95 protein-coding genes, 2 tRNA genes and 1 riboswitch (2 of these 98 cut by a window edge) are annotated in these 115,343 nt (G+C 44.8%); of the genes, 49 read left to right on the forward strand and 48 right to left on the reverse strand.

The features are described from left to right. The 12 genes from rny to F461_RS0104355 all read left to right on the forward strand — a co-directional run. Window positions 1-969 carry the 3' portion of a ribonuclease Y gene (gene rny / locus F461_RS0104295; RefSeq protein ID WP_019999924.1) on the forward strand. The gene continues 591 nt to the left of window position 1, outside the view, so only the last 969 of its 1,560 coding nucleotides appear in the window; its start codon lies off the left edge, out of view; it ends in the stop codon at window positions 967-969. A gap of 368 nt (window positions 970-1,337) precedes the next feature. Beyond that, on the forward strand, window positions 1,338-2,222 hold the full coding sequence (locus F461_RS0104305) for a LytR/AlgR family response regulator transcription factor (protein WP_019999926.1): 885 nt from the start codon (window positions 1,338-1,340) through the stop codon (window positions 2,220-2,222). 1 nt (window position 2,223) lies between these two features. Continuing rightward, window positions 2,224-4,197, forward strand: coding sequence for an acetate--CoA ligase (gene acs, locus F461_RS0104310; protein ID WP_019999927.1), 1,974 nt, complete (start codon window positions 2,224-2,226; stop codon window positions 4,195-4,197). A gap of 6 nt (window positions 4,198-4,203) precedes the next feature. After that, on the forward strand, window positions 4,204-4,878 hold the full coding sequence (gene purN / locus F461_RS0104315; protein WP_019999928.1) for a phosphoribosylglycinamide formyltransferase: 675 nt from the start codon (window positions 4,204-4,206) through the stop codon (window positions 4,876-4,878). A 3-nt stretch (window positions 4,879-4,881) separates the two neighbouring features. After that, window positions 4,882-5,853 (forward strand): LysR family transcriptional regulator, encoded by a 972-nt coding sequence (locus F461_RS0104320; RefSeq protein WP_019999929.1) that lies wholly within the window; start codon window positions 4,882-4,884, stop codon window positions 5,851-5,853. Window positions 5,854-5,864: 11 nt separating this feature from the next. After that, window positions 5,865-6,443 (forward strand): AmmeMemoRadiSam system protein A, encoded by a 579-nt coding sequence (gene amrA / locus F461_RS0104325; protein ID WP_019999930.1) that lies wholly within the window; start codon window positions 5,865-5,867, stop codon window positions 6,441-6,443. Window positions 6,444-6,599: 156 nt separating this feature from the next. Then, window positions 6,600-7,739 (forward strand): MFS transporter, encoded by a 1,140-nt coding sequence (locus tag F461_RS0104330; RefSeq protein WP_019999931.1) that lies wholly within the window; start codon window positions 6,600-6,602, stop codon window positions 7,737-7,739. Between the two features lie 87 nt (window positions 7,740-7,826). Further along, complete coding sequence (locus F461_RS0104335; RefSeq protein ID WP_019999932.1) at window positions 7,827-8,312, forward strand: hypothetical protein; 486 nt, start codon at window positions 7,827-7,829, stop codon at window positions 8,310-8,312. 451 nt (window positions 8,313-8,763) lie between these two features. Continuing rightward, the gene (locus tag F461_RS0104340) at window positions 8,764-9,585 is read left to right on the forward strand and encodes an ABC transporter substrate-binding protein (protein ID WP_019999933.1); all 822 of its coding nucleotides are present in this window, start codon (window positions 8,764-8,766) and stop codon (window positions 9,583-9,585) included. Window positions 9,586-9,654: 69 nt separating this feature from the next. Beyond that, window positions 9,655-10,350, forward strand: coding sequence for an ABC transporter permease (locus F461_RS0104345; RefSeq protein WP_019999934.1), 696 nt, complete (start codon window positions 9,655-9,657; stop codon window positions 10,348-10,350). A 2-nt stretch (window positions 10,351-10,352) separates the two neighbouring features. Then, window positions 10,353-11,009 carry an ABC transporter ATP-binding protein gene (locus F461_RS0104350; protein ID WP_019999935.1) on the forward strand — a complete coding sequence of 219 codons (657 nt, stop codon included), beginning with the start codon at window positions 10,353-10,355 and terminating at the stop codon, window positions 11,007-11,009. A gap of 189 nt (window positions 11,010-11,198) precedes the next feature. Continuing rightward, entirely contained in the window at window positions 11,199-12,365 is a 1,167-nt protein-coding gene (locus F461_RS0104355) for an iron-containing alcohol dehydrogenase (protein ID WP_019999936.1), read from the forward strand. 120 nt (window positions 12,366-12,485) lie between these two features. Here F461_RS0104355 and F461_RS0104360 read toward each other — a convergent pair whose 3' ends face one another. Continuing rightward, entirely contained in the window at window positions 12,486-13,478 is a 993-nt protein-coding gene (locus tag F461_RS0104360; RefSeq protein WP_143154802.1) for a hypothetical protein, read from the reverse strand. 266 nt (window positions 13,479-13,744) lie between these two features. On the opposite strand from F461_RS0104360, the gene rlmN reads away from it, so the two are divergent. Further along, window positions 13,745-14,797, forward strand: a complete 1,053-nt coding sequence (gene rlmN, locus F461_RS0104365) for a dual-specificity RNA methyltransferase RlmN (RefSeq protein ID WP_019999938.1) — start codon at window positions 13,745-13,747, stop codon at window positions 14,795-14,797. A 110-nt stretch (window positions 14,798-14,907) separates the two neighbouring features. Here rlmN and F461_RS17060 read toward each other — a convergent pair whose 3' ends face one another. After that, window positions 14,908-16,227: a YhjD/YihY/BrkB family envelope integrity protein gene (locus F461_RS17060; RefSeq protein WP_019999939.1), complete on the reverse strand. Its 1,320-nt coding sequence runs from the start codon at window positions 16,225-16,227 to the stop codon at window positions 14,908-14,910. 132 nt (window positions 16,228-16,359) lie between these two features. On the opposite strand from F461_RS17060, the gene F461_RS0104375 reads away from it, so the two are divergent. Then, window positions 16,360-16,758, forward strand: a complete 399-nt coding sequence (locus F461_RS0104375) for a rhodanese-like domain-containing protein (RefSeq protein ID WP_019999940.1) — start codon at window positions 16,360-16,362, stop codon at window positions 16,756-16,758. 121 nt (window positions 16,759-16,879) lie between these two features. Here the strand turns inward: F461_RS0104375 and F461_RS0104380 are convergent, their stop codons facing one another. The 3 genes from F461_RS0104380 to F461_RS0104390 all read right to left on the reverse strand — a co-directional run bounded on the left by F461_RS0104380 (window position 16,880) and on the right by F461_RS0104390 (window position 19,513). Continuing rightward, window positions 16,880-17,755 carry an amino acid ABC transporter permease gene (locus F461_RS0104380; RefSeq protein WP_019999941.1) on the reverse strand — a complete coding sequence of 292 codons (876 nt, stop codon included), beginning with the start codon at window positions 17,753-17,755 and terminating at the stop codon, window positions 16,880-16,882. A gap of 80 nt (window positions 17,756-17,835) precedes the next feature. Beyond that, window positions 17,836-18,663 (reverse strand): transporter substrate-binding domain-containing protein, encoded by an 828-nt coding sequence (locus F461_RS0104385; RefSeq protein WP_019999942.1) that lies wholly within the window; start codon window positions 18,661-18,663, stop codon window positions 17,836-17,838. Between the two features lie 31 nt (window positions 18,664-18,694). Next, on the reverse strand, window positions 18,695-19,513 hold the full coding sequence (locus tag F461_RS0104390) for an amino acid ABC transporter permease (protein WP_019999943.1): 819 nt from the start codon (window positions 19,511-19,513) through the stop codon (window positions 18,695-18,697). A 1,529-nt stretch (window positions 19,514-21,042) separates the two neighbouring features. Between F461_RS0104390 and F461_RS0104395 the strand changes: the two genes are divergently transcribed. The 5 genes from F461_RS0104395 (at window position 21,043) to epsC (ending at window position 26,266) form a co-directional block, all read left to right on the forward strand. After that, complete coding sequence (locus F461_RS0104395) at window positions 21,043-22,038, forward strand: HD-GYP domain-containing protein (RefSeq protein WP_034603685.1); 996 nt, start codon at window positions 21,043-21,045, stop codon at window positions 22,036-22,038. Between the two features lie 210 nt (window positions 22,039-22,248). Continuing rightward, the gene (nifU, locus tag F461_RS0104400) at window positions 22,249-23,097 is read left to right on the forward strand and encodes a Fe-S cluster assembly protein NifU (protein WP_019999945.1); all 849 of its coding nucleotides are present in this window, start codon (window positions 22,249-22,251) and stop codon (window positions 23,095-23,097) included. Continuing rightward, window positions 23,094-24,281: a cysteine desulfurase NifS gene (nifS, locus tag F461_RS0104405; protein ID WP_019999946.1), complete on the forward strand. Its 1,188-nt coding sequence runs from the start codon at window positions 23,094-23,096 to the stop codon at window positions 24,279-24,281. The genes nifU and nifS overlap by 4 nt, the downstream gene beginning before the upstream one ends. A gap of 83 nt (window positions 24,282-24,364) precedes the next feature. Further along, window positions 24,365-25,294, forward strand: coding sequence for a cysteine synthase A (gene cysK / locus F461_RS0104410; protein ID WP_019999947.1), 930 nt, complete (start codon window positions 24,365-24,367; stop codon window positions 25,292-25,294). 21 nt (window positions 25,295-25,315) lie between these two features. Next, the gene (epsC, locus tag F461_RS0104415; protein ID WP_019999948.1) at window positions 25,316-26,266 is read left to right on the forward strand and encodes a serine O-acetyltransferase EpsC; all 951 of its coding nucleotides are present in this window, start codon (window positions 25,316-25,318) and stop codon (window positions 26,264-26,266) included. Between the two features lie 75 nt (window positions 26,267-26,341). Here the strand turns inward: epsC and F461_RS0104420 are convergent, their stop codons facing one another. From F461_RS0104420 to F461_RS0104430, 3 genes are all read right to left on the reverse strand, one after another. After that, window positions 26,342-27,295 carry a UDP-glucuronic acid decarboxylase family protein gene (locus tag F461_RS0104420; RefSeq protein ID WP_019999949.1) on the reverse strand — a complete coding sequence of 318 codons (954 nt, stop codon included), beginning with the start codon at window positions 27,293-27,295 and terminating at the stop codon, window positions 26,342-26,344. Window positions 27,296-27,617: 322 nt separating this feature from the next. Then, complete coding sequence (gene cobA / locus F461_RS0104425) at window positions 27,618-29,123, reverse strand: uroporphyrinogen-III C-methyltransferase (protein ID WP_026364611.1); 1,506 nt, start codon at window positions 29,121-29,123, stop codon at window positions 27,618-27,620. Between the two features lie 214 nt (window positions 29,124-29,337). Beyond that, window positions 29,338-31,986 (reverse strand): valine--tRNA ligase, encoded by a 2,649-nt coding sequence (locus tag F461_RS0104430; RefSeq protein WP_019999951.1) that lies wholly within the window; start codon window positions 31,984-31,986, stop codon window positions 29,338-29,340. Window positions 31,987-32,249: 263 nt separating this feature from the next. Between F461_RS0104430 and F461_RS0104435 the strand changes: the two genes are divergently transcribed. From F461_RS0104435 to F461_RS17065, 6 genes are all read left to right on the forward strand, one after another. Then, a complete protein-coding gene (locus F461_RS0104435; protein ID WP_019999952.1) occupies window positions 32,250-33,518 on the forward strand; it encodes a BPL-N domain-containing protein in 1,269 nt (422 codons plus the stop codon). 265 nt (window positions 33,519-33,783) lie between these two features. Then, complete coding sequence (locus F461_RS0104440; RefSeq protein WP_019999953.1) at window positions 33,784-34,476, forward strand: hypothetical protein; 693 nt, start codon at window positions 33,784-33,786, stop codon at window positions 34,474-34,476. Window positions 34,477-34,748: 272 nt separating this feature from the next. Next, window positions 34,749-35,207 (forward strand): NfeD family protein, encoded by a 459-nt coding sequence (locus tag F461_RS0104445; RefSeq protein ID WP_019999954.1) that lies wholly within the window; start codon window positions 34,749-34,751, stop codon window positions 35,205-35,207. A gap of 1 nt (window position 35,208) precedes the next feature. Beyond that, window positions 35,209-36,132, forward strand: coding sequence for an SPFH domain-containing protein (locus F461_RS0104450; protein ID WP_019999955.1), 924 nt, complete (start codon window positions 35,209-35,211; stop codon window positions 36,130-36,132). A 149-nt stretch (window positions 36,133-36,281) separates the two neighbouring features. Beyond that, window positions 36,282-37,406, forward strand: a complete 1,125-nt coding sequence (gene tgt, locus F461_RS0104455) for a tRNA guanosine(34) transglycosylase Tgt (RefSeq protein WP_019999956.1) — start codon at window positions 36,282-36,284, stop codon at window positions 37,404-37,406. A gap of 291 nt (window positions 37,407-37,697) precedes the next feature. Further along, window positions 37,698-37,794: riboswitch (glycine riboswitch) on the forward strand. Between the two features lie 499 nt (window positions 37,795-38,293). Then, complete coding sequence (locus tag F461_RS17065) at window positions 38,294-38,692, forward strand: hypothetical protein (protein ID WP_019999958.1); 399 nt, start codon at window positions 38,294-38,296, stop codon at window positions 38,690-38,692. 148 nt (window positions 38,693-38,840) lie between these two features. On the opposite strand, the gene F461_RS0104470 is transcribed toward F461_RS17065, so the two are convergent. Together F461_RS0104470 and F461_RS0104475 are read right to left on the reverse strand one after the other, a co-directional pair. Continuing rightward, on the reverse strand, window positions 38,841-40,859 hold the full coding sequence (locus F461_RS0104470) for a methyl-accepting chemotaxis protein (RefSeq protein ID WP_019999959.1): 2,019 nt from the start codon (window positions 40,857-40,859) through the stop codon (window positions 38,841-38,843). 9 nt (window positions 40,860-40,868) lie between these two features. Continuing rightward, the gene (locus tag F461_RS0104475) at window positions 40,869-41,318 is read right to left on the reverse strand and encodes a cytochrome c family protein (RefSeq protein WP_019999960.1); all 450 of its coding nucleotides are present in this window, start codon (window positions 41,316-41,318) and stop codon (window positions 40,869-40,871) included. Between the two features lie 692 nt (window positions 41,319-42,010). Here F461_RS0104475 and F461_RS0104485 point away from each other — a divergent pair. The 5 genes from F461_RS0104485 (at window position 42,011) to F461_RS0104510 (ending at window position 49,008) form a co-directional block, all read left to right on the forward strand. After that, a complete protein-coding gene (locus F461_RS0104485) occupies window positions 42,011-43,147 on the forward strand; it encodes a CpaE/TadZ family protein (protein ID WP_019999962.1) in 1,137 nt (378 codons plus the stop codon). Window positions 43,148-43,842: 695 nt separating this feature from the next. Beyond that, on the forward strand, window positions 43,843-44,706 hold the full coding sequence (locus F461_RS0104495; protein ID WP_019999964.1) for a YitT family protein: 864 nt from the start codon (window positions 43,843-43,845) through the stop codon (window positions 44,704-44,706). Between the two features lie 578 nt (window positions 44,707-45,284). Further along, complete coding sequence (locus F461_RS0104500; RefSeq protein WP_019999966.1) at window positions 45,285-45,662, forward strand: ArsR/SmtB family transcription factor; 378 nt, start codon at window positions 45,285-45,287, stop codon at window positions 45,660-45,662. Between the two features lie 8 nt (window positions 45,663-45,670). Next, complete coding sequence (locus F461_RS0104505) at window positions 45,671-46,117, forward strand: arsenate reductase ArsC (protein ID WP_019999967.1); 447 nt, start codon at window positions 45,671-45,673, stop codon at window positions 46,115-46,117. Between the two features lie 488 nt (window positions 46,118-46,605). Then, window positions 46,606-49,008 (forward strand): acetate--CoA ligase family protein, encoded by a 2,403-nt coding sequence (locus tag F461_RS0104510; protein WP_019999968.1) that lies wholly within the window; start codon window positions 46,606-46,608, stop codon window positions 49,006-49,008. Between the two features lie 589 nt (window positions 49,009-49,597). Here F461_RS0104510 and ptsP read toward each other — a convergent pair. From ptsP to F461_RS17075, 5 genes are all read right to left on the reverse strand, one after another. Further along, on the reverse strand, window positions 49,598-52,084 hold the full coding sequence (gene ptsP, locus F461_RS0104515) for a phosphoenolpyruvate--protein phosphotransferase (RefSeq protein ID WP_019999969.1): 2,487 nt from the start codon (window positions 52,082-52,084) through the stop codon (window positions 49,598-49,600). 4 nt (window positions 52,085-52,088) lie between these two features. Continuing rightward, on the reverse strand, window positions 52,089-52,718 hold the full coding sequence (gene dhaL, locus F461_RS0104520) for a dihydroxyacetone kinase subunit DhaL (protein WP_051089195.1): 630 nt from the start codon (window positions 52,716-52,718) through the stop codon (window positions 52,089-52,091). A gap of 18 nt (window positions 52,719-52,736) precedes the next feature. Beyond that, on the reverse strand, window positions 52,737-53,816 hold the full coding sequence (dhaK, locus tag F461_RS0104525) for a dihydroxyacetone kinase subunit DhaK (protein WP_019999971.1): 1,080 nt from the start codon (window positions 53,814-53,816) through the stop codon (window positions 52,737-52,739). Window positions 53,817-54,084: 268 nt separating this feature from the next. Next, the gene (locus F461_RS0104530; protein ID WP_019999972.1) at window positions 54,085-54,966 is read right to left on the reverse strand and encodes a DMT family transporter; all 882 of its coding nucleotides are present in this window, start codon (window positions 54,964-54,966) and stop codon (window positions 54,085-54,087) included. Between the two features lie 349 nt (window positions 54,967-55,315). Further along, window positions 55,316-56,062, reverse strand: a complete 747-nt coding sequence (locus F461_RS17075; protein ID WP_019999973.1) for a sulfite exporter TauE/SafE family protein — start codon at window positions 56,060-56,062, stop codon at window positions 55,316-55,318. Between the two features lie 218 nt (window positions 56,063-56,280). Here F461_RS17075 and F461_RS0104540 point away from each other — a divergent pair, with 218 nt between their 5' ends. Further along, window positions 56,281-57,036 (forward strand): prepilin peptidase, encoded by a 756-nt coding sequence (locus F461_RS0104540; protein WP_019999974.1) that lies wholly within the window; start codon window positions 56,281-56,283, stop codon window positions 57,034-57,036. 124 nt (window positions 57,037-57,160) lie between these two features. Here the strand turns inward: F461_RS0104540 and F461_RS0104545 are convergent, their stop codons facing one another. Beyond that, complete coding sequence (locus F461_RS0104545; protein ID WP_143154803.1) at window positions 57,161-57,838, reverse strand: HD-GYP domain-containing protein; 678 nt, start codon at window positions 57,836-57,838, stop codon at window positions 57,161-57,163. A 370-nt stretch (window positions 57,839-58,208) separates the two neighbouring features. Here F461_RS0104545 and F461_RS0104550 point away from each other — a divergent pair, with 370 nt between their 5' ends. Beyond that, window positions 58,209-58,592, forward strand: a complete 384-nt coding sequence (locus F461_RS0104550; protein WP_019999976.1) for a DUF4345 domain-containing protein — start codon at window positions 58,209-58,211, stop codon at window positions 58,590-58,592. Between the two features lie 113 nt (window positions 58,593-58,705). Here F461_RS0104550 and F461_RS0104555 read toward each other — a convergent pair whose 3' ends face one another. After that, window positions 58,706-60,340 carry an L-serine ammonia-lyase, iron-sulfur-dependent, subunit alpha gene (locus tag F461_RS0104555; RefSeq protein ID WP_026364615.1) on the reverse strand — a complete coding sequence of 545 codons (1,635 nt, stop codon included), beginning with the start codon at window positions 60,338-60,340 and terminating at the stop codon, window positions 58,706-58,708. Between the two features lie 934 nt (window positions 60,341-61,274). On the opposite strand from F461_RS0104555, the gene F461_RS17080 reads away from it, so the two are divergent. The 3 genes from F461_RS17080 (at window position 61,275) to F461_RS19405 (ending at window position 64,793) form a co-directional block, all read left to right on the forward strand. After that, window positions 61,275-62,969, forward strand: coding sequence for an anaerobic carbon-monoxide dehydrogenase catalytic subunit (locus F461_RS17080; protein ID WP_019999979.1), 1,695 nt, complete (start codon window positions 61,275-61,277; stop codon window positions 62,967-62,969). A 244-nt stretch (window positions 62,970-63,213) separates the two neighbouring features. Further along, window positions 63,214-64,425: a sigma 54-interacting transcriptional regulator gene (locus tag F461_RS17085; protein WP_211211853.1), complete on the forward strand. Its 1,212-nt coding sequence runs from the start codon at window positions 63,214-63,216 to the stop codon at window positions 64,423-64,425. Then, window positions 64,416-64,793 (forward strand): AAA-type ATPase lid domain-containing protein, encoded by a 378-nt coding sequence (locus tag F461_RS19405; RefSeq protein WP_459562009.1) that lies wholly within the window; start codon window positions 64,416-64,418, stop codon window positions 64,791-64,793. Before F461_RS17085 ends, F461_RS19405 begins: the two co-directional genes overlap by 10 nt. Before the next feature lie 518 nt (window positions 64,794-65,311). Here F461_RS19405 and eutM read toward each other — a convergent pair. The 18 genes from eutM to F461_RS0104665 form a co-directional block, all read right to left on the reverse strand. Then, window positions 65,312-65,593, reverse strand: a complete 282-nt coding sequence (gene eutM / locus F461_RS0104580) for an ethanolamine utilization microcompartment protein EutM (protein WP_019999980.1) — start codon at window positions 65,591-65,593, stop codon at window positions 65,312-65,314. Window positions 65,594-65,609: 16 nt separating this feature from the next. Next, entirely contained in the window at window positions 65,610-66,263 is a 654-nt protein-coding gene (locus tag F461_RS0104585; RefSeq protein ID WP_019999981.1) for a phosphate propanoyltransferase, read from the reverse strand. Window positions 66,264-66,265: 2 nt separating this feature from the next. Further along, complete coding sequence (locus F461_RS0104590) at window positions 66,266-67,789, reverse strand: acetaldehyde dehydrogenase (acetylating) (protein WP_019999982.1); 1,524 nt, start codon at window positions 67,787-67,789, stop codon at window positions 66,266-66,268. A 25-nt stretch (window positions 67,790-67,814) separates the two neighbouring features. Beyond that, complete coding sequence (locus F461_RS19620; RefSeq protein ID WP_019999983.1) at window positions 67,815-68,585, reverse strand: BMC domain-containing protein; 771 nt, start codon at window positions 68,583-68,585, stop codon at window positions 67,815-67,817. Between the two features lie 3 nt (window positions 68,586-68,588). Next, a complete protein-coding gene (locus F461_RS0104600) occupies window positions 68,589-69,233 on the reverse strand; it encodes a cupin domain-containing protein (protein ID WP_019999984.1) in 645 nt (214 codons plus the stop codon). A 181-nt stretch (window positions 69,234-69,414) separates the two neighbouring features. Continuing rightward, on the reverse strand, window positions 69,415-69,963 hold the full coding sequence (locus tag F461_RS0104605) for a BMC domain-containing protein (RefSeq protein ID WP_019999985.1): 549 nt from the start codon (window positions 69,961-69,963) through the stop codon (window positions 69,415-69,417). 1 nt (window position 69,964) lies between these two features. After that, complete coding sequence (locus F461_RS0104610; RefSeq protein WP_019999986.1) at window positions 69,965-71,293, reverse strand: 4Fe-4S dicluster domain-containing protein; 1,329 nt, start codon at window positions 71,291-71,293, stop codon at window positions 69,965-69,967. A 1-nt stretch (window position 71,294) separates the two neighbouring features. Then, entirely contained in the window at window positions 71,295-71,570 is a 276-nt protein-coding gene (locus F461_RS0104615) for a EutN/CcmL family microcompartment protein (protein ID WP_019999987.1), read from the reverse strand. Further along, the gene (locus tag F461_RS0104620) at window positions 71,564-71,869 is read right to left on the reverse strand and encodes a BMC domain-containing protein (protein WP_019999988.1); all 306 of its coding nucleotides are present in this window, start codon (window positions 71,867-71,869) and stop codon (window positions 71,564-71,566) included. The genes F461_RS0104615 and F461_RS0104620 overlap by 7 nt, the downstream gene beginning before the upstream one ends. Before the next feature lie 10 nt (window positions 71,870-71,879). Beyond that, complete coding sequence (gene eutJ / locus F461_RS0104625; protein WP_019999989.1) at window positions 71,880-72,722, reverse strand: ethanolamine utilization protein EutJ; 843 nt, start codon at window positions 72,720-72,722, stop codon at window positions 71,880-71,882. Further along, window positions 72,704-73,381 carry a hypothetical protein gene (locus F461_RS0104630; RefSeq protein WP_019999990.1) on the reverse strand — a complete coding sequence of 226 codons (678 nt, stop codon included), beginning with the start codon at window positions 73,379-73,381 and terminating at the stop codon, window positions 72,704-72,706. Before F461_RS0104630 ends, eutJ begins: the two co-directional genes overlap by 19 nt. After that, window positions 73,378-73,836 (reverse strand): EutP/PduV family microcompartment system protein, encoded by a 459-nt coding sequence (locus tag F461_RS0104635; RefSeq protein ID WP_026364617.1) that lies wholly within the window; start codon window positions 73,834-73,836, stop codon window positions 73,378-73,380. Before F461_RS0104635 ends, F461_RS0104630 begins: the two co-directional genes overlap by 4 nt. Window positions 73,837-73,841: 5 nt before the next feature. Beyond that, window positions 73,842-74,201, reverse strand: a complete 360-nt coding sequence (locus F461_RS0104640; protein ID WP_019999992.1) for a BMC domain-containing protein — start codon at window positions 74,199-74,201, stop codon at window positions 73,842-73,844. Window positions 74,202-74,219: 18 nt separating this feature from the next. Beyond that, window positions 74,220-75,170, reverse strand: a complete 951-nt coding sequence (gene cutD / locus F461_RS0104645; protein WP_019999993.1) for a choline TMA-lyase-activating enzyme — start codon at window positions 75,168-75,170, stop codon at window positions 74,220-74,222. A 26-nt stretch (window positions 75,171-75,196) separates the two neighbouring features. Continuing rightward, entirely contained in the window at window positions 75,197-77,698 is a 2,502-nt protein-coding gene (cutC, locus tag F461_RS0104650) for a choline trimethylamine-lyase (protein WP_412779041.1), read from the reverse strand. 66 nt (window positions 77,699-77,764) lie between these two features. Next, complete coding sequence (locus tag F461_RS17095) at window positions 77,765-79,276, reverse strand: aldehyde dehydrogenase family protein (RefSeq protein ID WP_019999995.1); 1,512 nt, start codon at window positions 79,274-79,276, stop codon at window positions 77,765-77,767. Window positions 79,277-79,325: 49 nt separating this feature from the next. Next, window positions 79,326-79,631, reverse strand: coding sequence for a BMC domain-containing protein (locus F461_RS0104660; protein ID WP_026364618.1), 306 nt, complete (start codon window positions 79,629-79,631; stop codon window positions 79,326-79,328). A gap of 3 nt (window positions 79,632-79,634) precedes the next feature. Next, window positions 79,635-79,934 (reverse strand): BMC domain-containing protein, encoded by a 300-nt coding sequence (locus F461_RS0104665; protein WP_026364619.1) that lies wholly within the window; start codon window positions 79,932-79,934, stop codon window positions 79,635-79,637. Window positions 79,935-81,307: 1,373 nt separating this feature from the next. Between F461_RS0104665 and F461_RS0104675 the strand changes: the two genes are divergently transcribed. From F461_RS0104675 to F461_RS0104685, 3 genes are all read left to right on the forward strand, one after another. After that, on the forward strand, window positions 81,308-82,312 hold the full coding sequence (locus tag F461_RS0104675) for a DMT family transporter (protein ID WP_019999997.1): 1,005 nt from the start codon (window positions 81,308-81,310) through the stop codon (window positions 82,310-82,312). A gap of 8 nt (window positions 82,313-82,320) precedes the next feature. Then, on the forward strand, window positions 82,321-82,596 hold the full coding sequence (locus F461_RS17100) for a hypothetical protein (protein ID WP_019999998.1): 276 nt from the start codon (window positions 82,321-82,323) through the stop codon (window positions 82,594-82,596). A gap of 319 nt (window positions 82,597-82,915) precedes the next feature. Next, complete coding sequence (locus F461_RS0104685) at window positions 82,916-84,547, forward strand: BCCT family transporter (protein WP_019999999.1); 1,632 nt, start codon at window positions 82,916-82,918, stop codon at window positions 84,545-84,547. A 746-nt stretch (window positions 84,548-85,293) separates the two neighbouring features. Here the strand turns inward: F461_RS0104685 and F461_RS17105 are convergent. Then, window positions 85,294-86,286, reverse strand: coding sequence for a DMT family transporter (locus F461_RS17105; protein ID WP_020000000.1), 993 nt, complete (start codon window positions 86,284-86,286; stop codon window positions 85,294-85,296). A gap of 567 nt (window positions 86,287-86,853) precedes the next feature. Between F461_RS17105 and F461_RS0104695 the strand changes: the two genes are divergently transcribed. The 6 genes from F461_RS0104695 to lipA all read left to right on the forward strand — a co-directional run bounded on the left by F461_RS0104695 (window position 86,854) and on the right by lipA (window position 93,548). Then, window positions 86,854-88,992: a methyl-accepting chemotaxis protein gene (locus F461_RS0104695; protein WP_020000001.1), complete on the forward strand. Its 2,139-nt coding sequence runs from the start codon at window positions 86,854-86,856 to the stop codon at window positions 88,990-88,992. A 597-nt stretch (window positions 88,993-89,589) separates the two neighbouring features. Beyond that, the gene (locus F461_RS0104700) at window positions 89,590-90,015 is read left to right on the forward strand and encodes an OsmC family protein (protein WP_020000002.1); all 426 of its coding nucleotides are present in this window, start codon (window positions 89,590-89,592) and stop codon (window positions 90,013-90,015) included. Between the two features lie 44 nt (window positions 90,016-90,059). Further along, entirely contained in the window at window positions 90,060-91,484 is a 1,425-nt protein-coding gene (gene lpdA, locus F461_RS0104705) for a dihydrolipoyl dehydrogenase (protein ID WP_020000003.1), read from the forward strand. Between the two features lie 45 nt (window positions 91,485-91,529). Next, window positions 91,530-91,919, forward strand: coding sequence for a glycine cleavage system protein GcvH (gene gcvH / locus F461_RS0104710; protein ID WP_020000004.1), 390 nt, complete (start codon window positions 91,530-91,532; stop codon window positions 91,917-91,919). A 146-nt stretch (window positions 91,920-92,065) separates the two neighbouring features. After that, entirely contained in the window at window positions 92,066-92,710 is a 645-nt protein-coding gene (gene lipB / locus F461_RS0104715) for a lipoyl(octanoyl) transferase LipB (protein WP_026364620.1), read from the forward strand. Beyond that, on the forward strand, window positions 92,652-93,548 hold the full coding sequence (gene lipA / locus F461_RS0104720) for a lipoyl synthase (RefSeq protein WP_020000006.1): 897 nt from the start codon (window positions 92,652-92,654) through the stop codon (window positions 93,546-93,548). Before lipB ends, lipA begins: the two co-directional genes overlap by 59 nt. A 491-nt stretch (window positions 93,549-94,039) precedes the next feature. Here lipA and F461_RS0104725 read toward each other — a convergent pair whose 3' ends face one another. From F461_RS0104725 to F461_RS0104755, 7 genes are all read right to left on the reverse strand, one after another. Continuing rightward, window positions 94,040-95,518 carry a sigma-54 interaction domain-containing protein gene (locus F461_RS0104725; RefSeq protein ID WP_020000007.1) on the reverse strand — a complete coding sequence of 493 codons (1,479 nt, stop codon included), beginning with the start codon at window positions 95,516-95,518 and terminating at the stop codon, window positions 94,040-94,042. A gap of 309 nt (window positions 95,519-95,827) precedes the next feature. Then, window positions 95,828-96,409, reverse strand: a complete 582-nt coding sequence (locus tag F461_RS0104730) for a hypothetical protein (RefSeq protein ID WP_020000008.1) — start codon at window positions 96,407-96,409, stop codon at window positions 95,828-95,830. Window positions 96,410-96,513: 104 nt separating this feature from the next. Next, window positions 96,514-98,403 (reverse strand): alkaline phosphatase family protein, encoded by a 1,890-nt coding sequence (locus F461_RS0104735; RefSeq protein ID WP_020000009.1) that lies wholly within the window; start codon window positions 98,401-98,403, stop codon window positions 96,514-96,516. A gap of 108 nt (window positions 98,404-98,511) precedes the next feature. After that, window positions 98,512-100,077 carry a BCCT family transporter gene (locus F461_RS0104740; RefSeq protein ID WP_020000010.1) on the reverse strand — a complete coding sequence of 522 codons (1,566 nt, stop codon included), beginning with the start codon at window positions 100,075-100,077 and terminating at the stop codon, window positions 98,512-98,514. A gap of 1,117 nt (window positions 100,078-101,194) precedes the next feature. Then, window positions 101,195-101,272, reverse strand: a tRNA-Glu gene (locus F461_RS0104745). 55 nt (window positions 101,273-101,327) lie between these two features. Continuing rightward, window positions 101,328-101,402: transfer RNA gene (locus tag F461_RS0104750), tRNA-Gln, on the reverse strand. A gap of 176 nt (window positions 101,403-101,578) precedes the next feature. Then, complete coding sequence (locus tag F461_RS0104755; RefSeq protein ID WP_020000011.1) at window positions 101,579-103,288, reverse strand: glutamine--tRNA ligase/YqeY domain fusion protein; 1,710 nt, start codon at window positions 103,286-103,288, stop codon at window positions 101,579-101,581. 657 nt (window positions 103,289-103,945) lie between these two features. Between F461_RS0104755 and F461_RS0104770 the strand changes: the two genes are divergently transcribed. The 5 genes from F461_RS0104770 to F461_RS0104790 all read left to right on the forward strand — a co-directional run bounded on the left by F461_RS0104770 (window position 103,946) and on the right by F461_RS0104790 (window position 108,871). Beyond that, window positions 103,946-105,067 carry a branched-chain amino acid ABC transporter substrate-binding protein gene (locus F461_RS0104770; protein ID WP_020000014.1) on the forward strand — a complete coding sequence of 374 codons (1,122 nt, stop codon included), beginning with the start codon at window positions 103,946-103,948 and terminating at the stop codon, window positions 105,065-105,067. Between the two features lie 126 nt (window positions 105,068-105,193). Next, window positions 105,194-106,102, forward strand: a complete 909-nt coding sequence (locus F461_RS0104775; RefSeq protein WP_020000015.1) for a branched-chain amino acid ABC transporter permease — start codon at window positions 105,194-105,196, stop codon at window positions 106,100-106,102. Between the two features lie 60 nt (window positions 106,103-106,162). Then, window positions 106,163-107,386, forward strand: coding sequence for a high-affinity branched-chain amino acid ABC transporter permease LivM (gene livM, locus F461_RS0104780; RefSeq protein ID WP_020000016.1), 1,224 nt, complete (start codon window positions 106,163-106,165; stop codon window positions 107,384-107,386). Continuing rightward, complete coding sequence (locus F461_RS0104785) at window positions 107,386-108,174, forward strand: ABC transporter ATP-binding protein (protein ID WP_020000017.1); 789 nt, start codon at window positions 107,386-107,388, stop codon at window positions 108,172-108,174. Before livM ends, F461_RS0104785 begins: the two co-directional genes overlap by 1 nt. Beyond that, window positions 108,167-108,871 (forward strand): ABC transporter ATP-binding protein, encoded by a 705-nt coding sequence (locus tag F461_RS0104790; protein WP_020000018.1) that lies wholly within the window; start codon window positions 108,167-108,169, stop codon window positions 108,869-108,871. The genes F461_RS0104785 and F461_RS0104790 overlap by 8 nt, the downstream gene beginning before the upstream one ends. Before the next feature lie 94 nt (window positions 108,872-108,965). On the opposite strand, the gene F461_RS0104795 is transcribed toward F461_RS0104790, so the two are convergent. The 5 genes in view from F461_RS0104795 to F461_RS0104815 are tightly spaced (at most 51 nt apart) and all read right to left on the reverse strand, a layout consistent with a single transcriptional unit that may run on beyond the window. Continuing rightward, window positions 108,966-109,247 carry a hypothetical protein gene (locus tag F461_RS0104795; protein ID WP_020000019.1) on the reverse strand — a complete coding sequence of 94 codons (282 nt, stop codon included), beginning with the start codon at window positions 109,245-109,247 and terminating at the stop codon, window positions 108,966-108,968. Between the two features lie 51 nt (window positions 109,248-109,298). Next, window positions 109,299-110,312 carry a GGDEF domain-containing response regulator gene (locus F461_RS0104800; RefSeq protein WP_026364621.1) on the reverse strand — a complete coding sequence of 338 codons (1,014 nt, stop codon included), beginning with the start codon at window positions 110,310-110,312 and terminating at the stop codon, window positions 109,299-109,301. 2 nt (window positions 110,313-110,314) lie between these two features. Further along, the gene (locus F461_RS0104805; RefSeq protein ID WP_020000020.1) at window positions 110,315-110,899 is read right to left on the reverse strand and encodes a chemotaxis protein CheB; all 585 of its coding nucleotides are present in this window, start codon (window positions 110,897-110,899) and stop codon (window positions 110,315-110,317) included. A gap of 16 nt (window positions 110,900-110,915) precedes the next feature. Then, complete coding sequence (locus F461_RS0104810; RefSeq protein ID WP_020000021.1) at window positions 110,916-111,752, reverse strand: CheR family methyltransferase; 837 nt, start codon at window positions 111,750-111,752, stop codon at window positions 110,916-110,918. Between the two features lies 1 nt (window position 111,753). Then, window positions 111,754-115,343, reverse strand: partial view of a response regulator gene (locus F461_RS0104815; protein ID WP_020000022.1) — the 3' portion only. The gene runs 580 nt beyond the window's last position; only the last 3,590 of its 4,170 coding nucleotides appear in the window; its start codon lies off the right edge, out of view; the stop codon is at window positions 111,754-111,756.

Consider the following 115,343-nt stretch of genomic DNA (forward strand, 5'->3'; position numbering starts at 1 on the left):
CAGCGCTACGCAGGTGACTATGTTGGTGAACAAACTGTCACCGCAGTAACCCTGCCAAGCGAAGATATGAAAGGACGCATCATTGGCCGTGAAGGGCGTAACATTCGCGCTATCGAAGCAGCCACCGGTGTTGATCTCATTATTGATGATACCCCAGAAACAGTCATCCTCTCTGCATACAGCCCGCTGCGTCGCCAGATTGCGAAAATGGCGCTCGAACGTCTTATCAGTGACGGCCGTATCCACCCAGCACGCATCGAAGATGTTGTACGCAAGGTGCAGGAAGAGCTGGAAGTTCAGCTTCGTGAAGTAGGTGAGCAGGCTACTTTCGACGCTGGTGTTCACGGTATCCATCCAGAGCTTATCAAGTTCCTCGGTCAGCTTAAATACCGCACAAGTTTCTCCCAAAACGTGTTGCAACACTCTCTGGAAGTCTCTTCTCTCTGTGGCATGATGGCTGCTGAACTTGGCCTTGATATTAAAAAGGCTAAGCGTGCAGGCTTACTGCATGACCTTGGTAAAGCTGTTGACCATGAAGTTGAAGGCCCGCACGCACTTATCGGTGCTGATCTGGCTAAAAAATACGGTGAGGCTAAAGACATTGTGCATGCAATTGCAGCGCACCATGAAGATACCCCGCCAACCACTGCTCTTGCAGTTCTCGTTCAAGCTGCGGATTCTCTGTCCGGTGCTCGTCCAGGAGCTCGTAAAGAACTCCTTGAGAACTATGTTAAACGCCTTGAAGAACTTGAAGGCATTGCAACAGCATTTGACGGCGTAGCCAAAGCATACGCTATTCAGGCTGGTCGCGAAATCCGCGTTATGGTTAATTCCGACAACGTTGATGACGATTCAACCTACCTGCTCTGTAAAGAGATTGCTGATAAGATTGAAAATAATCTTACCTACCCGGGTCAGATTCGCGTTACTGTAATTCGCGAACGTCGCGCAGTAGGCTTTGCAAAATAGCAAAAAATTCTTTTGTGAATGCAAGAAAGACCGCACATTGTGCGGTCTTTTTTTATACCAAGTACGAGCATGATAATGCACACCTCAGACGAGTTTTTTGCACCTCCAATGGAAGAGATTACCATACGTGATCATTGGATTCTCAAGAACAGCCTCCTGACGCAAAAAACAGCGGAAAAGACACTTCCCTGCCGTGGATTTCTTCGGATAACTCTATTTGCGCTTTGCTGATTATTTCGTTTTTAGCTACAAACTCACTGTTCAACCAAAGAAAAAAGAGTTTTCCTTCACATGCCGCTGTTGAGAATGTAGTATTGATTGAGTCAGTTATTTATCTTTTTTCAGCTTTCTAATCACGGTTGCCGACTATGTTACCAACACTCCTTGTTCATCCAGATCCGGAAATCCGCACACAGCTCCGAAATTTTTTCGAACCTGTTGATTTCGTACGTATAGTGGGCGAGGCCGTGCATGTGGACGAAGCACTGGAATTGCTCGGTGCCATTGAGTACGCTGTTCTGGTCGTGGCGGTTTCCATAAAAGAGCCTCACGACGGTTTTGAACTCACACGACGACTCCGCGGACGCACCAAACAGCCTGCTCTCATTTTTCTTGCAGACAATGAGGATGATGCCTTTACCGCGTTTGAACTTGACGCCACTGATTACCTCATTTTTCCTTGTACACAGGAACGATTCGCACGTTCTGTTACCCGCCTTGAACAATTCAAAATGCATTTCAACCTTGCACAAGAGCCTTCTACACAATGGCAGGAGTCAACAACCAGAAATACATCCGGCTCAAGGCAAGAAGAACCCGAACAAACTCTGCAACTCCCGTTGGAAGAGGAAGAGCAAGAGCAGTTCCTCCATGCCCTCCGACAAGCATGGGAATTTACAGAAAAATTTCGCCCTGCTGAAATTGAAAAGCTTGCAATTACTTCCGGTGGGCGCACCATGCTATTGCCGTACCACGAGATTATCTTTATCGAAGCCAGTGAAGACTACACCTATGTTCATACAGCTTCAGAAAAGCATCTGACTTCGTACAGATTGAAAATTCTTGAAGCCAGACTGCGGCCGCATAATTTTTTCCGAGCACACCGAAAATTTCTTGTAAATCTGGACATGGTTACCGAAATCGCTTCGCTTCCCGGTTCAAACTTTATGCTGCGAACTGCAGGACGCACCCGCATCGAAATTCCTATCAGCCGCAGGCGGTTAGGTGAACTCAAACAAGTTCTGGGGCTATAGCATGACAGACAACACACAACAAACCTCCAACGGCACTGTTGAATCACTTTTAACGGAACAACGTGTTTTCCGTCCTTTGCCGCGTGTTATTGCAGATTCTGCTGTAAACCCTGCCGATCTTAAACATGCTCACGATAGAGCACACGCCAATCGTTTAGCCTACTGGGAAGATGCGGCTGAACGCCTTCAGTGGTACCGCCGTTGGGACACCGTACTTAACAATACTGATGCCCCCTTCTATAAATGGTTTTACGGCGCACGTTGCAATATTGTTCACAATGCACTCGACAGGCACATAACATCTCCCAACCGCAACAAGCTTGCACTTATCTGGGAAGGAGAGCCGGGTGATACAAGACGACTCACATATTTTGAACTCTACAGAGAAGTAAACAAATGCGCTAATGCACTGCGCGAACTCGGCGTCTCCAAAGGAGACAGAGTTGTTATCTATCTCCCGTCGCTACCGGAAACAGTGGTCTCCATGCTTGCAGCTGCTAAAATCGGCGCAATTCACAGTGTCGTGTTTGCAGGTTTTTCCGCCAATGCCCTCGCCGAACGCATTGAAGATGCGAAACCGAAAATTATTATCACGGTTGATGCCTTCTATCGTAATGGTCGTATTCTAACACTAAAACCACTCGTAGATGAGGCACTGGAACAAACTATACATTCCGTAGACCACACCATTGTTGTACACCGCACTCATGTTACCGTCCCCATGGACGCCAAAAAAGATCTCTGGTGGCACGACATCATGCGTGAAAAATCATACGAGTCCATAACAGAGAGCATGGACGCCACCGACCCGCTTTTTATGCTCTACACTTCCGGTACAACAGACAAGCCCAAAGGCGTAGTACACTCACATGGTGGTTACATGGTCGGTGTCCATCACACGTTCACACAGGTTTTCGACAATAATGCCACTGATATTTTCTGGTGTACTGCCGATGTCGGCTGGATTACGGGGCACTCTTATGTCGTCTACGGCCCGCTTATGGCAGGTACCACGACATTTATGTATGAAGGGCATCCGCTTTATCCGGAAGCAGGAAGATTATGGTCTGTCGTGGAACGATGGGGAATTTCTGTACTCTATACAGTGCCTACACTTATCCGTATGCTTATGCGTTTCGGAGAAGAATATGCCCAGCGGCATGATCTGAGCACATTGCGTCTGCTCGGCACTGTAGGTGAACCTATTTCACCGGAAGCATGGGTCTGGTTCCATAAGCACATAGGTAGAGGGAAATGCCCACTGCTGGATACATGGTGGCAGACAGAAACGGGGATGATAATGATTTCCCCCTACCCGATTTCCGTTCTTAAACCGGGTTCTGTAGCTCGCCCGCTGCCAGCAATTGATATTGATATTGTTGATGATGACGGCAACACAGTCCCGACAGGTAAAGGCGGCTATCTAATCATCAAACAACCTTGGCCTGCCATGATTACGACCTTATTCAACGATGATCAGGCGTACATAGATACTTATTGGTCACACTTCCCCGGCTATTATTGCTCCGGAGATATTGCCCGGAAGGACGAGGACGGATACATCTGGCTACAGGGTCGTGCAGATGATGTTATTATGATTTCAGGGCATCGATTCGGTACCGCTGAATTTGAAGCAGCTCTCGCAACGCACCCACTGGTTGCAGAATGTGCTGTCATTGGTATTCCTGATCCTATACGCGGCGAAGTGGCAAAAGCATTTGTCGTCTTGAAAGAACAGACTGACGCAATGTACTTTATGGACGAGGAAGACGAGACGGAACAGCAACTTATTGAGCACACTCGAGCAGAATTAGGGTCGATCGCAGTTCTTGGTTCTGTGGAGATCCGTGATGCGCTACCGCGTAACCGAAGCGGTAAAATCATGCGCAGGCTACTGCGTGCTGAAATAACCGGTGGAGACATTGGTGATACCAGCACCTTGGAAGAAGACCCGTTCTGGGCAACTATAAAGTAGGACGAAATGGCATTAAAAATAGCAGTACTTGCGTCTGGATCAGGCTCCAATCTACAATCCATTATTGATGCCGTTGAGCGCGGTTCGTTAAAAGCAGATATACGTCTGGTACTATGCAACCGAAGTGATGCCTATGCACTCGAACGCGCCAAAAAAGCCGGAATTCCCACAACAACGATTCTCCATGCCGACTACAAAAGCAGGGAAACATTTGATGCGGCTATGATTGAACAACTGCAAGCTGCTGATATTGATATTGTTGTTCTCGCAGGTTTTATGCGCATATTAACTCCTTTGTTCATTCAAACATTTGCAGGACGCATTATTAATATCCACCCTGCGTTGCTGCCTTCATTTAAAGGAGCACACGGCATTACGGACGCTGTTAAGTACGGTGTAACACTGGCAGGATGTACAGTACATTTCGTTGATGAAATCATGGATAATGGTGCTATTATTGCTCAAGCAGTGGTACCCTTTACATCTGAAGAACCAGTAGAAGTTGTGCAAAATCGAGTTCTTAAGCTTGAGCACCGCATTTACCCGCAAGTGCTACAATGGATTTCCACAGGACGTGTAACTCTGAACGGACGTAAAGTTTTTGTGCAGGACATCGGATTACCCAAAGTGCCCTCTGACGGTAGCTTTATCGTTTCACCTCAATTAGAAGATGGATTTTAGGTAATGAAAACAGGGCGAGTGAATCTGGCTTCAGTGAATCTTAATTTGCTTGTTGCGCTTAAAGCACTGCTTGATGAAGGCAATGTTACCCGTGCAGCAAGTCGCTTAAATATTACACAAAGCGGTATGAGTAAAAACCTGAGGAATCTTCGGGAACTCTTCGATGACCCACTTCTCGTCCGCAGTGGAAACAACTTTGCTCTCACAGAACGCGCCATTGAGCTAAATCAGGATCTGGAACGCATTCTTGGTGAGGTAACCGAACTACTTGACCGCAGCAGCTTCGAGCCAGCGGAATGTGACCGAACCTTTACCTTTGCTACATCAGACTATGTGGCAGAATACATCTTTCCCAAGGTATTAGAAAACTACCTGAAAGTTGCTCCAAATATATCCATCAGACTCGAGATAGCGGACAGTTCAACAATCAGTAAATTATCGAATGGTTCCTACGATCTCATTACTTCCATGCTTGATTCACAATATCAGGGTTTGCATCACCTCGTTATCGGACGAGATCAGTTTGCATGTTGCATGCGTAAAAATCATCCTCTAATGCTCCGCGGTGGAGGGATTTCTCTCAACGAATACTGTACACTTGATCATGCTATCATTACGGGTGGCGGCGACAAGGTACAAGTTATAGACGCAGAACTGGCTAAAATTGGACAACGGCGGACAATACGTTTTGCAGCTCCACTCTTCACGACAGTCTGTAAAGTTGTAAGCGGTTCTGATATGATTGCGACTATGCCGAGCCATATCGCGAGCAATCTTGCACCGGAGTTCGGTCTTTCATGGTGTGCTCTCCCCTTCTATGTTGAGTCGTTTGACTACACCATTGCGTGGCATGAGCGACATCACCATGATGCCTCACACATTTGGTTCCGGAATACAATGCAGCAGCTTGTTCAAGCCAGTCTTTACAGCTACATGGCACAGGAATCGACGAGCAACGTTTTGTGCGTACTATAGCGGAGAAAAGTATGAATAATGAAAATGCAGACGTACGTAGTCTTTCCTTATCTAAGGCAGACAAAGACTATTTGAAAAAACTCGTGCAGTGGAGCATTACCACATATTTTGAAGGAGCACATACTCTTGATGATAAGGTTGTCCCTAAGCCGCAAAACAAGCTGCTGACGCAAGAGCTTGGGGCCTTTGTCACGCTTAAAAAAAATGACACGCTGCGTGGTTGCATTGGTAATGTCGTCGGGCAAGGCCCATTATACCTTACAGTTGCCCGCATGGCACGCGCTGCAGCATTTGAAGACCCTCGCTTTCCCCAAGTATCAGAATCGGAATTTGCAGAGCTTTCTGTAGAAATATCCATCATGGGACCAATCACCATCTGTCCGGATACCAATCGTATAGAAATCGGAATCCACGGGCTTATCATACGACACGGAGCATACTCCGGCCTTTTGCTCCCGCAGGTTGCAAAAGAATGGCACTGGGATCGCAAAACATTTCTTGAACAAACCTGCATCAAGGCTGGACTCAAACCAAACATGTGGGAACATCCCTCCACAAAAATTTATTGGTTTGAAGCCTATGTCTTCTAACCCCTACCTACACAACACTCTTTAATTTATACATTTTTATCTGATCTACAAATATCTTGCTTGCGCGGACAAACAATATCTTGCATTATTGCTTCCCGCACTTAACTATGCGTAACCATCTACACATTTTTTGCATGATATTCTGGAGAGCCAACCATGTCCGACGCAGATCGCCGCAGAATGTATATTTTTCTGCTTGTTATGACCATTGCTGTTGCAGCGGGTTTTCAAGCATGGCGTACCCTTTACAACAACTTTGCTGTTGATATTGTTGGTCTGACTGGTCAACAAATCGGCCTCATTCAATCCGTTCGTGAAGTACCTGGGTTTCTTGCTCTTCTCGTCATCTACCTATTGCTCTTCATTACAGAACACCGCCTCGCAGCAGTCTCTATAATTATCCTCGGTTTTGGTGTCGGGCTGACGGGCTTTTTACCTACATATCAAGGACTCATTATTACAACGCTTATAATGAGCTTCGGTATGCATTACTACGAGACAGTCAACCAATCCCTTACTCTACAATATTTCGACTTAAAAGAAGCACCTGTTATTATGGGGAGACTCCGTGCAATGGGGTCGGCAACTAACCTTGTTGTCGGTGGTGTAATATTTCTGTTGAGTATGATACTTAATTTTCAGCAACTGTTTTTACTCTTCGGTAGTATTGTGATTCTGGCAGCCCTCTGGTGTTTAACGCAAAATCCAACGGCTGCTAACGTTCCTCCACAGAATAAAAAAATGGTTCTGCGCTGGCGCTACTGGCTCTTCTACCTGCTCAACTTTTTTGCAGGTGCCCGCCGACAAATATTTGTGGCATTTGCCGTGTTCCTTATGGTGGAAAAATTTCACTATTCCATACAGGAAATCACCTTGCTCTTCATAATTAATAACGTCATAAACTGGTGGCTTTCTCCAGCCATAGGCAGGGCCATCAACAAATTCGGAGAACGCAAAGTCCTTTCACTGGAATACGCAGCTATGATTTTTATTTTCACTTCGTATGCGTATGTTGACTCTAAATTGCTTGTTGCCTTCCTGTATGTACTCGATCACATTTTCTACAATTTTTCTCCGGCAATTAGATCCTACTTCCAAAAAATTGCGGATCCGACCGATATTGCCCCTTCCATGGCAGTTAGCTTTACCATAAACCATATTGCTGCCGTTGTTATTCCTGTCTGTGGCGGCATATTATGGATGGTAGACTATAAGATTCCATTCATTGCTGCTGCAGGGCTGGCCTTTATTTCTCTTATTTTCGTGCAATGTATCAGCACACCGGATCAGGACTAACCCACGAACACTCTGACAAAATCTACGACACGTACCATGTGCCACGGAACGTCATTCTACATCGCGAAACGACATAAGGAGAACAAAGTGAAAAAACTACTCTGCTTCGTACTCATTTGCATTACATGCGCTGCAGTTCCTGCATTCGCAAAAGAAGCTCCAAAACAAACAAAAGCAACGCAGGTTAGCGACCCTAAAGCCGATACTCCTGCCGTGCTTACCTCACGCACTACTCCTATTTTTATTGGACAACAGGGGGCAGACAATCTTGGCTCCATGCTGGCATTTGAACTCAAAAGTGCCTGCAACACATCCAGTCTGTTTAAAATGACAAACGAAGATGTGCCAAAAATTACAGTTATGATTACTACTATGTCAGAATTTTCAGACCGTCCTAAAATCGGTTCTGTATACAGCATTGTGTGGGTATTTTCTGAAGACGCCAACAACCTGAAATATTACCTTGCTCAGGATACTGGAATTGTGACAGCAGACAATGTTACTATGCTCGCAACCTCCATAGCAAACAAAACAGATCAAATTGCTTTGCAATACGGGTACTTGTTTGAATAAATCCACATTCTGTTAACAAGTTCTCTTCTGCATAGATAAAGGCAAACCAGTACTAAACTGCCTTTAGTCGTTACGTATGCTCCAATTCAATGAATAAATACAACAGTACAAATAAAAGCCAAGATCGCACTATGCTGACAGCATGTATGATCTTGGCTTTTTTATAAAATACCAGTCAGCCATAACTAATACCACGAGTCTTATTGTTATAAATCTCACGGCAATAAATTTTTCACTGATCTTCTTGCTGTCATCCTCAGTTATCTATGGTTATCTTTTTCATATACAAATAATTATATTCAACAAAATAAGTATGTAACGAGTTATTTTTTTTCAAAGTGTCATTTTATAATCAGGTATTTTTAGTTTCCTTTAGTATAAAAATATGGTTACACCTCATTCAAGCACTTTTGAGGACTAAAAATAACTTAAAATGACTTTGGAGCTCGTAATGAAAAAATTTGCTGCCTTACTTCTCGCATTAGCGCTGCTCGTACCAGCAATGGCACAAGCGAAAGATAAAGTACTCATGATGGCAACCACCACCAGTACTGATAATACCGGACTGCTTGATGAGCTCATGCCTGAATTCACTAAAGACACTGGCATCGACATTCGCTGGACCGCTATCGGTACCGGTAAAGCACTTGCAATGGGCCGCAACTGCGATGTTGATGTACTGCTCGTACATGCTCCAGGTGCAGAAAAGAAATTTGTTAAAGATGGTCACGGCATTGGTCGCACCCAGCTTATGTACAACGACTTTGTTATCGTCGGTCCTGACACAGACCCTGCGCACGTAAAAGGTTTGCCTGTAGAAAAGGCACTGAAAGCAATTGCAAAAGCAAAAGCTCCTTTCGCTTCACGCGGTGACAACTCCGGTACCAACAAAAAAGAAATTTCCCTCTGGAAAGCTGCAGGCATGGCAGTTCCTGATAAAGCAGACTGGTACATGCAGCTTGGTCAGGGTATGCTCAAGACTCTGAACGCAGCAGCTCAAAAAGGTGCCTACACAATGACTGACCGTGGTACTTGGATCAAGTACATGGACGTTAACAAAGGTAAGACACCATTGAACATCGTTGTAGAAGGCGATAAGGTACTCTTTAACCAGTACAGTGCTATTGCAATCAACCCTGCTGTTTGCCCTAAGGCAAAAGTAGAACTTGCTAATGAATTCATCGGTTGGATGGCTTCACCTAAAGCACAGAAAGCAATCGGCGACTTCCGTCTTCTCGGCAAACAGCTGTTTACTCCTAACGCAGGTAAATAGTTTGCTTTTGCACAAATAGGTTTTGCTGGGGTGGCTTTTGCCACCCCTTTTTTTGGGCAAGGAGATTACATGGGTTTCATATATGAAGGTCTGCTAAAGGCTTTTCAGCTTCTTTTCGACGGGAATCCGGAGACATGGTCTGCTGTATACATCACGCTCTGCGTATCATCTCTTTCTATTTTTCTAACAATCCTTCTTGGAGCACCGCTCGGCTTCGTACTTGGGTACTACCGATTTAAAGGACGTGAGACCCTGCGGATGTTTACCGACACTCTTCTATCCTTCCCAACAGTGGTCATCGGTCTGCTTGTCTACTCACTGGTATCACGCCAAGGCCCTTTCGGCGACTATGGTTTGCTCTTTACTCTCCCCGGCATTGCCATTGGTCAAGTTATGCTCGGTATGCCTATCGTTGTAGCTATGGTCGCAAACGCGGTGGAAAACGCCGAATCCGGCATGAAAGAAACATTGCTAACCCTCGGGGCAGATAAATTTCAGGTACTACGGGCAACGCTATGGGAAACCCGCTACCACCTCATGCTTGCCGGAGTTGCGGCCTATGGGCGCATAGTCTCTGAAATAGGTATTTCCATGATGGTAGGCGGAAACATCAAATGGCACACACGCACCATTACAACCGCCATTGCGCTGGAAACCGGCAAAGGCGAATTTGCAATGGGCATTGCCCTTGGCGTGGTGCTGCTTATTATCGCCTTTGGGGTGAACTTCAGTGTCGCAAAACTCAAACGACGCGCGGGGCAATAGTCATGTCGCTTTATCAACTTTCAAACATTGCTCAAATATATAGCGGCAGAACAGTCCTCACTATAGAATCCCTTACGCTGGAAGCAGGAACCATCACTGGTATAGTAGGCCCCAACGGCAGTGGTAAATCTACTCTTATGCGTATGCTTGCGTTTTTGGAATTACCACACACAGGTAACGTACTCTATAAAGGGGTTGATACTTCCATTATGGATACTAAGCTAAGACGCGAAGTGACACTGCTTACCCAGCAACCATACTTGCTGAAGAGAAGTGTTCAAGAAAATATTGAATACGGTTTACATGTTCGGGGCATCTCAAATATTTCCGGCCTTGCAGCTTCTGCACTGGAAGAAGTAGGACTTTCACCAGCCATCTTCCTTACCCGCAACTGGTTTGAACTTTCCGGCGGCGAAGCGCAACGAGTAGCCCTTGCAGCACGTCTTGTTATTCGTCCAAGTGTACTGCTGATGGATGAACCTACATCTTCTCTTGATGAAGAATCTGCTGAGCGCATCAGAAATGCAGCAGTACGCGCAAAAAATGAACATAAAACAAGTTTGATCATTGTTTCGCACGACAGAGAATGGCTACGCTCTGTATCGGATCGAACAGTACTTATTCGTAACGGGAAAATAGACGCTGTACATTCAGGATAGCAATACCGTTATCGCCTTTCCTGCTATACTCTCCCTATAGAATATCGTCACTTTACCGGATTAAAGAGACACTACTGTTATGTCCTTTTATACTATAAAGCATCACAAGACTTGTCGTCACTCCAGTTACCCGCTATAGTCGACACTGCATAACTTTGGGCAGTAACTTTTTCTTATCAGGTGATTAACATGGATGCTTTTACTTATAGTGCCCCAACTCAGGTAATTTTTGGTCAAGACGCGGTCGATCTCATTGGCTGGCATATTGTGAAAGAAGCGTCTTCCGTTCTTCTTGTTATGGGAAACGGATCTGCCCGTAATAACGGTGCGTATGAAGCAACAACCCGTTCATTGCAGGAAGCAGGCGTGGAGTGGACCGAGTTTTGGGGAATTAAACCCAACCCTTCACTTGAGCAAATTGAAGCGGGAATAAATATTGCCCGTAAATCCAGCGTAGGGGCAGTACTAGGCGTCGGCGGCGGCAGTGTTATTGACGCTGCAAAAGCCATCGCTGCTGGTTTCTACCTTGATGACTACTGGGAACGGGTTGAATCCCGCAAAGCAGTTGAGCGTTCTTTACCTGTATACACTGTTGTTACGTTGTCCGGTACTGGCTCTGAGATGAATGGTAAAGCTGTCATCACCAACGAGCAATTGCAAAAAAAATGGAGTCTTGGCGGTCACTGCATGATTCCGAAGGTAACTGCGATAGATCCCCTCTACCAAGTGCAGGCTCCATGGAAAATCACCGCAGGTAGCGGTATTGATGCAATGACTCACATTATGGAAAACTATTTCCGCGGACGCATTGCTGACAAACGCACCGGATATTTTAATGAGGAGACAACCCTGAACATTTGTGAAGGACTACTCATTTCTCTCATTAACTCTATGCATTCCCTGCAGCACGACCCTTCCAATTATGAAGCACGTGCCAACCTCGCATGGGCCTCCTGCTTAAGTCTTAACGGACTTACGGGATGCGGCTTATCCGGCGGAGACTGGACTTCTCATGCACTTGAGCATGCTCTTAGCGGACGATTTCCGCATATCCCGCATGGGGAAGGCCTTGCAGTTATCTTCCCTTCATGGATGCAGCAGGTTTGCGCAAAAGCTCCAGATATTTTTAATAGATTTGCAGCGACAGTGTGGGGACAGGCAACTATTCAAGATGGTATCGATGCCACACGTGCAGCATTCTCCACTTGGGGAGCACCATCACGTCTTTCCCACTGGGGCGTAACAGAAAAAGATGTCCCGCATCTTGTTGAAAATGCGTTCGCGTATCGTGACCTCGGGCGTATCGCACCACTCAGCAAAGAGGACGTTGCCGAAATTTTCATGCGCATATTATAAAAATTTATTGCAACAGATTTTATTAGTTACAAGTAAAGCCCGTTATCACATGCACGATGACGGGCTTTTTTAAGCCACAAAACCTCAGCGCTCTAAATTGACCGCGCCGGAGTACAAACCTTATCCAATCACAGAAGAAACAGCGATTTCTCGTAGGGTCTGATAATATTTCCGGAACATCTGTTCCTGCTCTATCGTTGGAAACTTGCTGGAACCACATACGCCGGACTGAAAGACCAACACGGTACCATCAACCAGCATATACCAGTTATAATAATATCCCGCGCTCCGGTCTCCTTTCCCCTTCGCCGAAAACATAACCCAAATCCCCTGAATATCTCCAAGCCGCTGAATACCTTGCGCCAAAATTTCCACGCCCCCGAACTGTTTTTTCAAGACTTCTGCAGAAACTCGACCCTGAAGTTCCTGCATAATACCTTCATCTGACCGCACACGCTTTGCCGGAACATACTGAATGGAGAAAAACGGAATGCCAGTTCCCAATGCACTCCGATACTCAAAAGAACGGTTAGCAGTGTCTGACCCGACCCGACCCCATGTTTTCGGAATAGAAACACGACAGGTTCTCCTTTTGCCACTGGCAACCCACTGGTAACGGGCGGTGGATACCAAGCCGTCATTAAATTCAAGTTCAGGATTCCGTATATACTTTTCGGTATGAAGCAACACAGTACGTGCCATTACGGTTGGAAGACCGGACTCTGAATATGTCTGGATTTTTTTCGCCAATGAACTACACGGCGTACATCCAGCAGACTGAGAATACGTTTTTTTACTGGATGTAAGCAGCACAGAGTCAAGCTTCTGAAAATCTACAACATCATTATACTGTCCGCGTATAGATGATACCGCATCATCAAGCAGGACAGCAAAAATCCCCGAGGCATTTTCGAACGTTTCAGACTGGGCAGGACATGTAGCGCAACACAGTTCCAGCCCCTGACTATGCTTCATGTAAAAAGTATATAGCTCCATATCTACACTACGTATTGCCGGAACTTGCTTCAAACAAACATCATCTGCAACAACTTGCACAGTCGCAGTGCAAAGTAAAAAAATAATCGCAACCATACAGTTGCTCATACGTCTCACAGCACTCCTCCATAGCGGTAGAACAATTATACCCACACAAGAAAACTATATTCACATATCACTATTCTCTTTAAAAAATAAGTAGTTATTTTACAGCAGACATGGAACACGGTGAGCAGACGGCAAGACTTACCATTTCGAAATACGCAAAGATTTCTACCGCCTCTTCACAGGTCAACCGTTAATGTATATAGAGTCTGTGGCGATGGCGCACTGCGTTCATCCACATATTCACCGGTACATAATGCCGGATAAAAGGGGCCGTCATGGTTAATATTCTTGATCTCTCATATGAAGAGCTTGAAGAGTTCCTCGTAGAACTCGGGGAAAAAAAGTTCCGCACCAAGCAAGTTTGGCAGTGGCTGTGGAACAAATACGTTCAATCTTTCGATGAGATGACCAACATCTCCAAAGCTGTTCGCGCTCGCCTGCACGAAGAAGCATACATCCGCTGGCCGGAAGTTGTTACCTCCCAGAAAAGCAAAGATGGCACGATCAAATTTCTCTTAAAACTACATGACGATGCTCTCGTGGAAACCGTGCTTATTCCCGGCTCAAAGGGAAGATACTCCCAGTGTCTTTCCTGTCAGGTAGGTTGCGCCATGGCGTGTACCTTCTGTTCCACCGGTACAATGGGTTTTAAACGCAACATGACCCAAAGTGAAATCCTCGGGCAGGTACTCGTTGCGCGCCATTACCTCAACGATGTAGCAGAACGTCCTATCCTGCGTAACATCGTGTTCATGGGCATGGGCGAACCTCTGCTGAATCTGGAGAATCTCCTCAAGTCTCTCAACACTATGCACAGCACTCTCGGCCTTGCATTTTCTCCGCGCCGCGTAACTGTTTCCACCTGTGGTATTCAGAAGGGGTTATACGAACTTGGCGAATCCGGCCTTGCGTTCCTCGCAGTATCTCTGCATGCTCCGAATCAGGACGTTCGCGCTAAAATTATGCCTAAGGCTGCACGCTGGAAACTTGATGATTTCATGACTGCCCTTAAGAACTATCCACTCAAAACACGAGAACGTATTACATACGAATACCTCCTGCTCGGCGGAGTGAACGATTCTGTGGAAGATGCACGCGAACTCGTTAAGCTTATCTCCCAAACCAAATCAAAACTTAACCTCATCGTCTACAATCCGTCTGAGGGCGACCCGTATAAAGCTCCTTCAGAAGAAGCTGTGCTCAAGTTCCAGAAAGTTCTCTGGGACAAAGGCGTTACAGCCATTATCCGGCAGTCAAAAGGCGCGGATATCAAAGCAGCATGCGGACAGCTTGTTGCCGATCAAAGCAAAAATGAAGCTGAATGTTAGAAACAACAAAGCCCAGAGCGAAACGCTCTGGGCTTTGTTGTTTTCATTATCCGTCAGATCTTGCTTCCGGCGGGCCTTCTTCGAGCAAACGCCGGCAGCCAATACTCTTGCTACAACTCAGCGAGGGTACAGTCATTACCACTAGCGAGTTGTTCATATAATTTTTCAACAATGACCACAGACTCAGAGTGTCCATGCATCGCGTACTCCATTACCCGCTCCGGATGGTATTGCGCAACGGCTGTGATCACATCTGAAATGTTCGTCGATGCAGCTGGACGTGCCAAAATATACATTGCTTCATCTGCTTCAATCTTTGCAACAAACCCTTTCTCCTCCAGCACGCAGAGTACATCTTCGACAAGAAGTTGTGAAACTTGGAGGTTCTCGCTCAGAGAGTTCACACTCACAGCGCCTTCATTTTTTCCATATGTTTTGGCAAGTGCAGTCATGACTGCAGTGGCAAGTATCGCTTTTTCATAACAACTCGTTTTGCCGGACAACATTTTATCTTCTTCCGTTGAACCGTATTGAATTGCATAACATATTTCCACACCAAACAGCACAATCAACCAGCTGATATAAATCCAGACAAGAAAAAGTGGGAGTTGTGCAAAACTGCCATAGATCACGTTGTAATTATTCACACCGACAAGATACGAAATATACACGCTTTCAACGCTCTTCCATAAAATTACGCCAACCAGTGCACCAGCAAGCGCACTTTTTGCCTGAACTTTCAGGTTAGGAATAAAAGCATACGCGAAAAAGAGCAGGAACCAGATCATAACGGTAGGCACTAATTTTAGAATTTGAAAATAAACATAGTTTATCGCATCAATGCTTAACAAATCTTGAAATATAGAATCATGCTGCATTGTTACACTAAGACTTACCGCAACACCAAGCAACACGGGAGCAACAAGAACAATAGAGAAAAAATCTGTAAACTTGCGCCACATGGTTCGGCCATACTTTACATTCCATATCGTATTAAATGCTGCCTCAATGTTCCCCATCAAAGAAATAACCGTAAAAAGCAATGTTGCAACACCGATCACTCCCAACGTGGTCACATCAGTGTTGTTCACATATTGTAGAAGGAAATCAACAGCCTTTTCATTTCCGGCAGAAGCATTTAGCAGAATAAACCGTAACGTTTCGCTATTCTGTACGCCCAGCCCCTTTGAAATAGAAAATACAACGGCAAGAAACGGCACAATAGATAGTATAGTCGTATAGGCCAGTGCGGTCGCCCGCAGCATACAATTGTCTAAAAAGAAACCACTAAAAACAACGGAAAGCCGCCTGCAAAAAAGTACTGCACGTCGCTGAACAAGCGGTAACTCTTTTACATCAACACGCCACATGCCCCGGGTCACAAACTGAATCAACGAAGAAATATGCCTCGTGCCTAAAGAACTACCCATAGTAAATCCTGCAAATAATTTTAGTTAACAAGGTTATCGTTACAAGAGTACATGCTGTAGCTTGACTCTACAAGGCTCTAAGAAGACAATATCCCGACACAAAAGAGTTTCTGATTATACTAGGAGTTCCACATGGAAGAATACATTGATGTCTGCCCACAACTCTCAGACGTTTTACGCGAGATGGACATAGCTTTTCTGGTTGCTGGTGAATATGGGATAACCGTCGAAGAAGCCAGTAAATTTATCGATCACGATCACTTCGTCTTTCTGGATGTCCGAACACACGAAGAAGCAAAAACGCTTGCGTTTTCATTTGCACAACATATTCCGTTAAATGAACTTCCAGACCGTCTGGCTGAAGTACCGCGTGATAAGTTCATCATAACCTTCTGTCTCTCCGGTTTCCGTGCCTCAATGGCTTACACATACTTACGAACCCAAGGATATGATGAAATAAAAGCCCTTAAAGGCCGTCTTGACCAACTAGCCGGCGCTATGACACCGGAGCGTTTTTACAAACTGCACTAGGTTACAAAAAAATCCGTCCGTCTTTAATAAAGACGGACGGATTTTTTGTAACTAAAATATTTCTCATTGCACTCGACTAAGACAGTTAAGCCGCAACTGTTTTTTTCAAATAAAACAGCAACTAGTTCTTCCACTCCAATGCGCGTTCTACTCTACGGGAAAGCACCGAACAACCAAGTGTGAGCACAAGATACATCATGGTAATAGTAATCCATATTTCAAATACCAGATAGGTGGATGCCATGAGTTCCAACCCTTGGAAGGTAAGCTCTTGAATAGAGATTACGGAAAGAATTGCTGAGTCTTTAATTGTTGAAATAAACTGCCCTGCCAATGGTGGAATAATTACTTTGAGCGCCTGTGGCAACACAACAAGCCTCAACTGATCAAAACGACTGAAGCCAAGTGATGCTGAGGCTTCCCATTGCCCACGTTGCACGCTATTCACACCGCCGCGCACAATTTCTGTGATATATGCACCTTCATATAAACCAAGAGTGATTACTCCGGTTACAAACTGCGTAAGCTGTGATGGCTTGTTGAATAAAATGGAGATGGCAGAGTATAACCATGATGGAAGATCCTGAACCATTGTATCCAAGGCAAAATAGCGGGTAAGCTGAGCAGACAAAAAGAAGTACGAGATAAAGATAAGCACGATGGGCGGCATATTTCGAACAACTTCCACATAGGTTCGGGAAATCATCCGAGCAAAACAGCTCTGGCTTACTCTGGCAAGCCCCATCACAACACCGACAACAGAGGCAAGGATCGTTGCCCAGATGCTCAGACGAATTGTGGTCAACAATCCTTCAAGCAAGAAGTTAGGCTCCCATGTTCCATTCGTATTTTTAAAAATAAATTGCGGAATGGTTGCCCATCTCCATTCATATTGCAGTTCATTCTCCAGCTTCCAGAAAAAATAGAGAATGCTACCGCCGATGAATGCCAACAGGATGTAGTCAAGAAGAACAGGTCTGTATCGTTTATGCTGCATAAGAAAGTTGTGGCGGAACAAGTCCGCCACAGTGTTAAATATAATTTTTCAATTCAATATCAAACGTGATACCACCCTGACTATTTAAGCATGTTTTCCCACTGCTTACCTTCAAACCAGTAGTCTTTGCGTGCTTTAAGCCATCCGGAATCCTGCTTAATACGAATCCAGTTGTTAAGAACATTCAAGGTATCAGGATCACCTTTTCGCAATGCAAATGCGATAGGTTCCTTGGTAAAAGTACCTTTTACCGGCACAAAAAGCTTTTTCGGAAATTCATATGCCTTAAATGCAGGAAGTGGAGCACTGGCCAGCATCACGGTCGCCCTTCCCGTCATAAGTTCCTGCACACACTGCGTTTCTTTTTCAAAAAGTCGTACTGCCGCTTTAGGAAAATATTGCTTTGCTGCAGCAGCAGGTGTTGAACCAATGCGGGCAACAATGATTACACCTTCCTTGTTAACATCTTCCAAGGAGTGAATGTCGCCCCCCTTTTTGAGAGAAGCTAGAATGCCGATGCCGGTATAGTCGTAAGGAGCTGAGAAATTAACCTTAAGATTTCGCTGGGTAGTTACAGACATTCCACCGATAATTACATCAAATTTGTCTGCAAGTAGCGCAGGAATAATACCAGACCACGTAGTCGGTACAAATTCAATCTCAACACCGAGATCTTTTGCCAGCTCTGTCATTACGTCAATTTCGAACCCGATAAAATCGCCATTCTTATCTTTCATTGCCCAAGGAACAAATGTTGAGAAGCCAACACGCAGTTTGTTCCGTTCTATAACTTTTGAAATTACGCTTTCCTTACTCAACTCCGACATCAAATTCTGAGCAGAAGCAGGAATGCAAAATGCCACTACCAAAAGTAACGCAACTACAGCCTTCAGCACTGATTTTCCCACGTTAATTCTCCTCTTTTCATAGACTCTGCATTTAAAAATCGTACGAATATTTTTTCTCTAAAAAATGTACAACAAAAGACAAACTTACTGTAATCAATAAATAAATTAGAGCCACTATAAACCAAATTTCAAAAGTAAGATAGGTTTCTGAAATGATTGCCTGCCCCTGCATTGTCAAATCGTAAATTGCGATAACGGATACTAAGGCAGAATCTTTTACTAAAGATACAGCCTGACCAGTCAATGGGGGTAATGTAGCTCGAATAGCCTGCGGCAACACAACAAGCCTATATATATGAAAACGGCTCAACCCCACGCTTTCAGCAGCTTCCCACTGTCCTTTCGGAACAGAGCCAATACCTGCCCGAAAAATTTCTGCAATATACGCTCCCTCAAACAGGGCAAGAACAAGGACAGCAGAAAGAAAGCGTTCCATCTCCAAAACCGGAGCGATAACAAAATACATTATCAGAACCTGAAGCATGAGCGGAGTATTACGAATAAGCTCAACGTAAAGAAGAGCAATGTAGCGGGCAATTATCGACTTGGAATATCTTAAAAGCACTGCCGTTAAGCCAAACAGAAACGCCAGCACCATAGAATAACATGTTATTTCAAGAGTAATACCAAGGCCGGTAAGTAACGGTCCAAAATGGAATGTCCCGTCTGTAAAAGTAAAGATATAGCGAGGAACTCTATTCCACTGCCAGTTGTAACCGGAAGCCTCAGCTCCAGAGAAAATGCTCCAGAGAAAAACTGACATCACCGCAAGATACATAGCCAGATCAACAGCAAAGAAGCGAGTCTCAGGATGAATAAAGTGAAAAAATTTACGAAAGAAATGTTGCATAGTAAACGGTACTTGCTCCCAAAAAAATAACCCCAGCCCATTGGTACTAAAAAGAAAACACATTGAACAGGCAAAGAAAGAAGAACTTTATTTTGTACCAAATCTCTTCCGTCTTTGAAACGAGTACGAAAAATAATCAATAACGATTATACACGCATTACGGTCTACTCTAACTATCACTGATAGCTCATCCCCCTTGCAGTTTCTTGTCATTATAAGGATTGGGAATACAGCAGTGGAAAAGGAATGAGCAGGATGTTTTCATCAGCATGCCCGCTTAGGCTCGTCAGGGATTAAGAGCTGCCTGAGTATTTTTTTATGCGTTAAAAGGTACTTTTCGCATCAAACTATTTATAGCACCTGTTCCGTAATTTCACATACGTAATTTGATTTATCTTCGCTCACAAATTTCGAAAAGCTCTGTACCCCCCGGAATTAGAGTACTTTTCGCTACTCATCACTTTAGAAATAAAAGAGATAAACGGACAACATAGATTCTAGACTTTAACCTAAAAATAAAATAATCTTTTATATCATGGCATTAGGTTGACTTAAAAAAATAACAATCACTCATTTATACAACAGTAAATTTCTAACTACAGCAACAGTGCATTCCTACAGACTACTTTTTTGAATATACAATATAAAAACGTCTGTATTAAAGAACATGTATTTTATGTAGTAAAAAAACATTGTGAAAATAGTAAAAACAGAGAGTTTTTATTGTTAAAAATGTTTAACTTTCTACTGACCAGTACTAATCTTCCATTAAAATGAACGTATGAATATCTACTTCCAGAAAAATATAGAAAATCTGAATTTAAAAAACAACCTCTTTTCTTTATATAACCATAAGAAATAGAATACCTTTTTTATATAAAAAAATACTACCCATTCTTACACACATAAAATTGATCGTGCTCATTTTTACTTTTTTAAAATTATAGGAATATATTTAAACTACGATAGTATCTTTACATCATAAGAATTTTCGTCATAGACAAATTATAAAAGATAGCGCAACATACAGTTACTTTTTTTATAATTTTTCTTACTATAATTTATTTCAAAGATGCATACAGTTTCACACTGTACTTCCATTTTTAACCCTTATCTTTGATTACTGAATCAAACATTCTGCTTTTTACTGTCAGTTAATACCTTCATACAGTGTTAACCACGGTAAAAAAATTTCAAATGTTAGAATTATCCTTTGTCACATTGGTAAAGGATGGAATGTAGGTAATACTCACCAAAGTTACACTATATGCAACGTTCTGCCACACCTCCCCAGCTGTGCAGAACACAAAAAGCACGTCTGGAAACAGACATAATAGCTTTTTCATAAAAAGTAGGTGAGGACGTTCTAACTTAAGCACTTAACATGACATTACAAACTAATTACGGTGCAAATAAATTCCCCTTATTTTCCCCGTACTACGTTAATTGCCCATGCTTCCCCCAAGCTAAAAGCTTCGTAGATTAGATCGTAACATCTGTGCTTACAACCTTACAGGCTACATCAGGTAATGACACAAGCTGTTCCCCAAGCACCTCCTAGAGAGGAATTGTCGCACGACTTTTTCCCCGTCTTGCCTTCACTGGTCTTACGTTCGACCCGTGGGAACTACGACATTTATATCCGCAGTGACGATTCATTTGCATTGTATGCCAAAGCTGGAGACAGCTTCACCGAGCACCATGAAAGAATCCTGCTCAACAGCGGCCGAAAGAATGTATACATCAGGCATGACCAACGACCAGAATATTTTAACCACATTACATCACTTCTTGGCGAAACCCTGCTCGACGAAAAAATTCCCAGACCTGCAAGGGCGCAAATCTTCTATGAAACGTCTTTAGGTATCGTTGAAGAAATTTTTACTGAAGAACTTCCTCCACATATAGATAGAAGCCAGTTCGACAGGGTATTTGAATTTGTAACAAAGGGTGTAAGTTTCCTTACTCTGGAGAATTCCCTGCAGACCATGGGCTCGATTATCGCCCATGATTACCAGACGTACTCACACTCACTTCATGTTTTTGTATATTCTCAACTGATTTTACAAACATATTCGTTTGCCGAACGAGACATGGTGCAGTTTGGTCTGGGTGCTATTCTGCATGACATTGGCAAAAGGAAAATTCCTGAAACCATTCTCGGTAAACCTGGGAAACTCACAGATAGAGAGCGACTGTACATCAATACCCACCCTATCCATGGTGCCGGTGTATGCGCACGACTGCCTCTTTCTCAAGATGCACTCAACTGCATACTCTTTCATCACGAAAAACTTGATGGTTCAGGCTACCCATGTGGGCTCAAAGATGCGGACATCCCGCTTCCTGTCCGCGCTGTAACTATTGCAGATATCTATGATGCCATCCGTTCTTCAAGACCATATTCTGAAGGTACTGATGCATTCAGGACATTGCGAATTATGAAGGAAGAGATGTCAACGCAAATAGATATGAATGTGTTCAGACGGTTTATTGAAATATTAAGCGGACACGGCATTATTTAGTCGTCGACCAATAAAAATATAGTCTGCATTTCAGGCAGCCTCAGATACTCTTATTATGGCCGTACAATATCAATAAACACGGGTTCAGCCCAAAACGCCCTGTGCCATCTTAAAAAAAAAAGTGTTAGCCTCTTCCCTAACCCCTTTTGCGTTACTATACTTCAAGATGCGCTCACAATACTTTTGAACTGAATCCGGAGGATACTTGTAATGTGGGAATATACTGACAAAGTGCGCGAGCACTTCCTAAATCCTAGAAACGTAGGAGAAATGAAAGACGCAAGCGCTGTTGGTGAGGTGGGAAGCCTCGCATGTGGTGACGCGCTCAAACTCTTTCTTAAAATAGATGACAATGACCGTATCGTTGACGCCACATTCCAGACATTCGGATGCGCCAGCGCTATTGCATCGTCTTCTGCACTTACTGAATTACTGAAGGGCAGAACTCTCGACGAAGCAGCAGAAATTACCGATAAAGAAATCGCTGATTACCTCGGCGGTCTCCCAGAAGAAAAAATGCATTGCTCTGTTATGGGGCATGAAGCGTTAGATGTTGCGATAAAAACCTACCGCGGTGAACCTATTGAAGCAAAGGAACACGAAGGTAATATCGTTTGCCATTGCTTCGGTGTCACTGATGAGATGATTCTGCGCACTATCGAAGAAAACGGACTTACAACCGTTGAAGAAGTCACTCACTATACCAAAGCCGGTGGCGGTTGCGGTAACTGCATTGACGAAATCCAGCTCCTTCTTGACGAAGCTACTGGTAAAGTTGCCGCATGTGAGTTTCCGGACGACAGACCACACCCAAATCTTTCCAACATTGAACGTATGCAGCTTGTAATGAAAGTGCTTAACGAAGAGGTTCGCCCACGCCTCAAACAGGATGGTGGGGATGTTGAACTTATCGACATCGACGGACACTTCGTAAAAGTTGCACTTCGCGGAATGTGCACTAGCTGCCCATCAAGCAAGCTTACTCTCAAAAATGTTGTTGAAAAAGCATTACAAGAGCAAGTCGAACCTGAAATCAGCGTTGTAGAGGTATCAAAATGAACACAATTTATTTAGATAACAACGCAACCACCAAAATCGACCCCTTAGTACTTAAGGAAATGATGCCGTTTCTTACAGACTACTACGGCAACCCTTCCAGTATGCATAAGTTCGGTGGTCAGGTTAGTTCAGATATCGCCAAAGCACGTCATAACCTTGCGTCTCTCTTAAATGCACATCCGGATGAAATCATCTTTACCGCTGGCGGTACAGAAAGTGATAACACTGCAATCTACTCTGCTCTCGAAGCACAGCCGGAGAAGAAGCATCTTATCACCACCCGTGTTGAACATCCTGCGATTCTAAACGTCTGTCACCATCTGGAAGAACGCGGCTACGAAGTTACCTACCTCAATGTGGACGAAAAAGGTCAACTCGACCTTGAAGAACTTCGTGGAGCGCTGCGTCCGGATACCGCTCTTGTTACCATTATGTATGCTAACAGTGAAACCGGCGTTATTTTCCCAATGCATGAGATTGCTAAGATCGTAAAAGAACGCGGTATCATGCTGCACACAGATGCAGTGCAGGCTGTTGGTAAAATTACCATCGATCTTGAGAAGCTTCCCGTTGACTACCTATCCCTTTCCGGCCACAAAATTCATGGGCCTAAGGGTATCGGCGCTCTGTTTGTTCGCAAAGGCGTATCGTTCCGTCCTCATCTCCGTGGTGGGCATCAGGAACACGGACGCCGTGCTGGTACTGAAAACACTGCGGCTATCGTAGGCATAGGTAAAGCAGCAGAACTTGCACAGATCAACATGGAAATAGAGAATACCGGCGTTAAGCACATGCGCGATACTCTTGAGAAAGGTCTTCTTAAAACTATTCCGGACGCTATTATTAACGGTGACACAGAAAACAGGCTGCCTAACACCACCAACATTTCTTTCAAACATGTTGAAGGTGAAGCAATTCTGCTCATGATGGACGGCCACGGCATTGCGGCAAGCTCCGGCTCAGCATGCACATCTGGCAGTCTGGAACCTTCCCACGTGCTACGCGCAATGGGTGTGCCGTTTACATTCGCGCACGGCTCTATCCGCTTCTCACTTTCACGTTTTAACAGTGATGACGAGATCAAAGTAGTACTCAAAGAGCTTCCTCCTATCATCAAGCGGTTACGCGAAATTTCTCCGTACAAAAATGAGGAAAGTACCCCCCGTTCTTGTTCTTGTAAATAACAGGCCCTAAGATACAAGCTTCAGGGTCGGACAACACACGTGGTTAGTCCGACCCTTTTTTTTCATCTAATGAGGTAACTAGCATGAAGATCGCAAATTCTATGATCGACCTTGTCGGCAATACACCGCTTGTACGCATCAATCATATCGCTGAAGGAGTACAAGCCGAAGTTGTAGGAAAACTGGAATCAATGAACCCGTGCTTTTCTGTTAAAGATCGTATCGGTTTTAACATGGTTCAAGCAGCAATCAATTCAGGAAAGACAAATGAAAATACAGTCTTTGTTGAAGCTACAAGCGGCAATACTGGTATCGGTATTGCGTTTACCTGCGCTGTAAAAGGCTTTCCGCTTATTCTCACTATGCCCGAATCCATGAGTATGGAACGACGCTCTCTTCTTAAAGGTTTCGGTGCAAAACTTATCCTTACCCCTGCTGAAAAAGGCATGACAGGTGCCGTGGAAGAGGCGAATCGCATTACTCAAGAAAACCCGAATGCTATCCATCTCCAACAATTTGCTAACGAAGCAAATCCCGACATACACCGCAAAACAACTGCAAAAGAAATCCTCAAAGACACCGACGGGAACATTGATATTTTTATTGCAGGTGTCGGCACTGGCGGTACCATCACAGGTGTTGGTGAAGTCCTCAAAAAGCACAACCCAAACATCCAATGCATCGCTGTCGAACCGGATGCCTCACCGGTTCTTTCCGGCGGTACCCCCGGCCCTCATGCCATCCAAGGTATCGGGGCGGGATTCATACCGGAAGTGCTCAACACAAGCATCATTGATGATATCGTACGCGTAACCAATGAAGATGCCCTTGCTATGGCACGCCGTCTTATGAAAGAAGAAGGCATTATGTGCGGCATTTCTTCAGGCGCAAACGCATATGCAGCAATGCAGGTTGCAGCCCGACAGGAAAACAAAGGGAAACGTATTGTTTTCATCATCTGTGACACAGCAGAACGCTACCTTTCAACCCCGCTTTTTACAGAAGCTGACTAGCAAACTCGTAAGGGAGACCAAATGCAACGTAACTACGCCGAACTGGGGCAGCACAACATGAAAGAACTCGAAAAAGTAGTTGAAGAACTCTGCGCTCCAGAATCTTACGCTGCGGTATACCATCGTTCCAAACATGATGCACCAATGCCTTCAACAGAGGCATTGCATGAATTGGTAGAACGCCTCAAGGCTGCCCTCTTCCCCGGTTATTTCGGAGATAAAACAGTACGTCTTGAATCCATGCGTTTCCATCTGTCTGCCAACCTCGATTCTATCTACAGAATCCTTGAAGAACAGATTAAACGCGGCGGCTGCTTCATTTGCGCTGATTTTGCTGACGAATGCCAAAGTTGCGAAGAACACTCCCGCGTTACTGCAATGAAATTTCTTCAGTCTCTACCAACGCTTCGCCGACTCCTTGCCACAGACGTAAAAGCAGCGTTCGAAGGTGACCCTGCAGCAAAAACTCCGGGTGAAACTATCTTCTGCTACCCGTCTATGACTGCAATGATTCACCATCGAATTGCACACGAACTTTACAAACTTGAAGTGCCAATTATTCCCCGTATCATCAGCGAAATGGCACACTCCAACACCGGAATCGACATTCATCCGGGCGCACAGATCGACGAAGAATTCTTTATCGACCATGGTACGGGCGTTGTTATCGGCGAAACCTGCATCATTGGTAAAGGTTGTCGCATCTATCAGGGAGTAACTCTCGGTGCTTTATCTTTCCCTAAAGATGATGAAGGATTACTTGTTAAAGGCAATCTCCGCCACCCGATCCTTGAAGACAACGTAACTGTCTACGCAGGAGCAACAGTACTCGGACGCATTACTATCGGACACGATACAATGATCGGCGGTAACGTCTGGATTACACATGACGTGGAACCGAACTCCAAAGTGATTCAGTCACGCTCAACCAAGCCGAAAAAAGAAGAAAAACTTGTGGGAGAGAAGGCATAGAGCACTGGGGATGCTCTGTGACGACACAATAGATAACCTCAAAAAAAAGGGTGGAGTATTATTCCACCCTTTTTTTTATTCTTTTTTGTTTTTAAAATATTCAATAGTTTTCTGCAGTCCATCTTCAAGAGTTGTAACAGGAGACCACTTCAACTTTTCACGGGCAAGGCTGATATCCGGCATTCGCTGTTTCGGGTCATCATTCGGCAACGACGTAAACTCTAATCCGGAATTTGAATTAGTAAGTTTAACCACGGTTTCGGCTAACTCCCGAATGGTTATTTCATTTGGATTACCCAAATTTACAGGTCCGCCAAACGAATCTTCTGTCCTGTCCATGAGACAAATAATACCTTCCACCAGATCATCCACAAAGCAGAACGAACGAGTTTGTGTTCCATCTCCATAAATAGTGACAGGCTCCTCTTTAAGAGCCTGAACAATAAAATTAGACACTACACGACCATCATGAGGATGCATACGAGGGCCATACGTATTAAAGAGCCGAGCGACCTTAATACGAACCTTATGCTGGCGCTGGTAATCAAAAAAAAGAGTTTCTGCACAGCGCTTGCCTTCGTCATAGCAGGAACGTACTCCCCGAGGGTTTACCTTGCCCCAATAGTCCTCTGTTTGCGGGTGGACTTCAGGATCACCATAGACTTCAGAAGTAGAAGCCTGAAATATTTTCGCCCCGGTGCGCTTTGCAAGTCCCAGCATATTAATAGAACCATGCACACTTGTTTTCACTGTCTGGACAGGGTCATATTGATAATGCACGGGCGATGCCGGACACGCTAAATTATAAATTTCATCCACTTCTACATAAAGGGGAAATGTTATGTCATGCCGAAGTAATTCGAAATACGGATCCTTGAGCAGGTGGACGATATTCTCCTTTGTTCCTGTGAAAAAGTTATCCACACACACGACTTCGCATTGTTTTTCCAACAACCGCTTACATAAATGTGCTCCTAGGAACCCTGCACCACCTGTTACCAGCACCCGCTTTCTCGGTGTAAAAGTCATGCGCACCCCTTCCCTAAAACATACTGATTTTAAAATATGATTTCAGCTAGGTAGCGTAATAACTCTCACCGTTTTATTCTTTGATAATTTGCATCTTTTATACGCACAAAAAAAAGAGGACAGAGCAAATGCTCTATCCTCTTTCTATAATCGTATTGCCCATCACACCAATCTGACAAAAGGTATTGGGCTCAGCAAGTCGCAAGTCCGGCCCTATGATAGGCTGGCCTCGCTAATAAAAGTTTTCAAGAGGGATCAGGGGAAAAGCCTTTTCCTAAAAATTCCAGCCCAGCCGCCGAAGCCCCATAAAAAACATAAGGGTCTACAGTTTTTCTACCAACGCATCCACGAGTGCAGGTATGGTGTAATCTTCCGGTTCGATATCCGGAGTAAATCCGAACCGCTCAAGTGTTTTTGTGGTAATCGGGCCAATAGAAGCAAGCTTCACATGACTCCGGTGTTCTTTGATAAGGTCAGGAGACACAAGGTCAAAGAAATTTTCCACAGTAGAAGAAGAGCCGAACGTCACGCAGGAAAGTTCACCATTTTTGAGGAGCTCAAGCACTTCTTCGCGTTGTTCTTCTGCTGGTCTGGTTTCGTATACTGGAAGGATATCTACCTGTGCACCGGCCTTACGGAGTTCTTCCGGAAGAACTTCACGAGCAACTTTCGCGCGTGGAAGCAGAACCTTGCTACCGTCCATACCACGCTCAAGAAGACCTTTTACAACGCCTTCAGCAACATATTTTTCTGGAATGAAATCAGGCTCTATGCCTTTTTCACGTAGAATATCTGCTGTTGCCGGACCAATTGCAGCAATCTTGCTGGCACCGAGAGCACGGGTATCAAGTCCCAGCACTGCAAGCTGGTTCCAGAAATGCTTTACACCGTTAACGGAAGTGAAGATAACCCACTCGTACTCATTAAGAGATTTAATTGCTGCGTGCACTTCGCTGTAGTCTGCAAGCGGGTCAATTTTGATAGTCGGGAACTGGATTACGTTAGCGCCAAGCTTAGTAAGGGATTTTGCCATACCGCTTGCCTGCTCACGAGCACGGGTTACAACTACGCCTTTACCACGCAATGGTAGCTGTTCGAACCAGTTAAGTTCATCACGAAGCTTAACGACGTTACCGACAACAATAAGGGAAGGAGAGGTAAAGCCTTGCTTTACGCCTTCCTCTGGAAGTGTTCCGATAGTTGCAGCCATGGAACGGTGTTTCGCTGTTGTACCCCAGTGCACAAGTGCTGCCGGAGTTTCAGGGTCCATACCGTTTTCGATAAGCTGCTTAGAAATATGCGGCAGGTTCTTCATGCCCATAAAGAACACGAGAGTAGATGTGCCGGTAGCAAGAGCCTTCCAGTTATGGGAAGAGCCAGGCTTGTCTGGGTTTTCGTGACCAGTAATAAAGGACACGGAGGAAGCATAATCACGATGAGTCAATGGGATACCTGCATATGCAGGGCCCGCGATAGCAGAGGTAATACCCGGTACTTCTTCAAATGGTACGCCGGCGGCAAGCAGCTCCTGTGCTTCTTCACCACCACGACCGAACATGTATGGGTCGCCACCTTTAAGGCGAGCAACAGACTTACCCTCTTTCGCTTTATCAACGATAAGCTGGTTGATACCTTCCTGACTCAATGTGTGGTCGCCGCCCTTTTTGCCTACATAAATAATTTCGGCATCAGGCTTTGCGTAAGAAAGAAATTCAGCGTTCGCAAGATAGTCGTATACAATAACGTCTGCGGTACTCAGAATATCACGGCCTTTAATTGTCAGCAGGCCGGGATCGCCCGGACCAGCACCGATAAGGTAAACTTTCATCATTCCTCCGGTAATAATCAGGAACCGGAGTTTCCTCCGGTTCCCTGATAATAACTTTCTCTTACTTGATGGAACAGCACAGCTGTTTGCCTCCGGCGGCTCGCCAAGAGGCAAGGGGGGATTATATCCCCAGCATGTCGGAGACAAAAGCGCCGCAGGCAACTTTTACTCCAACTGTTCTATCGAGTTGTCAGCTTAACGACGTAACGTGCTGCTAGCCCATTGCGTCAACAAGACGCTTCTGAAGCTTAAGCAGTTTCTGCTGTGTATCTTCAAGTTCTGCAGCGCGAGCTTTTTCTTTTTCAACGATAGCAGCCGGAGCGTTGTTAACGAAGCTTTCGTTACGAAGCTTACCGGAAGCCTGTTTGAGATCTTTTTCAACTTTACCCAGCTCTTTGTCGAGTCGGGCAAGTTCGTCTTCAAAGTTCACGAGACCTTCGAGAGGTACGATTACTTCGTTACCCTGAACGACGCTGGAAGCAGAAGCTTTTGGTGCTTCTATGGCTGCGCCGAGCTCAACGTTTTCAAGGCGGGCAAGAGCCTGCATAACTTCCATCGCATCTTCATACAACGCTTTTACTTCATCAGAAGCGGTACGGATGAGTACACTAAGGCGAGTCTGCGGAGCAACGTTAAGTTCTGCTTTAATAGTACGCACTGCAACGATTGTTTCCTGAATAAGAGTCATAGCTGCTTCAGCTTCTGCATTTTCACATGCAGGACGCATTTCAGGGTACAACTCAGTTGCAATATCTTTGTTCTCGATTCCCGGCAATACGCTCCATACCTGTGCGGTAATGAAAGGCATAATAGGGTGAAGAATGATCATCATTTCCTGCAAAACAGTCCAGAGTACAAACTGTGCTTTTTCTGCACGTTCGCCGCCTGCCCGCATATCCGGTTTGATAAGCTCAAGGTACCAGTCGCAGAACTCGTTCCAGATAAACTTGTACATGATCTGTGCAGATTCATTGAAATGGTAGCTGGTGATAGCAGTATCCATATCTTTCTTCACAGACTCAAGACGGGAAAGAATCCAACGGTGATGTACGCCGTCAATTTCTTCAAAAGCAAAAGTCTTAGGCTTTTCTTCCGGCAGGTTCATCAGAGCAAAACGAGCTGCGTTCCAAATCTTGTTGCAGAAGTTACGGTACCCGTCGATGCGTTGCTCGGACAGTTTAATATCACGTCCCATTGCTGCGAATGAGGTCAACGTAAAGCGCAGGGAGTCACAACCGTATTTATCAATCATTTCAACCGGGTCAATAACATTACCTGTCGACTTAGACATTTTCTTGCCCTGTTCGTCACGTACAAGAGCATGGATGTACACGTGATGGAACGGAACTTCGTCCATAAAGTGCAGACCCATCATCATCATACGGGCAACCCAGAAGAAGAGGATGTCGAAACCGGTAACAAGTACAGAAGTCGGGTAGAAGGTGTCCAGCTCTTTAGTTTTGTCAGGCCAGCCCATAGTGGTAAACGGCCAGAGTGCGGAAGAGAACCAAGTATCCAGAACATCTTCGTCCTGTACAATATTCTTGGAACCGCACTTACACGTGGTTGGATCTTCAATTGCGACGATAAGCTCGCCACAATCCTGACATGTCCATGCCGGAATACGGTGTCCCCACCAGATCTGACGGGAAATACACCAGTCACGGATGTTATCAAGCCAGTGGTTGTAAGTCTTAATCCATGACTCAGGGAAAATCTGAGTAAGCTCAGGCACTGCTGCACGGGCACGTGGAGCAAGCTTAGTCATTGCCACAAACCACTGAGTGGATACAAACGGCTCAACAATGGTTTTACAACGGTAACAGTGACCAACACTGTGTTCGTGCTCTTCGATACGATCAAGGAAGCCTTCAGCTTTAAGCTCTTCAAGAATCTTCACTCGTGCTTCAACGCAGGTAAGACCTGCATAGTCACCAGTATCTTCGTTGAGGGTACCGTCTTCGTTAAGGATGTTCATCACCTCAAGGCCATGTTTACGGCCAAGTTCCCAGTCATTATGGTCATGGGCAGGGGTAACTTTAAGACAACCTGTACCGAATTCGATATCTACATAACTATCACCGATGATGTCGAGTTCACGTCCAACAAGTGGAAGAATTGCTTTTTTACCGATGAGATGACTGAAGCGATCATCATCAGGGTTAACAGCAATAGCGGTATCCGCAAGCATGGTTTCAGGACGGGTGGTCGCGATAGTAAGATCGCCGGAACCGTCCGCGAGTGGATATTTAATGTAGTGCAGAGCACCCGGTTCGTTAGCGTGATCTACTTCGTCATCTGCGAGAGCAGTGTGGCAGCGAGGGCACCAGTTAATGATGTAGTCGCCTTTGTAGATGAGATCTTGTTCGTGAAGTTCAACAAAAACTTTACGAACAGCTTTGGAAAGACCTTCGTCCATGGTGAAGCGTTCACGGGTCCAGTCAACGGATGCACCCATTTTACGAACCTGATTAAGGATACGGCTGCCGTATTCCTCGCGCCATTCCCACACACGTTCAACAAATTTTTCACGGCCAAGATCGTGACGACCCAAACCTTCAGTTGCAAGCTTGCGCTCTACAACGTTCTGAGTAGCAATACCTGCATGGTCAGTGCCCGGTACCCACAGAACTTTTTTACCTTTCTGACGCTGGTAGCGACAAAGGATGTCCTGCAAAGTAAGGTTAAGAGCGTGCCCCATGTGCAGAGCACCTGTGACGTTCGGTGGCGGAATAACAATAGAATATGGTTCACCTTCGGCATCCATATCCGGTGTAAACACGTTGTTTTCTTCCCAGTACTTTCGCCACTGGTCTTCAACTGTTTGAGATTCATACCCCTTAGAAAGAGCGTTTTCCGCCATACTGCTACTCCAAATTCGTTATTGTATTCAGGCATGTAACAGCCTGATTTTGTACCTTATATACGCCTAAGCCAACGTTGCATAGTCGTTAAACTTTCGGCAAGCGGGCTAAGCCCCGCACCTGCAAGGAGAACATTCTCCTTGACCGCGATTGAGGACTGCCCTTTTTCAAGTTAGTCTTGTAATTATTTGCACTCGCTGCCCTCGCTTGATAGAGTGCGCTTCCACGACTGCAAAAAGTCAGATTAATTAGCGGAAGGACAATGTCAAGCATCTATATATTATGGGACGAATCCCACCTATGGGGTTTACTCGTCTGGCGGGCACTGGAAGCAATGAAACTTCCATATTGCATTGTGCGGGGAGAAGAAATAGCGCAGGGATTGCTTTCTTGCAACCCACCAGCTCTACTTCTTGTTCCTGGAGGCAACGCCAGACTTAAAGCAGACGCCCTTGGTTCTACGGGAATCGAGGAAATACGTAAATATGTTGCTAATGGCGGAAAGTACTTAGGCTTCTGCGGCGGCGCAGGACTCGGGCTTACCGGTAAAAATGGCCTTAACCTCTGCCCATGGGAACGGGCAAAATTTACCAACCGCTTACAACACTTTGTCAGCGGGCACCTTCATTCCGCTATCGGTGCTGACATTTCCCAAGCGGCTGACCTTATTCCAGAGAATTTTCCCGCAACTCCAGCACTTCCTGTTTGGTGGCCAGCAAAATTTTCTCCAAAAGAGAATACTGATGTCGAAATTTTAGCCAGCTACACAACGCCTGATAATGATTTCTGGATTGCAGACCTGCCACTTAACACCTTGCCTCCTGGAACATTCAATGAATGGGAAGCACTTTACGACATCAAACTTCGTCCAGAATTTCTTGAAGGTCAGCCCTGCATTCTTGCAGGTAAATACGGTGAAGGCCGTTATGTGCTAAGCTACACGCACCTTGAAACACCAAATTCTCCTGATGCAAATGCCTGGCTCGCCCACATCATTGCCACACTCACAGAAGGTACTGTAAGCACAAAACAAACGCTGGTAACAGACTGGCATCCTTCAACCGAGCCACCGCAATGGACAGATGAAAAGCTACTGGAAGCAAAAGGGATATTTGACGATATAGTCACAATTGGCAAGAACCATTGTCTTTTCTTTGCAAGAAACTCATGGCTTATTGGCTGGCGGGCAGGAATTCCGGGTGCAAACCTGAATAACCTCTACAACGGGCTATGCTCCGCTGTCTCCATGCAGCCTACTCCTGCTGCGGAAAACTACTGGGCTTCTGTCTCTGATGAGTTCATGCACAACCTGCATCTCTTTTACGAGGGAGTAAAAGGATATCTGCTAGCAGAACGCCTTGCCATGACCTTATCAAAAACGTTTCCGGAAACTGTTTCTACAGAATCACTACGCAACCAGCGGACGGCACTTTTCGGCCCTCCAATGGCAAGCGGGGGGCTATATCTTGAACTTCTTCAGACATTAGACCATGTTGTATATCTTCTACTGCCGCACCATATACAGCCATAGTGTTCTATAACCCACATGGGGTACAGGGCACGCACGTTCAATAACACATTAAAAAGCCCATTCTGTTGTAACCATTCAACAGAATGGGCTTTTTTTATGTTGTAGCATTATTAAACACCACCATAACCTATTCAAACAGTTAGGAAGTGTAGGCAACAACTCTTTAGTAGACTTGGTATTCTTTTCTTTAATCCTTGCTGCAAGACGTTCACGATTCTATCATACCAAGTGAGAACGACACACACTTGGCAAGGAGTTTCTTTTCATGAAAAAGATTTTCTTACTGCTGCTGCTCTCCGGATTAATTTCCTTAGGTATCAGCTCTTACACTACCGTTTCTATTAATCCTATCCTCAAAAAAACAGTGCATTACATTGGCCCTCGAGTCATGGGATCAAAAGTGCAGCTTGAGGATGCCAAGTTATCTACGCTCTCCGGTTATGGTTCACTTCAAAACGTCTATCTTGGTAACCCGGTTGGGTTCCCTCGCGGACACTGTATTCAGATTGGAGCAATTGATGTGGATATGCTTCCATCATCCATTGGTACAGGTACCATCATTATCAATGACCTTACCATCAAGGATATGGACATTGCGTTTATAACACAGCGTAAAGAAAATAACTTTGCACTGTTACTCCAGAACTTACGACGAAAACTTCCCGAAGCTCCGGTCTTTCCGCCCAATCCAAGCAAAGAAATTGACTACGCTAATGTAATCGGAAATCGATATGTCATTAAAAATGTGCATATCATCAGCCCGTCAGTCAGTGGCTCAATGCCCAAACCACAAAAAGCAAACTTTAGCGTCATGATGGACGATATGAACTTTTCAGACATTGGTGCCCCGGAACATGGCGTTCCGTTTCTGGTGGCACTTGAACAAATTCTAGCCAAAATAGAAAATCGGGTTCGTTACGCTGTAATGGACACATACGCCCGCTACAAAAACTACTAACAATCAATTATGCAATACCCCTCTACACAAAAACTTTGTACATTTAGCACTGTATAAATAAAACATTTCCGTAAGCAACGTTTCATTTTCTTTTACAGCAATAAATGCAAAAAACTAAAACGCATCTATTTATAATATGTGCATGTGCTTTATCTATTCACTGTTTATTTATTTTTTTTAAAATTCAACATAGATTTTCCATTTACTCTACTACAACGTAGTGATAGTCACGTCACCACGATATAGAGAATGCAATATGGAGAATTCATTCGATGTTTGACACAAATTTTGATGTAAATTTTATCTGGCTGGCTTGGTTTTCATTAGCAGTAGTTTTTTTCCTTATTGAAATGTTTACTCCAACCTTCATTGTTATCTTCTTCTCTGCAGGAGCCGTGCTGGCCGGTTGCGCAGCACTGCTTGATATGTCTTTGACATTTCAAGTCGTGACTTTTTTCTCCTCTTCCATCGCCCTGCTCATCCTTCTTCGTAAAAAAATGCCGAGCATGTTCAGTCAGGATACCGTGGATAATGAAGTATTCACAGACGCTGCACTGAACTCAAAAGCAACCGTTACTGAGCCGATAACAAGTGCTACAGCCGGACGCATAAAATATCAGGGTACTTTCTGGAATGCTGAATCAACGGAAGAAATCACTTCCGGCACAATTGTAACGATTCTCGCCCGAAAAGAATCCGACCCCAATACTTTCATTGTTAAAAAGGATTAACATGACCAGTCTTATTACTTCTATAGTTATTGCCGTTCTCGTTCTCATTACACTCATTAAAACTGCTATTGTTGTACCGCAAAAAAGCTCTTTCGTTGTTGAAAGATTAGGCAAGTATTCTAAAACACTTGATGCGGGCCTGCATATTCTTATCCCTTTTGTAGACAAAGTTGCCTATCGTCGTTCCACCAAAGAAGAAATTCTCAACATTGCATCTCAGTCCTGCATTACCAGTGACAACGTCGTCGTTGAAATCGACGGAGTACTCTATATCCAAGTGCAGGACGTTATGAAATCCTGCTACGGCGTAAACGACTACTACCTTGCTGCAAGCCAGCTGGCACAAACATCCCTGCGCTCTGCCATCGGTAAGATCAGCCTTGATAAAACCTTTGAAGAACGCGACAGCATTAATGCTGCTGTTGTTGGTGCTGTTGATGAAGCAGCACGTGAATGGGGCATCAAGGTTATGCGTTACGAAATTCAGGACATCACCCCGCCGGAAAGCGTTATGCATGCAATGGAACAACAGATGAAAGCTGAACGTGAAAAACGTGCAGAAATTGCCAGTTCCGAAGGTGACAGACAGTCCCGTATCAACCGCGCGGAAGGTTACAAACAGGAAGCAATTGAACTTTCTGAAGGTGAAAAACAGAAAAAAATTAACGAAGCAGCCGGTCAGGCACAGGAAATTCTCCTTATTGCGGAAGCAACATCTAAAGGCATTTCCCTCATTGCAGACGCTATGTCCGGCCCTAATGGTAAGGATGCAGCACAGCTTAAAATTGCTGAACAGTTTATTAATCAATTCGGTAAAATGGCTGAAAAATCCAACACAATGATCATTCCAGCTGACATGGCAAATGTTGGCGGCATGGTTGCCTCTGCCTCTGAAATTTTAAATCAAATTAAATTAGAGAAATAACTTTTCTCACCAACTGTAAATTTAAGGCTGCTTCTGAGGATTATTCAGGAGCAGCCTTTTGCTTTTAGGATGTTACTTGGCAGCATAATCGTATTTTTTGATGCAGGATTTGGGATGACTTTGCATGTCCTCATGCGTATAGTGCCGCCATGGCAAACATCGGAGAATTTACATTACACGCAACGGACGGAGCTGCCCGTACAGGCGAACTGCAAACTGCGCATGGCGTAGTGCAGACGCCTATCTTTATGCCTGTGGGCACGGTAGGCAGCGTTAAGGGCATCGCTCCTGACGATTTAAATGATATTGGCGCCGAAATTATTCTCGGCAACACCTACCACTTATACCTTCGTCCGGGCGACGAGCTTGTAGCACGTCGTGGCGGATTACAGAAGTTCAATTCCTGGCACAAACCAATCCTCACAGACAGTGGCGGTTTTCAGGTCTTCAGCCTCAGTGATTTGCGAAAAATCAAAGAAGAAGGCGTTACCTTCCGTTCCCATCTGGATGGTTCCAAGCATCTGTTCACACCGGAAAAAGTTATCCAGATTCAGCGCAACCTGAACTCTGATATTATGATGGTGCTCGATGAATGCGTAGGTTTCGGTGCAGATAAAGAGTATACAGCACGCTCTCTGGAAATGACGACCCGCTGGGCTAAACGCTGTCGTGAAGAATATCCTCGCGGCACCGGAGACAACCTGCTCTTCGCCATCACACAAGGCGGCTTCCACAAAGACTTACGTGAACGTTCCATTGCACAGCTGACATCTGAAGATTTCGACGGTTTTGCACTGGGTGGCTTATCTGTTGGTGAAAGCAAAGAAAAAATGATGGAAATTTTATACCATTCTGCTCCTCTGCTTCCAAAAGACAAGCCCCGTTACCTTATGGGTGTCGGAACCCCGCTCGACATTATCAACGGCATCAACGCAGGTATAGATATGTTTGACTGCGTTCTTCCGACCCGCAACGCCCGAAACGGAACTCTGTATACCTCACTGGGTAAAATCAGCATTAAACGTAAAGAATACGCGGAAGATGACGGACCTCTTGATCCAAACTGCAACTGCTACACTTGTCGCAACTTCTCCCGTGCGTATTTACGCCATTTGTATCATGCAAAAGAGTTACTCTCTTTCCGCCTGAACTCCATTCACAACCTTACCTACTTCCTCGACACAGTTCGAGGCGCGCGTAAGGCTATTCGAGAAGGGAAATTTGCTGAATACAAAAAATCCTACGAAGCTATTTACCCTAACGAAGTCGTCTAAAGAACTGCACATTACAGTTCTACAGTCTAATGCAAAAGAAAACGCCCTGTTCAACGAAAGCAGGGCGTTTTTTTATATAAAATATTTCAGGGTCTATTTCATTCTCCCGCAATACAAGAATTTCGACTAGTATGACGCATTTTCTGTTGCGTTTTATATTTGCCCACGATAAATAAGAGTCTGCCTCAACATATGGACCTCGGTTGAAGACAGCAGGAGAGACCCCCTTTTTTCCCCAAAAAAGGAACGGCGCCGAAGATGTAACTCTTTCAGGCAAAAGGACTGCTGCTCGGACGAGCCTCTGGAGAGACTCCGCAAGGAGCACCGAAGGAGCAAACTGCTTTCCCAGTGCAGTGAAACTCTCAGGTAAAAGGACAGAGTGGACCCATAAAACCAATATTGCGTTTTGCCGTCCTCTGTCCCACTTTTCAGTCACACCGTTTCCATTTAGGCACCGCTTAGCGGGGCTGTTTTTTTGCGTTCACGCTTTGACAGCCAGCAAACTGGGAGCATTTAATTACGTTTGTAATCGCCTAGGTGCGATACATATATAGGGGAATATAGATTCCCCTCCTGACTGGTTTGTTGTTGTGGTTGCGATGCGCCGGAGCTTTTTAGTTCCGGCGCATCTGCATTTTATAACACCCGCGTTTTCCCTTTATCGAGTCTTTGTTTTCCCGCCATACGACCTTCTTTTCTATTTAGTATGTTACGGCAGTGTAAACATTATCATTGCTACACCTGCATAAAAAAAGCACTACACTTTCATAGTCCTCTTTTTTTTATGACATTAGGTGAAGCTATTAATAGTGTTTTGTTTTTATCGTTTTTTTCTGCCGTTACCAGTACTTTAAATATAAGAAGTTTTATCTTCACAGGAGCTTACTATGCAGACAGTTTCCTTAAAAAGAAATGGCAAAGAAAACCTAGTATTTACTGGTGAGTTACTTGTGAGCCTTGATGACAGAGAAGTAATGGGCGTAACTCCAAATTGGTGGGAACTGAAACTGTACAAAACCTCAATCGGAAAATTCATCCTGTCCTCCACATTCCATATCAACTACCCTAACAGACGTACGCTGTACGGAGCCCTGAGCTTTTCTGAAGCAGAGCATCTACAGCACTACCTTGTTAACGAATGCAACGGACCTACAAAAATAGCTGATGAATTCATCAACAGAGCTGCCAAGCGTGATAATGCATTTCAGACAATACTCAACAACCAGAAAGGTAGCACTTCCTACAAGCAACCGACTGTTAAGCCTTTCACCTCAAAGGCACTTTAATTTTACAATAAAAAAAGGATGGAGCATGCTCCATCCTTTTTTATTTCATCTATGCAACCTGCTAAGCACAATGACCGGCGCCATCACCTTGCCTTCCAGTAAAAAGCAGAAGACTACGACGTGCGGCAGAATGCAATTATCCTTCAAGTTAAGAACGCATATTCTCAATAATACCATTCAAATCCAACGCAAGCTGTGCCACAGCCTCAACGGCAACCGTCGATTCCGTCATAGCGGCAGCTGTCTGTTCAGAGATATCACTGATAACAGTTACAGAACTGTTGATCTGTTCACTTGCCGCTGACTGCTCTTCAGAAGCAGTGGCAATAGCACGAACCTGATCCGAAGTTGCTTCTACCATTCCCATAATTGACTTCAATGCTTCACCTGAGCGGGCAGCCAGTTCCGTAGAATCCCCTACAAGTTCAACAGCCTTTTCAGTTGCTTCAACGTTCTGGTGTGTGCTGGTTTGAATTGCACCTACATATTCAACAACTTGGCGAGTAGCATTCATTGTTTTTTCTGCAAGTTTGCGCACTTCATCTGCCACCACAGCAAAACCTCGACCAGCATCACCAGCACGCGCAGCTTCAATAGCCGCATTCAATGCAAGTAAGTTAGTCTGGTCTGCAATATCTTCAATTACGGTAATAATCTGACCAATTCCATCAGCGCGGGAACCAAGCACACTCATTTCTTCTTTCAAAGCCTGTGCCTGCTCTGCAACAGCATGAATTTTATCCACAGCCTGAGCAACAATCTGCCCACCTTCTGCGGCCTTTTCCTGCGTTTGTGCAGCAAGTTCCGCAGCATCAGAAGCATTACGGGCAACCTCAAGAACAGACGCATTCATTTGCGTCATTGCGCTTGCAGATTCTCCTGTTAGTTTCTGTTGCTCGTCAGCACCATTACTGGATTGACGAATCTGCGCGGCAAGTTCCTCAGATGCAGACGATACCTGCTCTGAGATATCCTGAGCAGACTTCGCTGCATGGGTAATTTTCTGATTCTGTTCTTCCACCCTACGTTGTTGCCTGCGCATGGTTGTCATATCTGTTATCATCACAAAGACACCAAGCATTTTTCCATCTAAGTCATAGATAGGAGCAGCATCAAAAATAAGAGTTAGCTGTTCACCCACAAAGTTTTCAAGATCACCTTCATTACCAGTGGAAGGCTTACACGACGTAATTACATCATTAATAATACGATCACAGCAAGGGTCGTTAACGATAAACTTAGAAACCGGAACACCTTTATAATCAATAGGTGTTCCTGAAATCCCCATAAGATCAATGGCTTTCTGATTGGTAGATGTAACGTTTCGGTCGACATCACAAATCAAAATTGGTGCTGTCATGCCACGCAGGACCCCTTTTGAAAAACCAAGCTCGACTTTAAGTTTTTCAACCATTCCCCCAAGGTTGTTAGATAAATTCCCGAGCTCATCTTCGCTTTCCACCAAAAATTGTGCATTGAAGTCGCCATTTGAAATGGCGTCAGATGCAGCAGTAATATGCTCAATTGGCTTAATAACGACTTTGCGAATAAAGAACACAACACACAGCACGAGTACAATCAGCCCGGTAAGAGAAATCGCGATGTTCTCGTACATCTGCATGGTAATAGTACTCATGGTTCCTGATATGTCTTTGGTAATAACCAATTGCCCGAGAATTGGCTTGGAAGCACCGTGACAGTGCTTACAGGAAGGCGCGTTAGGAATTGAAATGACCCTGACAAAAACGGGGGTACTACCACCGCTTATAATCAAGTTTTCTGTTATCTTTTCTTGCAGTGCCCGTTTAGAAACATCCGCAAAGCCATCAATAGGCAGTACCCCGGCTATCTGTTTAGCAACATTAATTTGCTGGGTTGAATACGTTACTTCGCCTGCGTAATCTGCAAGATGAATCTTCATGTCAGGATATTCATCCCGCAGGCGACTGAATTCTGCAGTCGTTCCTTCATCATTGCCGACAACCATCGGGCGCTCAATCGCTTCCTGTACCAGTTGTGAAGTCTGTGTCAGTGAATCACTTAATTGCTCCAACATCCCCTCACGCTGAAGAAATGTTGAAGTTCCGATAAGTATAGAGAACACAACAAACGAAATGATGGTGATTAAGAGTGTTATCTTAGCACCTAAAGAAGCCCGTATCGCCATTATGTCCTCCTAGTGTGCACCGCTGTTTACAAGCGGCTTAAACCCAAAATCATTAACTCGTGCTGCATTATGACACACCACGCAGTCTTCTTGATCTGGTTTACGCTTGATCAAATCAGGATCACCGTCTTCAGCATGTGCCGCACCAGGTCCATGACATGTCTCACACCCAACATCTGATAGTTCCGGAGTCACTTCGTAGCTAACAAACCCCCCCTTTTTATATCCAGTAGTATGGCATTCGTAGCATTCTTGTTGCTCCGCCTTTGTAAGTTTAGGCGCCATTACCGCAATACTCTCCCACGATGTGGCTTTCTTAGAATATTGCATAAAACGACCATGTTCTGCTTCATGACATTCCCCGCAGGCAGCTGACCCCACATATTTAGCTGCGAACGCAAAACATGGCACGCACAGAACCAATATGAGAGCAACAAAAAGGACTCTCTGGTTTTGCATATCTTTTCTCCCTTTTTGGAAGAACATTCGCACACTTCCCTACGCTTGCACGAACACTCTTCACGACTACCACCCACGTACTCCTTTTTATAAGGAAACTCTATATCCTCCATCGGTTTCTATTCATCACTCTTTAATTTTTTTAAACCATAGGACAAACGATTAAATAATACTGATTGAGCGATCAACACAATCAAACACACTCAACATCCTTTTTTTATTAAATAAAACTAAAAAAATCAACTTATTTAGCACTCCAAACTCTCTAGCTAAGCACAAAGTCACTCATATTTAAGCACCGATAAAAATCTAAAATGCATCTATCCAATAAAAATATACAGTTCCAATATCATATGTTCTTGCCATGCTCACATATTACACTGCCAGTAGCATTACCAACACACTCACCCATACCGTCTTACAGTAATATATTATTCATTTTATTTTGGGGATTAGAAATGGTTCAAGATCCAAAAGCTTCCCATTTTCGTTCATTACGAAATGTTTTGTTCATTATACTTTGTATTACTTTTGCAATAGGTACATGGCGAATTCTGAACGATACAACTCACAAAGATATTCCAAATGCAGAAAAGACATTTACTGAAGAGCAAAACATCGAAAAATGATTACAATTCCATGTTGTAAACAGTATACTTCGTTTTTCCCTACAGAAGTAAGCGGAGGAATTTATGCCTACAATTGAAGAAGCACTATATATAAAACTTGAAGCATGTGATCCGGCGATTGCAGGCACGTTACATACTATGCTTTGTGAAATCTCATTCACGCATCTTGTAAATACGCTTGAGATTATCAAGCCTGAAGTTCTTATCATAGGCTGCACAACATATTCTAAAGAAATTACAGAGCGCATAGTTGAGGCTAAAAAACACAACTATGGCGCGGTGTATGTCAGTGCATCACAGTACACAACCGCTGATAAACACGATGCATTAGTAGCAGGTGCACGGGATTTCTTTAGTTATCCTCAAAGCAAATTAATTTTAGAACGGGCATTGCAAGACTACATGGCAACCCGCTTAGTTGACCCAAGCAAAGCATCTCGCCCAAAAGTAATTTCCGTTATGGGCGCACGTGGAGGTTCTGGTACAACCTCAGTAGCTGTAAACCTTGCCGCTTGTTTTGCACAAGAAGGGAAACGGGTTGGTTTATTCGACTTTTCAAGACCTTACGGCGATGTCGCCACATTCCTAAATACACCGTCCAAACGTGACAGACGCCATGCGGTGAGAGATTTAAGCCAAATGAATGCATCATTTATTAAAAGTGCCATGTATCATCACAGCAGCGGCATTCTCGCACTGGTTGCGCCTGAAATAACTATGGGAGCAGGGACAGTTGTTCCTGAAACAGTATCTGCAACGCTTATGGCTGCAGCAGACGCATTTGAAACAATTGTTATTGATATGGGCAGCCGTGTTGATGCAGGACTCTACAGAGTAATGGAAATGGCTGATGACAGCTTGCTTATTACCATGCCTACAAAACCCTGCATGAGAAGCGCAAAGCGGTTTGTTGAAACAATTTCAGCAGGTGGATTTGAGAACTTCTGCAAACTCTCGCTTGTTCTCACCGGATGTATTGCCGGCAACACACTGTCAAAATTTGAAATAGAAAAAACCGCTGGTGTTGATTGTATCACCTGTCTACCGGAAGATCAGAAGGGAACGTTCATCGCGATTAACGACGGAACACCTTATTGCCTTTTATTCCCAGATGCTCCACTCACGGTCAGCCTTAAAGAACTTGCCGCCTTACTGCAGCAACACGAATGTCCAGAGGAAAATAAAGAAAGCGAATCTTAGCTATCCTGAATCAAATATTATGATTAAGAAAAGGACAACATTGCAAATTCATCCCTAAAACTTAATAGGTACAACGCAGAGTTCTATACTATGCATCGACCACGCTGCACCTTATTTCCATCGTGGATTTCATAAAATCCGGAGCAAAAATAGAAAAAGCACGCTTTTCGGACTTTTTTTATATTCTTCAGCAAAAAATAATACGTTCAATTTGCCTATATCCCCCTCTAACCAAAGCAACTTCTTTGTGAAAAAAATATTTATCAAAAAAAAGCTTTTTTCCTCTGGACGCTGAGCACAGTATCAGATATTTAGCCCGAGTTCAGACGCGGGTAGCAATATTACTGCTACTTCTTTTTATAGTTTTTAACCAAGGCTTTTGTATGCAGAATACGCAGTTTACGAATAAACAAATTACACTTTCCAGTCTGGAAGGTCTTTTTGCGTGCGTATTTCATGAGTCTTGGACTACGCATAGCTATTCGCAGCAACGATAAGCTGCGACGTTTTCTGTTATTACAAAGGCTCGGAACATACGTTCTCGAGCCTTTTTTTATGGATCTATCAATGCCTGCTACGCCATTTCACGCTGTGAACATGGTCTTGTATGGGCAAAACGTTATTGAGCGCACAGAATACTCTGAAACCGGCCATACCGGAGCACAATCTAAGCTGTAAAACTAAAGGAAAGCACAATGCAGTTTAACCGTCATGCTCTTGCCTACTCCCTTTCGTGGAACATTTTCCTTCTCACCTTTGGCGCAATTATTTTTATAATTGGATATAACGGCATTGCCATACATCACGATTTTATTCCTGCGGGGCTGTATGGATTTGCTGTTCTCGGAAGTTACCTTAGCGATACATTTACAACGTCCCAATGGTATCTCATGTTTAACATTCCAATCTTCGTCATCGCATGGCGCAGTGTTGGCAAGAGATTCTTTTTGTTGAACTTGTATTGCATGCTGCTGATAACGTTCCTTACACAATATTTTACACTGGATCTTCACATTCAGGACAGGCTGCTTGCGTCCATTGCTGCAGGTGTAATTATGGGGCTTGGTAGCGGCATCATTCTGCGTTCCTTCGGTGCCGGTGGGGGTTTTGATGTTCTTGCAGTTATCCTGAACAAAAAATATGGCCTGCGTATCGGGGTGTTTTACTTCATTATCAATGCCGTTCTCATGAGCCTGATTGCCGTTCGCTTTAACCCTGATCTCGTTGTAACTACAGTTATTATGCTTTTTCTCAGTTCATTGGTTACTGAGTACGCGCTGTCCATGTTCAACCAAAAAAAGGGTGTGCGCATAATCTCCTATAAAAATGAGCAAATTATTGAACAAATGCGGCAAGCTCGTCGCCTTAACGGCACACTGGTATGGGGCACAGGCTCCTACTCTGGTAAAGCAGTAAGTATGCTGTTCTGTGTTACAGATAACATCCGCATGAAACAGCTTGAATCAATTGTATTTGATACTGATCCGAATGCGATCTTCATTGTTGAAAACACATTTTCTGTTGTCGGTTCTAACTTTACCCCGCGTAAAATGTACTAGTAGCCCTCCAGCAAGGTTTCTCCTCAAAAAACAACCCCTCACTGGGTACACGAAAATTTGTGTGCTCTGATGAGGGTTTTTTTTATTTATGCAACACATCAAACTCACCTGCGACCGCTTGACGGATTCCCAATCATCTGATGCTGTGCTACGAATTCAAATATTGGAGAGATTATGCCCAAACTATATATCTATACAGTGATACTTAGCATACTACTTGTCAGCACAACAACAGGATGCGCCGTCAAGGCAAAGGGAAATTACACAGTTGAGCACAACATACTGCGTGTGAAATAACAATTCACTGTCTGACATAATACAACTGCACATGATGTTTTCCCAAACGAATATTGACAGCTTAGTTAAAAAAACAAGTTAGCTACCCGACTAAATATTACATATAAATCTTTCACAAAAAAATTTTCAATTTTTAGCAACATTATCAGCATATTATCTTTTGAATTCTAAAAAAAAAGACAGCACACGATAATTATCAACCCTTTATTTTATTCCGGCACAGCACGTAACAAAACTGACAAGATAGCAGCGTATACTATTGCAACCTGCCTAGGATGATCATGCAAAAAATTACTCAAACACTGAAAGCACTATCCGATCAAAACAGAATTCGTATAATTGCCGCATTAATGGAACACAACGAACTATGTGCCTGTCAACTTACAGAACTGTTGGGGATAGCCGGCGCTACTGTTTCACGTCATTTAGGCATCTTGCATAACGCAGAGCTTGTGCAATTTAGAAAAGAAGGACGTTGGGTCTTTTACCGCCTTGGGAAAGGGATTGAATATTCCCAACAACTTCTAGACTGGATTCATGAAAAAGCAATCACCTCTAAAGAATTACAGCAAGACCGTGAGCAGCTACGCACTATTCTTTCCTGCGACCCTGAAGAAATTTGCCGGAAACAGCGTAATGATTCCTGCTGTTCTAACTAGGAAAAACTATGAGCGCTAAAATAAATATTTTATTTTTATGCACAGGCAACTCATGCCGCAGCCAAATGGCAGAAGGTTGGGCAAAACACCTCAAAAGTGATGTTCTCAATGCATATTCAGCCGGTATTGAAACGCACGGTCTCAACCCGAATGCTGTTGCGGTCATGAAAGAAGCCGGTGTAGATATTTCTTCACATTCATCAAAACTGCTTAGTGAACTCAACACAATAAACTTTGATGTAGTTATTACCGTCTGTGGTCATGCACATGAAACATGTCCATACTTTCCAGGGAAAGCCAAAGTTGTTCATGTTGGCTTCCCCGACCCTCCGGCACAGGCAAAAGAACTTGCAGCACAAGGTGCCCCTGAAGAAGAACAGCTTAACTGCTATCGAAAAGTCCGTGACCAAATTAAAGCATATGTTGTTACACTTCCAGAATCTCTAGGCATGTAACACCGCCTTCAAAATATTATTCATAAAAAAAGACTTCAATTTCAGATTGTTGTCTTTTTTTGTTTGAGACTCGTACTTTGTAACACAACTGTCACATAACAAACATATACTACTTCCTGTCAGCCATTGGCAATTATGGCGACGGCAACTCTATTCTACGTCTTGCAGCATGGTCCAGCAATTCCATGCAACAAGACATCTGATCGGGACAGGAAGCCTCTCTCTCCCTGTCCCGATTATCTTTTTCCTTCATAAAACTTCCAGTCTCTAAAACGTACGTTCTTGATTACAAGCCCCCCGCGCATCTTAACCAACATACATTCAGCCTGAATCTTTCAATTCTTTTTTGCAGCAAGCGGAATATGCATATTTTCCCGCTATAGCCCCCCCTTTTTTCCACATAGTCGAAAAAGAAAAGACACCGAAGACAAAAACGTCAAAAGTTCGTACAGTTATTTTCTTACAGATTTTTTTCAAGAGAGACGGCTATGAACACATTGATAGATTTTGAAAAGATTACTCAGTTATTTAGTGCTGCTGACACAGAAAATAGAGACTTTCTGTATGAATACGAAGTGTACAATCTCTTAGCAAACTCCGGCGCAGAAACACCACCAATTGCAAACCTTTTGCCCCGAGGTGCGCGATTTTCAGACGAAGAGCTTATGGCTATTCCGGGTGAAAAAGCTGTACTCAAAATTGTATCCCCTACTATTATTCATAAAACAGAAGTAGGTGGAGTCCGTATTGTAGAAAAGCAACCATCTAAAATCCGCTCTGCGGTTCGCGGTATGCAGTATGAAGTTCCGGAAAACTACGCTGCGTACATAGAACGTCATCCTGCCCACGCACCAGAGTCTTACAGAGGCCTGAAAGGTGAAGCGCTGATCAAAGCTATCAGCCGTGACTTAAAAGGGGTGCTGCAAGTACAATTTATGCCGCCGGATTCCAGCGCATTCGGCAACGAACTCATTGTAGGTCTGCGTCATACCCGTGAGTTCGGCATGGTTATCAGCGCAGGTCTCGGTGGAACTGATACCGAGCTATACGCCGAACGCTTCCGCAAGGGGCAGGCAATTGTAGCTGCATCCACAGACCTTGTTGACGGTGAATCATTCTTCGCACTGTTCCGTAAAACTATTTCATATCGAAAACTTGCCGGACTCACCCGAGGACAACGCCGTATTGTCACGGATGAACAACTCATCGAATGTTTTAGCTCTTTCATTGAAATGGGACGTTACTACTCAACATCCAACAACAACGCACCTTTTATTATTGAAGAGCTTGAAATCAACCCCTTTGCGTTCACAGACTACCTTATGGTTCCGCTGGATGGTATGTGCCGTTTCGGAAAGGCCCAGAAACTGGCTAACCCTCGTCCGATCAAAAAGATTAACAACCTGCTGCACCCTGAACGCATCGGTATCATCGGAGTTTCCGCAACCCGCCGCAACTTCGGCCGAATCATCTTAGAGAACATTCTTGCTGAAGGTTTTTCCAAGAAAAATGTGACCCTCATTAGAGACGGTATTGACGAAATTAACGGTGTGCGCTGCGTTCCAAACCTTGCCAGCCTAGACCACAAGCTTGACCTGTTCGTTGTTGCCGTTTCTGCAGCACAGGTGCCGCAGCTTGTAGATGAACTTGTAAGTCTTGATGCTGCCCAGAGCGTCATGCTTATTCCAGGCGGCATGGGTGAAACTGAAAGCAGCCAAAAAGAAGCAGCTGAACTCATTGCCCACATTAACGCCACCCATGCCAAAGGAGACGGAGGCCCTGTATTCCTCGGTGCCAACTGCATGGGGGTAGTTTCACACCCCGGTTCCTACGACACATGGTTCATTCCAGAAGAAAAACTTCCGAAAAACCGGTCTGCAACCCCACACCGGGCAGCACTTATCAGCCAAAGCGGTGCCTTTATGCTGCACCGTTGCAGCCAGAGCCCTGAGCTGCACCCTAGCTATATGATCTCCATGGGCAACCAGACAGACCTCACCCTTGGAGACATGGTTCGTTATTTCAAAGATGCTGAACAAGTGGATGTAATTGCCGTATACGCAGAAGGCTTCAGCGATTTAGACGGCCTCGAATTTTGTAAAGCGGTCCGCGAGGCTATTCATAACGGGAAAGAAGTTATCTTCTACAAAGCAGGTCGCACTCCGGAAGGCAAATCCGCCACAAGCGGCCATACAGCATCGCTTGCCGGTGATTACATGGTATGCGAAAGCTGTGTGCGTCAGGCTGGTGCTCTTGTTGCGCGAAACTTTCAGGAATTTCAGGATCTCTTCATGCTTGCAGAAATGCTCCATGACAAAACTATTGCGGGCAACCGCCTTGCAGCTGTTAGCGGCGCGGGATTTGAAGCGGTAGGCATGGCTGATTCTATCCATTGCGACGACTTCCAGATGGACTTGGCACAATTCGGCTCTGACACAAAACAAACCATTGCCGCAATGCTCGAGGCAAACCGTCTGCAATCTCTGGTAACAATCCAGAACCCGCTAGACCTCACACCAAGTGCAACCGACGCTCTTCACGCAGATGCAGTAAAAACTCTCGAAAAAGATACTGCTGTTGATTCCGTAATTGTCGGACTCGACCCGCTTTCCCCTGCAATGCACACTCTTGCAGAACCGACAAGGCCAGCTTTTTCCATGGACGATGTCCACTCTATTGCCAATCTGCTTGTAGATGTCGCAAAAAAATCATCCAAGCCGATCATCGGCGTCATTGATGGCGGCAGGCTCTATGATCCGCTACGTGATCATTTCTTACAGAACAACGTTCCCGTCTTTCCTGTCTGTGACCGAGCCGTAACCGCGCTCGCATTGTACTCTGAAGCACGACTCCGCGTTGAAGAAATCAGAGCTACCAACGAACATTTTTAATGCGTTTCATTCTCAGGGGCGCTTCTTTGCGTGTTTTGCCTCCGGCGGCCAGAGAACCTTTTTGAAAAAGGCTTCTCTGGCCTCTCCAAAAATGTTTATTCACAAGAACAGCACGTTCCAGCATATCGTTACTATTCAGCAACACAGCCCATTACAAAAAAATTATTTATCGCAACACATTAAATATATTTTGACTTTCAAACAACATATTGATCACTCAATCAATAACCAAGTGTCTTTACAGCAACAATTTGGTGTCAAACAATGGCCGAGTCATTTTTTCTGGAGATAAATCCCAAGCCGTGAAAGATAACTCCAGTGAATGTCTTAGCGTTGTTTCGGTCACAGTCGCACTAACCCGGCGATGGTACCTCCCAGAGATGAATTCTTTTAAATTAAGTATAATTCATCCCTAAAAAAATCCGAGACTTACCCCACGCATTTTGAAGACAAACAAGACAGAAAAACCCACCTGGCAGCAAGTGGGTTTTTTCTATTTTGCAGTCGGTAGACTATGGATATTCAGTCATAGACCTTTTCAACGTTTCATTTAATAGAGAATACATTGCAACAGAACAACGCATCCCGCTTAATATGACATACAGCAATGCATAGAGATAAGAGTCTTTACACTGCTGGCGTCCGGCAACTCCATTGCCTCCATAGCAACCTCTTTTGCTTCACTCACCACTATCGAGCGGATCAGATTTTTTGTCTGTTCAAGCGAAGTAGCGGATACTGCGAGCGAATCGATCCCCAGTCCCACAAGGACAAATACGGCCTGCAAATTACTGGTTATCCCCCCGCCCACGCTCACAGGGATACCCGCATCGTGCGCCAGACGGATTATATCACGCATTATCCTTAAAATTGCAGGATGCAACTGCGTAAACTCTGTACCCAATACAGAGTTTTTCGCGTCATACACCATTACATACCGCGCAAGATCATCACCGCCCAATACAAAGAAATCTGCTTCACGCGCCAACTGATCTGCAAGAAATACAGACGCAGGAACTTCAATAACAATACCCAGATCAACATTGACTGAGCAGGGGATAGAATCTTTTTTCAACATGACACGCGCTTCATTGATGACGGCATATACTTCGCGCAACTCTGTAAGGTGTGAAACCATTGGAACCAACACCTTTATCGGGAATTCTGCTGCGGTTCGAAGGAGAGCTTTGATTTGCTGTAAGAACATATCCCTGTGGGCAAGGCTGTAACGCACACCTCGCCTGTCAAAACCAACATTACGCTCTGTTGGATTCTTATCCAGATACGGCAGTGCATTCTCACCACCTAAATCCGCAGTAGAAATGACCAGTGGATCCCCTTTCATCATGGCTGCTGCTTTCATGTACTCTTGATACTGTTCTTCCTCTGACGGTGCACTATCCCTGTTTAAGTACAGATACTCTGTACTTAAAATACCAATACCGTCTGCACCCGCATCAAGAGCCGCTTTAATTTCACTTACGGATTTTACATTTACATCTACACGGATACTTTTACCGTCACGTGTTACCGCAGGCTCAACAGCTTTTTGTCGTACTTCCTGCAAATGCGTGTCCCACTGGGAACGCAGTAAGGCCAGCTTTTCCTGTTCTCTTGAACTCGGAGAAGTCCAAACTTCACCAGTTGAGCCATTAATACCTATAATGTCACCATCTTGAAGAGAATCAACAAGCCCATTCGCTCCGGCAACAGCAGGAATTTTCAAGGCTCGGGAAAAAATCGCTACGTGTGAGGTTGCACCACCTTCCTGCGTAACAATCCCCAACACGTTCTCCTTATCGAGATCGACCATGTCAGAAGCCCCGAGATCAGTTGCCACCAAAATAGCAGGTTCTTCCACCTTGGGCCCGTTAAACACTTCCCCCGTTAAAGCCCGAAGAACCCGGGTGCCAACATCAAGAACATCCACAGCTCTGCCACGCACATATTCATTTTGCAGAGAGCGGTACCGCTCCATTGTTTTTTCTATGGTCTCCACCCACGCAGACTCTGCATTATACTTTGACTTCGTAATAAAATCGTGCGCGGAACACGTAATATACGGATCATCCAATAACATACTATGCAATGCAAAAAATTCTGCCTCTTCCACGGTGGCTGCATTACCGGACGTTTTCTGTTCCAACTCGGCCAGTTCAATACGGGCCATAGCGATGGCTTCTGCCAGACGTACCATCTCATTTTCAGCATCCGAAACTATTTTCCGTTCAATTTTCGGCAGCATTGGATGATACCAGACAACGGGCCCCAACGCGCTTCCCGGAGAAGCCGCAATACCACCTTGCGGTATACTTTCTTTCCGCAAGGTGAAATCAGGCTTGTCTACATCACCAAAATTTACATCAGCTAATGCCCGCAAAGCAGTGAGCACATCTTTAGCATCTTCTCCTACCGCACGGAACATGATGCTTTCTCCCTGTGACACTGCCAGCATTGTTATCTGGTTCAACGAACGGGCATTAGCACTTTCCGTCCCCCGAATTAACCACACATCAGAAACATACCCGCCAACAGTTCCAACTATACGCGCTGCCGGGCGCGCATGTAGCCCAAGCTTATTAGGGATTACTAATGAAATCTCTTCACTTTTTTTCCCCGACGGAGGAGTATCCACATTACGCATAGCTACAAAAAACTCCGTTTTTTCTATCCCAAGTTGTTTGGCCTTGAATTGAACAATTGAAGCCAACTCTTCAAGTACTGTTTCCATATCAGCGCCTAAGGACACTTGAACAGCCGCAGCCATTGCTCCTTCCACTAACGGAGCAGGGCTTAAAACAATATCCCTTCTTTCTACCTCCGGCAAAAGATCGATAGCAGCCTCTGTGCTAAGCATCGCACTGCCAAAATCCATAAGCACAAGAACCCCATCCCCCTGTTGAACCTGCTTCACAGCATTGAGAATTTTAACAGGGTCGGTTCCAATAGGATTTTCTTCATCGTTGGTGCCAGCAGCCACGGCCATCGGTACTGAATGTTGCGTCATCTGCCCAACAATTTCCCTGATTCCTTCTGCTAAACGAATACTATGAGAAACTAAGACAATACCAACCATAATTTCACTCTCTTATGCTCTCGTACAATGCGGTAACAAGATAGTACGACGAAGTTGCTCCGGGATCCTGATGTCCTATACTCCGCTCTCCTAAATAACTTGCCCGCCCTTTTCGAGCCAGCATAGGTATTGTTGCCTTCATCCCTAACTCCGCAGCATGAACACATTCCTCTAAAATTTGTTCCATGCCCATCCCAGCTTCAAGGCTTTGTTTATACTTACGCAATACAGGAGCCCACACATCATACATCGTCTTATCTTCTTCTTCAGTTCTGCCACGAGTAACCAGCCCGGCTACTCCTACATCAAGAAACGTCAGCAAGGCAGACGCATCAAGAGCTTCAGCATCTCCAACAGTTGCTGCGCCCTTAATAAACAAGGCTCCGTACAGCGGCCCACTTGCACCGCCAATGTTGGAAAGTAGCACCATACCTGTCTGCTTAAGTACTTCACCTAAGCATAAGTGCTCCATTTCAGGAAGGTTATGGATAAGCTTACTAAAGCCTCTATCCATATTAATACCATGATCACCATCCCCGATGGCAGCATCAAGCAAATGGAGCTCATGCTTGTGCTCTGTCATTAATGTTGCTGCGTTATTGAACCATGCAAAAGCAGTAGCTTTAGTCAGCATTACCATCCTCGTCTGCTACTATTTTACGGCACACTCAGGGACACACAGAGCAGAGGTAAGAGCTGGTGCATCCCATAATTTCACCATTTCAGCATCTGCTCTCAGTAAACTTATAGAACACCCCTGCATTTCCAGTGATGAGATATATGTTCCAACCAAATTTCTTCGGATACGAACGCCACGTTCCTCACACAGTTCTGCCAGTTTCCGGTATACGCTGTACAATTCACCTAATGGAGTTCCGCCCATACCATTGACCAACGCAATAAATTCATCCCCCTCCCCAAATGGCTCGCTCACAAGCTGCACATCTTCCCACTGCCCTGTGTCTGTATTCAGTTCTCGAACAACACGGATATATACAGGATCTGAAAAGATATGCTCGACTAAAATCTCCACAAGATCATCCACACGGGCCATGCACATGCGCTCTACTCCGGGCTCACCATGGATACCTATGCCTATCTCAACTTCATCATCACCCAGAACAAAGGTAGGCGCTCCTGCCATGGGTACAGTGCACGAACTCAATGCAACTCCCATAGAACGCCCGTTCAAATTCACACGACGGCACAAATCTGCACATTCTTTCAGCGAATACCCTGCTTCTGCTGCAGCCCCGACAATTTTTTCTGCAAGTACTGTAACGCCGACGCCGCGTCTTCCTGCTGTACCTCCGCCCCCTTTTACCGCCACATCATCATCAATCAAAACACACTGAACCTGTATTCCTTCGACCATGCACAGTTCAGCAGCAGTTTCAAAATTAAATACGTCGCCCGTGTAGTTCTTAACCAGAAACAGCACCCCCGCTCCTCGATGTACGTTCTTCGCGCATGCATAAATCTGGTCAGGTGTCGGTGATGTAAATACTTCCCCGGGACATGCTCCGTCCAGCATGCCATACCCGACATACCCACAATGCATTGGGTCATGCCCGCTCCCGCCACCGGAGACAATGGCCACTTTCCCATCTGGAATATTCTTCCTGCACAAGTACCGTGGCTCCATGTTCAAATATAATTCAGGATGCGCTGCAGCCAGCCCCAGCAACTGTTCATCCACAACGTTTTCAGGTTCGTTAATTAACTTTTTCATTTACTCTCTCCGAACTCTCAAACTCACAAAGTTCAAATTGCAATCACGAATCATACCACGGAAGGCCACACAAAATCGTGGATTATCTGTAATGCTTTTTATGTCTTCAGCTGAGAAAAAGCTGCACCCCCGTCACGATAGTTACCCTCTCATTCTGCAATAATAAAAGGGCTGTCCCACAGATATGGAACAGCCCTTTTATACTTCAACGAAAGATAGTTAACCGGACAGACTAGCCCAAAACAGCCTTTATTAAAAGATCTGCATGCTACACTTTTCTCGCCACAGAGTTCGTTAAATAAACACCTGAGACAACGAGCGCCACGCCTACGAGCAACGACAGCGCCAACGATTCACCAAGAAAGAACCAGCCGCACAGAATCCCGGCTACCGGCACGAAATTAATAAATACAGCGGCACGCGATGCTCCGATCTCGTGAATTGCTTCATAAAACCATGTAAATCCAATAACGGTGCCGAGTACTCCAAGGTATGCGATACATAGGTAATGAGTCACAGTGTAACCGGCAAAATCAGTTACCAACCCTTCATACAGGGCGAACGGTAACAACATTATCGTACCTGTAATACAGGAATAGGTGATTGCTGCGTGCGGAGTTAAAAAGCCCATCATTCTTTTACCTAATAAAGAATACGCGGACCAACTTGCAACACAGCCAAAAATTGTAAGGTCACCGGAGGTCAGGCCGCCTGTAAAGAGTGACACAGGATCTCCACGGGAAATAGCTATAGTTGCTCCTGTTACTGAAAGACAAATACCAATCCCTTTACGTGGAGTCAGCTTTTCACCAAACAGTAATGCCGCCAACAACGTGATGACTATTGGGTTCATAGAAATAATTACTGCAGCTCTGCCTGCCGGGACAGTTTGTAATCCTGTAAAAAAGAAGGCGTTATATGCAAACACACCGGTTGCCCCTAACAGACAAACGCCTATCCATCCTTTTTTATCCAACTTAGGCAACCCGCCAGAGCGATTATGCATTACCCACATCATACAGACTGATGCTGTCAAAAAACGCAAAAACGCAGCGGAAAAGGCTCCCATTCCATTCGACAACAGCCTACCTGCGACGAATGTACCTCCCCACAACAATGCGGTTAGGATTAGCTTTCCGTACACCATCATCTCTGTTTTCTCCCAAGAACGTTAAAAACGCATCGCAATATTGGTGCCTTTCACAACACACCGGCCGTAAGTAGCCAGCTAGTTACAATAACAAGAAAAAATACCATTGCCTCATTTACTGCAAATAGCACTCAACCCTATAAGAGACGATACGTAATATGTCGTAAACGACCACCTTCTATGTTGTTTACTCATTTCGGTACATCCATGCGCTGTTATGACGAGCTTTAAATCTCAAGCGGCTTTCGCTTATAGACTGAAATTCCCCGCGCAAAAAGTCCCGCATCCTACAAGAACACGGGACAGATAGAGTCTTTCATAAAAAAACGACACGAGTATCTTGGTTACACTACGCTAAGGCTATTAATTGCGTGACAGCGCTTCGTAGAATCACGCACGACATTACGGCGAGCATTCCGAAAAGAACCTTTCGGTACGTAAATTCACCAATTTTAGTGGATACCATCACACCCAAACGGGCTCCGATCATGACAGCTGGTGCTGCAGCTGCAAAAAGCATTACGGTTTCCTTTGTCTGAATCCCTGCATACGTCTGTAACAAAATAACCAGAATGCCTGAAACAATAAAGTAACTGGCGATGCCCGCTTTGACGGCATCCTTCGTCCAGCCCGCAAGAGAGGTGTAGACAATAGTTGGAGGCCCTCCCATTCCTATGGACGAACTGATTGCAGTAGAACAAAATCCAGCGACAACGCCCCAGCCCTTATGTATGACCTTTTGTTTTTTGCCTTCAAAAAACAACCCCCATACTGCATAGATAAATAGAAAAATTCCCATGCCTAATTTCAAGTAATGCACAGGGAACTTCTGCATCATAGTAATGCCAATAATGGCACCGGGTATTGTCCCTATATAAACAGGCTTTAATTTTTCAAAATCGATATGTTGTCGATACGTCCATGCCATTTGGAAACACAGAGTAACGCCGAGAATCGTACAACTAGGCACTGCAAGGCGCAGCGGAACCATCGTTGTAACAAGAGGCATAGCAATAAGCGCAGCACCAAACCCCGCAATACCGTTGATGAACCCGCCAACGCCCCAGCACAAAACTACAAAAAGTAGATGCTCCATTATATACTCCGTTGCCCAACACCTGTTGAACAGTTAATGACAAAGGGCAATGTGGGCTAAAACGGAGAAAATGTTAAATACTAATTTGAAAGGCCTGTCATAAGTGCCTCCTATGACCAAACCTTGCCTTTGCATTTACACACTGCAACGAACTTATTATAGCCTTAGTAAACTTTTTCAGGCGATATTCAAACAACTTACATCCTACTGGAATTAAAATGTACCTTCTTTTTGCAGGAATCTTCGGGCTGATACTTGGCAGCTTTTACTCTGTCTGTGCCAGCCGTTATGGGACAGAAAAAACTGTCGCCAGCCCGGCACGCTCGTACTGTCCGCACTGCAACCATCAACTTACAGTCCTTGAAAACATACCGCTCCTAAGCTTTATAATACAGAAAGGGCACTGCATCCATTGCCGCACCCGTATTCCACTATTCTATCCATTGATTGAACTTGTCTCTATGCTCTGGGCAATACTTGCTGCATGGAACGCAACAACTCCGCTGGAGTGGATAGCCCTTATGATTATCGGCGGCATATGTATCGTTGCATCCGCCATTGACCTGCGAACCTTTCTGTTACCGGATGTCCTTACATATTCCGGCGCAATAATCGTACTTGGAGCAAGCTATGCTGGGATACTTCAGATTGACTTCATACAATCTTTGCTTGGTGCGATTATCGGCGCATTTGCTTTGTTGGCCGTTGCCGCAGTCTACAAGCTGATTCGAAAAATTGACGGCATGGGGCTTGGCGACGTTAAATTTATGCTGATGCTTGGTGCTCTGACTGGGGTAGAACACCTTACCATTTTCATTCTAGCTGCAAGCGTCTGCGCGCTTATTTTCAGTATCATTGCAATGTGGGGAAAAAAAAATATCTCCACAGCATATGTCCCCTTCGGCCCTTTCCTCGCATTCGGAGCACTCATTACCTACCTATACGGTGATCAAATAATCTTTTTTCTCCACTAAAAAAGAACTCATGAAAAAACTTACTTATCAATTCATGCTATATAACCGGCTATTTTTACCATCTTCTCTCATTCATACCAACGATCCTGCAAAGCTGCTTTTGCCGAACAACTAGTCACCAATATTACACAGCCACACCTAAACAGCGGATAGACTGAAGAAGTTCGCTGATACTATCCTGAATTTGCAGGAATGCTGCTACAACTACAGGATCAAACTGTGTCCCTGCGCTCCTGACAATCTCTGCAACGGCCTGTTCATACTCCATTGCATTCCGGTATGGCCTATTTTGCAACATTGCAGAAAGACTGTCTGCGACGGCAATAATTCGCGCACCTAAAGGGATATCCTTTCCACAAAGTCCCTCGGGATATCCCTTGCCATCATAACGCTCATGATGGTGCAAAATAATTTTTACGACTTCACCATTGCCCACTGCTCCCATAACCGGTGTTACTATCTCCGCTCCCAACTGTGGATGGCGCTTGATTTCCAAATACTCTTCATCCGTAAGCGCATTATCTTTTTTCAAAATTGAATCTGGTACACCTATTTTACCGATGTCATGCAGGTGACCGGCAATATGAAGCAACTGCGTTTCCATCGGGGAAAGGCCAAGCTGTACTCCTATTGCCTGAGAAATGATGGCAACTTCCTCAGAATGCAAACACGTACAATGATCTTTCGCATCTATGGCATTACCCAGCGATTCCGCAAATAAATGAAGTGAGCTGAGAACTTCACGCTGCACCCGTTCATCATTTTTCTGAGCAACCCCCTGAGGGGCCCAAAAGCTGTCCATAATTGTCATACCTCACCGAGAAAAAACGACGTAAAATAAAAAAACACAGAGTATGATCTACTGCCTATTCAAATTAAAAAACACATCCTGACAATCTTATCCCACAGCAACAGATGTATCTCGAGCCCTGCATTACCTTTGCAGGAGAATATCCCCCCCTGTCCTCACCTTTCAACACTATCAACTGTGATATTGATATTCATTATCACAGTCAAGATGTTCTTAGGTTCCCTTCACTAAGTCACTTTAAATAAATGCTAGAGACGCCGCGGCCTGACACAATGAAAAAAACATGGGAACCCTTTTCAACTGCTCACAGTGCAACAAATCTGTTGGACAGCAAAAAATCTCCAATTACCGGGAGGCGGAAATGGCGGAAATGACTCCTGCTGAGATGCTTTTACTCATAAGTTCAATAGCGTTACTTCCTATTGCTCTTGCTTATGGACTTTACCCGAAATTTACGATGAGAAAACTCTATAATATTGAAGTTCGCTCAACAAATCTGGCAAATATTACCCGTTCCATTATGGGACTCCACCTTGCTTTCATCATTTACTGGATGCTCGCATTTTGGGGTTTTATAGGCGCAAAAGCAGCACTTGGTTCACTTACAACATTTATGTTTGGTCTGGCCTTCGGACGCACTGTGAGTTGGTGCGTTGACGGTAAGGCAAACCTTTGGCTGGTACTATACCTGATACTTGAAGTCTTTTTGGGCTGCACAGGGCTATTTCTTGTTCTTACTATGTAACAACCACTCTAAGAGCCCAGAAACACAATGTTACCCTAACAACAAAAAGGCCCGTTATCGCATCGCAATAACGGGCTTTTCTTTACGGCAATCCGCCTTAATATAATTGTATCTTATGAAGCAAACCGTATTCGATCGACTTCTTCCTTTATCCTGACACCTGAAGGAGTAATACATAAGCCGCCCTTACCAGTGCATCGCAATGTCTCCGGTAAAGCATTTCCTACTTCCCACATGGCACAGATGACATCATCAAGCGGCAGGTTTCCTTTAAATCCGTGCATAGCTAAATTTGCCGAAGATACTGCATTACTTACAGCACCCACGTTACGCCCAATACAAGGTACTTCCACCTGTTCCGCTACAGGGTCACACGTAAGCCCCAAAGAATTTTGCATAGCAAGGGCTGCTGCGTCACAAGCGGCCTGTGCTGAGCCACCAGCCATATTGACCAAGGCCGCTGCTGCCATACTAGCCGCAGAGCCGCATTCGGCCTGACAACCGCAAACTTCAGTGGCAAAAGTTGACTGTTCACTGATAAATACCCCAATAAGCCCTGCCGATAGCAACGCCTTTGCAGCAAATTCAATTCGAAAATCCTGAGGCACACCAAGCTCATCAAGTGCACTAAAAACAGCCGCAGGCAGCACGCCACAAGAACCCGCAGTAGGCGCTGCGACAACACATCCCATTGCAGAATTTAACTCCATTACTGCAACGGCCATGACAGTAGCCATATCCAACATGCCTGTCGGTATAAATTTCCCTTGATCAACAGCATGCTGTAACTCGCCCGCAGTAGGTTTCAAAAAGCCTTTCATAGCAAACCTACCGGTCAAACCGGTTGCGATAGCCGTCTCCATTGTCTGAGCAATCTCTTCCATCATATGAAGTACTTCGACCTCATCTACATTCCCACGAGCCGCCTCGTATTTGGCTGCCGCTTCCCACAAAGGCGCATTATCATGCTCTGCACACCACTCAAGCAATTTTTCTGCACGGGTAAATGGAACCTTACATGTTGCAGAAGCAAGAACCGGCATGACAGGAGCTACTTCCCGTATTCCTGCATTACCGCAAAGCCCTGTCACATACTCCAGCTGTGCCGAGGAAAGCTTCTGACGCAGATGGATGACGATCACCCCACGCCACTCATCATTTTTTTCTCCATTATCACTTACGGTACTTCCATGAACTTCAACTGTTGCTCTTGTTAAAAACAATTCGATTCTGCTGCAAAGTTGTTCTAGTGATAACGAAACTCGCTCAGAAAGAAGAATAACGAGCTCATGGTAGTCTCCCGCCATATAGACGGGACAGCCGTTTATTCCATTCAATTCAATACGTCCGCCCCCTGTGGACAGCGCTTTTACGAGGACGGATACTCCGTACTCATCCATAATATCCAGTAACATAACGTTAGGATGCTCTGCTTCAAACTCTTTAATTTCAAAGACAAGATCTACTCCTGCCTTTTTTATCAGTTCAAGCGCATTAGACAACCGGGGATCCTGGGGAACCATTCCCATCAACCCTGCTGCTAATCCTTGATCAGATTTCTGCCCTCTATATGTCGTGGAAAAAGAACCACTTGCTTCAAAAGTCACTCGTACACGCGATAGTTTACCACCTGCCAATTGCCTTGCAAGATTTCCGATACGAGATGGTGCTGCTGTATGAGAACTAGATGGGCCAGTCATAACTGGCCCAATGACTTCGTTAAAAATGCTCGATGGTAGCTTTGACATACTCATTCCTTATGTTGCGTTACAATAGCTGTAATTAATTCCAAAAGTATTTTGGTAGATATAGTGCAATATATGAAAATATGTTGATTAAACCAAACTAAGACACTTCATTATATCAGGAGTACGCGCATAATTCTTTCTATGCTGACTATCTACACTTTATCGATATGAGCATCACAATACAGTAACAACACTACTGAAAAAATAATAGTGACACATCAAATATACATAGCAAAAGTTACAGTAAATTGTGCTGAGGAATAGAAAAGACCTATAGTAATTTAATGCAGCAATAGTTAGGCAACAATGAACCCAACCTGTCTTCCCCTTAACATAACAAGACAGACTATGAATACATCAATAATTATAAAAGGCGGGAATACGGATATGGCCCTCTAAACAATGCTCCCAAACCAGACAGAAGGCCCTGAACGAGAATAATAACTGCCTTATACTCTGTTGATTAGAATAAGCTTATGAGGGGGGGGATGAAGATAATAAAGAAAAATTATAAATAATTTTAAATTGTTAAATGACAAACCACTCCTATGGCGCAAGAGCAATATCTAATAGTCCCTTTTCAGTTGAATCCTCGCTTTAGCAACACGCTCTGCCCCCTCGCACCTCGCAGTTATTTCACAGCTCTTCATCACGAGAAAATGAAAGTGCTTCAGCTTTATCGGAACGGAATTCCGTTACAAAGCAACGAACATCCGTTTTAATCACGGAATTCCGTTGAAAAAACAAATATCAAAATAATTAAATATTGTTATTTCAAATACATACGCAACAAAACAATTTGGCTCACCTCTTGCTTTGTATGACAACGAAATCAAAAATTCTTTTGTGGAGCGTTTGGAATAACAGGTAATCATCCACCTAGTACCACCAGCACCAGCCGCTTGCTCCCATTCAGTTCTAAAAGGATCTATACATGAAAACAGAGAAACAGACTCATAACAATCACGACAGCAATTCTACGGACAATATTGCTGCCGACAAACTGCTTCGTTCTGCTGCAAAAGACGTTGCCGCCCATGAAGCACGTATGCGAGAGATTATTCTTACCCTGAAAAAAGCAGCGGAAGGAGATACTGATCTTTCTATTGTGGGTGAAAGAAAACTGAGAAGTATTGCAGCTCATTTTGACATCAGCACCAAGAATAAAGAAACAAACACAATTGCTGCGGAACTCGCAGACAAGCTGCTTGATGACATCAGCCGCACTGAGCCTGGTCTCTGCTCCACTCTTAGTGTCGTCGCCCCGCCTGAACGAATCCAGACATGGAAACAACTTGACCTGCTGCCTGTCAGTTCCTCCTTCGAAGTGTCCAGCGCTCTGAAGCAAACATCAGACGAAAGCCTGAATGATTGGCAAAAAAAAATGAATACAACCTTCCGGCTCGGGGCCGCCTTTTTACTCAACTGCACCGCAGGTAGTTCTCTAGCTACTGACTGCCTTTGCGGTACTGCAGAACATACTACTACGAAGGTTTATCTCGAATCGTTACATGCAGACACCGTGAACATTGCATTATACGAACATATCCCAACGCTTGCTGCTGCCGTATGTAATGCGACCCAAAACAAAAGATTTACTGCAATGGCTAACGAGGCAGGCGCGACTGGAATCCAAGTGTATGAGATCCGCAGTTCAGATAAGCCCTCCACAGATACCGTTGATAACGTATTTCGACTCGCTACGACTAATGGGGTTGGTCTCGCTCTCGAAACAGGTGCAATTGATGTATTGTTAGCTGATACACAAAAAGTTCTGCCTAAAATTGCAAGTGTTGCCGCCTTCAATAAAACCGTCATCGTGACAACAAACAAATCTAGCCATCTCGCCGGGGCTGAATTTATTGGCACAGGCAATGAAGTTCAGACACTTGCAGAAAACATCGTCACGCGTGCTATTGAAAGCTTCAAAAACCGTCGTGATGTCAAAAGGACACTCCCCGGCAAAGACGTTACAGCTCAAGTTGGCTTCAGCCTTGATACTATAGACAGACATTACGGCTGTCTTGACCGTATCGCATCTGCTTTAATTGATGGAAAAATCAAAGGCATCGTCAGCCTTTTCGGCAGTACTCCAACCGACGCTGACTCAACACAACATCTTGCAGTGCTCATTAATACTTTGCTTGAGAATAACATCCTGATCTTCGCCAATGGTTACCCGGCGTTCTCTTTGGCAACTCAGGGTTTCTGCTCCAGCAAAGCACGGGAAAAATGCGGTGAGATGCTGCAGCTTTTCCTTAATACAAACATGCCGCCTGTATGGCATTTCGGAGAATGCACTGATAATGCACAGCCATTAGCAACATTTAGAGAAGTTGCTAAATATGCTGGCCATAAAATGAAAGACCTTCCTTTTGCTGCTGTCATTCCAGAATGGTCCGAAGCCGAAGGTCTTGGGGCAACACTCGCATTCCGTGTATCCGGCTTTGACACCTATCATTGTACCCCTCCTTCACTACAGCAGTCCAAAAAGATTCAGGATTTTCTGTATAATGGTACACAAGATCAGCTCGGCTCATCCATGCATGTGGCTCCTAACCCTAACGACCTTGCTGAAATGATTATTTCTGACTTTAACAACGCAAGATCGGAGCTTTGCTGGCGCTAGCCCACAGCCAGCGTGACAACGACTCTGTAGCCTTTTTTGTAAAAGGCTACTCAGCACTGCCTGTTCCTCCTTATGCGCATAGGCAGGCAGTGCTGACTATCCCCTCTCTCTATCTTGTTACTAACTTTTGTGCATAGGCACTGCCATCTTTACTACCCCTCATAAATACAAACTTGTTGTTATGTACCCCCGTTTCGTTTAGCGTTACGGGATGACTGGCAAGCAAAATTTTCACTTTAAAAATATGGAACTTCAATCACTTCTTCTGGAAATGGGTGAACAGCGCTCAACGAGTTCACTATTTCGCCTTATTGTTAACCGGCTGTTCCAGTTTGATGAGGTGTCACTCGTACGCATATGGCTCGTTAAAAAAGGCGACATATGCTCATCTTGCCTAATGCTCAAAGAATGTCAGCAAAGTCATAGATGCTTGCATCTCGTAGCCAGTGCAGGTCGGTCTGTCGTAAACAAAGATGAAGACTGGTCACGTCTTGACGGAAAATTTAGTAGATTTCCTATGGGCTGTAGAAAGGTGGGCCACATTGCCGCGTCCGGCCAACCTGTAATTGTTAAATCCGTCCCGGAAGACTCCAAGTGGATTATTGACAAGGGATGGGCAAAGCGAGAAGGAATAAATGGTTTTGCAGGTCACCCCATGCAATTCCATGGTGAGGTACTTGGAGTACTGGCTGTATTTACCAAGACACAAATAACCCAGCCGGTTCTCAATGAGCTGAACATCATTACAAACCATTCAGCCACCGCGCTTGCTAACGCCAGAGCCTTTGAAAAAATTGAGGAACTCACCAAGCAGCTTAAGAATGAAAACAAATACTTACGTGAAGAGCTGTCTGAAGTAAGCTTACATGGCGAATTTGTTGGACATAGTGCAGCGTTACAAAGAATCATTCAACAAATCGACCTTGTTGCCCCGACAGAGGCAAACGTTCTCATTCAGGGTGAGTCTGGAACAGGAAAAGAGCTAGTAGCTAGAGAACTGCATCGAAGAAGTAATAGAAGTTCAAAACCGCTTATTAAAGTTAACTGCGCATCAATTCCTAAAGAACTCTTTGCCAGCGAATTTTTTGGACATGCCAAAGGAGCCTTCACTGGAGCGCACACCTACCGTGAAGGTAAATTTGGTGCTGCCAACAATGGCACTTTATTTTTGGACGAAGTAGGTGAAATCCCACTCGAATTGCAAGCCCAACTTCTTAGAGTCTTACAAGAAGGAGAATACGAACGGGTCGGTGAAGAAAAAGTCCGAAAGGTGAATGCCCGCATTATTGCCGCGAGCAACCGTGACTTACTGAAAGAAGTAAAGGCCGATAGATTTCGAGAAGACCTATATTTTCGCTCAACGTATTTCCTATCACTGTCCCGCCGCTTCGGGAGCGCAAAGAGGACATTGAGCCTCTGGCTAATCACTTTCTGCAACGTTCACTCATCGGTATGAAACGTCCTGTCGTTCAATTCTCTCCCGACCAACTCGCAACCCTCAGTGCATACAGCTGGCCGGGCAACATTCGGGAACTGCAAAATATTGTGGAGCGATTTGCGATTTCTTCTATCTCAGAGTCCGCACAACTGGATCTTACAGACGGGTTTACGAAAACTTCACCTCAAATTGCTCGCAACTATAATCTAGATGATCAGCCGTTACTTACAGAAGAAGAAATGGTTCAACTTCAAGTAAAAAATATAGAAAAAGCCTTAAACCGCTGTAATGGAAAGATCTACGGAAAAAACGGAGCAGCGTTCCTGCTGGGAATGAAACCGACAACTCTCGCAACACGAATAAAAAAAATGAAGATTTCTCGCTAACGAAATTTCAGATACTGCTTGTAGATACGTACTTAATTAGCATTTTCGTTTTTAAACACAAAAACTGTATCACCTTATATAAAAAATTTTTATGCTTCCAACCTGATGCTGCCAGATCAGGTTGGAAGCATGTTTGTTACTAGCGAATTCAAAAAGCATGTTGCCAACTATGTTATTTAAAGGTGGTACCAAACATATTGCAACATACAGATAAAACATCAGGATAATCACCGATGTTCTCTTTATTGTACGTTCAACTCGCAGTAACGGTGGGGTATTTACTATGCGTTACACAACTAATTTATTTAACTAAGCAATAACCTGCTATCAAAGAAACAACATACTTTCACAGCTAGCCAATTTTTTACGTATTCCATCCATGGAATAAACGGAGCAAATACGTTTTTTATCCATCCCTATCTTCTGACATTGCAGAACGAAGAAACCGTTTTGATAAAAGCACATTAAAAAAGAGTACGGTATTTACATACCGTACTCTTAGTCTGACAATCCAAACCTTACTTATTTTCAGGCAGAATAGTTTCTACATCTGTGTGAGGACGAGGAATAACGTGTACGGAAACAACTTCACCAACACGCTGTGCTGCAGCTGCACCTGCGTCAGTTGCTGCTTTAACAGCACCAACATCGCCACGAACCATTACGGTTACAAGACCGCTACCGATCATTTCTTTACCAAGAAGGGTAACATTAGCAGCTTTAACCATTGCGTCACTTGCTTCGATTGCGCCAACAAGACCTTTAGTTTCAATCATTCCTAATGCATCATTCTTACTCATTGTACACTCCTATAATTTATTGCTTTGTAATTTCAACTGTTGATGACGATGTGATACTCATTGCGTTTGCTTCTTCCGTATCAAGATGAAACTCCAGAGCAGAGTCCTTGCTGACCCTGATGGCAACGTTGTGGAAGATCCCACCACGCACACCGTCTAATTTAATGCTGACAAGCTGACCGTCACGCACACCATATTGTTCTGCATTTACTGGGTGCATATGGATATGCCGCTGAGCAACTATCAGCCCCTCTTTTGTCTGGACAGATCCTTTCGGACCAATAATTGTAATCCCCGGGGTTCCTTGAAGATCACCGGACATACGTGCCGCAGCTTTTACTCCAAGTTTAAAAGAGTCCCCTGCGAGAATCTCAACCTGTGTCTTGCTACGAACAGGTCCAAGAACACGTATTTTTTCAATTGCCCCTTTAGGACCACAAATGGTCACAACTTCCTTGCAGGCAAACTGTCCCGGCTGTGAAAGTTCCTTTAAAGGAGTCAACTGGTATCCTTCACCAAACAGCGCATTCAAATCATCCTGAGAAATATGAATGTGGCGGTTGGAGATGCCTACCCCGATGCCGTTAGGTACAGGAACCGGTACGGGCGTTTTCTGTACAGCTTCTACAGCCTCAATTAACAACTTGAGGACATTTTCTAACTCAGCCACGCTTACGCACCTTTTGCCAGAGCCAAAACCAGTGAGGAGGCTAACTGAACGAGCTTTTCGTGTTCCAAGCTAGATGCGTTCGCCAATACATCATCCAAAGAAGTAGCGCTCGCAGTAGAAGAACCGCATGTGTAGTTATTTAACTCAGGATAGTTAAAGGTTGGATCGTCTTCTGCAACAGTGCTGCAGTTTTTCAATCCGTATGCAACCTTTTTGATGTTGATAAGATGCTCAGGAGTAACATTCTCAGAAACAGAACTTCCGCCCCATGAACCACATCCCAAAGTAAATGCAGGAGCAAGGCCGGTGCTGATCCCAACGCCACCCTGAGTGCTGCCGGTATTAACAAGAATTCGGGAAGCAGGCTTAACGCTAAACTCACGAACGATATTCTCGTCTTCGGTATGCAGACTCATGGTATGGCCAATACCATTCTGCAGTAATTCAATACTGAGCTTACAAGCCTCGTGCCAATCTTTTACAGTGTAGAATGCAAGAACAGTTGTAAGCTTTTCAAAAGAGAGAGGGGATCCTGCGCCAACGCCCTGCTGCTCACCAATGAGAACTTTAGTATCTGCAGGGATAGCGATACCAGCTGCTTCAGCAATAACCTGTGGGGCTCTGCCTACAAAGCTCGCGTTCATTACATGGCCATTTTTAAACAGACATGCGCAAACTTTGTGAGTTTCTTCCGCTGTCATGAAGTATGCGCCGTTCTTTTTGAGCTCTGCAATTACAGCCTCACGGTTGCATTCTTCTACGATAATTGACTGCTCAGAAGCACAAATTGTGCCGTAATCGAAGGTCTTACTTGCAATAATATTTTTAACAGCCTGCTGAACATTCGCTGTTTTTTCAATATATGCCGGAGAGTTACCTGCGCCAACACCAAGAGCCGGCTTACCAGAACTGTATGCAGCCTTAACCATGCCCGGGCCACCAGTCGCAAGAATCATTTTAACATCGGCGCCCTTCATCAGCTCGTCCGTAGCTGGCATGGAAGGCATGGATACACAGGAAATGATTCCTTGTGGAGCACCTGCAGCAACTGCAGCCTCACACATAAGGCGTGCAGCTTCGAGTGTACATTTCTTCGCAGCTGGGTGAGGAGCAAATACGATAGCATTACGGGACTTGATAGCTATCATAGCCTTGTAGATGGCAGTAGATGTAGGGTTTGTAGAAGGAGTAATCCCCATCAAAAGACCTACAGGCTCCGCAATTTCAATAACCCGATTAATCGGATCTTCTTTGATTACACCAACCGTCTTCATTGACTTAATGAAATCGTACAAGACCTGTGAAGCCAGATGGTTCTTGTATGTTTTACTAGGAACGTTACCGAATCCGGTTTCTTCAACCGCCATTCGAGCAAGCTTCACAGCATTAGCTTTCGCAGCCTGCACCATACTGCGTAAAATAGAATCTACTAATTCATCTGTATAAGTAGCAATTTTTTCTGCAGCGATGCTACCGGCACGAGCTAAATCGCGTGCTTCCTGCACAGATTGTAAATCAAAATCCATATCAATCAGCTCCTATAAATTCGGATCATGAATTTAATAAATTGTAATAACGGGTGAACCCTTCCAGCAGTGCACGCTTTTTCACTTTTGACAGTTTTTTCTTATCAATAGTAAACTCTGAATACTGACGGGCCAATACACGCAAAGTTGCCACGGTATGTTGTGCCAACATAGCGACAGCCTGTTGCGTTCCGAGTTCATCGTTAAGAGCGTCAACTTCGTCCTTCGATATAGGAAGAGCCTTTTTCTTCTTGGATACGGTTAGATTTTCGTTTTCAGAAGATGGAATAGTTCCATTCTCCTTCGAACTAACGCTGTCGTTGTCCAATTGGTGAAGATTTTTCTCTGCATTCTGAGCAGGTTCGGCATCTTCTACGGCAGGTGATGCTAGAAGCACGTCCTCATGTTCAGGTTGGTCTATAGCTGAAACACTTTTCATCTCGTTTTCAAAACAAGACTCAAAGGACTGCCCACCCTCGCAGGCATAACCTTCAGCCTGTCCGGAACCTGAAGAATCTTTGGGGGTGTCAAACAGCACATCGGTAATACCACTCTCGGGCCGTGGAATTACATGACTTGAAATGACTTCCCCGCCATGAAGCCTCGAAATAGCAGCTAATGCCGCATCAACGGAACTCTTCACAGCTGCTACGTCACCAGTTACAGTAATTGTAACCAGCCCAGCACCAACGTACGTTTTATTCATCAAACGGACATTCGAAGATTTCACCATGGCATCAGCACCTTCAATCGCTGATATTAGCCCTCTGGTTTCAATAAGTCCTAGCGCGCTCACTGGTTACCCCTTCGAAGAATCGGAAAATCTGGAATAAAAAATCCTTGCGGTTTCCGAAGTTTCCCAGACCACATCAGCACCTGCCGGGATATGCATTACATCACCTGCATGCACCGTTACATGTTCACCATTAATGGTCACAGTTAACGTTCCCTCAAGCAGGCAGCAGTTGGCTTCGCATGCGAAGGTCTGCTCATAACAGGACTGGGAAATCTTAAAAAAACCGGAATTAATCCGCCCGTCTTCTTTGCCGATGACTTCCTGTGAAGAAACTTCGCCGGTTGTCACAGACTGGTTTCGGCACGTTTGCACCGGGTCCATTTTTATGGAATCGCCTCGAACAACCTTTCCGCCACCACACATAACGGCAGTGAATCTTTGTTCGAGCTCTTTCAAGAACTTAGTAAGCAAGCCTTTCTCATGCAGTGCATTTAACGCTGCGTAGATTAAGTCACTGCTTATTGCGTTATCGGTAACAGACTTTTGTGGTTCACACGGTTGTGGTGCGCCACGAATAATCTCGATACCTGCAAGTGCTGCTGCATCCTGCGCAGAGGGGGTCAATATTGTATTGTCATCAATGTAGAACGCTGACTGATTTTGAAGAACCAGCTTCTCAACTTCTTCCGCACAAACAACTCGTTTCATATTGTTCACCTCCTTCTCTGGTTATGGGGCTTGTCATCTCAGAAAATCAGCAACCACTCATAAATCATGCACTGCTGATATTGAAACGCCATAGGCCACTTCAAACGGGTCCCAACATCTTTTCGTGCGCTAATCGTTTGCTACGGCCTCAGATTAGGACAAGACACCCTGTTAATTATAATTAAAGCAATGATGGCAAAACCTTTGGAGAAGGCGAAGGAATAACCTCTGCGTTTACCAGAAGCCCTTTGAGCATCAACGCGTTTTTCGCACTTTCAATTCCCGCGGTTACCGCAGCAACATCACCAGTAAATGTGAAGAAAGACTTACCGCCTAACCCGTTACCGAGACGCAGTTCAATCGGCTCAACATTTACAGCCTTGAGCACTGAATCCGCAGCGACAACCATAGGAGCTAATGCGAAGGCTTCTACAATACCTACTGCATCCATGTACTCAGGCATCACCCCACCAGCGATTGCCGGAAAAACCTCCGGAGCAACACTCGGGATCACCATGCTGTCAATCAGATACTCTTTTGCATACTGCTCACCAACTTCAACGGAGTTATTCACTGAAGCGACATCTCCGGTTACGATGGCAAAATATTTACCCGGGCATGTTGTTGTGGCAGTTACAATCTCAACCTCCGCTGTTTTGACCATCTGGTCTACGGCGTAGATTCCACGCGAGATACTTGTAAATTCCACCATTCCTATTGACTTACTCATATCAGCCTCTTTCTATCTCGATGTATCCATTTTCAATTGCAGTAACCTTGCCAGCCACACTTGCGTGTACGGAAGCACTTAACGCACCTTCAGGAATCGCACCCACACATTGTCCAACCTGTACAACGTCTCCTACTGACACCGTAGGGACAGCTGGAGCACCCACATGGGCATTTGTTGCGATTCTAACAACGTCAGGAACAAATGGTGCTTCTTCAACCGGAGCAGGCAGGTCAAACTCGCTCAAACCAAGACGTGCGATAAGTCGCTTGCTTGGAATAAGACGATATTCACGGTTATGGTGTGCCTCAGGTTCCTTGCCAGTAGGTTGGAATCGAATATTTTCCGCTGCGAGATCACGCTTCAAAGCATCGTTTGCAAGCTTAGGATTCAATCCCATAGGACAGGAAAAGTATTCGCAGAGGTTGCACATACAACAGAGTTGCGCATGCGTTTTCTCTGCTGCTCCAGCAAGGTTGTAATTTTGGATTCGCATGGACTTATGCGGCGCAACATTATGCCCGATGAGATAACGCGGACATAGATCTGTACACATGCGACACTGCGCGCAGGCAGCTCTATTTATGCGCTGGGTACTTTCGATAGTCGCATTTTTCCTGCGAATAAGCGGATGATCATTTTTAAGAATGATAAAGCCCTTATCTTTCTTGGTAATGTAGCCAGAAAGATCAGAAAGAGCCGGCCCCATCATTGGGCCACCACCGATAACGGTGTATCCTTCAAAAGACTCAAGTCCGCTCTTTTTAAGAACATCAATTACTGGTGTACCGACAGGAACTTTAACGGTTACACGGTGAGGGATATCTCCTGCCACCGTAATAAATTTTTCAGTTACTGGCGTACCGTTTGTAGCGTTGTAAACGTTCAGTGCTGTCTCTGAGTTGATAACAACACAGCCAACATTTAACGGAATACCTGCTTCTGGAACACTACGACCAGTCACCGTGTATACAAGCACCTGCTCGTCACCCGCAGGATAAATATCAGGAAGAGTTTTAACCTCTACCAACGGTGCAACTTGAAGAGCTTCAATTCGCTCCTGAAGACCTTTGATAACGCTAGTATGCTTTTCTTTAACGCATAGATAAGCATGCTTGGCGCCTACTACTTTCGCAGCCTGTTCAAACCCTTTGATAATTTCATCAGGATAAATTGCCATAAGCTGCTGGTCCACTCGAAGCAGTGGCTCACACTCAGCACCATTTAAAAGAATAAATTCAGCAGAAGCAGCAAGCTTAACATGTGTAGGAAAACCTGCACCACCAGCACCGATGACCCCTGCGTCTTTAACTTGTTCAACTAGATTCACTTCATTCTCCACAAGTTGGCAGTTCACAATCTTCATCAATAATGCCAACAATCACAGCATCAACAGGAATGTTGTCATCACCAAGCATCCGACGGGCAGAAGAGCCTGTTGTCACTATCACGCGATCACCAGTACCAGCGCCAATAGTATCAACAACTGTCATGCATTCACCGGCATTACGCCCACCGATAATTTCGACAATCATCAGCTTAAGCCCCAACATCTGTTCAGCCTTTCTGGTAGACCAGACGCTTCCGATTAGCTTTGCCGTTAACATGCATAACTCCCGTCTTGCAGCTTTGTTTTAATGGCTGACATCGCAGCCTCTACGGAGGCGATATCTCCAAGCATAGCCATGGCAACCATATTCTGAGGACAGGTACCTTTAATATCCTCAACAACCACGCCTACACTCTTTTCAGCAATGTCTGCCGCAACAATCATGTCTATGACCTTGCCCTGCACAAGCCCCACAGCACCGGTAGAAACTAAGTGTGATGATGAGCCAGAGCCTTTACGTCTGGTAAGCATGGCCAGAACAGCAGGGGAAGGCGACTTGATAATTCGGAATTCCATCACACACGTCCTAGTTTGTTTCCGCTTCACAGGTCATTGCGATACCAAGTGGTGTCACAAACATCGGGTTCTGCGGCTTATGTGTATAAATACCTGTTTTCTTTTCAATAATCTTTTCAATCCCTTCAAGACAGCATGTGCCGCCAACAAGGGAAATTTCCTGCACGTCGTATCCTTCGATGTGCTTGTTGATGATCGTGGCAATTTTTTCAATTACTGGAGTCAGCACAGGGAGAAGCTCTGCGTGGTTTTCGTTGTTACGCTTAAACAGATCCGCCTCTTCAAAAGGAATCTGATACGCACCGGAAACAACCAGTGTAAAATGTGTGCCCCCTGTAGCCTCATCAGCGACATAGATAACTTTTCCATCCTTAAGGATAGAAATCCCAGTCGTACCACCACCAATATCAACAACAGCACCATTGGAAATTTGCAGGACTTCATTAGCTGCAGTCGGCTCGTCAAAGAGGTTGGTAAGTTCAAATCCAGCGCCTTCAACAACATTTTTGATTGCACCAGAATCAAGAGCATCAGTTCCAGGAGGAATAGCTGAGGCAGCATAAAAAAGTTCAGCACCGAGCTTTTCTTCAACTTCCAATTTCAATTCACGCACAATCTGCACAGCCCCGATGTAATCAACAACCATGCCATCACGCACAACATCAGCATAACGATATGCACCGGCTACAGGCTCACCGTTTTCATTAAGAACAGCCACGACCACGCACGCTGTTCCCAAGTCTACTCCGGTGTAATAATTATTAGAGTCACCCTTGACCGGACGTTCAACTGCTTTTTCAAAATCGCGAACAAGCCGATCACAGTATTCAAAGTTTACTCTTTTCTTTGACATTCATTTCCTCCAAAGGCGGTGCAAATCAATTGTGATAACCTGTTACGAATCTGGTTAATCTGACGTCGCAAAGCGTCTTTTGAATTCTCACCATACGTCTCTACAATGCTCACTTCGAAACTGAGCACAGTGCAGCGAATACGATTAATGAGCAGCATGGCCTTGACTTTCGGCATCTGCATATGAAACGCGTTTATTGCAAAACAATCTGCCAGCGGGTCTGAAAAATTTTCTTGTGTAATACTTTTGCATGGTTCGCACAGCATGGATGACGGTGTGTCATCTGAACTGAGCATATTCTTCATGGCCGACACATGCGGCTCAAGCTCGGCAACCTTCTGAGAAAGCTTGATATCTATTTCAAGGAGTTCAAAAGCTGTCAGTAAAATGGAGGTTACAAGCGCTGTTACTTCATTTTTAATTTTTTTCGTTTTCCAATCTGTTTCCTGTGGCGTAGCAACAGTACCGGACTCTTCATTCTGGCCATCATCTACTGTTGCTGATTGCTCCAGCACGTCATGAATAAGCAGCTCTATTCTTCTATCAGTCAAAAACTGACGCGCTCCGGGGGTGAGCCTGATATCTTTATCAAGTCTAAATTCAGAAAACGGCTCTTTCCTGTACGTGACACGCAGGTCTGATTCGGTAATAAACTTCATCGGAGTTCCTCACTCTGCTCTACATCGAACAAATATTCAGCCAGACTTCGATCAACCTGTTCATTCGGGTTCACAACAAAATACGGTTCCGGAACCCCAAGTCGCGCCAGTTCTCCAAAGCAGCGTTCTGTGCCTTCTGAGCTGTTGCAATCAGTAGTCACCACTCCAACAACCGGACACGTAAATACGTTTCCTAAACCAGGAGAACCTGCCGAAGCTGTATTTCCCTGCCCTACAACGAACACAACATGTGATGCGTTGTTCTGTGCGATGGCAATCAAGCTTTGAAACATCCAAGGGTGTTCCAAATACTCACTGGGAACATCGATTGTCTTCTTACCGTACACAACTTCCTGCGCGCTTCGACCCGAGCGAACTTGCCCTTCGAGCGCCTGTGCTAAAGCTGATTTTCCGCAGCCAGTAGCACCAATGAACATGACTCGTTTGCTACTCATTACGTCTAAGAGCGAGTCAAAGGACTCACTGAGAACCCCAAGTTTGAAGACAAATTTTCCAAAACAAACTGAAGTGCTGTCTCAACACTCTGAACGTCACCGCAGAGCACTAGCGATCCTGTAAAGCGATCAATAAAACCAATTTCCACGCTGGCGGCCTTCGTTGCTATGTCCGCTGCAATAATTGACACCTCGTATGGAGAAAGCGTCAAAATCCCCAGGGCACCATGAGCCTGAACGCCGAGCCGTTCATAAATATCTGGATCCGGAGCAGCGATAACATGCGCAATGGTTACCTGCTTGCCCGGTACCGATTCCTGAATGATGCGCTGCAGCCCTTGAGACTGACCTTCATGACTATTCATACAATTACTCCACCGGTACTAATGTTTAATGATGGCAACAGGAAAGCCACGGCGCTTAAATTGATTTTCGATCCGTTCCAGCTCTGCATCACTCAGACTTAAATCTTCTTTTACAGGATACTCCGCATCCAGCTGGCTGTACTTGCCAACCCCCATCTTGTGGTACGGAAGCAAGTCGACCCCTTTGAAATTTTTTCGATCACGAAACCGCTGTAAAAAGGCGATCAACTGCTCAATATCTTCTTCTGCGTCATTCACACCTTTCATAAGAGGAAGACGTGCCTGAACATTGAACCTGCCTTGAATAAGCGCTGTAAAATTCTCCAAAATCCACTCGTTACGCACACCGGTAAGCTCATAATGCCGTTCAGAATTGATGTGCTTTAAATCAAAAAGAAAGAGATCGGTAAATTCGGCTATCTTAAGAATCGTCTCACGTTTGGTGTAACCACAAGTTTCAATAGCAGTATTGATGCCACGCTGCTTGCACCCCATAAGAACATTCAGTGCAAATTCTGGCTGCATTAACACTTCACCGCCACCCAACGTTACACCGCCACCGGACATCTCGTAGAAAGCGCGATCTTCTTCGATAATATCTAATACTTCTGATACGGTTTTAGCTTCACCAACTACTGAAAGAGCAGAATCAAGACAGACTCTTACGCATTCTCCGCAGCCGATGCAGTCTACATTACGGGAAATTGAATGCGTCCGATCCACTCCAATCGAATGAATTCCAACCGGACAGACCGGGACACATCTCCCGCAGTTGGTGCACAGATTTTTTTTAAATAGGATCTGAGCTTTCCGTGATTGACTTTCAGGGTTTGAGCACCATTTGCAACGCAATGGACACCCTTTGAAGAATACAAGAGTTCTCACTCCAGGACCGTCATACATATTGTACTTCTGTACATTGAAAATCAGTCCTTTTCTTTCAATTTTGTCTACATTGCTCACAGTCATAGCCGCTCAAACCCCGCTTTATTTTACTAAATCTGCTTCAACATTGTTCTGCTGATAATCTCGTCCTGAACATCTTTGCAAAGTTCCACAAAGAATGCAGAGTAACCTGCAACGCGAACAACAAGGTCACGGTAATTTTCAGGATTCTTCTGTGCTGCAATAAGCACATCATTATCAAGGTAGTTAAACTGCATTTCACCGTTACCAAGCATACTTGCTGTGCGGATAAGGGTAATTAAGCTTTCTTCACCCTGCGGAGTCTCCAGCAGACCGGACATGATCTTAAAGTTATGAACCATGCCAATGTTCATGCTGTCGTTAGACATTTTGGAAACAGATTTGATGATAGCGGTAGGCCCTTTGTAATCAACGCCATGACTTGGGCTGATACCGTCAGAAAGAGGTGTCCAAGCGCCTCGACCACCAGCGGATGCACCAGTAATCTGTCCAAACGGGGTGTTGTTGGAAATAGAAAGGGTTCCGTGACTCAATACTGAGTACAACGTCTTGTATTGGCGGTGCTCTTCTTCTGTGAAGCTTACAAGATCTGCTGCAATAAGGTCTGCGTAGTCGTCATCGTTGCCGTATTTTGGAGCAGCTGCACAATCTGCCTTCACCTGCGCGTACCCCTCAAAGTCAGCTTTGAGAGCTTCATTCATCTGGGCAAGAGTGTACTTTTTCTCTTCAAATACAAGCTTCTTAATTGCAGCCATGGAGTCTACGTATGTTGCAAGCCCACTCCAAACCACACCCGGTCCAAAGTTGTACATTGCGCCACCAGAAGAAACATCACGTCCGTTTTCCATACAACCTTCATACATCATGGACATAAGAGGCTTAGGAGCAAGCTCTCTATGAACTCGCTGTGAAATAACTGTTGCAACGCTTGTATGCTTAGTGATGTATCTGATCTGATCTTTTACAGCTTCTTCAAACTGTTCGTAGGTTGTAAACTGCTCAAGAGGTCCTGCGTCCGGAGTAACCTGCTTGCCATACCAGAGTGGCACACCATGGTTCAGAACCAATTCAATACAAATTGGCCACTGAGTGTACCCGGTAGAAGTCCACTGGTAGAGACGACCGGATTTTTGTGGTTCAACACACCCCATCAGACAGTAATCGCGAGCGTCTTCAATAGTTACGCCTTTTGCGAGCATCATCTTAATGTGTGCATCATCAAAGTGAATTGCAGGGAAACCCATTCCTGAGCGAATTACTTCGATAATTTTCTTCAGATATTTATGAGGTGATTTGTTGTGGACGCGAGTCGCGAGTGAAGGCTGGTAAACGCGAACATGACGAACTGCATCCATGAGCAGGTAGGTAAGATCGTTTGTAGCATCAGTGCCATCACGTTTCACACCACCGACACACATGTTTACAAACGGCTGGTACCCTGCAAAAAACTTAGAGCCACCTTCGTTGGTAATCCACATCATTTCAGACATTTTGATGAGCATACAGCCTGCGAGGTCAAAAGCTTCATACTCAGTCATACGACCTGCTTCGAGGTCTGCCTTAAAATATGGGTACATGTACTGGTCAACGCGACCAATTGACATACCAGTCTGGTTCTCTTCTACAACCAGAAGAGACTCAATAGTCCATACAGCCTGAATCGCTTCCCAGAAGGTTTCAGGCTTATGTGCAGGCACACGTGCGTTCACTTCAGAAATCTTCAGCAACTCTGCCTTACGCTGCGGATTGCTTTCTTTAGCGGCAAGTTCAGCTGCATACTCGGAAATTCTGCGAGCATAGATCATGATACCTTCTGCGGTATCAATAAGAGATTTGTAGAAGTAAATTTTGTCGATATCGTCTGGGTTCTTGTAATCAAGTGTTTCAAGATGCCCACGAGCTTCAGCCTGAATATCAAGCATACCCTTGTTCATAAGGATAACGTCATAGCCGGGGTTGGAGTCACCGCCGCCGTTTAACGCATGGTAGGAACAATCGGATACAAACGACTCGCCTGAAAGTTCCCATAATCCTGCTTCACGGTATTGATCTTCGCAGTATTCATCGATGGATTTGCCTTCCCAGAATGGAAACAACTCTTCACGCATGTACCGCTTATCTTCTTCAGAAATATAAAATGGATCCTGCGGGCGGCTTCCGATGGTGTCGATTTCGTCCTTCATCCAGCGCCATGCAATATCAGGTGAAAATGCACCTGCGCGTGGAGCACCACAAGGAGCACCAACGATAAGTTCGTTATCCTGAATTACGAGAGGGGCAGTTTCGCAGCAGTATTTGAAACACTTACCACGCAGCAGTACCTTAGGCATGCCAGGATTTTCTTTCGCGATCTTTGTAATTGCACGTGCTCTATGAGTGGTAACAGTCGGCACCTGCTTAAGAAAATTCTCTCTAAGGCGTGTATGGCGATCAGTAGGACCTTCAGGAATACCCTTACACTCTTGAGTGAGTACTGGTGCAGTGGCACTGTCTGTACTGGATTTTTTCAAAAGGTCTTCGGTCACATCAGAAAACATTTTCTGCAATGCATCCCTGTCTTCCGAAGACATATTTTTTGTAGCTTCTGCAAGCTGCTTGGATAATTCACGAATATCCACGACTACCTCGCTTTATTTTTAATTCTTATGACCACTATCTGCAGCAAGCACTTCTGCAATAGTTTCTTGTAAAATACGACGTACTTCATTCAATGAGTCAGACTGAAAAGAGTTCGGCACAGCCCGTGGTACATTCTCATCAGATGCACCAAAAAGAATATTTGCGTTGGCAGATTCGATATCCCTGACACCGTATCCAACCTTACGCACATAGATGAGATTTTTTGGGGAAATATTATCAGAAGTGTACCCTTTGCCAGCGGAGCCACTTCCAAGTGTCATTGACGGAAACAAATTAGTTGTGGCCCCCATCCCCCCGAACACTGCAGGAGTGTTTACAAGCACCCTTCCAACAGGTTTTTTCAACGCAAAGAGCTTAATTACGCTTTCGTCTCGGGAATGGATCACCAACGTGTGGCCACATCTCTCACTGAGAAGCAGCTCAATGCACTTTTCACACGCATGCATCCAATCGGGTTCAATATAAAAACTCAAAACAGGGCACAGCTTTTCACGGGAATAGATATCAAACTCAGCAATGTAGCTTCGCTCTGCAACAAGTACCTGAGTTCCGGCAGGCACTTGAAAGCCTGCCTTTTCTGCGACAGCAACAGCGGTGCGGCCGATACAGTCATGATTAAGGGTATTGGCAGGTAAGAATAGTAATTCACCAACGCTACGAGCTTCATCTTCCGACATGAAGTACGCACCATTCGCCTCGAATGCCCGTTTCACTTCAGCAGCAATACAACCATCAACCACAATAGCCTGCTCAGCTGCTGCAACTACGCCGTTATCAAAGGTCTTACTTGTGATAATATCTCTGACAGCCTGCTCAACATCAGCAGTCCGTTCAATAAACGCAGGAACATTACCTGCCCCGCCGTAAATAAGTGTCTTCCCAGACTCCTGTGCAGCCTGAAGCATTCCGGGAACACCCGTATTTAGAATCAATGCCACATGCCTATGTTGCATCAACTCACGTGTACCGCTGGATGAAACAGTGTGCAGGTAAGACAATGCCCCATCAGGAAGACCATGGTTGCGACCAGTGTTTATCATGAAATCAATAACTTTCCCCATAGTCTTACGAGCTCTGGGATGGGGGGAAAATACAATCGCGTTGCCTGATTTAATGGCGATCAGTGCCTTATAGATTGTAGTGGAAACCGGACTCGTAGCTGGACACAACGCAGCAATCACTCCGATTGGCACGCCTATGTCCATAGTCTGTTTATCCAGATCCTCAGCAACGACGCCTACACAACGCATTCCATGAAAAGCCCTACGGGAAAAGCCGCAGACAAAATTGTTTTTTTTCAGCTTATGCTGCCAATTGCCATACTCAGTCTCTTCAGCAGACATCATGGCAAATTCTCTCGTATGCCGTTCAAGATCTTCAGCAATGTTGTCGACTATGGAATCAAGTTTTTCCTGCGAAAAGTCGGCAAGCTGTTGTTGAGCAACATAGGCATTTTCAACCAGAATTCTGGCCTGCTGAATTGAAAGCAAATCATTGTCTATAATCATCCACGCACTCCCGCTAAGTCTATTCTACCGTTCTCAATCTTGGCTCCGCCTATTGCGGCAATAACTTTTCAGGAGCATAGCGCTTTGTGACTTTCTTTAAATCAGGATGAGGAGACGGGATCACAACAGAACTGTACACTTCCCCACCCATTGCTTTAACAGCTGCCACACCAGCCTGAACGGCTGCTTCGCAAGCAGCCACATCGCCTTCCATCAAAACTGAAATGTATCCAGAGGCAACGTTTTCGTACCCTGCAAGTTCAACATCTGCGGCTTTCATCATGGCGTCAGCAGCCTCAAGTACATAAACAAGACCAAATGCTTCCAGTAATCCTAACGCGCGAGCTCCACTCATCATCTACTCCACATCAATGTCATGAACTGAAACAATGTCACCCACACCGCTAACTGGACGCGCCATTACATTATGGGCAGTAAGCTTCCCAATAGAAGAAGCAGCCTTAACTCCAGCTTCAACTGCGGATTTTACTGCGGCTACATCCCCTTTCACCATCACAGTTACGAGGGTGGAACCGATGTTTTCATAAGAAACAAGCTCTACATCAGCTGCTTTAAGCATCATGTCACACGCATACAAAGCGGGAACCATCCCGACTGTTTCAATGAGACCAAGAGCATTCTCGCCGTAATAACGCATGGGGATATTCTCCTTAAAACTAATACGCCCTCTCCATTTCCCGCCTAAAACGGTAATGCATTCGGGGCTGCATCAATGATTCTTCTCGTTACAAAAGCTGTCAGAGCAGCCTGTGAAAATATGAGGTTTTATGCTTCAGGAACCTAGCTGAGGCCCTTGTGGTGGCAGCCAATACATTTTTAACCCCCTCAACAACAAACTGCAGATGAACAACCAGTTCCACCTGCAGTGCAAATTCTTTTCCAATCTTGCTCTCACAACTCTTTTCAAAAAAAAAAAGCATGATTGCGGTTCTTTTTTTTATCCGCAGCCATACTTTTGCATACAATCTCATGTTACTGAACACCAACACATCACCTAACTAACATGCTGTGATAATATATATTTCTCTTTTTTATTTTCACTCTCCTCATAGACAGCAAGACCACACGTAAGACGGTCTCAAGAAAATATTTTTATTTTGCAATAGGCTTAGCCCAGCAATAAGACGTTCATCACCTCTAGAACCCAGTTATATGAGTCCTAAAAACTTCAGGTAAACAATTTTAGCCCTACTCCACATGTCCCAGCATATAAAATCCTAAAAAGCAGCTATCCACTCGCGCAACACACCATAACAACAAAGAATATTATAACTAAACACTCAAGTTCTTACTTACTGCAATAGTAGTTTTTAATTTGTGAAAAAATGCCACACAGTCAGAAAAAGAATTCACCTGAACACATAAAAGCTTACGAACACGACATGCATGTCGTTTAATGCACCACTTCTGTCTCGTTTCTTTTTATCGTTATATTTTAAGTTGTTACATTTTAAAAAAACTAAAATAAGACATTTCTGTCACCACCCCGCTCAAATCCATCCTCACACACTCACCTAAATTCTTTTTTATAATATTATTAGTATGTTCTGAAAGAAATTACAAAAAGAACTGCACTAACAGGCAATTACTGTGCCCAGTCTCACACACATTTTGGGGCGCTCATGTCGTTATTACACGTATCGAAGTAATTATAATGTTATGAACCTGTGCCACACTCACCTCTCTTAGCGAAATCCGCTAAAAAACACTTTACTACAGGGTACAACAAAAGACTTTTCTAATCACTCATGCCAATTGTCGCCTTCAATAACCACAGACATGTCGCACTCGATATTCACTAAAACCTTCTATCGCAGTCCCAGACAATTCCTTTGTCTAACCATCTGAACTTTCACTACCTGCACCATGGTGCCAGTGCCATATTCGCTTTTTTTTTCTGACAAACCATGCCTCATCTAAAAATGCACCATGAGAGATTTTTCACAATAGCAACGTTACGTGGCATGCTACATGCAACCTCCGGGCTTCAGACTAAAGGAGAATTAACACATGAAACTACAATCAAGTGTCAACATTGAGTCGCTTGTAGCCCAGCGAAACATGCATTTTGCAAGAACAGGCATCCTTATCGCCTTATTTTCTGGAATGACTTGGGGACTTGATGGCGTTGTCCTTGGCAGCGCTCTCACCATGGCTCCATTTATTGATCCAGAGCTGTGGCTGCTCGCCCCATTAACTGCCGCTGCAATGCATGATGCAACATCTGCATTTGTAATCACTGCTATCAATATTTACTCAGGAAAGAGCAAAGAAATTTTCCGCAGCCTGCTCAGCAAGCCTGGCAAATTTATATGCCTTGGAGCGTTGATGGGAGGCCCAATTGGGATGGGAGGATACTTGCTTGCGCTCAAATTTGCAGGCCCGGCATTTGTGCTGCCAATCACGACTCTTTATCCAGCAATAGCCTCATTACTTGCTGTTGTGGTGCTTAAAGAAAATATTTCTAAACTAGCTTGGGCGGGTTTAGGCATGTGTATTTTAGGCGCAATAGTTATTGGTTACACACCGCCAAGTGGCGAAACAACCAGCCAATTTTATTACGGAATCGCCTTTGCATTTCTTGCAACAATTGGATGGGGCTCAGAAGGAGTGTGTTCTACATATGGCATGGATTTGCTTGACCCCTCTGTTGTACTAAACATACGCCAACTCGTTTCTGCCACCACCTACCTGCTCGTTATTCTTCCCATTGCAGGCGGCTACATGATTCTTACTGAAGCAGCATGGAATATTTCTGGTGACCTGATTCTTTTTGCAGGCGTTCTGGGCGCTGCTTCGTACCTGACATGGTACCGGGCAATGAACATGACTGGAGTAAGCCGGGCAATGGGGATTAACGTCACCTATGCGCTCTGGGGAATTATTTTTAGTTCCGTCTTTATGGACACAGAAATTACCGCAACCCTCGTCATCGGAGCCATCATTATTACTGCGGGCATGATCATGGTTGTAGGCAATCCTAAAAATATGACAACCCTTCGCAATGTGAACTAGAGGTCACCATGACAACACACAAATTACCGCTCAAAATGAGTATCGCTCAGATTTTCACAGATCAGGCTCCCCGCACTAAACACCATGTTTTTGTTGAACTAAAATCCAGCTATGGCACTGAAAAACAATTCACGCGAGATACCATCGAAAATCATCTCATGTCCTTAAAAGCTGTCGGCATTCTTAAAGCTGAAGAAGCACGTCTCACTGCTCGTAACGAACTAGTACAAGCATACGTCATCACCTCTTTCGGGCTTTCCAAACTGGCCAGTAAGCTTAACTAAATTTTACAAAAAAAGAGGACATTACTGTCTAATTAACGACACTAATGTCCTCTCTTTAACCATCTGTATTTATAAACTTAAAAAATATATAGCGACACCAATGTCACTCTGCATCCAAATTACGCATTCTTGAATTCGTTTCCACTAACCGATACAGCTACAATCAACAGTTTTACACTAAAAAATGCCAATGTGAAAAATGGCACAAATAATGCTTTATGCACAGAGTCAGAACCCAACTCCCAAAACTTTAAGCTGCGCCGAACACAGCTAACATTTCATATAAGGCGCTCCTGGCACTTTCAACCAAGGAGAAAACATGGAAGAAACAGGGAACACACCTAATAGTGATTTAAGACCTGATTATAAAATTCTTATACCGACATCACTTGTTATTTTAAGTGTTTGTATACCTTTTGTTTTATATCCAGACGCAAGCCAAAGCATCTTGAAAACTATCTTCAACATGCTTTCAACTTACGCGGGCTCCGCTTTCTTGTGGATCAGTCTCTCATTCGTTGCTCTTTCGCTCTACTTCATCTTTTCGAAATACGGTAACATCAAATTTGGTGAGCCTGATGAGAAGCCGGCGTTCTCAGATATCTCATGGATTGCCATGATGTTCTGCACCGGTGTTGCTGGTGCCGTAATGTACTGGTCTGTAGCAGAACCACTTTTTGACCTTGCTTTCCCGCCAATGCACGCTGCGCCTTTCTCCAAGGAAGCGTATGAATGGGCGACTACATATGTACTTTTCCATTGGGGTCCACTCACATGGTCATGGTATGTAATCTGTGCAATTCCTATCTGCTACATGTACTACAAACGCAAAAAGCCAGTCCTTCGCATCAGTACAGCGTGCGAAGAAGCACTTGGCAAGCGTGTAAACGGCCCGCTCGGCTCTGCTATTGACTCTTTTTTCTGCATCGGACTGGTAGCATCAAACGCAGCAGTAATGGCGATTTCTGTTCCAATCATTGCATTCTCTCTATCCGAAACTTTTGGCATCGAGCCGTCTCTCGGCCTCCAGCTCATCGTACTCGCCACAAGTACTGTTATCTTTAGCGCCAGTGTTGCAGCAGGGCTGGAAAAAGGTATTGCGAACCTTAGCTACGTAAACCTTATTATTGCGATTGCACTCATCACCTTTGCATTTATTGTTGGTCCTACAACATACATTGTAGATAACTTTACAAACGCATTCGGTATGATGCTTAGCAACTTCTTCCACATGTCCCTTTGGACTGATCCGCATACCAGCGGAACATTCCCTCAGGACTGGACAGTGTTTTACGCTCTTTGGATGGCGAGTTATGGTCCATTTATGGGTCTCTTTATTGCTCGTATCTCAAAAGGCAGAACCGTACGTCAGATCGTATCTATGGGTCTGATTTTCGGTATTCTTGGTGGTTGGCTCATCCATGGCGTCTTTGGTGGATACACTCTCCATCTCCAGCTCACCGGCGCTCTTGACGCTGCGGGAATTCTCAAAGAGTTCGGTCCTGCAATGGCTGTTGTAAAAGTATTAAGCAGCCTCCCTGGCGGCATAGCTATTCTGCTCGCATACTGCGTATTTTCAACCATTTTCCTTGCAACCTCTGTTGACTCTGCTGCATATGCGCTCTCCACAGCTTGCACCCGCAAACTTGGTATCGGTGATCATCCAACTGTTGGCCACCGTTTCTTCTGGGCCTTCCTGCAAGCCATCCTTCCTGCTTCCATGCTTTTCATTGGCGGCATAGCCCCAATGAAGACTTTTGCAAACGTTGCGGGCGCTCTGATGATCCTTGTTATTATCCCGATGGTCATCTCTCTCTTCAAAATGCTCAAAGACGAAGACCCTGTTCGTCTTAAGTATCCTGAAATCGCAGACAAACTTGAGCGCTTAGACAAACTTGAAGCTCTTGCTGATCTTGAATCCCCTAAACAGGACTACAAACAAGCAAGCTAATTACTCAACTGTATTGCTAGATTATTAAAAAGCCCGCAGAGATTCTGCGGGCTTTTTCTATAGGCAGTACGTTGAACTGATTACGCACAACAAAGCACAAGGTTAGAAATTTTGAATCAAGATCAAAATAGCATTACAAAACCCCGTACAAGATCCTTTGCCGGATCTTGTACGGGGTAATTATTTCAATACATTTATCACCATCACATCAAATTCTTAATTATCTGTTACTGTAAACATTTCCAGCGTATTACGACAACCTACCTCGTTCCTATCCTTACGAAGAGCCTCAATGCCATTCTTAACAGATTCTCACCATACTCGAGCAATTCTACGCACATCAACCAATACTTGTATTGATGCAATCTCTTCAATGTAAGATATCAGTTACGCTATGTCCTTTTATACTTTTAAGAATTCAGAATGAAAACATACAGTTCAAATCTTTCGACAATAAAACTGCAACTATCTAAAACTCAATAAAATTTCATTCAAAACATGAGTAGAGCTATTCAACAACAAAGCATTTAGTTCGACGGCATCTTACTATAATTCAACTACCAAAAAAATATGCCCCTCTTCTTAGGCAAGATTGAAGAGGGGCAGGGAGCAACTTACATGGATCAATCTGCATTAAGCGCAATTGCAGTAACAATGAACCAATATAAGGAGGATATGAAGCTATAGATTTAGGTTTTGGCAGTACATATGTTTTTTTTCTTGTACACTGGCTTTTTATTCCACCACTATGGAGAAACTGGATTAGAAGAAGGTTGTGCCCCTGCCGATGTAGCGTTGTGTGTTCCTTGAGGTAGCCTTTTCCGTGAGTTTCCGGATATCATCGATAAAAGGATTCCCCCAAAAATAATTACCCCACCTTGAAGCTGTGTTGCTGAAACAGGCTCACCTAGAAAGGCCCAAGCGAGCAAACCGCTTATCAAGGGTATTATATAGTAAAACTGGGTAGTGCGAGTCGCCCCAATAATTCCTACAGCCAAGTTCCAAAAGAAGTAACACAAAATAGATGCACCGATAGCTAAGTATGTCAGCGTCAACCACATATCATTCGTTACTTCTACAACCTCAACTCCAGAATGAACATCCCAGATGAATATTGGAATCAGGAACACAAAGCCAAGTACAAAAGTTACGCCAAGCAAGGCACGTTGACTTATTTTTCCGCTCACAGCTTTTATTGTAGTATTGTATGCAGCTGACATCAGACAGGTGCCTATAACAAACAGGTCTCCTTGTCCGAACTGAATACTGGCCAACTGTGACCAATTGCCGTCTGTTACCAGATAAGCAACACCACAAATACTGACGATACACCCCAGATACATAGCAGGAGAGCTTTTTTCGCCAATAAAAATCCGAGCCACCACAGCAGTCATTAAAGGTGACAGCGTTGAAATAAGTGCAATGTTTAGTGCAGGGGTTGTCTGTCCGGCAATGAATAAAAACAAATCAAATAAAGAAATACCTAATAAAGCCAAGAAACAGACTGTTACAAAATACTTTTTTAACACCCTACGTTCTCTCCACATCGGGCCTAGAGAAAACGGTAAAATGAACAATGTGGCTAACGCCCAGCGGTACATATTAAGCATCGCAGGGGGCATAACATCACCCATTGCTCTAGCTGCAACTATATTTCCTGAAAAATTAATTATAGCCAGCAATATATAGCAGTAACCAGCTGTTTTGCTGAACAATATATTTTGAAAACGGAGAGGCATTATTCACACCATTTCACTTGTTGAAATCTAAGAAACTGAATGGTTGAACATGTCTTAATTGCACGCCTCACCATTCATTCCGTAAAATTTTTTAGCCCCCGGCCCCCCGGGGGCTTGTCAGAACAAGTAAGTATCTTCTCCACATTCCGTAGTGGAGTGCTAACCAGACAGCTCACTTTTCCAATTCTCTCCGTTTGCTCTAAAAGCACAGACCATGCCACTCGTGACGCTATGCATAACAGTTCGTTTTTATTATTTTTTTTGCAAAAACATTTCTTGGGCAAAAAAAAATGCGACACACTTGTCGCATTTTTCACTTAAAATAAAATTTTACTATGTATTAATAGGCAATTACGCCATTACGTCTTTTTTGTCGTATTTATTACCTTAAATGTCACCTACCCTATCCCAAAGCTATTACTGAGAGATTTACGTACCTTTTTATTACTACACTGAACTCCCATATATTTTTCGTAAGACTGCCCTACCCCTTTCCTTTACTATAACATGGCGTAGTTTTTGCATTTATCCGTCTTTAAATTATTCTTTTTTAACGAAGGGACAATAATGCACTTCACCTCACTTAAATCAAAACTTGTTGTTTTTATCTCGAGCATCTTCATTTTGTTCTTTTGCGTACTCATCATTGGAACAGCCTACTACTTGCGGACAACAGCTATCAACGACGCTGTTTCTTATACGGAAAAAACTACCAAAGAAATTTCACTCCGTATTCAACGCGAATTTGAAGCCGGCTTTTCTGTAGCTAGAACTCTAGCTACTACGCTTGAAGGGTTGCGTGCACAAAACATGATGCCCTCAAGAGAGCAAGCAACTGAAATGCTCCACGCATCTGCTGTAAAAAACCCTAAATTCTTCGGAATATGGACGGTCTGGGAACCTCAAGGTTTTGGCGATGATGACCACCAGTACACGTCAAACGCCGAACATTCAGGCCCTGATGGCAGGTTTGTTCCATACTGGAACAAAACAAAAGGCTATCTATCCCTGTACCCCTGCAAATCCTATCGCGATGATGAACCATCAGGTTGGTACACATTCTCACGCGATAGCAAGCAAGAGTTTGCAACTGTAATTACAGAATTTAAACCAAATGGAAAATCAATCAAAGTTACTTCGCTTACTGTTCCAGTAATTGTGGATGGAAAAGCAGTCGGAGTAATCGGAGCAGACCTTTCTGCCGACTTCCTGAACAATATTGCAAATTCAATTAAAGCGTTTGATGGTCAGGCAACTCTGGCGATTATTGCACACGACGGAAGCGTGCAGGCTCTAACTCATGATACAAAAGCACTGAACACTCAGTACGAAAAATATGTACCGAATGCTGCGGCGCTTCTTACCCAAGCTGCTTCAGGCAAAACAGTAACATCCATCAAGGATGACTACTTGCGTGTAATTGTTCCGATTTCTCTGGGCAAAGCAGAAAAAAACTGGGCAATTGCCCTTTCTGTGCCGAAAGCAGTCGTACTTGCAGAAGCAAACTCTATGACCAAACTGCTTGCAGGAGCCTCAATAGCTACACTTATTCTAGCCCTGCTGTTTATTTACTACTTAGCAGGCTTCATTACGAAGCCAATAATTCACACTTCTAATATTGTTGAAGAATTAGCGTCCGGTAAACTGAATAAAAGATGCGTCATTCGATCACATGACGAAATCGCTACCATGCAAAATGCTGTGAACAACCTTGGCGAAACACTTGAGCAAAACGAACAACGCAGCAAAGAAAGCATGGAGGAAATCGAAGCTCATTCCACAGAGGCAACTAAAGCTATGGAAGCAGCACGTCTTGCTCAGGAAGAAGCCGAACAGGCCCACAGCAAAGGTATGCTGGCTGCAGCCAAACAACTAGAAACTGTCGTCAGCACACTGGCCGGTTTGTCAACGGAACTGAATGAGCAGATCACCTCTACAGTTAATGACATTACACTACAGGAAGCACGAAACAGTGAAACTGCCACAGCAATGGAAGAAATGAACTGCACAATTCTCGAAGTAGCACAAAATGCTAATCATGCAGCAACAAGTACAGACGAAGTCTGCACTAAAGCTGAAAAAGGTATTCGGGGGATTACGCAGTCTGTTGAGACTATACAGAATGTTTCTTCACACACGGAAAAGCTTAAATGTGAAATGAACGCATTGGGAGAGCAAGCCACCTCCATAAGCGACATTATCAATGTTATCAGCGACATAGCAGATCAAACAAACCTTCTCGCCTTAAACGCAGCGATTGAAGCAGCACGTGCTGGAGATGCAGGACGCGGGTTTGCTGTTGTTGCAGACGAAGTGCGTAAACTTGCTGAAAACACCATGAATGCGACCAATCAGGTCAGCACAGCGATTGAGAACATTCAAGCAAGTGCCAACGCAAACATTGAAGCAATGAACTCCACCTTCGATTCAGTGGGTCAGGCAACTGAATACGTAACTGAATCTGGAAAAACATTTACCCAGATTATGGAGCACATCACCAGTGTAACAGAACAAGTTCGGGCAATTGCTACAGCGACAACTCAACAATCTGCGGCGAGTGAAGAAATAAACCAGGCTGTCGGAGAAATTAGCCAACTTGCTTCAAACACGTCTATCCACATGCATGAAGCACAAAACGCGACAAACAACCTTACGACCCTGACAAACCAGTTAAATCAGATGATCACCACACTACAGAATAGTTAATCTGACATCTTCCATAAAAAAGGAGCACCTTCTTGAGGGGCTCCTTTTTTTACAAGACTCTATCAAACTTTGCCCCATCTCTCATTTTCTTGTCCTATATTGCAGTTGCGTTCACCGCGCTCTTATAGGCCATTTCTTAAACGGAACAGCCCGATTTAACCTTCTTTAGCTGCGTTACAGCTCTCATGTGCCTTATTTCCCGTACATTGCTCTTCCGCAACTCAATCGCATCAAAAAAACACAATGGTTGCGCGCCATTGATGACACTTCTGTCACAACCCATAACATTGCAATATTATTAATCTTTTTCATGTATTTTTTGCATACAATACGAAAAACAAGATGTTCTGACCAAAACGCGACAAGTGTGTCACAAAGGCTCTAACAAGCTGTTTATCATGAAAAAGTATATATCAACAAAAAACAACACGACACCCATGTCGCACCCAACACTTAGCCAAACACATCCCCCCTCCCAAAAAAACCTTTTTTACTATCATATTACATTGTATTTACTATGATTAGACACTTTGGCACGAACAATGCTGTCCGCCAGTTGAGGACAAGCTTGTCCAAATAATCACGAGGGAGAAAAAAATGGCTGAACTCACAGTATCATATGATCGCGAAGGTGAAAAACAAACTATCCACACAGGATCAAAGGTCCTTGGTGATATCGATATCAACTACGAAGGTGTTCCAGCAGACCAACGTGGCGGCACCGCAAAACAGTTACTGGCTTCTTCTGCCCTCTACTGCTTCTGCGGCGCACTTGGAAAAGCACTGGAAACCCGTGGCGCAACTTACGAGCGTATTACCGGCACAGCAACACTCGAGACCGGTGTTGACGAAAAGAAACGTGCACGCGTTACCGGTATTACTCTTGATGTGACCGTACACATGGACGAAGATTATGATTTCATCTTTGACCGTGTTGAGAAAATCATGAAACAAGGCTGTCTGGTTACTGCATCCCTGCACGCGGCATTCCCAATGACCTACAACCTGCACCACGAATGCTAATCGTCATCAAATTTCAGGAATTGCTCTAGCAAACAGGAGAAACAATGCCATCCATCACGATTATAGGCGCAGGTCCTGGCGGTTATATTGCTGCATTTGAAGCCGCTCGCCGTGGTGCCTCCGTCACTCTGGTCGAAAAGACGAATGTGGGAGGAACCTGCTTAAACACTGGCTGTATTCCTACCAAAACTCTCAAGTCATCAGCAGAAGCGCTCGAAACTGCAAGCAAACTCGCACAGTTCGGCATCACAGCTTCCGCCGGAGATGAATCTGTTAGTTTTAAGGCAGATATGCCAGCCATTGTTGCCCGTAAAGAACGCGTTCGCCAAGTGCTTTGCGGCGGGCTTGAGAAGACCTGCACGTCTCTTAATATCCGTCTTATCCGAGGTGCGGCTGAGCTGACTTCCACCAGTACAGTTCTTGTGCACACCGAAGAGGGCACAGAAGAAATCAAAAGTGATAACGTTATCATCGCTACCGGTTCCAGCACCCTTGATCTGCCGTCATTGCCTGTTGACCATAAATATATCCTCAACAGTGACGACGCACTGAACCTCGACCACGTACCTGCCAACATGGTCATTGTCGGCGGCGGTGTAATCGGATGTGAACTGGCCTTCATCTACCGTGCTTTCGGCACGTCTGTAACTATTGTGGAAGGTATGGATCGCCTGCTCCCAATTCCTTCTGTTGACGAAGATATGAGCCGTTTGTTGCAGCGCGAGGCAAAAAAGCACCGCATTAAAGTAGAACTCGCAAAGACGGTAAAAAGCGCCACAGTTGTTGATAAAAAAGTCGTTTGCGTGCTTAGTCCTTCACCTTTTGTTAAAGGTGCAACTGGAGCAGACACAATCATTGAAGCTGACGCGGTGCTTGTTGCCGTTGGCCGTACCCCTAACACTGAAGGCCTGAATCTGGTCGAAGCCGGTGTGGAAACGGACAACCGCGGATGGATCAAGGCGGATCACGGAATGCGCACCTCTGCCAAGGGCATTTACGCTATCGGTGACGCACTCGGCCCAGCACGCGTAATGCTGGCCCACGTAGCTTCCGCGGAAGGTCTGTGCGCTGTGGCTAACTGCTTTGGCGAAGACAAGACGCTGAATTACGGTGTCATCCCAGCTGGTATTTTCACCTCTCCAGAAATCGGAACTGTAGGCATTTCTGAAGCCGATGCGATCAAACAGGGCTTTGAAGTCCGCTCTCAAGTATTCCAATTCCGCGAATTGGGCAAAGCACAAGCTATGGGCGAATTGCCGGGCATGTTTAAAATGATCTGTGAAAAAGAAAGCGGCAAGATTCTTGGCGTACACATCGCTGGCGCCCATGCCACCGACCTCATCGCTGAGGCGGCATTGGCTATTGAAAAAGGTCTTACCGCAGCCGATTTGGCTCACACAATTCACGCGCATCCAACCCTTGCGGAAGGCCTGTACGAGGTCGCCGAAGGCTGGCTTCGGGGCTGCTAGCTCCTGTTTTGCGCCATCAAAACAGTATACTTAAAGGATAACACAATGAGTGAACTTACTTTTCCAAATGATCTTCTTTACCATACCGAACATACTTGGGTACGCATTGCTGATGACAACACTGCAATAGTTGGCATTACCGACTTTGCACAGGAACAGCTTGGCGAAGTTGCTTTTGTAGATCTTCCATCCGCAGGCTCCAGCTTCTCCGCAGGAGACGAATTCGGAACTGTAGAATCCATCAAAGCTGTAAGCAGCCTCCACATGCCTATCACCGGCACTGTTACTGAAGTAAACGAAGGCCTCGAAGACGATCCTTCTCAGGTTAACACATCCCCTTACGGTGACGGCTGGATGCTCCGTATTACTGTTGACGCTGATGCAGACAAAAGCCATCTGCTCAACGATCAGGATTACGCAGCACAGCTCAAATAGTCGCAAGCCTCCGAATAGTTTAATACCTAAGCTTCCGGCACCTCCAGACGGAAAAGCTTTTAGAATAGCGGCTTCTTATATTTGAAGCCGCTATTTTAAAGAGTTACGCACTTCCCAACAACATTTAACCAATTTTCATGGGACCAATGCAGATTATCGACCTTGGACGAATTCGATACAAAGACGCCGAAGATCTTCAGATGGAGCGCCTCGACGCTGTCGTAAACGGGGCAGAGCAAACGCTCTACCTGCTGGAACACGATCCGGTGATTACTTTCGGACGAAACGGCGGCCGTGAAAATCTCCATGTCAGCGACGAATTCCTCGCCTTACAGGGCATTGATCTTGCGCACTCCACACGCGGTGGCAACATTACCTGTCACTTCCCCGGCCAGCTTGTGGCCTATCCAATCTTTAGGGTAGCCAAACGACCAGGCGGAATGCGTCAGCTCTTTTATGATCTTGAAGAAGTGGTCATCCGTACAATTAGCGACTTTGGCATCGCTGCGACAAGACAGGAAGGCCGTCCCGGAGTCTGGGTGGAAAACAGAAAACTCTGTTCCATCGGTATCGGGATGAAAAAATGGACAAGTTACCATGGCCTTGCGCTCAACGTGCAGCGCGATGTCGAGCTGTTCCGCATGATAACCCTCTGTGGATTAACTGACGCAGAACCTTCATCCATTGCCCAAGAACTTGGTCGCGAAAAACTTCCCATGCAAGAGGTCAAAGATGTGCTCGCAAGACACTTCCAAAACATATTTACGCATTCCCCCGTGGCTCAGAGTTAAAATCCCCTGTAACAAAACCTACGGCGCCACACAGGAGATGGTGAAAGACCTGAACCTGCATACAGTCTGCCAAAGCGCAAAGTGTCCCAATATGTTCGAATGTTTTTCGGAACATACGGCGACCTTTTTAATCATGGGCGACACTTGCACCCGCAACTGCGCTTTTTGCAACATTGAAAGCGGCACCCTTTCGCCTCTTGACCCTACAGAACCAAACCGCGTGGCGGAGGCCTCCAAGCGTCTTCAGCTCAAACATGTTGTAATAACCTCAGTTACCCGCGATGATCTAGATGATGGCGGTGCAGCCCACTTCGCCGCCACTATACGTGCAATTCGTAAACAGCTTCCGGATTCCACCATTGAAGTACTGATTCCCGACTTTCAAGGAAATGAGGAAGCGCTGAACGAAGTCATCGCTGCCAAACCGGACATCATCAACCACAACGTGGAAACCCCACCAGTCCACTACGTCAACATCCGCCCACAAGCGAGCTACCAGCAAAGCCTTGAGCTGTTGACACGCGTGAAAAAGGCCGGAGTAATTTCCAAATCTGGCCTCATGGTCGGTCTGGGTGAGACGGACGACGAGGTGCGCGGCGTAATTGATGACCTTGCCGCCATTAATTGTGACATTGTAACCATCGGGCAATATATGCGTCCTTCACGTAAGCACCCTGCAGTACATCGTTACGTGCCACCGGAGCACTTTGAACAATATGCACAGTACGGCAAAAACAAAGGCGTCTTACACATGTACAGTGCTCCGCTTGTCCGTTCGTCATATAACGCAGCCCTCTTTGCAGGGGCGAGCAAAAGCAATAACTCTTCCGTGAAATAGAATACAACCCGAAGTTGATTTTTTGTTAATAGCACCCGTCACAACATCGGTGCTGAAACCTTTATGCACCGTGGGCTAGAGTAAGCCGATAGAAGATGGAAAAGCCGCTGTAGTGCACTTCAACTCTACAAACGTAACTTTGATCCATCCAAGGCCAACGCCCTTCCGTCATCAGTGAGGAGGTATCCCCGTACCACCTTCTGACAGTGGGAGGTTGCTCCTTCAAAAGCAAACGGCCAGTTTATCCTGAATCCTACAAGGAACATCAGGATAAACTGGCCGTTTCATTTTTTCAAATTGCTCACTGATCAATACAGCATTGTTTTACAACGTCTTACAGTAAAAAAAACAGAACTGTGACGTATCAAACCAATGGTTATAAGACACATTTATTACAGGCAGCTTGAAAAAGAAATACAGTTGCGACGTGAATTGAAGAGTCGGAAGAATAATTCTGCGAGTGGAAATAGAGTTGGGATAACGTGCGTTGATTACATGGAATACTTTTTCAGCTTTCGCTGCATAGTGCGCATATTGAGACCTAAATACTTTGCGGTTTGCCCTTTTCTCCAGTGATTTTTTTCAAGAGCTTTGAGCATAAGGTGACGCTCAACAGCTTCCAGCACTTCTGAAAGCGTAGAGTAGTCTTCTGCGGCTTCCAATGCTTCTTCAATATCCATCGAACCTTTTGGAGCCTGAATACCAAAGTCACTCAAAACCACTTCACCGAACGTCAGGTAACGCTCCAAAACGTTCTGCAGTTCACGGACATTCCCCGGCCAGTCATGCGCATCAAACGCTGCATAAAGTTTAGCAGGAATCGTAGATACATCTGCATTTTTACCTAGATAGCGTGATAAAAACTCAGCTACCAGCAGCGGAAGGTCTTCCAGACGATCACGGAGCGGAGGAACACGGATGGGCAGTACATGCAGACGGAAAAAGAAGTCAGAGCGCATTGTTCCATCTTTAACCATTTGCGAAAGGTCTCGGTTAGTCGCTGCAACAAGTCTAAACTGTGAATGCTGAGACTCACTTCCACCTACAGGTGTATAAAATTTACTTTCCAGTGCACGAAGCAGTTTTACCTGCAAAGCAAGGTCAATTTCCCCCACCTCGTCAAGAAAAAGTGTCCCGCCATCTGCTGCGGCAAGGTACCCCTTGCGGTTGGCAACCGCACCGGAGAATGCGCCCTTTTTATACCCGAAAAATTCACTTTCCATCAAGTTAGGAGGAATAGCACCACAGTTAACTGGAACATATGGTCCTTTCACGCCGCTTTGCTCATGAATAGTTTGAGCGACAAGGTCTTTGCCTGTACCTGTCTCTCCAAGTATAATTACATTAGCGTTGCTTTTTGAAGCTTTTAAAATAAGTTTGAAAACATCGCGCATGCCGTCGCTTTTGCCGATGATGTTACCAAATCTAAAACGGTCATCCATGGAACCTTGAAGGCGGTGGTTCTCCTGCAGCAATTCAAATTCACGCATCTTTTGTGCGCTGATATCGATCATAATGCCTTCAAGATATACGGGAGTTCCATCATTATCGTAAACACATTCGCCCTGATCCCAAATCCACTTACAACTTTCATCCTCAAGAAGAACACGGTAGAGCATTTTGTAGGGACGATTGCTGATTATGGCATCTTCCTGTTCCTTACGCATTGAGGCAAGGTCGTCAGGATGTGCCATAATTTCCATCACATTCGTACGCTTGCCAATAAGAGCTTCCGGTGTAACCCCTAAAAGGTCAATACTGCCCCGACTAACGAACTCCAACATCGATTGAAAATTCTCATCAATGGTACATCGATAGGCCATCCCCGGCAGATTGTTGAACAAACGAGTCAGTTGCCGCTGGCTTGCCAGCAGGTCCTGCTTGGACGTGCTGAGGATTATCGACTCCTCATGCAGCCCTGCACCATCCGTAGGCTGTTCTACATTTATCTGGTCGTTCATAGTTTCCATATTGTCTCTCCCAAACAACATGTGCGACAAAGGTGTCGCACCCTCTCAAATGCGGCATCTATGTCCTCTCGAAAGAAAGAGCAAGTGTTTTTTCACCTCCATCTTCACCTCTAAAATAATACTCAGGGCAGTTGTTGGTGTGTTCTCTTGCCTATCTTTCCAATATGTCATTTCTTTTTATGCAAGGACTGAAATTGAGTCACATTTACAGGGCTAATGGAGCAAAAGGAAAAAAGGGAACACACCCCATGGACCGGACTGGAATCCGGCCTATGAGGTGCGTTTGTGAGTATAACTATCGAGTGCTTCTTATGCGCAGTCGTGCTTATCCCAAGGTTCGCGGTTATCGCGCTGCAGCGCAACTTCCATACGAGCAATGGCATCTTTCAGTTTGCCAATTTCCTTGAGTTTCATGTTAGCATCTTTAAGCGCCTGGTAAAGAATGCCACCTGTGCAATCTGCTGGTACGAGAAGATCTGCTACGTAGCAGAAGGTAGCAACAACATCAGCTGCGGTTGCACTACGTTCAACAGTGCCTGCTTTTTTATCAATGCCAAGACCGGAAAGGTAGAGGCCGTTGTCGGTAGCAATAGCGATAAGGGTACGACGGTCAGCAGCATCGGAAATCTGAGCAACAGCAGCTTCCAAAACTTCATTGCTTGCATTGCCGAGTTCTACAACTGCAAATGCACAATCTTCTTCAAAAGCTTTAGCAACACCGTCAGCAGCAACAGTGATTGCGCCTTCGATTTTAGCTGCTTCTGTAACCATGTTTTCGTTGTTGAAAGAAGCTACAGTGCAAGCTTTTTTCATGAACTTTTCTAATGCTGCGCCGCTACCATTTACGTCTGCTTCGCCACAAGCGATCAGAACTACTTTTTTTTCAGCCATTATTTTCTCCTGGATTTTACCGGGTAGATATCTATATAAAAAACATGCTGTTACACATTCGATTAGCCAAGAACCATCGTTGATTTACTCAACGAATTCGTTTCCTAGTTATCGTGCTTTTCAAAAATCTGGTACATTACAGCACCTTCAGTATCAGCAGGAACAGGGTTGCCTGTTGCGTGACAGAAAGTAGGAACTACATCTACCAGCCAGCGCGGACGATCGTATACAAAACCTTGTTTAACGCCTGGGCCGCGCCATACCATAACGTTTTTCAGAGAACCACATCCGGACTCACCAGTAGGGAAACCGTAGCCGTGTTCTGCCATGTATTCAGGTTTAAGTACGTAAACAACGTCACCAGCCTGCTCGCCACCCATGCCGAAAACTTTAGCGTCTTCTTTAGGGATTGCACACATAACTGGACGTTCACCTGTTTCTGGGTGTTTGTAGTCGTAGAGAGCATCGATAATCTGGTTACGAACTTTTTCGTAATCTTCGTCCTCTACAATACCACCCGGGTACTTTGACTTCAGGTTTACATATACAAACATGTAACGCTGAGGAACAGCCAAAGATTTTTCGGGGATAAGGTCGTAGTTAAAGCCTTCGGCTTCTTCCCATACAGAACCTGCATCGTCTTTGCCACGAGCTTCATAAGCACACAAACCAGCCTGCTTCAGAGCTTCTGCAGTGTTAAGGATAGGTCCGATAGGAGTTGCACCGTGGTCAGAGATAAGACAAGTAAGCGCATCAGCAGGCATGTGCTCCATTACTGCACCAAGGAATTTGTCCTCGATCTGGTAGATAGCACGTTCCATATCGTATGCTTTCTTTTTCTCTTCTTCGGAACCGTATTCCATCTTCTCGAGGTAACCATGATAGAACCAGTCGATAAGGTGGGTGTGCATGTAAACGAGATCCCAATCAGCATGGTCTTTCATGAGTGTAGTTAACACTTCGGTAAGCCACTCTGAGTGGAACTGAGCCAATTCAATCACTGTTTCGTCATCAATAATGCCGTTTACAAGGCCAACAAAGCCCATGTCGTTTGCAAGAATAGTTTTGCTGAAATCAACATTCTTCAACGCATCGTCAGGAGCGCAGTAACCGTGAGTTCCAGTGATACCGGACATGTAAAGTTTAAAGTCTTCAGCATCGTCAGAAAGTTCCATCAACTTACAACGGAAGTAACCTTTCTCAATGCGGCCATCAGACTCGATAGGGAACTCAGATTCAATAACGTCAGACCATTCGCGAACTTTGATGGTAAAGAATGCCTTAGAAAAATCTTTTTCTGGGCACAGAGCGAAAACATCGTAGCCGTCGTCTTCAGATTCCCAAGTCAGACCGTACCAGGTTTGAGGAGTCATTTTTTCCATGGCGTGAGGGAATTCCATAGGAATTACCATATCGAGAGGCTCAAGATCTTCGATTTCTTCAGGGAGGTTTTTCCAGCCTTCAGCTTCTTCGAAACGTGCCTGTACACCAATTGGGTAGTAGTCGGTTGCTACACAAGATTCTGAACACAAGCTTTCTCTGTGCTCGTAGCCTTCAATCTGCCAACGGGATTCCGCAGCAGATAAGCCTTCACCCTGTACCATTACGCCATTTTTGAGTTTAGAAGGCCAAGAAGTAGGGTAGTTTACTACCAGACATTTTTTGCCTGCTTTATCCCATGCATCCCAAATGGTTTCGGCTTTAAGCATTTTGGAACCGAAGGCCTGCACGCATTTGGAAAAGTGCAAGGACTCGCCTTCGTTGTAGTAGTAATAGTCCTCAACACCGTGAGTACGAGGGTAAGCACCGGTACAGATAGAGGCCCAGGAAGGAGGGGTAACTGTAGGCATGTTGTAGCCTTCAGTCATGTATGACCCTTCTTCTTTGAATTTTTTGAAGTTAGGCAAAGCGCCTTCTTCCATCAGTGCTTCAAGGCGCTTAGGAATAGCGCAGTCGAAACCGAGAAGTGCAATTCTTTTGGCTTCAGAAGTCATTTTACTTTTCCTTTAATTTCAATGTGTTATAGCTTTAGTTGTGCGCAACAAAAGAGCCACCAGGAAACATCATGCTCCCGAATGGTGGAGCTTTAGTTACAAACGATACTAAATAGTTTTGTTAGGATCGGGGGTGCAATATTTAACCAAGGCATCATCCTGCTTGGTCATTTTGAACCAAGAAGCTATTCCGAATGCAATAGGCACGAGCATAAGTGCTCCTGCGAAATTCGCGAAGACCTTAGCCGGTCCAAGACCGCCTAGCGTAATCGCCGCCAGAGCAAGCCCTGCCTGAATGGCTGCCCAATAAAATCGGTGTCCGCGAGTCGGTTCGGTTCCCGGGACTAGTTTGGTCGTTGCGGAACAGGAAATAATGTAGGCACAGGAATCCACAGATGTTGCAAGAAAAATTGTTGAGAACACACAATAGCCAATCAAAACAAATGTTCCAGCAGGTAATGTACTAAGGACTGAAACCAGTGCCGCTGAACCACCGGAGGCTTTCAACATGTCAACTGCATCGACAACACCGTTAAGCTGAGCGTGTAGGGTGTACCCACCAAACACAGCATGGATCATATAGGAACCGGCTATGCCCCCAGCCAAGCCCAAAGCAATCACCTGACGAACGGTGCGCCCTCGAGAAATACGTGCAATAAACAGCCCCATAAACGGACCGTAGGAAGCCATCCACAAGGCATAAAAGATAGTCCAATCCTGCGGAAAACTGCCTTTGGTATACGGATCAGTCCAAAGAATCATTCCCCAAAAATTAGACAGCATCTGCCCCATCGAGTTGGTGAAGTTATCCACAATAAATACTGTAGGGCCAGTAACAAAGCAGAAAAGAACCAACCCCAGCGCGATGACAACGTTGGCATCAGATAAAACCTTAATGCCTTTTTTGAGCCCCAGAGAGACAGAAGCAGTAAAAATAACTGCTGAGATGCCAAGGATAACCAGTTCCAGAGTAAAGCTAGGCTTAATACCGAGAACAGCACTCAAAGCATGATTAACAATCGGAACAGACACTCCCATAACCGTAGCATTAGAGAACATCAGACCGATAATAAAAATAATTTCGATACCTCTACCGATACCACGATTGGCCTTTTCACCAAGTATCGGCTCAGCAGTGGAACTAATGCGCAGGACAGGCTTTTTACGCTTGTAGTACAAGTAACAGATAGGCAATGCACTTACCATGTACCACGGCCAGGTGACAGGCCCCCAATGCAGAAGCACATAGGCCATGGACCACTCGAAAGCCTCGCGCGATAGCGGCTCCGCGAACATAGGCGGGTACGCCAGATTGAACAGAGGTTCTACAATGGACCAAAACATAACCGCACCGGCAACGCCGGAACAGAACATCATAGAAATCCAGGAATAGTTGTTAAACTCGGGCTTTTCGTCTTTTTCGCCAAATTTAATTTCTCCGTAACGGGAAAACATAAAAAATACGGAGAGAAACATCATCACTAAGGTAGCCCACAAAAACAACGTACCTGTTGTATTAGTAAATACACTATATACAGACTTCAGAAGCTGTTCGAACGGTTCGGTAAACAAGATTGAACAAGCGATAATCCCAATAAGAATTATCGTCGCAGGAATCAAAATCTTGTTATCAGGGCGAAGGTTTGCACCCTGATTTTTGTCTTCTGTAACCATTTCCCCTCCAGGAAAATTCACTTGCTCCAGAAAATGCCATTCCGCTGTATATCTTGCTCTGAAATATCTGTTGATATATCTTGTTGCTGACAACTAATAACAAACTAATTTCATACGAAATTAAAACTCACATAAAGTTGTTGTTGCAGGTCTTAAAGCAATATGCGGGCCAAACCGAATAAACTGCCGGAATAGCCCATACACTTGTGAAAAGATGCGCAACATGCCTCTATAACAAAAACACGACCTGGCGACATTTTTGTCGTTACGTAGTTCCGAATAAAAAATCCCCTGCTTTATCAGCAGTAAACATGCAGCGACATTTTAGACGCTTCTGCGTAATTTTTGTCGTCACCACCTATCAAAACAGCAACTCTGAGCCCCTAAATCTCAATAGCAACCTTTCCTTCACGCTATTCCACACGACTCGTGACAAAAAGCTCAACCAACTCAAAAAACTCCACGCCATACCCTCTATTGAACCATCCAGAAAACCTGAAAATACAATCCGCAACAATAGCGTGCCACATGGTGCACGTTGATGGAATAATATTAATAAAAAAGAGAAGAAGTTTCCCATATCATTAAGCCCGCTTGATACAGTTGCGAGGTTATTATGACGAGAGGGATGAGCATTTATTCGTAACATCTAAACAATCCCTGCGATTTACAGAGTGCCTTGATAGATTCTAACCTGGACATTATTCAACCCTTGATACCCTACTGCCGACTGATGCACGACGTGTTGAAAGTCGTCACCTTGCATGAGACAACATTATTTGCTGCAGAATAATTCTTTTACCCATAAAAAAGAAAAGGGAATACATTAAAAGCAGATGGTCGGAGCATACCTAAGAGAACGGATGCATGCGGCATAGGTCTACCCCTCAAGCAAGTAAGTATTTTTAGAAAAAAGATGTGAGCATGCATGCGGTAGAAATTCTCAACAGCCTTGAATCAAAGCTCAAAAAGCAAGGTGGCGATATCGGGAAGAAGATAAAAGAGATGGTGGAGCAGGTAGAAATAAAATTTCAAACCGCACACTTTGGCGTATTCTACATAAAGTCAGGCAACAAAAAAAAGCACTTACATGTACATGTAAGTGCTTTATTTACTTTGGCGTCCCCAAGGGGATTTGAACCCCTGTCGCCTGCGTGAAAGGCAGGTGTCCTGGGCCAGGCTAGACGATGGGGACGCTTAAAAACTTGCATTTTTTTACTAACAAGACTGATCAATATAGTAAAAAAATTTGGCTGGGCTACAAGGACTTGAACCTTGATTAACGGAGCCAGAACCCGTCGTCCTGCCAATTGAACGATAGCCCAGCAAGTTGTGAGATGTGGTTCTATGGAAAACCCAGCTTACTGTCAACGGAAAAAATCAAAAAAAAGACTTTTCAATTAATAGGTACCAATCATTCCATTATTCAACCCAATAATGCCTATAAAAAAAGCCCCTGTCACAATGAACAGGGGCTTTTTTTATGTCGATTAATCAGCAACTATTTTTGGTTACGTTCTACACGCTTCCAACTATCACGAAGGGTTGCAGTCCGGTTGAAAACCGGTCTTTCTGGGGTAGTATCGAGGTCTGCACAATAGTAGCCAAGGCGCTCGAACTGTACACGTTCACCAGCTTTGTATTCAGCAAGACGTGGCTCAAGATATGCGGTGATAATTTTTTCAGAATCAGGGTTGATGTAATCAATAAAAGTTTTACCTTCTTCAACCTTGTTCGGATTTTCTTTTTCGAAAAGTGGTTCGTAAAGACGCACTTCGGCAGGCACAGCGTGCTTCACAGAAACCCAGTGCAATGTGCCCTTAACCTTACGACCATCTTCAGACCAGCCGCCCTTGGTTGCGGGATCATAAGTACAGTGGATTTCAACAATCTCACCTTGTTCGTCTTTCACAACATCAGTACAGGTAACGTAGTATGCGTAACGCAGACGAACTTCTTTACCAACGGTAAGACGGAAAAATTTCTTAGGTGCTTCTTCACGGAAATCTTCGCGTTCAATGTACAATTCACGGGAGAACGGCACAGTGCGCTTGCCATATTCTTCCAGTTCCGGATGAAGCGGCATTTCAAATTCATCAACCTGATCTTCAGGATAGTTTGTAATCACGACTTTTACCGGATCAATAACACCCATGAGACGCGGTGCAACGGCGTTAAGTTTTTCGCGCATGCAGAATTCGAGCATTGCAGCATCAACCATGGAGTCTGCTTTTGCCACCCCTATACGGGAACAGAATTCGCGGATTGCTTCAGGTGGACAACCACGGCGACGTAAGCCGGAAATGGTAGGCATACGCGGATCATCCCACCCACGGACATGCCCTTCTTCGACAAGCTGAATAAGTTTACGCTTGGAAAGGACAGTATGTGTCAGATTCAGTCGTGCAAACTCAATCTGCTGCGGGTGATATATGTCGAGAGTATCAAGCAGCCAGTCATAAAGTTCACGGTTATTTTCAAACTCAAGAGTACAAATAGAATGCGTAATGTGTTCCTGAGAATCAGAAAGACAATGCGCGAAGTCGTACATAGGATAAATACACCATGCATCACCAGTTCTATGATGAGTCGCCCTGCGGATACGGTACAATGCAGGGTCACGCATTATAATATTCGGTGAGGTCATATCTATTTTAGCGCGCAGAACACACTCGCCGTCAGCAAATTCACCATTGCGCATACGGGTAAACAGATCAAGGTTCTCTTCCACACTGCGACCACGGTATGGGCTTTCAGTCCCCGGCTCAGTAAGAGTACCGCGCATCTCGCGAATAGCCTCAGGAGTGGAGTGGTCTACGTATGCTTTACCCATTTCAATAAGCTTTACGGCATGGCCATAAAGCACTTCAAAATAGTTGGAAGTATAAAAAGGCTTTTCACCCCAGTCGAAACCGAGCCACTTTACGTCTTCCTGAATGGATTGAACGTATTCATCTTCTTCTTTCAACGGGTTAGTATCGTCAAATCGAAGATTACAAATGCCATTTTCGTGTTCTTGCGCAATTCCAAAGTTCAAGCAAATGGATTTAGCATGCCCAAGATGCAGATAGCCATTAGGCTCTGGAGGGAAACGGGTATGTACGCGCCCGTCAAATTTTCCGCTCTCACAATCTTCAGCAATAATAGTACGGATAAAATCCAGACTAGTTCCTTCGTTGTTCTCTTCAGGTGCTACAGGAGCCTTACTCATGAATACGTCCTCTAAATCTATTTCTTCGCATTGTTGCGACTATGAACAATTTATAAGCGGATGACATACGGCAAACAACCGCAGCGGTCAATTGGTGCAATGGTATTGCAATAGCAAATGTCCTATCTGACATCACATCCACACAACATTATATGCAAGCAACGGTCGTACACCAAGTACAAATCACAGGGTTGCTAAAAAGACCTGCTGCATTGTGCAAATCGGTAATCTAACATCGCACAACTTTGTCCTATTTCTGAAATAAAAAATCAACTTTCATCTTCCTCGCTATCAAGCCATCACTCTTTCTTTATTTTTTGAAATATTTTGCAACAAATTGATTTAAAAAAATCATATTATCAACTTTTTTAAAAATACTGAGCACTACATCACTTTTTTTAAGCATAAAACTTCCTTCATTATATCAGGAGATAATGAAAAATTTATATAAACAAAATCTGATATATTAAGTTTTTTTCATATATTTTTTACTTTTTTGAGAAAAAGAGCAGTTTTCATTTTGACAATTTTAGTATTTTCGGCAACAAAGAACATGAAGGGAACATTATTTTTTCTCATTCTTCCTAGACTACACACACACTTACAACCATATTGCTAGAATAAAAGACAATATGTTTTTCAACGCTGGAGGAACTTATGACATTTTCTGGTTTACTTAAGTCCATCGTAACGGGCCTCGCCGTTACAGCATTATGTGTACCTGCTTTTGCGGCAGACACTATCAAGCTTGGTGTAGCTGGCGCACACAGTGGCGACCTTGCTTCCTATGGTTTACCTACCGTTAACGCTGCAAAAGTTGTTGTTGAAAAAATCAACGCTGCCGGCGGGATAAATGGCAAACAGGTTGAGTTGCTTATTCAGGATGACCAGTGCAAACCTGAGCAGGCTACCAACGTAGCTACCAAACTTGTTTCTGACGGTGCAAACGTTGTACTCGGTCACATCTGCTCTGGTGCAACAAAAGCTGCTCTGCCGATCTACACAGAAGCTAAGCTTATCGCCATGTCACCTAGTGCTACAAACCCTATGCTCACCCAGTCTGGCGACTACCCGACATTCTTCCGCACCATCGCTTCTGACGATATGCAGGCACGTCTCGGCGTTGACTTTGCTATCGAAAAACTTGGCGCAAAAAAAATTGCCGTACTGCACGATAAAGGGGACTACGGTAAAGGGTACGCAGAATTCGCACGCAAATTTATTGAAGAAGGCGGCAAAGCTGAAGTTGTTATGTTTGAAGGCGTAACACCGGGTGCTCCAGACTACTCCGCAGTAGTACAGAAAATTCGCCGTTTTAAAGCTGATACCGTTATCTACGGTGGTTACCATCCGGAAGCTTCTAAAATCATTAGTCAGATGCGTAAAAAGCGTATTAAAGCAAACTTTGTTTCTGATGACGGCGTAAAAGATGACACCTTCATCAAAGTAGCCGGTAAAAACGCTGAGGGCGTATACGCCTCCGGCCCTATCGATGTATCTAACCTGCCAATGTACAAAGAAGCGATTGCTGCACACGTAAAAATGTTTGGCTCCGAGCCTGGCGCATTCTACCCTGCAGCATACGCAGCAACTGTAGCAATGCTTACCGCCATCGAACGTGCTGACTCCACAGACTACGAAGCTGTAACTGCTAAACTGCGCAGTGAGTTTGTAGATACTCCTGTCGGCAAAATTAAATTTAACGAAAAAGGCGACGCAGAAGGCGTTGGTTTCTCCATGTATCAGGTACAAAACGGTAAATACATAGAACTTAAATAATACAACCGGATTGACCGCAACCGCAACGGGGAGCAGTCTCGCATTGTTCCCCGTTTTACTCAGATAATAGGCCTCGTACCTGCAACGATTTTTGCAGACAGGCACCTCTCTGACAGGGACATACACATGGATTGGGATTTTTTCATCGAATTGGGTCTTGGCGGATTAACGCGTGGTAGCATCTATGCTCTCATCGCGATCGGCTACACGATGGTATACGGCATTATTGAGCTTATTAACTTTGCCCACGGCGAAATTTACATGCTCGGTGCCTTTACCGGTCTTATTGTTGCCGGCGTGATGGGTATCTATGGATTCCCAGCTGTTGCAATCCTGCTTATGGCAATAGTTATTGCCGTATTGTACTGTGCTGCCTACGGGTACACCATGGAAAAAGTAGCGTACAAACCGCTTCGTGGCGCTGCTCGCTTATCTCCACTTATTTCTGCTATCGGTATGTCACTTTTCCTCCAGAACTACATCATTCTGGCGCAGACATCTGACTTCTTACCGTTTCCAGCATTAATTCCGGATTTTGAGTTTATGGAACCAATTGCACACATTTTTGGTTCAACGGACTTAGTAATTGTTGTTGCCAGTGCCAGTTCAATGGCAGCTCTTACCTTGTTCATTAAATTTACCAAACTGGGCAAAGCCATGCGTGCAACTGCCCAGAACAGAAAAATGGCAATGCTCCTTGGCATTAACGCCGACAAAATTATTTCTACCACCTTCATCATTGGCTCTTCGCTGGCTGCTCTTGGTGGCGTGCTTATTTCCACCCACTCAGGTCAGCTAAACTTCATGATCGGCTTTATTGCCGGTGTAAAAGCATTTACGGCTGCGGTTCTTGGTGGCATCGGTTCCATTCCGGGTGCGATGCTTGGCGGGCTGTTCCTCGGATTGGCAGAAAGCTATGCGGCAGGGTATATTTCCAGTGACTACGAAGACGTTTTTGCCTTCTCACTGCTGGTCATATTCCTCATCTTCCGTCCATCCGGCATTCTGGGCAAAGCGCCTGTTGAAAAGGTATAACCGTATTCACTCGTAACGAAAGAAGGAGTTGCAGAACCTAGCTTCTGCAGAAGAGATACAATGCAAGGACTGAAACAATCCATAATTACCAGTTTGTGGTTCATGTTCCTTACATTTCCTATCATGGTTGTTCGAGTAAATACTATCGAGAACACCATTGAATGGAGATGGATGAACCTTGCCTACGTCGGCGTAGGGATCTTTATTTTATCCTACGTATGGCGCTGGGCTCTGGCTCGCAAAGAAGCCAAACAATACGAAACAGTTTCGACTGACAAACCGAAAAAACAACTCTGGATCTCCCGTGCGATGGAAGAACCTGCAGTGGCACGACCTGCTCTTGCCGTTGCCTTTGCAGTGAGCGCAATACTGCCTTTGCTTGTAAGCACGTACCAGACAAACATTTTTATCTCGTTTTTGCTGTACATCATCCTTGGCCTCGGCTTGAACATTATTGTTGGTGTAGCAGGTCTTCTTTTTCTTGGACATGCTGCATTCTATGCAATTGGTGCATACAGCTATGCATTGCTTAACCACTATTTCGGAATCGGATTCTGGGTAGCGTTGCCACTTGGCGGCCTATTTGCCTGTCTCGGCGGAATCCTGCTTGCCTTCCCTGTATTGCGTCTGCGTGGTGACTACCTCGCAATCGTAACTCTCGGATTCGGTGAAATTATCCGACTGGTTCTGGAAAACTGGAGCACTCTGACTGGTGGCCCATCCGGTATCTCTAATATTGACCGGCCGGGCTTATTCGGCATGGAACTGTCTGTAGCAGACGCAAATATATACATTTACTACATAGTTCTCGGTCTCGCTATCGTTACCATTATTTCAGTGCAACGATTAAAAAATTCCCGTATCGGCCGTGCTCTTCAGGCACTGCGCGAAGATGAAATCGCCTGTCAGGCAATGGGGATTGATCGCGTTACCGTTAAACTTATGGCGTTTGGTCTGGGTACAGCTTGGGCTGGTCTTGCCGGTGTAATTTTTGCCGCAAAAACCACCTTTATTAACCCTGCCAGTTTTACCTTTATGGAATCGGCAATCATCTTGTCCATCGTTGTTCTCGGCGGCATGGGTTCCAACCTTGGTGTTATCCTCGGCTCTGCGTTCCTCGTGCTTATGCCGGAATATCTGCGGGCATTCTCAGAATACCGCATGATTATTTTTGCGTCCGCAATGGTGCTTATGATGGTATTCCGTCCGCAGGGACTTATTGCTCCTAAGGGACGTAAATACCACATAGATGATCCTGACCTTGTCAAAGAAGGAGATGCGTAATGTCTACTGTACTGAACGTTAATGCGCTCTCCAAAAGCTTCGGTGGTCTGCGGGCACTTAACGATGTTGACCTGAAAGTGGACAGCGGCGAGATTGTTGCACTCATCGGCCCGAACGGTGCCGGCAAGACTACTTTCTTCAACTGCATCACCGGCATTTATGAACCGACTGATGGCGATGTGCTCTTTACTCCACTTGGAAAAACAGAACGCCGTGTCAACGGTATGAAGCCGAACAGCGTTACTGAGCTAGGTATGGCGCGTACCTTCCAGAACATTCGACTATTTAAGAATATGACTGTGCTGGAAAATGTTATGGTAGCCCGTCACTGCCGCACTAAAGCTGGCATTCTGGATGCGTTGCTTCGCCCACCACATGTTAAGCGTGAAGAAAAAGAAAATATTGAGAAAAGCTATGAGCTGCTCAAATACGTTGGGCTTAACCAGCACTACAACGATCTTGCCTGCAATCTGCCATACGGCGATCAGCGAAGATTAGAAATTGCACGAGCAATGGCTACTGAGCCTTCCCTGCTTTTACTTGATGAACCTGCAGCCGGCATGAACCCACAGGAAACAGCATCACTTAAACAGCTGGTGTTGGATATCCGCGACAGGTTCAACCTTGCAATTCTGCTCATTGAACACGATATGAGCATGGTAATGAGTCTATCCGAACGCATCTACGTTATGGAATACGGCTGCCTTATTTCTCAGGGTACTCCAGAAGAAATAAGAAAGGATCCACAGGTTATCAAAGCCTATCTTGGAGAGGAAAGCCATGCTTAAAATTAATGGAATTAACACATTCTACGGCAACATCCATGCGCTGCATGATGTAAGCCTGCATATTGATGAAGGTGAAATCGTAACACTTATCGGTGCTAACGGTGCCGGTAAGTCTACAACTCTCATGTCTATTTGCGGTGGTACTCCGCCTCGTACCGGGGAAATCACTTTTGAGGGCAAACCGATTCACCAGATGAAGATGGATCAAATAGTGCATCTTGGCATCTCCCAAGTACCAGAAGGCCGACTCATTTTTCCAGACTTAACCGTTATGGAAAACTTGGAGCTTGGAGCTTTTCTGCGTAACGATAAAGACGCCATCAAACGCGATATGGAATACGCATTCCACCTGTTCCCGATTCTGGAAGAACGCCAGAAGCAAACAGGAGGCACACTCTCCGGTGGTGAACAGCAAATGCTAGCAATCTCCCGTGCCCTGATGGCTAGACCTCGACTGTTGCTCCTTGATGAGCCATCCCTTGGTCTTGCCCCAATTATTATCCAGCAGATTTTTGAAATCATTCAAAAGGTAAACGCATCCGGTACCACAGTATTTCTTGTGGAACAGAATGCGAACCAAGCGCTCAAAATTGCGCACCGAGGATATGTAATGGAAACCGGGCACATTACTATGGAAGATAACGCAGCAACTCTGCTTGCCAACGAGGACGTAAAAAAAGCATACCTTGGCTTATAGCCAAACCCATTCGAGAGAGGGCGACAGCTGTTGCTGCGCCCTTTTTTCATGCCTTTTTCATGGGGAGGACAAGTGCGTTAGCTTTTCAGCTGCATCAGTCTTTACGAGCGCCCTGCGGGCAGAAAAAGACTGCCCCACCGGTTTTCTGTGATCCCGAAAGATTAGCGAAAGTGAAAGTAACGCTTAGAGCTAGACCTAGCATTGCAGCAAAAAGAATACGGAGATCCGGCGGCAGCAAAAATGTTATGGTATGTGCTGGAATCCAGAAGAACGGGAGAGTCTTCTTCAAGACCAGCCCCCACATAATGTTCCAGTCAATTTCTTTAAATCGATCCGCCATGTTGATGGGGATAATCACAGATAAAAGCAGAAGCACGAAAACACCTGCTGCTTCGGCTTTATCTTTGAATTATAGACTACCTGCGCCCTATACTGCCCCTAGCTCACACTCTAACATCGCCGAACAGCACATATTCCTGCCATCACCCTTTGCTTTGTATAAAGCGGCATCGGCAGCTTTTATAAGAGAAAGAGTATCTTCTTTTTGCGTTGGGATAATAGAGGCAGCGCCTACACTTACGGTCACATGTTCTGAAACGGGTGAGCCTTTATGTTGAATTGCAAGCAACTCAACGTTATCGCGAACACGCTCTGCCACGTGCTGTGCTCCAGCAAGCTCTGTGTCCGGCAATATTATCGCAAACTCTTCACCACCGACTCGTGCCGTCCTATCCACATCACGTTTCACAGTATCTGCCAATGCTTGCGCGACTTGTACAAGGCACTCGTCACCCTTTGTGTGTCCGTACGTGTCATTATAAGCTTTAAAATAGTCGATATCGATAACTATTAGAGATAATGGAGACTTATTTCTATACGCCCGTTTCCATTCGTGGGAAAAATTAGCATTAAACTGACGCTTATTAAGTAAACCAGTAAGTCCGTCAGTAATTGAAAGAAGGAGAAGCTGTTCGTTTGTCTGTTCAAGCTGCTGTTGCAGTTCTTCAAGCTCTACAAGTTTTTGGTCCAGCTCAAGGCTTTTTTGTTCCAACGCTACTTTATGATGGAATAAATCAATAAAAACGCCAACTTTGCTTTTAAAAATATGGGCATCAAGCGGCTTAAACAGGTAATCAACAGCACCGGATTCATACCCCTTGAAGACTTGAGCCTTGCCCTTGCCCTCCGCAGTTACGAAAATAATGGGGATATGCTTTGTTTTTCTATTCCCGCGCATAAGCTCTGCAACTTCATAACCGTCCATGCCCGGCATCTGAACATCCAACAAGATCAGTGCAAAATCATGATCAAGCATGTGACCGAGGGCTTCCTCGCCTGAGTTTGCGCGAACAACCTCTATCCCCGGTTGTTCTAACAGGCTTTCCAACGTCAGCAGATTTTCCGGCCTGTCATCTACGATGAGTACCTTGGCGATTCCCATGGTTATCCTCTATTACAAAGTGTATTCAATAATATTCCGATTTCATCCAAAGAAAGAATAAAATCCGGATTTGAAGCTTCAATGGCAGCCTTAGGCATTGTATCAAACTCCGCAGAATCCGGAGACTGCACAATGGTAAGACCAGCGCGTTTTTTTATTTGGGACACCCCATAAGCACCGTCGGAATTTGCCCCTGACAAAATTATTCCTACAAGTGCATCGCAATACGCTTCCGAAGCAGTCTCAAACAACACATCAATGGATGGCCGTGAAAAGTTCACCCTGCCCTCTACAGACAAAGCAATACTTTTGTCCGGTTCCACTAACAAATGGTAATTAGACGGTGCAATATATACGTTACCTGATGTAATTACATCCTTGTCCTCAGCATCCTTAACTGTTCCAGTACAGTGCTGACGAAGCAACTCCGGCAACAGGCTTTCACGGTTAGGGCAAATATGCTGAGCGATAAGAACCGGCAGGTTGAAATCGAGGCACCGTTGAGAGAAAATACGGTGTAATGCGATAAGCCCCCCGGCAGAAGCTCCAATAACAATCGCTTCATATTTCTGAATGATTTTATCCATTCACTTTTCCAACTAGTTACATGCGCTTTTTCCGGTAAATCTTTTCCCGCTCTGCAACTACTTCGAACTTGTGTGCAACATCTGAAAACTTAATATTTTCCTTTGACCCAAGGCACAGGAATCCCCCCGGACATAAGCTTTCATAAAATAAGTTCAGTACCCTATTCTGCAAATCTCTATTGAAATAGATAAGCACGTTTCGGCAAAAAATAGTATTCATTTCTCCAAACACACCATCAGTCACGAGGTTATGTGAAGAGAAAAGAACCTGTTCTTTTAAAAATCTCTTCATAACTACATTGTCGTAATCCGCAGTGTAATAATCAGAAAAAGAACTTTTACCCCCAGCCTGCTGGTAGTTTGCTGTGTATTCACGCACCAGATTCATAGGGTAAATACCGTCTTTAGCCTTAGCTAAAATCAGTTCGTTGAAGTCAGTCGCGTACATTTGCACACGCTCTTTCATCCCTTCTTCTTGAAGGACAATCCCCATGGAGTAGACTTCTTGTCCGGCGGAACACCCTGCATGCCATACTTTAGCAAATGGGTATGTTTTCAAATACGGAACGACCAGCTCACGCACGCTTTTATAAAACCAAGGATCTCTAAACATTTCAGTAACATTTATCGACAAATCTAAAAGTACTCTGTTGAAAAATGTTTCATCGTAAATAAGCAAATGCTGCATAGCTGCCAGATTCGGCAGTCCTTCAAGAGCTCGTCTATGTTCTAACCTTCGCTTTGTATGCGCACTGGCGTATTTTCTAAAATCATATCCGTAACGCAAATAAATTGCTTCCAGCAGTAGCTGGACTTCCAGCCGCTCATTTTCAACCTGCTCAACTTCATTCATACTAATATAACCAAACCCGCATCATAGAAATGAGCTTCTCTGTATTCACCGGCTTAGACAGGTAATCACTAGCTCCGCAATCAATACATTTGCTTCTGTCACCCTTCATAGCTTTTGCTGTAAGCGCAATAATCGGCAATTTTGCATATTCAGGGTTCTTACGAATCTCTGTCATAGCCTCATATCCGTCCATCTGAGGCATCATAATATCCATCAGCACGCAATCGATCGAGTCGAGTTCTTCCAGCTTTTCAAGACATTCAATGCCGTTTTTCGCCACGACGACATCCATATTCCTGTCTTCTAGAACACTGGAGAGCGCAAAAACGTTACGCATATCATCATCCACAATCATGACTTTCTTGCCATTCAGTACGGATTCTTTGTCATGCACCATCTTGAGCATCTGCTGTTTTTCGTACGGCAGGTTTGATTCAACACGATGCAGGAACAGTGCAGACTCGTCTAACAACCGCTCAGGAGATTTTACGCCCTTAATAATTATGCTCTCTGCATACTTACTGAGCTGCTTTTCTTCCTCATGAGATAAATCACGTCCTGTGTAAATAATAACAGGCACTCGCATAGCCGCATCGCTCATGCGTATTTTTTCAAGCAATTCAAAGCCGGACATATCTTCGAGTCCCAAATCCAGAATCATACAATCATAGTTGCCTCTGGATAACTCCTCGTATGCTTCCTTTCCGGTCGCGACGTCCGTAGTCTTTACATCTCCATTACCGATCAACTCCTTAATGCTCTGACATTGGATCTTGTCGTCCTCAACGAGCAATAAATTGCGAACCGGCTTAGATATAACGTCCTCAAGCGCACCAAAGGCTTCTTCAACATGTTCCATGGTGACCGGCTTTGCCAGATATCCGATTGCGCCCATGCGGAGCGCATCCAAAGAATTATCATTAGCAGACATGAAGTGAACAGGAATATGCCGTAGCGCCGGATTATCCTTAAGCCGCTCCATGACCGTCCAGCCATCAATCCCCGGAAGTCCAACATCCAGAATAATTGCGCTCGGTTTATAGTAATCCGCGAAGTGCAGACCTGTTTCACCGTCTTCGGCTACAAGACACAAAAATCCGCGTTCACGTCCAAAATCACGCATGATTTTGGCAAAATTCCAATCATCTTCGATGATAAGTAAGCTACGTGAGTCAGGCGTAATCGCAATACGGTCATCCTCAACATACTCACTTTCCTTAGATGAACTACTTTTTTGCTGCACTGACGCTGACGCAGCAACCGGCGCAGAAGTTTGTGTCGGTGCAATCTCGGTATTGCGGCTTACCTGCGTCGTTGAAAAGGATTCTTTTTCAACAAAACTTTCACCGCCGGAAGCAAGCGGCAATTCTGCTCTTTCAAAGACATCAGTATTCGATGAAGTCTCCTGATAAAATTCTGGAAGAACTATGGTAAAGGTACTGCCTTTACCCTCTTCACTCTCAAGATAGATAGCTCCTTGCAGCAACCGAGCAAGTTCGCGCGAAATAGAAAGGCCAAGCCCTGTACCGCCATAGTTTCGGCTTGTACTACCATCCGCCTGCTGGAATGCTTGGAAAATTGCAACCTGCTTGTCTTTAGCAATACCTATTCCGTCATCAGACACAGCAAAAGCAACAGCGTTACTGGCATCAATGCCTAGCTCGTTAGTCAATTCCTGCGGTGGTCTGGAGATAGTTAACGAAACAGTTCCTTCGTGGGTGAACTTCAAGGCATTGGTAAGCAAATTACGCAAAACCTGTTGCAGGCGTTGAGAGTCCGTTTCCAAAGCCTCCGGAACATCTGGCTCAACACTAACATTAAAATTAATGCCTTTATCTGCGGCTATGTCTTTGTAAAGACGGGTAATGTCTTGAATCAGACTTGAAACCCTTACTGGTTCAATAATAAGCTCAACTTTTCCTGCTTCAATTTTAGACAAGTCCAAAATTTCATTGATCAATGTCAGTAAATCAGAACCGGAAGAATGAATTGCTTTGGCAGATTCAATCTGCTTGTTGTTGAGGTTTCCGTCTTTGTTTTGACCGAACAGTTGAGATAAAATCAAAATAGAGTTCAACGGAGTTCGGAGTTCGTGCGACATATTCGCTAAAAATTCAGATTTGTACTTGCTCGCTACTTCCAGATCTTTAGCTTTCTGCTTTACCGCCTTCTGCGCTTTAACTAGATCAGCATTTTTTTCAGCAATAGCGGATTTCTGTTCCTCAAGAGCCTTCGTGCGTTCCTCAAGTTCTTCGTTGATAACGCGTAATTCTTCCTGCTGCGCCTGAAGTTCTGATTGCGATTCTTTCAGAACTTTCGCCTGCTCTTCCAACTCTTCGTTGGTTACTCGCAGTTCTTCCTGCTGCTGTTGCAATTTTGCTTCAGACTGAAGTAACGCATTGGTCTGCTCTTCCAATTCCTCGTTAGTTACACGCAGCTCTTCCTGCTGCTGCTGCGCTTGTTCCAACAACTCATGAACAAGCTGACGAGACTGAGCTGCATTCATCAGAATCGCTATATTTTCAATATTCTGCTCAATAAATTTCCTATGCAATGGTGAGAATGACTCTAATGTACCCAGTAAAAGGACACCAACAACATTTCCCTCAAACGCAACAGGCACGGCCATATATGCCGTTGAAATAACTTCACCAGCACCGTAGTTCACAGTCGGCGCTTCTTCATTAATATCTGAAAATACCAAGATTTCATTTTCAAGTGCAGTCTGGCCAACCATTCCCTCACCAAAAGCAAAACGGTTGAAATTACCTTTTCTATCAGTGAAGGCATAACTTGCTGTCAGCACCAGCTCATCTTCTTCCAATGCGTACACTGCACCAAGTTGGGCATCCATGTGCTTGCAAAGATATGAGATAAAAGTACGGGCTAATTTCTGAGGAGAATGTTCCCCACGCATGGAATCGTCTAAACCTTCCTTACCCGATTTCAGCCAGTCTAACTCCTGAAGATTTCGCGCCATTCTATCAAGTGACCGGGCAAGGTCACCAAGTTCATCTTTTTGATAAACTTCTATCGTCGCATCAAGATCACCTTCAGCAATCGCCTGCGCAAACTCCATATCTGCAATGATCGGACGGGTAATCGTACGGGAAAAGAAGACTGCAAGCAGCCCTACCAACATCAATAATACCCCGGAGACTATCGCCAGCAACTTGTATGTCTGACGAATAGGAGCGGTTACTTCATATTTATTGATCTTAGAAATGAGAAACCAACGAACACCAGCGACATTCAGTTCGTTGTAAACAACAAGAACTTCGTTTCCGGCGCTGTCGGTGTACAATCTATGCCCACCGGACTCACCTGCTGACACCGCATCTTTCCAATAAGCCAATGGTTTTTCGAGAGAATACCCTACGACATATTCACCATTCCCCATCGTACGAAGATTGCTACGGAACTCATATCTATTCTGCGCTAAATTAACGCCCAGCAAGTATGACTCGCCCGACTCGCCCATACCCTGACGAGAATCGACAACATATGTGATAAGTTGAGGTGTTAACTGGAAAACAAGCACACCAATAATTTTTTCAAATTCATTTCTGATAGGTTCAGCAATAAAAGCCG

Source organism: Halodesulfovibrio aestuarii DSM 17919 = ATCC 29578 (assembly GCF_000384815.1).
GTDB classification, from domain to species: Bacteria; Desulfobacterota; Desulfovibrionia; order Desulfovibrionales; family Desulfovibrionaceae; genus Halodesulfovibrio; species Halodesulfovibrio aestuarii.

Coding starts and splice junctions, on each gene's coding strand:
- F461_RS0104530 (WP_019999972.1), bottom strand. CDS start 54,966: ATGATGGTGTACGGAAAGCTAATCCTAACCGCATTGTTGTGGGGAGGT.
- cutD (WP_019999993.1), bottom strand. CDS start 75,170: ATGACTGTGAGCAATGTAGACAAAATTGAAAGAAAAGGACTGATTTTC.
- F461_RS0104740 (WP_020000010.1), bottom strand. CDS start 100,077: ATGGTTACAGAAGACAAAAATCAGGGTGCAAACCTTCGCCCTGATAAC.
- acs (WP_019999927.1), top strand. CDS start 2,224: ATGACAGACAACACACAACAAACCTCCAACGGCACTGTTGAATCACTT.
- F461_RS0104350 (WP_019999935.1), top strand. CDS start 10,353: ATGTCGCTTTATCAACTTTCAAACATTGCTCAAATATATAGCGGCAGA.
- F461_RS0104620 (WP_019999988.1), bottom strand. CDS start 71,869: ATGGAATTCCGAATTATCAAGTCGCCTTCCCCTGCTGTTCTGGCCATG.
- livM (WP_020000016.1), top strand. CDS start 106,163: ATGCAAGGACTGAAACAATCCATAATTACCAGTTTGTGGTTCATGTTC.
- F461_RS0104320 (WP_019999929.1), top strand. CDS start 4,882: ATGAAAACAGGGCGAGTGAATCTGGCTTCAGTGAATCTTAATTTGCTT.
- lpdA (WP_020000003.1), top strand. CDS start 90,060: ATGCCATCCATCACGATTATAGGCGCAGGTCCTGGCGGTTATATTGCT.
- F461_RS0104770 (WP_020000014.1), top strand. CDS start 103,946: ATGACATTTTCTGGTTTACTTAAGTCCATCGTAACGGGCCTCGCCGTT.
- F461_RS0104550 (WP_019999976.1), top strand. CDS start 58,209: ATGGCGGAAATGACTCCTGCTGAGATGCTTTTACTCATAAGTTCAATA.
- nifU (WP_019999945.1), top strand. CDS start 22,249: ATGTGGGAATATACTGACAAAGTGCGCGAGCACTTCCTAAATCCTAGA.
- F461_RS0104305 (WP_019999926.1), top strand. CDS start 1,338: ATGTTACCAACACTCCTTGTTCATCCAGATCCGGAAATCCGCACACAG.
- F461_RS0104800 (WP_026364621.1), bottom strand. CDS start 110,312: ATGGGAATCGCCAAGGTACTCATCGTAGATGACAGGCCGGAAAATCTG.
- F461_RS0104695 (WP_020000001.1), top strand. CDS start 86,854: ATGCACTTCACCTCACTTAAATCAAAACTTGTTGTTTTTATCTCGAGC.
- F461_RS0104330 (WP_019999931.1), top strand. CDS start 6,600: ATGTCCGACGCAGATCGCCGCAGAATGTATATTTTTCTGCTTGTTATG.
- F461_RS0104510 (WP_019999968.1), top strand. CDS start 46,606: ATGAACACATTGATAGATTTTGAAAAGATTACTCAGTTATTTAGTGCT.
- F461_RS0104545 (WP_143154803.1), bottom strand. CDS start 57,838: ATGGACAGCTTTTGGGCCCCTCAGGGGGTTGCTCAGAAAAATGATGAA.
- dhaK (WP_019999971.1), bottom strand. CDS start 53,816: ATGAAAAAGTTAATTAACGAACCTGAAAACGTTGTGGATGAACAGTTG.
- F461_RS0104790 (WP_020000018.1), top strand. CDS start 108,167: ATGCTTAAAATTAATGGAATTAACACATTCTACGGCAACATCCATGCG.
- F461_RS0104600 (WP_019999984.1), bottom strand. CDS start 69,233: ATGAAACGAGTTGTTTGTGCGGAAGAAGTTGAGAAGCTGGTTCTTCAA.
- F461_RS0104700 (WP_020000002.1), top strand. CDS start 89,590: ATGGCTGAACTCACAGTATCATATGATCGCGAAGGTGAAAAACAAACT.
- F461_RS0104390 (WP_019999943.1), bottom strand. CDS start 19,513: ATGCAACATTTCTTTCGTAAATTTTTTCACTTTATTCATCCTGAGACT.
- F461_RS0104470 (WP_019999959.1), bottom strand. CDS start 40,859: ATGGCGATACGGGCTTCTTTAGGTGCTAAGATAACACTCTTAATCACC.
- F461_RS0104500 (WP_019999966.1), top strand. CDS start 45,285: ATGCAAAAAATTACTCAAACACTGAAAGCACTATCCGATCAAAACAGA.
- F461_RS0104675 (WP_019999997.1), top strand. CDS start 81,308: ATGAAACTACAATCAAGTGTCAACATTGAGTCGCTTGTAGCCCAGCGA.
- ptsP (WP_019999969.1), bottom strand. CDS start 52,084: ATGGTTGGTATTGTCTTAGTTTCTCATAGTATTCGTTTAGCAGAAGGA.
- F461_RS0104345 (WP_019999934.1), top strand. CDS start 9,655: ATGGGTTTCATATATGAAGGTCTGCTAAAGGCTTTTCAGCTTCTTTTC.
- nifS (WP_019999946.1), top strand. CDS start 23,094: ATGAACACAATTTATTTAGATAACAACGCAACCACCAAAATCGACCCC.
- F461_RS0104495 (WP_019999964.1), top strand. CDS start 43,843: ATGCAGTTTAACCGTCATGCTCTTGCCTACTCCCTTTCGTGGAACATT.
- F461_RS0104635 (WP_026364617.1), bottom strand. CDS start 73,836: ATGAGTAGCAAACGAGTCATGTTCATTGGTGCTACTGGCTGCGGAAAA.
- F461_RS17065 (WP_019999958.1), top strand. CDS start 38,294: ATGCAGACAGTTTCCTTAAAAAGAAATGGCAAAGAAAACCTAGTATTT.
- F461_RS0104775 (WP_020000015.1), top strand. CDS start 105,194: ATGGATTGGGATTTTTTCATCGAATTGGGTCTTGGCGGATTAACGCGT.
- F461_RS0104450 (WP_019999955.1), top strand. CDS start 35,209: ATGACCAGTCTTATTACTTCTATAGTTATTGCCGTTCTCGTTCTCATT.
- cysK (WP_019999947.1), top strand. CDS start 24,365: ATGAAGATCGCAAATTCTATGATCGACCTTGTCGGCAATACACCGCTT.
- F461_RS0104685 (WP_019999999.1), top strand. CDS start 82,916: ATGGAAGAAACAGGGAACACACCTAATAGTGATTTAAGACCTGATTAT.
- epsC (WP_019999948.1), top strand. CDS start 25,316: ATGCAACGTAACTACGCCGAACTGGGGCAGCACAACATGAAAGAACTC.
- eutM (WP_019999980.1), bottom strand. CDS start 65,593: ATGAGTAAGAATGATGCATTAGGAATGATTGAAACTAAAGGTCTTGTT.
- F461_RS0104605 (WP_019999985.1), bottom strand. CDS start 69,963: ATGAGTAAGTCAATAGGAATGGTGGAATTTACAAGTATCTCGCGTGGA.
- F461_RS0104540 (WP_019999974.1), top strand. CDS start 56,281: ATGTACCTTCTTTTTGCAGGAATCTTCGGGCTGATACTTGGCAGCTTT.
- F461_RS0104445 (WP_019999954.1), top strand. CDS start 34,749: ATGTTTGACACAAATTTTGATGTAAATTTTATCTGGCTGGCTTGGTTT.
- F461_RS0104355 (WP_019999936.1), top strand. CDS start 11,199: ATGGATGCTTTTACTTATAGTGCCCCAACTCAGGTAATTTTTGGTCAA.
- F461_RS0104805 (WP_020000020.1), bottom strand. CDS start 110,899: ATGGATAAAATCATTCAGAAATATGAAGCGATTGTTATTGGAGCTTCT.
- F461_RS0104440 (WP_019999953.1), top strand. CDS start 33,784: ATGAAAAAGATTTTCTTACTGCTGCTGCTCTCCGGATTAATTTCCTTA.
- F461_RS0104725 (WP_020000007.1), bottom strand. CDS start 95,518: ATGGAAACTATGAACGACCAGATAAATGTAGAACAGCCTACGGATGGT.
- F461_RS0104785 (WP_020000017.1), top strand. CDS start 107,386: ATGTCTACTGTACTGAACGTTAATGCGCTCTCCAAAAGCTTCGGTGGT.
- F461_RS0104630 (WP_019999990.1), bottom strand. CDS start 73,381: ATGAAGTTTATTACCGAATCAGACCTGCGTGTCACGTACAGGAAAGAG.
- F461_RS0104615 (WP_019999987.1), bottom strand. CDS start 71,570: ATGTTAACGGCAAAGCTAATCGGAAGCGTCTGGTCTACCAGAAAGGCT.
- F461_RS17085 (WP_211211853.1), top strand. CDS start 63,214: ATGGAACTTCAATCACTTCTTCTGGAAATGGGTGAACAGCGCTCAACG.
- F461_RS0104660 (WP_026364618.1), bottom strand. CDS start 79,631: ATGAGTGGAGCTCGCGCGTTAGGATTACTGGAAGCATTTGGTCTTGTT.
- F461_RS0104475 (WP_019999960.1), bottom strand. CDS start 41,318: ATGCAAAACCAGAGAGTCCTTTTTGTTGCTCTCATATTGGTTCTGTGC.
- F461_RS0104640 (WP_019999992.1), bottom strand. CDS start 74,201: ATGAATAGTCATGAAGGTCAGTCTCAAGGGCTGCAGCGCATCATTCAG.
- F461_RS17095 (WP_019999995.1), bottom strand. CDS start 79,276: ATGATTATAGACAATGATTTGCTTTCAATTCAGCAGGCCAGAATTCTG.
- F461_RS17060 (WP_019999939.1), bottom strand. CDS start 16,227: ATGGGTAGTTCTTTAGGCACGAGGCATATTTCTTCGTTGATTCAGTTT.
- F461_RS17080 (WP_019999979.1), top strand. CDS start 61,275: ATGAAAACAGAGAAACAGACTCATAACAATCACGACAGCAATTCTACG.
- tgt (WP_019999956.1), top strand. CDS start 36,282: ATGGCAAACATCGGAGAATTTACATTACACGCAACGGACGGAGCTGCC.
- F461_RS0104665 (WP_026364619.1), bottom strand. CDS start 79,934: ATGCGTTATTACGGCGAGAATGCTCTTGGTCTCATTGAAACAGTCGGG.
- cutC (WP_412779041.1), bottom strand. CDS start 77,698: ATGTCTTCGGAAGACAGGGATGCATTGCAGAAAATGTTTTCTGATGTG.
- F461_RS0104420 (WP_019999949.1), bottom strand. CDS start 27,295: ATGACTTTTACACCGAGAAAGCGGGTGCTGGTAACAGGTGGTGCAGGG.
- F461_RS0104590 (WP_019999982.1), bottom strand. CDS start 67,789: ATGGATTTTGATTTACAATCTGTGCAGGAAGCACGCGATTTAGCTCGT.
- F461_RS0104810 (WP_020000021.1), bottom strand. CDS start 111,752: ATGAATGAAGTTGAGCAGGTTGAAAATGAGCGGCTGGAAGTCCAGCTA.
- F461_RS0104340 (WP_019999933.1), top strand. CDS start 8,764: ATGAAAAAATTTGCTGCCTTACTTCTCGCATTAGCGCTGCTCGTACCA.
- dhaL (WP_051089195.1), bottom strand. CDS start 52,718: ATGCTGACTAAAGCTACTGCTTTTGCATGGTTCAATAACGCAGCAACA.
- lipA (WP_020000006.1), top strand. CDS start 92,652: ATGTGCTCGCAAGACACTTCCAAAACATATTTACGCATTCCCCCGTGG.
- rlmN (WP_019999938.1), top strand. CDS start 13,745: ATGGTTAATATTCTTGATCTCTCATATGAAGAGCTTGAAGAGTTCCTC.
- F461_RS17075 (WP_019999973.1), bottom strand. CDS start 56,062: ATGGAGCATCTACTTTTTGTAGTTTTGTGCTGGGGCGTTGGCGGGTTC.
- cobA (WP_026364611.1), bottom strand. CDS start 29,123: ATGAAAGTTTACCTTATCGGTGCTGGTCCGGGCGATCCCGGCCTGCTG.
- F461_RS0104505 (WP_019999967.1), top strand. CDS start 45,671: ATGAGCGCTAAAATAAATATTTTATTTTTATGCACAGGCAACTCATGC.
- F461_RS0104380 (WP_019999941.1), bottom strand. CDS start 17,755: ATGCAGCATAAACGATACAGACCTGTTCTTCTTGACTACATCCTGTTG.
- F461_RS0104435 (WP_019999952.1), top strand. CDS start 32,250: ATGTCAAGCATCTATATATTATGGGACGAATCCCACCTATGGGGTTTA.
- F461_RS0104395 (WP_034603685.1), top strand. CDS start 21,043: ATGACACAAGCTGTTCCCCAAGCACCTCCTAGAGAGGAATTGTCGCAC.
- eutJ (WP_019999989.1), bottom strand. CDS start 72,722: ATGTCAAAGAAAAGAGTAAACTTTGAATACTGTGATCGGCTTGTTCGC.
- amrA (WP_019999930.1), top strand. CDS start 5,865: ATGAATAATGAAAATGCAGACGTACGTAGTCTTTCCTTATCTAAGGCA.
- gcvH (WP_020000004.1), top strand. CDS start 91,530: ATGAGTGAACTTACTTTTCCAAATGATCTTCTTTACCATACCGAACAT.
- purN (WP_019999928.1), top strand. CDS start 4,204: ATGGCATTAAAAATAGCAGTACTTGCGTCTGGATCAGGCTCCAATCTA.
- F461_RS17100 (WP_019999998.1), top strand. CDS start 82,321: ATGACAACACACAAATTACCGCTCAAAATGAGTATCGCTCAGATTTTC.
- F461_RS17105 (WP_020000000.1), bottom strand. CDS start 86,286: ATGCCTCTCCGTTTTCAAAATATATTGTTCAGCAAAACAGCTGGTTAC.
- F461_RS0104730 (WP_020000008.1), bottom strand. CDS start 96,409: ATGGCTGAAAAAAAAGTAGTTCTGATCGCTTGTGGCGAAGCAGACGTA.
- F461_RS0104755 (WP_020000011.1), bottom strand. CDS start 103,288: ATGAGTAAGGCTCCTGTAGCACCTGAAGAGAACAACGAAGGAACTAGT.
- lipB (WP_026364620.1), top strand. CDS start 92,066: ATGCAGATTATCGACCTTGGACGAATTCGATACAAAGACGCCGAAGAT.
- F461_RS0104485 (WP_019999962.1), top strand. CDS start 42,011: ATGCCTACAATTGAAGAAGCACTATATATAAAACTTGAAGCATGTGAT.
- F461_RS0104430 (WP_019999951.1), bottom strand. CDS start 31,986: ATGGCGGAAAACGCTCTTTCTAAGGGGTATGAATCTCAAACAGTTGAA.
- F461_RS0104555 (WP_026364615.1), bottom strand. CDS start 60,340: ATGTCAAAGCTACCATCGAGCATTTTTAACGAAGTCATTGGGCCAGTT.
- F461_RS0104735 (WP_020000009.1), bottom strand. CDS start 98,403: ATGACTTCTGAAGCCAAAAGAATTGCACTTCTCGGTTTCGACTGCGCT.
- F461_RS0104375 (WP_019999940.1), top strand. CDS start 16,360: ATGGAAGAATACATTGATGTCTGCCCACAACTCTCAGACGTTTTACGC.